Annotated in this window: 93 protein-coding genes, 2 other RNA genes, 3 pseudogenes and 1 riboswitch (2 of these 99 only partly in view); of the genes and pseudogenes, 31 read left to right on the top strand and 67 right to left on the bottom strand. The window is 62.2% G+C overall.

Annotation, left to right across the window (positions count from 1 at the left end; translation table 11 throughout):
• The 4 genes and pseudogenes from trpD to hpf form a co-directional block, all read right to left on the bottom strand.
• Positions 1–1,048 carry the 5' portion of an anthranilate phosphoribosyltransferase gene (gene trpD / locus JF70_RS03135; protein WP_045935256.1) on the bottom strand. 53 nt of this gene lie to the left of the window's left edge, so 1,048 of the gene's 1,101 nt are visible here — the first part of the coding sequence; it begins with the start codon at positions 1,046–1,048; its stop codon lies beyond the left edge, outside the window.
• Positions 1,049–1,278: 230 nt separating this feature from the next.
• Positions 1,279–1,464 (bottom strand): annotated as a pseudogene (locus JF70_RS09325) (SEC-C metal-binding domain-containing protein); the annotation flags it as partial.
• Positions 1,465–1,694: 230 nt separating this feature from the next.
• A pseudogene (secA, locus tag JF70_RS03130) lies at positions 1,695–4,200 on the bottom strand (preprotein translocase subunit SecA); the annotation flags it as partial.
• 225 nt (positions 4,201–4,425) lie between these two features.
• Positions 4,426–5,100 carry a ribosome hibernation-promoting factor, HPF/YfiA family gene (hpf, locus tag JF70_RS03125; RefSeq protein ID WP_045935254.1) on the bottom strand — a complete coding sequence of 225 codons (675 nt, stop codon included), beginning with the start codon at positions 5,098–5,100 and terminating at the stop codon, positions 4,426–4,428.
• A gap of 177 nt (positions 5,101–5,277) precedes the next feature.
• Between hpf and rnpB the strand changes: the two genes are divergently transcribed.
• Positions 5,278–5,655, top strand: an RNA gene (gene rnpB / locus JF70_RS08625) — RNase P RNA component class A.
• Positions 5,656–5,696: 41 nt separating this feature from the next.
• On the opposite strand, the gene JF70_RS09090 is transcribed toward rnpB, so the two are convergent.
• The 7 genes from JF70_RS09090 to JF70_RS03085 all read right to left on the bottom strand — a co-directional run bounded on the left by JF70_RS09090 (position 5,697) and on the right by JF70_RS03085 (position 13,107).
• Positions 5,697–6,317: a regulatory protein RecX gene (locus JF70_RS09090; RefSeq protein ID WP_082069366.1), complete on the bottom strand. Its 621-nt coding sequence runs from the start codon at positions 6,315–6,317 to the stop codon at positions 5,697–5,699.
• Between the two features lie 394 nt (positions 6,318–6,711).
• Positions 6,712–7,866, bottom strand: coding sequence for a recombinase RecA (recA, locus tag JF70_RS03110; protein WP_045935252.1), 1,155 nt, complete (start codon positions 7,864–7,866; stop codon positions 6,712–6,714).
• 228 nt (positions 7,867–8,094) lie between these two features.
• Entirely contained in the window at positions 8,095–8,328 is a 234-nt protein-coding gene (locus JF70_RS03105; RefSeq protein WP_024627845.1) for a DUF3046 domain-containing protein, read from the bottom strand.
• Between the two features lie 145 nt (positions 8,329–8,473).
• Complete coding sequence (locus JF70_RS03100; RefSeq protein ID WP_045936074.1) at positions 8,474–8,971, bottom strand: helix-turn-helix domain-containing protein; 498 nt, start codon at positions 8,969–8,971, stop codon at positions 8,474–8,476.
• Between the two features lie 175 nt (positions 8,972–9,146).
• Positions 9,147–9,716 carry a CinA family protein gene (locus JF70_RS03095; RefSeq protein ID WP_156149579.1) on the bottom strand — a complete coding sequence of 190 codons (570 nt, stop codon included), beginning with the start codon at positions 9,714–9,716 and terminating at the stop codon, positions 9,147–9,149.
• The gene (gene pgsA / locus JF70_RS03090) at positions 9,713–10,318 is read right to left on the bottom strand and encodes a CDP-diacylglycerol--glycerol-3-phosphate 3-phosphatidyltransferase (protein ID WP_045935251.1); all 606 of its coding nucleotides are present in this window, start codon (positions 10,316–10,318) and stop codon (positions 9,713–9,715) included. The genes JF70_RS03095 and pgsA overlap by 4 nt, the downstream gene beginning before the upstream one ends.
• Positions 10,319–10,425: 107 nt before the next feature.
• Positions 10,426–13,107 (bottom strand): FtsK/SpoIIIE family DNA translocase, encoded by a 2,682-nt coding sequence (locus JF70_RS03085; protein WP_045935250.1) that lies wholly within the window; start codon positions 13,105–13,107, stop codon positions 10,426–10,428.
• A gap of 100 nt (positions 13,108–13,207) precedes the next feature.
• Here JF70_RS03085 and JF70_RS03080 point away from each other — a divergent pair, with 100 nt between their 5' ends.
• Positions 13,208–13,918 carry a Fic family protein gene (locus JF70_RS03080; protein ID WP_045935249.1) on the top strand — a complete coding sequence of 237 codons (711 nt, stop codon included), beginning with the start codon at positions 13,208–13,210 and terminating at the stop codon, positions 13,916–13,918.
• A 24-nt stretch (positions 13,919–13,942) separates the two neighbouring features.
• On the opposite strand, the gene JF70_RS03075 is transcribed toward JF70_RS03080, so the two are convergent.
• From JF70_RS03075 to miaB, 3 genes are read right to left on the bottom strand one after another with little or no spacing between them, the layout of a single operon-like run.
• Complete coding sequence (locus tag JF70_RS03075; protein ID WP_082069365.1) at positions 13,943–14,479, bottom strand: MerR family transcriptional regulator; 537 nt, start codon at positions 14,477–14,479, stop codon at positions 13,943–13,945.
• 34 nt (positions 14,480–14,513) lie between these two features.
• Positions 14,514–15,518 carry a tRNA (adenosine(37)-N6)-dimethylallyltransferase MiaA gene (miaA, locus tag JF70_RS03070; RefSeq protein ID WP_045935248.1) on the bottom strand — a complete coding sequence of 335 codons (1,005 nt, stop codon included), beginning with the start codon at positions 15,516–15,518 and terminating at the stop codon, positions 14,514–14,516.
• Positions 15,505–16,923 carry a tRNA (N6-isopentenyl adenosine(37)-C2)-methylthiotransferase MiaB gene (miaB, locus tag JF70_RS03065; protein WP_045936071.1) on the bottom strand — a complete coding sequence of 473 codons (1,419 nt, stop codon included), beginning with the start codon at positions 16,921–16,923 and terminating at the stop codon, positions 15,505–15,507. Before miaB ends, miaA begins: the two co-directional genes overlap by 14 nt.
• 133 nt (positions 16,924–17,056) lie before the next feature.
• Here miaB and JF70_RS03060 point away from each other — a divergent pair, with 133 nt between their 5' ends.
• A complete protein-coding gene (locus JF70_RS03060) occupies positions 17,057–17,767 on the top strand; it encodes a GTP pyrophosphokinase (protein WP_045935247.1) in 711 nt (236 codons plus the stop codon).
• Between the two features lie 120 nt (positions 17,768–17,887).
• Here JF70_RS03060 and JF70_RS03055 read toward each other — a convergent pair whose 3' ends face one another.
• Complete coding sequence (locus JF70_RS03055; protein ID WP_045935246.1) at positions 17,888–18,727, bottom strand: aldo/keto reductase; 840 nt, start codon at positions 18,725–18,727, stop codon at positions 17,888–17,890.
• 296 nt (positions 18,728–19,023) lie between these two features.
• Here JF70_RS03055 and JF70_RS08475 point away from each other — a divergent pair.
• A pseudogene (locus tag JF70_RS08475) lies at positions 19,024–22,603 on the top strand (RCC1 domain-containing protein).
• A gap of 330 nt (positions 22,604–22,933) precedes the next feature.
• Complete coding sequence (locus JF70_RS03040) at positions 22,934–23,737, top strand: Bax inhibitor-1/YccA family protein (protein ID WP_045935244.1); 804 nt, start codon at positions 22,934–22,936, stop codon at positions 23,735–23,737.
• A 49-nt stretch (positions 23,738–23,786) separates the two neighbouring features.
• On the opposite strand, the gene acnA is transcribed toward JF70_RS03040, so the two are convergent.
• The 13 genes from acnA to JF70_RS02975 all read right to left on the bottom strand — a co-directional run bounded on the left by acnA (position 23,787) and on the right by JF70_RS02975 (position 43,176).
• A complete protein-coding gene (acnA, locus tag JF70_RS03035; RefSeq protein ID WP_045935243.1) occupies positions 23,787–26,519 on the bottom strand; it encodes an aconitate hydratase AcnA in 2,733 nt (910 codons plus the stop codon).
• Between the two features lie 110 nt (positions 26,520–26,629).
• Positions 26,630–29,098 carry an HAD-IC family P-type ATPase gene (locus tag JF70_RS03030; RefSeq protein WP_045935242.1) on the bottom strand — a complete coding sequence of 823 codons (2,469 nt, stop codon included), beginning with the start codon at positions 29,096–29,098 and terminating at the stop codon, positions 26,630–26,632.
• A gap of 43 nt (positions 29,099–29,141) precedes the next feature.
• Complete coding sequence (locus JF70_RS03025; protein ID WP_045935241.1) at positions 29,142–29,756, bottom strand: substrate-binding domain-containing protein; 615 nt, start codon at positions 29,754–29,756, stop codon at positions 29,142–29,144.
• 1 nt (position 29,757) lies between these two features.
• On the bottom strand, positions 29,758–31,044 hold the full coding sequence (locus JF70_RS03020) for a class I SAM-dependent RNA methyltransferase (RefSeq protein WP_045936069.1): 1,287 nt from the start codon (positions 31,042–31,044) through the stop codon (positions 29,758–29,760).
• Entirely contained in the window at positions 31,037–31,684 is a 648-nt protein-coding gene (locus tag JF70_RS03015; protein WP_052690827.1) for a DUF3159 domain-containing protein, read from the bottom strand. Before JF70_RS03015 ends, JF70_RS03020 begins: the two co-directional genes overlap by 8 nt.
• Before the next feature lie 58 nt (positions 31,685–31,742).
• Positions 31,743–32,588, bottom strand: a complete 846-nt coding sequence (locus tag JF70_RS03010) for a DUF3710 domain-containing protein (protein ID WP_045935239.1) — start codon at positions 32,586–32,588, stop codon at positions 31,743–31,745.
• 37 nt (positions 32,589–32,625) lie between these two features.
• Positions 32,626–34,623, bottom strand: coding sequence for a dipeptide ABC transporter ATP-binding protein (locus JF70_RS03005; RefSeq protein ID WP_045935238.1), 1,998 nt, complete (start codon positions 34,621–34,623; stop codon positions 32,626–32,628).
• 11 nt (positions 34,624–34,634) lie between these two features.
• Positions 34,635–35,624, bottom strand: a complete 990-nt coding sequence (locus JF70_RS03000) for an ABC transporter permease (protein WP_045935237.1) — start codon at positions 35,622–35,624, stop codon at positions 34,635–34,637.
• A gap of 31 nt (positions 35,625–35,655) precedes the next feature.
• Entirely contained in the window at positions 35,656–36,582 is a 927-nt protein-coding gene (locus tag JF70_RS02995; RefSeq protein WP_024627150.1) for an ABC transporter permease, read from the bottom strand.
• Between the two features lie 190 nt (positions 36,583–36,772).
• Positions 36,773–38,437 (bottom strand): peptide ABC transporter substrate-binding protein, encoded by a 1,665-nt coding sequence (locus JF70_RS02990; protein WP_045935236.1) that lies wholly within the window; start codon positions 38,435–38,437, stop codon positions 36,773–36,775.
• A gap of 129 nt (positions 38,438–38,566) precedes the next feature.
• Positions 38,567–40,237, bottom strand: a complete 1,671-nt coding sequence (locus JF70_RS02985; RefSeq protein ID WP_045935235.1) for a peptide ABC transporter substrate-binding protein — start codon at positions 40,235–40,237, stop codon at positions 38,567–38,569.
• Between the two features lie 191 nt (positions 40,238–40,428).
• A complete protein-coding gene (locus tag JF70_RS02980; protein WP_045935234.1) occupies positions 40,429–42,105 on the bottom strand; it encodes a peptide ABC transporter substrate-binding protein in 1,677 nt (558 codons plus the stop codon).
• Positions 42,106–42,243: 138 nt separating this feature from the next.
• Entirely contained in the window at positions 42,244–43,176 is a 933-nt protein-coding gene (locus JF70_RS02975; protein ID WP_045935233.1) for a tyrosine recombinase XerC, read from the bottom strand.
• A gap of 95 nt (positions 43,177–43,271) precedes the next feature.
• Between JF70_RS02975 and JF70_RS02970 the strand changes: the two genes are divergently transcribed.
• Positions 43,272–43,544 (top strand): DUF6725 family protein, encoded by a 273-nt coding sequence (locus JF70_RS02970; RefSeq protein ID WP_045936068.1) that lies wholly within the window; start codon positions 43,272–43,274, stop codon positions 43,542–43,544.
• Here JF70_RS02970 and JF70_RS02965 read toward each other — a convergent pair.
• The 13 genes from JF70_RS02965 to msrB all read right to left on the bottom strand — a co-directional run bounded on the left by JF70_RS02965 (position 43,534) and on the right by msrB (position 55,959).
• Positions 43,534–44,571 carry a prephenate dehydrogenase gene (locus JF70_RS02965; protein WP_045936067.1) on the bottom strand — a complete coding sequence of 346 codons (1,038 nt, stop codon included), beginning with the start codon at positions 44,569–44,571 and terminating at the stop codon, positions 43,534–43,536. The genes JF70_RS02970 and JF70_RS02965 overlap by 11 nt on opposite strands.
• A 65-nt stretch (positions 44,572–44,636) precedes the next feature.
• On the bottom strand, positions 44,637–45,623 hold the full coding sequence (locus JF70_RS02960) for a prephenate dehydratase (RefSeq protein ID WP_045935232.1): 987 nt from the start codon (positions 45,621–45,623) through the stop codon (positions 44,637–44,639).
• Complete coding sequence (locus JF70_RS02955; RefSeq protein WP_052690709.1) at positions 45,620–46,084, bottom strand: hypothetical protein; 465 nt, start codon at positions 46,082–46,084, stop codon at positions 45,620–45,622. The genes JF70_RS02960 and JF70_RS02955 overlap by 4 nt, the downstream gene beginning before the upstream one ends.
• A gap of 72 nt (positions 46,085–46,156) precedes the next feature.
• A complete protein-coding gene (gene typA / locus JF70_RS02950; RefSeq protein WP_045935231.1) occupies positions 46,157–48,076 on the bottom strand; it encodes a translational GTPase TypA in 1,920 nt (639 codons plus the stop codon).
• A gap of 114 nt (positions 48,077–48,190) precedes the next feature.
• Positions 48,191–48,865 carry an SMC-Scp complex subunit ScpB gene (gene scpB, locus JF70_RS02945; RefSeq protein WP_045935230.1) on the bottom strand — a complete coding sequence of 225 codons (675 nt, stop codon included), beginning with the start codon at positions 48,863–48,865 and terminating at the stop codon, positions 48,191–48,193.
• Positions 48,862–49,665, bottom strand: a complete 804-nt coding sequence (locus tag JF70_RS02940; RefSeq protein ID WP_045935229.1) for a segregation and condensation protein A — start codon at positions 49,663–49,665, stop codon at positions 48,862–48,864. The genes scpB and JF70_RS02940 overlap by 4 nt, the downstream gene beginning before the upstream one ends.
• Entirely contained in the window at positions 49,662–50,501 is an 840-nt protein-coding gene (locus JF70_RS02935) for a ParA family protein (protein WP_015021621.1), read from the bottom strand. The genes JF70_RS02940 and JF70_RS02935 overlap by 4 nt, the downstream gene beginning before the upstream one ends.
• Before the next feature lie 45 nt (positions 50,502–50,546).
• Positions 50,547–51,476, bottom strand: a complete 930-nt coding sequence (gene xerD / locus JF70_RS02930; RefSeq protein ID WP_082069362.1) for a site-specific tyrosine recombinase XerD — start codon at positions 51,474–51,476, stop codon at positions 50,547–50,549.
• A 106-nt stretch (positions 51,477–51,582) separates the two neighbouring features.
• Positions 51,583–53,343 carry a spermidine synthase gene (locus tag JF70_RS02925; protein ID WP_231578824.1) on the bottom strand — a complete coding sequence of 587 codons (1,761 nt, stop codon included), beginning with the start codon at positions 53,341–53,343 and terminating at the stop codon, positions 51,583–51,585.
• Between the two features lie 117 nt (positions 53,344–53,460).
• Positions 53,461–53,844, bottom strand: coding sequence for a 50S ribosomal protein L20 (gene rplT, locus JF70_RS02920; protein WP_015021618.1), 384 nt, complete (start codon positions 53,842–53,844; stop codon positions 53,461–53,463).
• 48 nt (positions 53,845–53,892) lie between these two features.
• A complete protein-coding gene (rpmI, locus tag JF70_RS02915; protein ID WP_015021617.1) occupies positions 53,893–54,087 on the bottom strand; it encodes a 50S ribosomal protein L35 in 195 nt (64 codons plus the stop codon).
• Positions 54,068–54,739: a translation initiation factor IF-3 gene (gene infC, locus JF70_RS02910; protein WP_029676114.1), complete on the bottom strand. Its 672-nt coding sequence runs from the start codon at positions 54,737–54,739 to the stop codon at positions 54,068–54,070. Before infC ends, rpmI begins: the two co-directional genes overlap by 20 nt.
• Before the next feature lie 239 nt (positions 54,740–54,978).
• Positions 54,979–55,959 (bottom strand): peptide-methionine (R)-S-oxide reductase MsrB, encoded by a 981-nt coding sequence (gene msrB, locus JF70_RS02905; RefSeq protein WP_052690708.1) that lies wholly within the window; start codon positions 55,957–55,959, stop codon positions 54,979–54,981.
• A 169-nt stretch (positions 55,960–56,128) separates the two neighbouring features.
• On the opposite strand from msrB, the gene JF70_RS02900 reads away from it, so the two are divergent.
• The 5 genes from JF70_RS02900 (at position 56,129) to gap (ending at position 59,740) form a co-directional block, all read left to right on the top strand.
• Positions 56,129–56,866 carry an AzlC family ABC transporter permease gene (locus JF70_RS02900; RefSeq protein WP_045935227.1) on the top strand — a complete coding sequence of 246 codons (738 nt, stop codon included), beginning with the start codon at positions 56,129–56,131 and terminating at the stop codon, positions 56,864–56,866.
• Entirely contained in the window at positions 56,863–57,219 is a 357-nt protein-coding gene (locus tag JF70_RS02895; protein WP_045935226.1) for a branched-chain amino acid transporter permease, read from the top strand. The genes JF70_RS02900 and JF70_RS02895 overlap by 4 nt, the downstream gene beginning before the upstream one ends.
• A gap of 14 nt (positions 57,220–57,233) precedes the next feature.
• Complete coding sequence (locus tag JF70_RS02890; protein WP_197069093.1) at positions 57,234–58,028, top strand: thiamine diphosphokinase; 795 nt, start codon at positions 57,234–57,236, stop codon at positions 58,026–58,028.
• 41 nt (positions 58,029–58,069) lie between these two features.
• Positions 58,070–58,495, top strand: coding sequence for an arsenate reductase family protein (locus JF70_RS02885; RefSeq protein WP_045935224.1), 426 nt, complete (start codon positions 58,070–58,072; stop codon positions 58,493–58,495).
• A 189-nt stretch (positions 58,496–58,684) separates the two neighbouring features.
• Positions 58,685–59,740, top strand: a complete 1,056-nt coding sequence (gene gap, locus JF70_RS02880) for a type I glyceraldehyde-3-phosphate dehydrogenase (RefSeq protein ID WP_015021610.1) — start codon at positions 58,685–58,687, stop codon at positions 59,738–59,740.
• A 74-nt stretch (positions 59,741–59,814) separates the two neighbouring features.
• On the opposite strand, the gene JF70_RS08470 is transcribed toward gap, so the two are convergent.
• Positions 59,815–60,411 carry a DedA family protein gene (locus JF70_RS08470; RefSeq protein WP_052690707.1) on the bottom strand — a complete coding sequence of 199 codons (597 nt, stop codon included), beginning with the start codon at positions 60,409–60,411 and terminating at the stop codon, positions 59,815–59,817.
• A 76-nt stretch (positions 60,412–60,487) separates the two neighbouring features.
• On the opposite strand from JF70_RS08470, the gene ybaK reads away from it, so the two are divergent.
• A complete protein-coding gene (gene ybaK / locus JF70_RS02870) occupies positions 60,488–60,994 on the top strand; it encodes a Cys-tRNA(Pro) deacylase (protein WP_045935223.1) in 507 nt (168 codons plus the stop codon).
• 19 nt (positions 60,995–61,013) lie between these two features.
• On the opposite strand, the gene JF70_RS02865 is transcribed toward ybaK, so the two are convergent.
• Complete coding sequence (locus JF70_RS02865; protein WP_045935222.1) at positions 61,014–62,087, bottom strand: 4-hydroxy-3-methylbut-2-enyl diphosphate reductase; 1,074 nt, start codon at positions 62,085–62,087, stop codon at positions 61,014–61,016.
• Between the two features lie 172 nt (positions 62,088–62,259).
• On the opposite strand from JF70_RS02865, the gene JF70_RS02860 reads away from it, so the two are divergent.
• On the top strand, positions 62,260–63,228 hold the full coding sequence (locus tag JF70_RS02860) for an aldose 1-epimerase family protein (RefSeq protein WP_156149576.1): 969 nt from the start codon (positions 62,260–62,262) through the stop codon (positions 63,226–63,228).
• A gap of 85 nt (positions 63,229–63,313) precedes the next feature.
• Complete coding sequence (locus tag JF70_RS09280; RefSeq protein WP_099327425.1) at positions 63,314–63,388, top strand: 50S ribosomal protein bL37; 75 nt, start codon at positions 63,314–63,316, stop codon at positions 63,386–63,388.
• A gap of 151 nt (positions 63,389–63,539) precedes the next feature.
• Here JF70_RS09280 and JF70_RS02855 read toward each other — a convergent pair whose 3' ends face one another.
• Both JF70_RS02855 and JF70_RS02850 read right to left on the bottom strand, forming a co-directional pair.
• Positions 63,540–63,827: a hypothetical protein gene (locus JF70_RS02855; protein ID WP_231578822.1), complete on the bottom strand. Its 288-nt coding sequence runs from the start codon at positions 63,825–63,827 to the stop codon at positions 63,540–63,542.
• 39 nt (positions 63,828–63,866) lie between these two features.
• Positions 63,867–64,487, bottom strand: coding sequence for a sigma-70 family RNA polymerase sigma factor (locus tag JF70_RS02850; RefSeq protein WP_052690825.1), 621 nt, complete (start codon positions 64,485–64,487; stop codon positions 63,867–63,869).
• Positions 64,488–64,638: 151 nt separating this feature from the next.
• On the opposite strand from JF70_RS02850, the gene JF70_RS02845 reads away from it, so the two are divergent.
• The 4 genes from JF70_RS02845 to JF70_RS02830 all read left to right on the top strand — a co-directional run bounded on the left by JF70_RS02845 (position 64,639) and on the right by JF70_RS02830 (position 69,213).
• The gene (locus tag JF70_RS02845; protein WP_052690706.1) at positions 64,639–65,397 is read left to right on the top strand and encodes an exonuclease domain-containing protein; all 759 of its coding nucleotides are present in this window, start codon (positions 64,639–64,641) and stop codon (positions 65,395–65,397) included.
• A 177-nt stretch (positions 65,398–65,574) separates the two neighbouring features.
• A complete protein-coding gene (locus JF70_RS02840) occupies positions 65,575–67,143 on the top strand; it encodes a Mur ligase family protein (RefSeq protein ID WP_045935220.1) in 1,569 nt (522 codons plus the stop codon).
• A gap of 85 nt (positions 67,144–67,228) precedes the next feature.
• Positions 67,229–68,473 (top strand): carboxylate--amine ligase, encoded by a 1,245-nt coding sequence (locus JF70_RS02835; RefSeq protein ID WP_045935219.1) that lies wholly within the window; start codon positions 67,229–67,231, stop codon positions 68,471–68,473.
• Positions 68,470–69,213, top strand: a complete 744-nt coding sequence (locus JF70_RS02830; RefSeq protein ID WP_045935218.1) for an aspartate/glutamate racemase family protein — start codon at positions 68,470–68,472, stop codon at positions 69,211–69,213. Before JF70_RS02835 ends, JF70_RS02830 begins: the two co-directional genes overlap by 4 nt.
• Here JF70_RS02830 and smc read toward each other — a convergent pair.
• Both smc and JF70_RS02820 read right to left on the bottom strand, forming a co-directional pair.
• Entirely contained in the window at positions 69,146–72,784 is a 3,639-nt protein-coding gene (gene smc, locus JF70_RS02825) for a chromosome segregation protein SMC (protein WP_045935217.1), read from the bottom strand. The genes JF70_RS02830 and smc overlap by 68 nt on opposite strands.
• Positions 72,784–74,205, bottom strand: coding sequence for a bifunctional folylpolyglutamate synthase/dihydrofolate synthase (locus JF70_RS02820; protein ID WP_045935216.1), 1,422 nt, complete (start codon positions 74,203–74,205; stop codon positions 72,784–72,786). The genes smc and JF70_RS02820 overlap by 1 nt, the downstream gene beginning before the upstream one ends.
• A gap of 155 nt (positions 74,206–74,360) precedes the next feature.
• On the opposite strand from JF70_RS02820, the gene JF70_RS02815 reads away from it, so the two are divergent.
• On the top strand, positions 74,361–75,962 hold the full coding sequence (locus JF70_RS02815) for an aminopeptidase P family protein (protein WP_082069360.1): 1,602 nt from the start codon (positions 74,361–74,363) through the stop codon (positions 75,960–75,962).
• Between the two features lie 3 nt (positions 75,963–75,965).
• Positions 75,966–76,535, top strand: coding sequence for an NUDIX hydrolase (locus tag JF70_RS02810; RefSeq protein ID WP_045935215.1), 570 nt, complete (start codon positions 75,966–75,968; stop codon positions 76,533–76,535).
• Positions 76,536–76,578: 43 nt separating this feature from the next.
• On the opposite strand, the gene JF70_RS02805 is transcribed toward JF70_RS02810, so the two are convergent.
• Positions 76,579–77,814: an ROK family protein gene (locus tag JF70_RS02805; RefSeq protein WP_045935214.1), complete on the bottom strand. Its 1,236-nt coding sequence runs from the start codon at positions 77,812–77,814 to the stop codon at positions 76,579–76,581.
• Between the two features lie 192 nt (positions 77,815–78,006).
• Here JF70_RS02805 and JF70_RS02800 point away from each other — a divergent pair, with 192 nt between their 5' ends.
• Complete coding sequence (locus JF70_RS02800) at positions 78,007–79,548, top strand: xylulokinase (RefSeq protein ID WP_045935213.1); 1,542 nt, start codon at positions 78,007–78,009, stop codon at positions 79,546–79,548.
• Positions 79,549–79,567: 19 nt separating this feature from the next.
• Here JF70_RS02800 and JF70_RS02795 read toward each other — a convergent pair whose 3' ends face one another.
• The 14 genes from JF70_RS02795 to JF70_RS02730 form a co-directional block, all read right to left on the bottom strand.
• Positions 79,568–82,798, bottom strand: a complete 3,231-nt coding sequence (locus JF70_RS02795; protein WP_045935212.1) for a glycoside hydrolase family 2 TIM barrel-domain containing protein — start codon at positions 82,796–82,798, stop codon at positions 79,568–79,570.
• A gap of 121 nt (positions 82,799–82,919) precedes the next feature.
• Positions 82,920–83,996: a LacI family DNA-binding transcriptional regulator gene (locus JF70_RS02790; RefSeq protein ID WP_045935211.1), complete on the bottom strand. Its 1,077-nt coding sequence runs from the start codon at positions 83,994–83,996 to the stop codon at positions 82,920–82,922.
• A gap of 305 nt (positions 83,997–84,301) precedes the next feature.
• A complete protein-coding gene (locus JF70_RS02785) occupies positions 84,302–85,594 on the bottom strand; it encodes a glycoside hydrolase 5 family protein (protein WP_045935210.1) in 1,293 nt (430 codons plus the stop codon).
• Between the two features lie 7 nt (positions 85,595–85,601).
• A complete protein-coding gene (locus tag JF70_RS02780) occupies positions 85,602–86,441 on the bottom strand; it encodes a carbohydrate ABC transporter permease (protein ID WP_045935209.1) in 840 nt (279 codons plus the stop codon).
• A complete protein-coding gene (locus JF70_RS02775) occupies positions 86,438–87,409 on the bottom strand; it encodes a carbohydrate ABC transporter permease (RefSeq protein ID WP_082069359.1) in 972 nt (323 codons plus the stop codon). The genes JF70_RS02780 and JF70_RS02775 overlap by 4 nt, the downstream gene beginning before the upstream one ends.
• A 2-nt stretch (positions 87,410–87,411) precedes the next feature.
• Positions 87,412–88,713 (bottom strand): ABC transporter substrate-binding protein, encoded by a 1,302-nt coding sequence (locus JF70_RS02770; protein ID WP_045935208.1) that lies wholly within the window; start codon positions 88,711–88,713, stop codon positions 87,412–87,414.
• Between the two features lie 101 nt (positions 88,714–88,814).
• The gene (locus tag JF70_RS02765) at positions 88,815–91,964 is read right to left on the bottom strand and encodes an alpha-mannosidase (RefSeq protein ID WP_045935207.1); all 3,150 of its coding nucleotides are present in this window, start codon (positions 91,962–91,964) and stop codon (positions 88,815–88,817) included.
• A gap of 444 nt (positions 91,965–92,408) precedes the next feature.
• A complete protein-coding gene (locus JF70_RS02760) occupies positions 92,409–93,386 on the bottom strand; it encodes an EndoS/ChiA family endoglycosidase (RefSeq protein WP_156149575.1) in 978 nt (325 codons plus the stop codon).
• 88 nt (positions 93,387–93,474) lie between these two features.
• Entirely contained in the window at positions 93,475–94,335 is an 861-nt protein-coding gene (locus JF70_RS02755; protein ID WP_045935206.1) for a carbohydrate ABC transporter permease, read from the bottom strand.
• On the bottom strand, positions 94,325–95,215 hold the full coding sequence (locus JF70_RS02750) for a carbohydrate ABC transporter permease (RefSeq protein ID WP_045935205.1): 891 nt from the start codon (positions 95,213–95,215) through the stop codon (positions 94,325–94,327). The genes JF70_RS02755 and JF70_RS02750 overlap by 11 nt, the downstream gene beginning before the upstream one ends.
• A gap of 44 nt (positions 95,216–95,259) precedes the next feature.
• On the bottom strand, positions 95,260–96,618 hold the full coding sequence (locus tag JF70_RS02745) for an extracellular solute-binding protein (RefSeq protein ID WP_045935204.1): 1,359 nt from the start codon (positions 96,616–96,618) through the stop codon (positions 95,260–95,262).
• Positions 96,611–97,537, bottom strand: coding sequence for an EndoS/ChiA family endoglycosidase (locus JF70_RS02740; protein WP_045935203.1), 927 nt, complete (start codon positions 97,535–97,537; stop codon positions 96,611–96,613). Before JF70_RS02740 ends, JF70_RS02745 begins: the two co-directional genes overlap by 8 nt.
• Before the next feature lie 334 nt (positions 97,538–97,871).
• Entirely contained in the window at positions 97,872–99,215 is a 1,344-nt protein-coding gene (xylA, locus tag JF70_RS02735) for a xylose isomerase (protein WP_045935202.1), read from the bottom strand.
• 382 nt (positions 99,216–99,597) lie between these two features.
• Positions 99,598–101,598 carry a glycoside hydrolase family 20 zincin-like fold domain-containing protein gene (locus JF70_RS02730; RefSeq protein WP_045935201.1) on the bottom strand — a complete coding sequence of 667 codons (2,001 nt, stop codon included), beginning with the start codon at positions 101,596–101,598 and terminating at the stop codon, positions 99,598–99,600.
• Between the two features lie 424 nt (positions 101,599–102,022).
• Here JF70_RS02730 and JF70_RS02725 point away from each other — a divergent pair, with 424 nt between their 5' ends.
• Together JF70_RS02725 and JF70_RS02720 are read left to right on the top strand one after the other, a co-directional pair.
• On the top strand, positions 102,023–103,300 hold the full coding sequence (locus JF70_RS02725; RefSeq protein ID WP_045935200.1) for an ROK family transcriptional regulator: 1,278 nt from the start codon (positions 102,023–102,025) through the stop codon (positions 103,298–103,300).
• On the top strand, positions 103,290–104,189 hold the full coding sequence (locus JF70_RS02720; protein WP_045935199.1) for a carbohydrate kinase family protein: 900 nt from the start codon (positions 103,290–103,292) through the stop codon (positions 104,187–104,189). Before JF70_RS02725 ends, JF70_RS02720 begins: the two co-directional genes overlap by 11 nt.
• Before the next feature lie 84 nt (positions 104,190–104,273).
• Here the strand turns inward: JF70_RS02720 and JF70_RS02715 are convergent, their stop codons facing one another.
• The gene (locus JF70_RS02715; RefSeq protein WP_045936056.1) at positions 104,274–105,749 is read right to left on the bottom strand and encodes a DASS family sodium-coupled anion symporter; all 1,476 of its coding nucleotides are present in this window, start codon (positions 105,747–105,749) and stop codon (positions 104,274–104,276) included.
• A 301-nt stretch (positions 105,750–106,050) separates the two neighbouring features.
• Between JF70_RS02715 and JF70_RS02710 the strand changes: the two genes are divergently transcribed.
• The 5 genes from JF70_RS02710 to JF70_RS02695 all read left to right on the top strand — a co-directional run bounded on the left by JF70_RS02710 (position 106,051) and on the right by JF70_RS02695 (position 110,138).
• Positions 106,051–107,673, top strand: coding sequence for an NAD-dependent malic enzyme (locus tag JF70_RS02710; protein WP_045935198.1), 1,623 nt, complete (start codon positions 106,051–106,053; stop codon positions 107,671–107,673).
• Between the two features lie 242 nt (positions 107,674–107,915).
• Positions 107,916–108,860 carry a LysR family transcriptional regulator gene (locus JF70_RS02705; RefSeq protein ID WP_045935197.1) on the top strand — a complete coding sequence of 315 codons (945 nt, stop codon included), beginning with the start codon at positions 107,916–107,918 and terminating at the stop codon, positions 108,858–108,860.
• A 113-nt stretch (positions 108,861–108,973) separates the two neighbouring features.
• Positions 108,974–109,372: a transfer-messenger RNA gene (ssrA, locus tag JF70_RS08695) on the top strand.
• 240 nt (positions 109,373–109,612) lie between these two features.
• Positions 109,613–109,867, top strand: coding sequence for a type II toxin-antitoxin system RelB/DinJ family antitoxin (locus JF70_RS02700; RefSeq protein ID WP_045935196.1), 255 nt, complete (start codon positions 109,613–109,615; stop codon positions 109,865–109,867).
• Positions 109,860–110,138, top strand: a complete 279-nt coding sequence (locus JF70_RS02695; protein WP_045935195.1) for a type II toxin-antitoxin system RelE/ParE family toxin — start codon at positions 109,860–109,862, stop codon at positions 110,136–110,138. Before JF70_RS02700 ends, JF70_RS02695 begins: the two co-directional genes overlap by 8 nt.
• 330 nt (positions 110,139–110,468) lie before the next feature.
• Here the strand turns inward: JF70_RS02695 and JF70_RS02690 are convergent, their stop codons facing one another.
• From JF70_RS02690 to JF70_RS02680, 3 genes are all read right to left on the bottom strand, one after another.
• Positions 110,469–110,957, bottom strand: coding sequence for an FtsX-like permease family protein (locus JF70_RS02690; RefSeq protein ID WP_156149574.1), 489 nt, complete (start codon positions 110,955–110,957; stop codon positions 110,469–110,471).
• A gap of 253 nt (positions 110,958–111,210) precedes the next feature.
• Positions 111,211–111,657 (bottom strand): FtsX-like permease family protein, encoded by a 447-nt coding sequence (locus JF70_RS02685; protein WP_082069358.1) that lies wholly within the window; start codon positions 111,655–111,657, stop codon positions 111,211–111,213.
• A gap of 6 nt (positions 111,658–111,663) precedes the next feature.
• Positions 111,664–111,903 carry a hypothetical protein gene (locus tag JF70_RS02680; RefSeq protein ID WP_156149573.1) on the bottom strand — a complete coding sequence of 80 codons (240 nt, stop codon included), beginning with the start codon at positions 111,901–111,903 and terminating at the stop codon, positions 111,664–111,666.
• Between the two features lie 352 nt (positions 111,904–112,255).
• Here JF70_RS02680 and JF70_RS02675 point away from each other — a divergent pair, with 352 nt between their 5' ends.
• The 3 genes from JF70_RS02675 to JF70_RS09165 all read left to right on the top strand — a co-directional run bounded on the left by JF70_RS02675 (position 112,256) and on the right by JF70_RS09165 (position 115,052).
• Positions 112,256–113,833 carry a hypothetical protein gene (locus tag JF70_RS02675; RefSeq protein ID WP_156149572.1) on the top strand — a complete coding sequence of 526 codons (1,578 nt, stop codon included), beginning with the start codon at positions 112,256–112,258 and terminating at the stop codon, positions 113,831–113,833.
• A 245-nt stretch (positions 113,834–114,078) separates the two neighbouring features.
• A riboswitch (guanidine-III (ykkC-III) riboswitch) is annotated at positions 114,079–114,142 on the top strand.
• Between the two features lie 8 nt (positions 114,143–114,150).
• A complete protein-coding gene (locus JF70_RS02670) occupies positions 114,151–114,468 on the top strand; it encodes a DMT family transporter (protein ID WP_045936055.1) in 318 nt (105 codons plus the stop codon).
• Between the two features lie 260 nt (positions 114,469–114,728).
• Positions 114,729–115,052, top strand: a complete 324-nt coding sequence (locus JF70_RS09165) for a GNAT family N-acetyltransferase (protein ID WP_231578819.1) — start codon at positions 114,729–114,731, stop codon at positions 115,050–115,052.
• 156 nt (positions 115,053–115,208) lie between these two features.
• On the opposite strand, the gene JF70_RS08940 is transcribed toward JF70_RS09165, so the two are convergent.
• Positions 115,209–115,343: the 3' portion of a hypothetical protein gene (locus JF70_RS08940; protein ID WP_156149571.1), read on the bottom strand. The gene runs 3 nt beyond the window's last position; the window shows 135 of its 138 coding nt (coding positions 4–138); its start codon lies beyond the right edge, outside the window; its stop codon occupies positions 115,209–115,211.

Raw genomic sequence — 115,343 nt, 5'->3', positions numbered from 1 at the left:
CTTCCTGGGCTCCGTGGATCCAGGCTGCCAGCAGGTCGGCCGCCCTCCCCTGGTCCACAACCTGGGTAGCCAGTTGGTAGGCCTGGGCAAACCGCACGCTCAGGTCGGCCTCGGGACCGGCATCGATCTGTGTGCCGTCGGCCACGATGGCCGAGGCCGCATTGAGCAGGGCCGTGGAACGCGAAGGAACCGACTTGCCGGCCAGGAAGTCCCTGACGACGCTGGCGTTGAAGGCGGGATCGCCACCGCGTAGGTCTTCCGGATTGACCGGGTCGAGACCCAGTTCGCGAGTCGGGTCAAAGGAGCGTTCCTCCACCTTGCCCTGGTGAATCTCCCAGATGGAGACCGGGCCGGTCGGGGCCATCTCGTCAAGGCCTTCGACCGAGGTGTAGACCATGCCCTCCTGACCGCGAGAGGCATAGACCTGGGCCATCATGGGGCTCAGTTGGCGCTGGGCGCATCCTATGGCCACATAGCGCGGGTTGACCGGGTTGGTCAGGGGTCCCAGCAGGTTGAAGACGGTCGGAATACCCAGCGACGAGCGGACAGGCCCTGCAAACCGCATGGCGGGGTGGAAGGTCTTGGCGAAGACGAAGGTGATGCCGTAACGATCCGCCATGGCAGCCACCTCCTTGGGCGGCAGATCCAGGGGAAGACCCAGCTGTTCCAGACAGTCGGCAGTGCCGCTCTTGCTGGATGCGGCCCGGTTGCCGTGCTTGACGATCCTGACCCCCGCAGCCGCAGCCACGATGGCACCCATCGTAGACAGGTTGACCGTCGCCGCCCCATCGCCGCCGGTGCCGACGATGTCGGTCACGTCGCCGCTGACCTTCAGCGGCACCGCATGGCCCACCATGGCCTTGGCAGCCCCCTCGACCTCCGGGCTGGTCAGTCCCAGGGCGGACTGCATGGACAGGGCGGCTCCCACCTGGACAGGGTCGGCATGCCCGTCCATCAAATCGTTCATGCACCACTCGGCCTCATCCGCGCTCAGGTGCCGACCGGACACCAAGGAGTTCAGGACGGATTTCCAGCTAAGTGGCCGCATGATGACTCTTTTCCTTTGAAGAAGCGGGGCTGGATGCCCCGCTGTTTGCTCTAGGTTTACTGCCCTGCCCCTCCCCTGCACAAGGCAATCCCATATTCTGGTCACTTTGCTACCAATATATGAAAGTAGGCAATCCAATATATGGAAACGGCCACCGCCCTTGTGAGCGATGGCCGTCAGTCAGATCGGCAACCTTATCTGCAGAAGCCGCTAGTGATTATGCGAACCTGTCATTTCTTCTCGTTCTGGCCGTGGCACATCTTGTACTTGCGTCCGGAACCACAGGGGCAGGGGGCGTTGCGGGGCGTGCCCGGGAAGGTGCGGCCATCAGACCAAGGCGAGTGATCCTCTACGGCCTTGGGCCTCTTGTTGGCAGGGACCTTGCCCTCGGCATGGCTGATAGGGGCAGGTCCGACCGGGGCCGGAGCACCCTCGTCAGCGGCATCCTCAGAGGCATCCTCCTCTGAATCCTCCTGGATGCTGCCAGCCGGAGCACCCTCGTCATGCTCCTCGGCAGTCTCGTCAATGTCGGTGGTCTCGTCCTCGGCATCAGGCTCTTCAGGCGCCTGGTAGTTGACCGGCTCGGACTGGCTCTCCTCGTTCTCCTTACGCTCCTCGCGGGCCCGCCGCTCGTTCTCCTGGCTGGCCGCGATCTGCTTGAGGTCCACGTTGAAGAGCAGCTGCACGGTCTGCTCCTTGATGGCGTCGATCATGGAGTTGTACATCTGGTAGCCCTCGCGCTGGTACTCGACCAGGGGGTCACGCTGACCCATGCCGCGCAGGCCGATGCCGTCCTTCAGGTAGTCCATCTCGTAGAGGTGCTCACGCCACTTGCTGTCCAGGACGGAGAGGACCACCTGGCGCTCCAGCTGCCTGGAGCCCTTCTCGCCCAGCTCGTCCTCACGCTGCTGGTAGATGGAATCGGCATCCTCCACCAACTTGTCCGCCAGAGCCTTGACGGCCTTGTCACCCTTCAGACCCTCCAGGGAGTCCATGGTCTCATCCTGGTCAAGACTGACCGGGTAGACGGAGGCCAGCGCCTTCCAGAGCCCGTCGGCATCCCAGTCCTCGGGCTTGTCCGAGCCCTTCTGTGCACCCCGGATGTATGAGGTGATGGTCTCGCTGATGAAGCGGAGAATGTCCTCGTGGATGTCCTCGCCCTTGAGCACCGCCTGACGCTCGCCATAGATGACCTGACGCTGCTTGTTCATCACATCGTCGTACTTCAACACGTTCTTGCGGATCTCGTAGTTGCGGGATTCCACGGACTTCTGTGCGTTGCGCACACCCTTGGAGACGCTCTTTTTGTCGATGGGCTGGCCCTCGGGCAGGCTCTTGGACATGAGCTGAGCCACCATCCCGGTATTGAACAGGCGCATCAGATCGTCTTCCAGGCTCAGGTAGAACCTGGACTCGCCAGGATCGCCCTGACGGCCTGAGCGGCCGCGCAGCTGGTTGTCGATACGGCGGGACTCGTGCCGCTCGGTGCCCAGTACGTACAGGCCACCCAGCTTGACGACCTCCTCATGCTCGTCCTTGACCTGCTCCTTGACGGAGTCCAGCATCTTGGGCCAGCGCTTCTCATACTCCTCAGGAGTGTCGTCGGAGGAGTAACCCTGCTCCTTGAGCTTCTGATCGGCAAGGAACTCCACGTTTCCGCCCAGCATTATGTCGGTGCCACGCCCTGCCATGTTGGTGGCCACGGTCACAGCCCCCTTGCGCCCTGCCACAGCCACGACCGCAGCCTCGCGCGCATGCTGCTTGGCGTTGAGGACCTGATGGTCGATGCCGGCCACGTCCAGCAGGGAGGAGACCACCTCGGAGGACTCCACGGATGCGGTGCCCAGTAGGATGGGCTGGCCCTTGGCATGCCGCTTGGCCACATCGCGGACGATGGCGGTCAGCTTCTCCTTCTTGGTGCGGTAGATCAGATCCGGCTGATCCTTGCGGATCATGGGCTTGTTGGTGGGGATGGGCAGCACGCCCAGCTTGTAGGTGTTCATGAACTCGGCGGCCTCGGTCTCGGCCGTTCCGGTCATGCCCGCCAGCTTGTCGTACATGCGGAAGTAGTTCTGCAGGGTGATGGTGGCGAAGGTCTGGTTCTCGGCCTTGACCTCCACGCCCTCCTTGGCCTCGATGGCCTGGTGGAGGCCCTCGTTGTAGCGGCGGCCCTTGAGCAGACGGCCTGTATGCTCGTCCACAATCAGGACCTCACCGTTCTGGACCACGTAGTCGCGGTCGCGCAGGAAGAGCTCCTTGGCCTTGATGGCGTTGTTCAGGTACCCGATCAGGGCGGTGTTGGCGGGCTCGTAGAGGTTGTCGATGCCCAGGTAGTCCTCCACCTTGGTGATGCCGGGGTCCAGGATGCCGACGACCTTCTTCTTCTCGTCGACCTCGTAGTCCTCATCCCTGGTGAGCTTGGGGACCAGCTTGGCGAACTGCCGGTACCATCGGGTCACATCGCCCTCGGCGGGTCCGGAGATGATCAGAGGAGTTCGAGCCTCGTCTATCAGGATGGAGTCCACCTCATCCACGATGGCGAAATGGTGGCCGCGCTGGACCAGCTCGTCCTTGTCCCAGGCCATGTTGTCACGCAGGTAGTCGAAGCCGAATTCGTTGTTGGTGCCATAGGTGATGTCCGCCTGGTACTGCTTGCGGCGCTCGGCGGGACGCTGGTCGGTGATGATGCAACCCACGCTCATGCCCAGGAAGCGGAAGATGCGCCCCATGAGCTCGCTCTGGTAGGAGGCCAGGTAGTCGTTGACCGTGACCACGTGCACGCCCTTGCCTTCCAAGGCATTCAGATAGCTGGGCAGGGTGGCCACCAGGGTCTTGCCCTCGCCGGTCTTCATCTCGGCGATGTTGCCCCAGTGCAGGGCCGCTCCGCCCATCAGCTGGACGTCGAAGTGCCGCTGGCCCAGGGTGCGCTTGGAAACCTCGCGAACCGTGGCGAAGGCTTCAGGCATCAGGGAATCGAGGGATTCGCCGTTCTCAAGTCGCTGCTTGAACTTTGGCGTCTGACCCTTGAGCTCCTCGTCGCTCATGGCCGAGATCTGATCCTCGAAGGCGTTGGTCGCCTTGGCCACCCCCTGAAGCTTGCGAATCTGACGACCCTCGCCCATACGGAGGACCTTGTCCAAGACTGCTACCACGTTGCGCTCCCTACCGTTCTTTTATGGCCTTCGCACGCCCTCAGCTGACGTAGGCCCAGACCTTGATTATCTTACGCGAATGCACCGATTTTCTCGAAACCGATGGTTCCGCAAACCCGGCTGCGGCCTTGGCAGCCGGACCGGGCATTGAAGAGGGCAATTCTCCGGAGGCCGGGCCAACCTGCCGCCGGGGAATCGCCCCACTGTTCAATATCCGTTTTGCTCTTACTTCTTCTGGCCTACATGCTCAGGCGTATCGATTTCGAAGACACCGTAGCTCCAACCGTGCCGACGGTAGACCACCGACGGCCGCCGGGTCTCCTTGTTGACGAAGAGGAAGAAGTCGTGGCCGATCAGCTCCATCTCGTAGAGGGCCTCGTCGATGCTCATGGGCTCGGCGATGTGCAGCTTGCGGCGGATGACGATGGGAGTGTCCCCCACCTGCACCTCGACCGACTGACCCGGTGCCAGGTCCGAGGCCACGGCGCTCTGGGCGCTGTTGTCTGGATTGGACTCCTGGCCCTGATCGCCCTCATCACCTGCCTGGTCATCCACGGGCAGATCGGCGGGCAGTGGCGGATGCTCCAGTCCGCGGCGATGGTCCTTGCGGCGGTCGCGGACCCGGCGCAGACGCTGGGTCAGCTTGTCCAAGGCCATGTCCAGTGCGCTGAACTCGTCGGCGCTGGAAGCCTCGGCGCGAATCACGGTCTTGCCGGCCTGGACCGTGAGCTCCACCCTCTTGGCGCTGTCAGCCTGGCGGGGATTGCCTTCATGTGTCAGAACGACCTGGATGCGCTGGGCATCGGGGGCGATGGCCGTCACCCTGTTCATCTTGCTGTCCACAACGTCGCGGAACCGCTGCTTGATTTGGGTATGTCGACCGGTAATGACGATCTCCATGGGAATCTCCTTGCACTTGTGAGCGGACGAACCGCTGGTGCGATGGCGGACTTAGTCACCATCGACTGTGCTTCCGATTGTATCCGAAGAGCGGGGCTGACTCACTGATTGAGCTTGAGGCCAGAGCGGGATCATGACCGATGGTTCGGTCGTTCAGTTCCGCTATGCTGTATCCCCGAGACCTCTCGGATGGCCGCGGTCCCTCCTCCTGGGAAGGGCTGAGGAACTTCCGGGCTCCACAGAGCACGATGGCGGATAACGTCCGCCCAGGGTGACCTGAGAGATAGCGCAACAGAGAACAGACCGCTCGCCTGGTAAAGGCGGGCAAGGGTGAAACGGCGGTGTAAGAGACCACCGGGTCGACGGTAACGCCGACCGCATGGCAAGCCTCATCGGGAGCAAGGCCAAGCAGAAGGCATTCAGGGGCTGCTCGTCCCGCCTTCGGGTAGGCCGCTAGAGCCTGGCGGCGACGTCAGGTCGAGATGGATGGCCATCCGTCGTCCGGATTTTCATCCGGTCGATGACAGAACCCGGGGTATATGAGAGGTCTCATCTTCTCTTTCACTGTGTGATGCCTTGGCAGCAATCAGCTCAATTCAATCAAGAGAGTCGTCGGAGACGAAAAGGTCGGCTGCCACCTGGTTGAGGAGGCCGGGGCTGTGGCCCTTGCGTGATCCGGCACTCCAGAATCGGCGTTTTCGGACCTTGAGATCGAGTCCGGCCGTCTTGCGGGCAACCTTGCGGCCAAGCTCGTAGGCGGAGTCGACGAAGAGTCCCTCACGAGAGGCCTGGGCCACCACCTGCGCAGCCAGTCCCGGATCCAGACCCTTGCGGGTCATCTCCGAGAGCACACCCCGCTCCCCCATGGTGCGATGCAGGCAGGAACGCAGCAGATCCTGGGCATAGGCCTGGTCATCCACAAGACCCAGCCTGGTCAACCGGTCGACCACCTGATCGACCACGTTCGTGTCGAACCCCTTGTCGACCAGACGACGGGCCAGCGCCCCGCTGGAACGGGCCGCCGCATCAAGCAGGGTCAGTGCAGCCTCCCGGCAAGCATCCGCATCAACAGCATCTGCTCGCGGAGCTGCAGGTGCTGAGCCTCCGCCAAAGCCGCCGGCACGTGGGCGACGGCCACGGCGGCGAGTCCTTCTGTCGGAACCCCGGGCAGAACGGCGCCCAGGGGAATGGTGACCTGCCAGGGATTCATCACCCATATCAACATTGGCAGCACTGTCAATATCTTCAAGACTGCCTCCGAACTGGGCGCCACGCCCCAGACCGAGGACAGGGGGCTGCACTGGGCGGCTGTCTTCCTTGTCCTTGTCACTGTCATTCTGCCGGATAGCAACGGGGCGAACATCCGCAGTGAGCAGGGACTTTAAGGTATGCAGAGGGCCCGAATCAGACCGCGAATCGGTAGCGGAATCAAGGACTGTCCCAATATCTGCTGACCCTGCCGGACCTGCTGGAGCAGGCGCGCCCGCAGAGTCTGGCTGCAACTGGTCCGACCGAGAATCCACCGACTCTGCACTGGAGTCGGCAGAATCCTCGGTCTGAGTCAGTCGGACAGGATTTTCCTTGAGGAAGTCCTCGGCCGAAATCATCGGATCATGCAGCCTGGGCCGTGGGCACAGTGCTGTTGACGTCGACAGGAGCCGAGTCGTCTTCCTTGCTGCCCTGGTCAGCATCGGCCTGATCGGCCTTGTCGTCCTCAGAGGGGGCAGGAATAAGGCCGAAGGCCACCTTGACCTTATCCTCGATTTCCTTGGTCAGGCCGGGGTTGTCCTTGAGGAACTGACGGACGTTCTCCCTGCCCTGACCCAGCTGATCGCCCTCGTAGGTGAACCAGGAGCCCGACTTCTTGACGATGTTGGTCTGCAGGGCCATGTCCAGAACCGAACCCTCCTTGGAGATGCCCTCTCCATAGAGGATGTCGAATTCAGCCACCTTGAAAGGCGGGGCCATCTTGTTCTTGACCACCTTGACCTTGGTGCGGTTGCCCACTGCCTCGTCGCCGTTCTTCAGGGTCTGGATACGGCGGATGTCCAGACGGACCGAGGCATAGAACTTCAGGGCCTTGCCGCCGGTGGTGGTCTCCGGGCTGCCGAAGAAGACACCGATCTTCTCCCTGAGCTGGTTGATGAAGATGGCTGTGGTGTTGGCCTGGGACAGGGCACCGGTCATCTTGCGCAGGGCCTGGCTCATCAGACGGGCCTGCAGACCCACGTGGCTATCGCCCATATCGCCCTCGATCTCGGCCTTGGGCACCAGGGCGGCCACCGAGTCGATGACGATGACGTCCAGTGCGCCCGACCGGATCAGCATGTCGGCGATCTCCAGCGCCTGCTCGCCGTTGTCCGGCTGGGAGACGATCAGGGAGTCCGTGTCCACGCCCAGCTTCTTGGCGTACTCGGGATCCAGAGCGTGCTCGGCATCGATGAAGGCGGCCACTCCACCGCCGGCCTGCGCATTGGCCACCGCATGCAGAGCCAGGGTGGTCTTGCCCGAGGATTCCGGACCATAGATCTCGACGATGCGGCCGCGGGGCAGTCCGCCGATGCCCAGGGCCATATCCAAGGCCAGGGACCCGGTGGGAATGACCTCCACATCCTGGGCAGGCTTGTCGCCCAGACGCATGGCCGAACCCTTGCCGAAGCTCTTCTCCACCTGCGCGAGGGCCGTGTTCAAGGCTGCCTGGCGACGGGGATCGATCCCGCCCTCCTCTTCCTTCTTCGCCTTGCCACTGTTGCTCTGACGTGCCATATGGCTCTCCTTCTTAGTAACCGACCTCACGATGACGACATCCTGATTGACGACCTCACGATTGACAGCCTATCCGCCGTCGGAACCCGTCTGCGGTCCCGGCGCCCGATGTGGTCGAACGTGCCGATGGTCACCGGACCATGGGTATCAGTATACCCGACCATGCGAACAAATGTTCGAAAATCGCCTGGAGCGGGAAATAAATTCGCAGAGGATAAAATCCGCCGATCAGGCTGCCGGCAAGGGCGGCGCATTGTGGTCCTTCCCCCAGCGCCTGGAGTCGGGAATCTCCATCTGATCGCAGAGCACGTTCCAGACCACGCGCGGCTCCACGCCCGCATCCAGTGCCTCTATTACGGTCATGGCATCCAGGGCGGTCAGCCTTTGGTCACGGGCCAGACTGCGTCCGTAGACCCGCCCGAAGACCTCCTCCAGCAGCTGCCAGAATTCCCGTTCACGCACCCGACATCACCTTTCGTCCAAGACCCACCCTGTCACACCCCTTCTACGGTAGCAACCGACAGTCAGCAGAAGAGGGCGCCTGGTTCCTCAGAACCGGACGCCCTCGAGAACGGTCCGCCGGGTCAGCCGACCGGACCTGACATGCTTACTCCTGAGTGGACTCCAGATAGTCCGCCACCATCCGCAGGGTCTGCGGCACCCCCAGGCCCAGCGCGTCGGCGATGGAGCTCAGCAGTTCGGAGCTGGCCTCCTTCTGGCCGCGTTCCACCTCTGACAGGTAGCCCAAGGACACGCCCGCCTTCTCGCTGACCTCACGCAGGGTCTTGTGATCGTTGGTCCTCAGCTCGCGCAGCACGTGGCCCAGGGCCTCGCGCAGGGAGACGGTATGGGTGACGGCCCGGCCGTCATTGGCGGAGGCTGCCCGCTGACGGCTGGCTTCCATGCCGTCCTCCTCCATCCACATCTTGTTCAGGTTGGCCTGGCGCTCCTCCTTGGCCTTCTTGGCGGCCTTGGCACGGATCACCTGCTGCTGGGCGAAGACGACGGCACGACGCTGGGCGGGTGTCAGATCACGAACCCGCGCGTTGCGCTCCACTCCGGGTGCGGCCGGCTTGACATCATAGGTTTCGTTGGTTCGAGTCATCACGGTCTCGGTGCTGGCCATAGCAGCCCCTTTCGCCATTATCGTGTTCAACTTCTTACACACTGACCAACAGACCAGCCGCTGGATTATTCCAGGGGAGGAACCCGAAAGGCCTGCTTTGTGACCAAGGTCACGTATGCGCAAGGTCCGGTATCGCCTTGTGGATATCAGGCCGTCAGCCGAGCGAGTGCAGGGCCCGATCCAGCTGGTCCAGAATCCGCATGACCGTACCCCGGCGCACCTGTTCGCGGTCGCCGTCCAGATGCAGCTCGTAGGCATAGGTCCGGTAGGCGTGGGACTGAAGGCCGGTCTCTATACGTCGACCCATCACACGGACGGGCAGGGCCAGACCGATGTAGACCAGCCCGGCAGGATCGTCCCCGTCAGGGCCCGGACCGGCCACACCCGTAGTGGCCATGCCGATGACCGTGTCCTCGTGCCCTGGCCTGGTGTAGAGCCTGGCCGTGCCCTCGGCCATCTCCTGGGCGACCCGTGGATGGACCGCGCCCTGGGTGGCCAGCAGATCCTGGTCCACCTTGAGGATCGCGGCCTTGGCGGCGATGTCGTAGGTGACGGCCGATCCAAGGAAGACGTCTGAGGCCCCGGGGATCCTGACGAAGGCATCGGCCAGCAGCCCTCCGGTCAGCGATTCGGCGGCGGCCAGCAGCAGGCCCGAATCACGGCAGGTGTCGATGATCCGTCCAGCCAGGTCGTCGCAACGGCCCTGCACGCTCTTGCCGATCATCGCCGCATCCCTATCACGTATTCCGCGCCCGAGTAGAGGCAGAGGGCCAGGGCCACCAGGATGACCACACGGGTGGCCACCAGGTACCAGGGCCAGACGGCCGACAGGGGCACCATGAGCATGCCCAGGCCGATGCATTCAAACAAGGTCTTGTACTTGCCGGCCTGGGAGGCGGCGATGACCCGGCCCTGCTTGTTGATGACCAGGACCCGCAGCAGGGTGATGCCCAGTTCCCGCACCAGGAAGAGCAGGGTGACCCACCACCAGAGCTCGCCGAAGGCGGAGGCCACGATCAGCGCCGAGCAGATCAGCAGCTTGTCGGCAATGGGATCCATGAGTTTGCCCAGCTCGGTCACCTGGTTGTACCGGCGGGCCAGCCACCCGTCCAGCTTGTCGGTCGAAGCGGCGAGGATGAAGAGCACGGCGGCGGTCCACCGCATGCCAGGCCTGCGCTCGCCCCAGGGACCGGCCATCAGATCCAGGACGATGAAGACCAGGACCAGGAGGATACGGGTGTAGGTGACCAGGTTTGGGGGTGAATTCCATCCTTCGAGAAGCCTGCGCCTCTCACGACCGGTCTCTGACTCGGCATGCTCCTGCATTGCCACTCCTTATACGCGATACTCGTGCGCTCGGGCCGTCCAACAACACATGCCGGGCGGCAGTTTCATCATAACGGTAGACCAGACCCAGCTTTTTGGGCCGATGTTCAGCCCTGCGCTTGCTCATCCGGGGCGGGATCCATGGAGGTGGCGTCACCTCTGATGAATGCCAGGGCCTGCTGCAGCTGCGGCGGTTGGATGAGCACCTCGCGGGCCTTGGAACCCTCCGATGGCCCTACGATTCCCCTCGACTCCAGCAGGTCCATCAGTCTCCCCGCCCTGGCGAAGCCCACACGCAGCTTGCGCTGGAGCATGGAGGTGGACCCGAACTGGGTGGTCACCACCAGCTCGGCCGCCTGGAGCAGCTCGTCCATGTCGTCGCCAATCTCCTCCTGGATCTCGTTCTTGTGGTCGGCCTTGTCGGCCATCTGCTCGATGTCCTCGCGGTAGTGGGGCTTGCGCTGGGTGCGCACATAATCCACCGCCTTGCGAATCTCGGACTCTGAGACCCATGCCCCCTGAACGCGGGTGGGTTTGGCCTGGCCCATGGGCAGGAAGAGGGCATCGCCCTGGCCGATCAGGGTCTCGGCGCCGGTGGCATCCAGAATGACCCGGGAATCCGTTGAGGACGATGTGGCGAATGCCAACCTGGAGGGGATGTTGGCCTTGATCAGACCGGTGACCACGTCCACCGAGGGCCGCTGGGTGGCCAGGACCAGGTGGACGCCGGCGGCACGCGCCAGCTGGGTGATCCGCTGGATGGAGCTTTCGACATCGTTCTTGGCCACCATCATCAGATCGGCCATCTCGTCGACCACCACGACCAGGTAGGGATAAGGGGCCACCTTGCGGTTGGAGCCGGCGGGAGCATGGACCTTGCCCTCGCGCACGGCCTTGTTGAAGTCCTTGATGTGCCGGAATCCGAAGAACTGCAGATCGTCGTAGCGGGCGTCCATCTCCTTGACCACCCACTCCAGGGCCTGGGCGGCCTTCTTTGGTTCGGTGATGATGGGTGTGAGCAGGTGGGGAATGCCGGCGTAGGCGCTCAGCTCCACGCGCTTGGGGTCCACCATGATCAGGCGGACCTGCTCCGGCGTGGCCCGCATGATCAGCGAAACCAGCATGGAGTTGATGAAGCTGGACTTGCCCGAACCCGTGGCGCCGGCCACCAGCAGGTGGGGCATCTTGGTCAGGTCGGCGGTCACATAGTGGCCTTCCACGTCCTTGCCCACGGCGGTCATCATGGGGTTGTCGTCCTGCTGGGCCTTGTCGGAGCGCAGCACGTCGCCCAGGTGGACGATCTCGCGGTCGACGTTGGGAATCTCGATGCCGATGGCCGACTTGCCGGGGATGGGGGACAGGATGCGCACGTCCGAGCTGGCCACCGCGTAGGCGATGTTGCGCTGAAGGTTGGTGACCTTCTCCACCTTGACGCCCGGGCCCAGCTCCACCTCGTACTGGGTGACCGAGGGGCCGCGCAGGAAGCCGACCACCTTGGCGTCCACATCGAACTGCTGGAAAGTCGATTGCAGGGCCTTGATGACCGCGTCGTTGGCCGAGGTCCTGACCGCGTGGGGCTTGCCCTTGACCAGCAGGTCCGTGCTGGGCAGCACATAGGGTCGGCTCTCGTCCACCTGTCGGTCGTCGGATGCACCTGACGCGTCTGCAGCCTGGGCTTCGGCCGTATGATCGCCTGCTTCCGGAGCGGGCTGGGCGTCCATCTGCACGGTGTCGGCCGCGGCGGCGGCAGCAGCCCAGGGATCCGAGGCCCCTACGCCGGACAGCGCGGCCGGATCCACCTTGGGATGCCCCTTCTCCCTGGCATCCAGGAGCGCAGCCGTGGCCGGGGCCTCCACCGCGGGCATGCTCTGCGTGGACACCTGGTCACCCTGGTCGGCTTCCTCCAGCGAGGCCGCCTGGGAGAAGGGCTCGTCAGCCTCGTAACGCTCAAGATGGGTGTCCGTATCCTTGCGGATGCGGCCATGCAGCAGCCGACTGAACCAGCCGGCCACCCCGCCCTTGCCGGGGTTCTGGGCATCCTTCTGGTCCGACTCCTGATGGGTGGGCACGCCGGGCGCCAGGGGCAGGGTGTCATCCCCCAGCCTGACCTCGTTGGGGGCTGTCTGCGCCGGAGCCGAGCTGGAGGCATGGGTCCTCTTCCCGCGCAGCCAGGCCATGAGGTCGCTCATATGGAATCTAAAGGTAATGAAGAAGCCGAAAATGGCCACGAGGACGAAGATGATGACGGCAAAGACCTTGGACAGCCCCCAGGCCAGGGGCGACCCCAGGAAGAAGCCCAGAAGGCCGCCTGAATCGCTGATGGCCCTCATGTCGAAGCCGCGATAATCCGAGGCCATGAGCACGTCCAGAATGGAGCAGACCGACCAGAGCACCACCATAAGGCCGCCCACCACAGGCAGGTTGCCGGCCTCGCGCCCGGTGTAGCAGACCAGCCGGAAGGCCGCAAAGAGCAGAACCACCGGCAGGATGATGCTGCAGAGCCCCAGAACGCCCGCAGCCAGGGCGTGCAGTCCTCGCCCCAGGAAGCCGTCCACACGGAACCATTCGCTGGCGCAAAAAAGCACGGCCAGAATGACCAGTACGAAGCAGAGCCCGTCCTTGCGGTAGGCGGAGTTGTCACCGTTTTTGCCGGCCACGGCACGCACCAGGGATCCAAAGCCCCGGGGCAGGGCCAGCAAGGCCTTGTGCCAGAAGGGTTCCGGGTCTTGGCTTTCCTTGGATGCGGTCCGGCCGCGACCGCGTGCGTCTGCTTGCTGCTTACGTGTCATAACCCTTTCAGCCTACCCAGAACCCCGGTCTGCATCGGGCCCGCCGGGTCAGTGTGCACAACTCTTTCAGACGGGGGCCGCCAGGGCTAGCATCGTTGGCATGACACCAGCCGAACGTCAGAGCGCCGTGGCCTTCGCCCTGCGCAACCTGCTTCTGGATGACCGTCAGCCCGGTCCTTGGGCCCTTCAGGCAGCCAGCGACTTTATGGCGGGCAGAAGGCAGGCCGAGGCGCTGGCCGACCAGGCCCGACGCTTGGAGGCCAAGGCGGATGCCCCGACGGATACCCTCTTTCTGCGGACCATCCTGGTCTGTCAGCGACCCTGGGCGACCGAGGGCGATCTTGCAGAGCTGCGGGCCATCCACCGCCGACTGCTGCCCGGCCAGCCGGAAGAGCGAGCGCTGCGCCGACCTCAACCGGAGGACGGCGCCAGTCTGTACCCGGCGGCCATGTTGGAGCAGGGAGCGGCAGCCATCGGCCAGGAGCTGGCGGCCGAACGCAACCTGGCCAGCCTGGACCGTCCGGTCTTCGTGGAGCGCCTGGCCCATTACTATGACGAGCTTTCCTACCTGCACCCCTTCGCCGACTGTGACGGCATGACCCTGCGCATCTTCCTCTCGCGCCTGTCGCACGATGCCGGCTGGGACCTGGACTGGGGACGGGCTGATCCGACCGCCCACCGCCGGGCCATCCAACGAGCGCTCCGGGGCAGCACCGATGACCTGCAGGCCCTGGTTGCGGGCATGGTCCGCCCGGTCAACCCAACCCGAATATTTCTGATCGCCGGCTGGGACCAGGGTCCGGCCCACTGAGTTGGCAGCCTCAGCCCGGCAACCTCAGCTTGGCAGCCGCTCGTTGCCGCTGCGCTTGGCGGCCTCGATGATCTGGGCACTCCGATTGATCAGTTCTGTCGCCCCGGCCTGGTCGTGGTCGCGGACGCGCCCCCAGTATCGTATTTTGAGCTGCACATACCGCTTCCGTGCCCGTAGGTCGGCCATCCGCTGGTCCAGTCGTCGCCCCTGCTCGGCCAGGAGCTCGATCTGCCGTCCGGCGGCCTCGGCCCCCGCCGCACGGTTGCCAAGATACTCCCGCATGTGCTCCAGGGACATGCCCGTAGCGCTCAGGCAGGAGATGGTCTCCAGCAGGTCCAGATCCTCCTGGTTGTAACAACGGTGGCCGCTTGAGGGGTCCCTGGCAATGGGCGGAATGATGCCGATGGTCTCGTAGTAGCGCAGGGTGGTCTCCGGCATCCCCGACATGAGCGAGGCCTGGCGGATGGTGTACCAGGGCCCGGATCCCTGGGCGATCTGGGTTTGGGCGTTCTGGGTTCGGGCGGTCTGGGTTTCAGCCTGGGGCTGCATGATGGTGGTCATACCCGTCCAGCCTAGGAACTTCAAGTACTTGAAGTCAAAGCGCGCCCAGATGGTGTCTGGTCACCCTCCCCTGGTCCGACTGGTCGGCCTGGGCATCCGCCTGGTCGAAGCGGCCTTGGTCGGCCCGGTCCACCAGATCCAGGGCCTGCCGGGCCAGGTCCGGGGCCAGGGCATTCAGCCAGTGGATGCGCGGATCCCGGCCGAACCAGCCCATCTGCTTGCGGGCCAGGCGCTTGGTCTTCTGCGCTATCAGACCGAAGGCGGCATCCAGGTCGGTGCGGCCGTCCAGGTAGTCCAGAATCTGCTGGTAGCCCAGGGCGCGTGAGGCCGTGGTCCCCAGGCGGTTCCGCAGCCCGCTCACCTCGTCGACCAGCCCCTGGTCGCGCATGGCCTGGGTGCGCTGGTCGATCCTGCGGTCCAGCTCCTCCCGGGGCAGGTCCAGCCCCAGCTGCAGGGCGGGCAGCAGGTAGCGGTACCGGGGCAGGCTGGCCGAATAGGGCCGTCCGGTGATCTCCATGACCTCCAGAGCCCGCACGGTCCGCCGCACATTCCGAGGGTCCATTCGCGCCGCAGCCTCCGGGTCCCGCTCCTGCAGCTCGCGGAAGATCAGCCCGGGTCCCTCCTCCTGGGCCCGCTCCTCCAGCCTGGCCCTGACCGCCGGGTCGGTGCCGGGGAAGGACAGATCGTCGATGACAGCCCGGGTATAGAGCCCTGAGCCACCGACCAAGATCGGCCGGATTCCCTGGGCCCGCAGGTCGGCTATCAGGGACCGGGCCATGGTCTGGAAGCGGGCCACGCTCATGGCCTCCTCCGGCTCGATGATGTCGATCAGGTGGTGGACCACCGCCTGCCGCTCACCTACCGAAGGCTTGGCCGTGCCCACATCCATCCCCCGGTACATCTGGTAGGCATCGGCATTGACGATATGGGCCGTCTGCCCGCGGGCCTGGAGAGCCTGTGCCAGGGCCACGCCCAGGGCGGTCTTGCCCGAGGCTGTGGGACCCACGATGGAGATGATGCGGGGTTCAGCGGATGCCATAGACCTGCCCCGCCCGGGGATCCGGGTCGGCGATCAGATAGTGGGGCCCGGCCTGGGTGACGGTGCAGGTGACCAGATCCCCGGGCTTTGGCGCAGGCATCCCCTGGGGCACGCCGACGTGGACCAGCACCCCGGTGCGCTCGTGCCCGGTCACGCGATGGGTGCTGCCGTCGTGTCGGCCGTGCCCGTCGCCGATCAGCACCTCCACCTCTTTGCCCAGGAAGGCCTGCATGTGCTCCAGGGTGATGGACTCCTGCAGGGCCTGCAGCCGCTCGAACCGGTCCTGGACCACGGCCTTGGGCAGCTGTGGCATGCGCGCGGCAGGCGTGCCCGGACGCGGCGAATACTCGAAGATAAAGGCGGACGAGAAGCGCGCCCGGCGCACCACGTCCATGGTGGCTTGGAAGTCCTCCTCGGTCTCCCCCGGGAAGCCCACGATGATGTCGGTGGTGATCAGGGCATCGGGCATGGCGGCCCGAACCTTGTCCAGTATCTGCAGAAAGCGCTGGGACCGGTAGGAGCGCCGCATGGCCCGCAGAATCCGGTCGGAGCCCGACTGCAGGGGCATGTGCAGCTGGTGCATGACCGTGGGCGTCTCGGCCATGGCCGCGATCACGTCGTCGGTGAAGGCCGCCGGATGGGGCGAGGTGAAGCGGATCCGTTCCAACCCAGGCACACGGCCGCAGGCCCGCAGGAGCCGGGCGAAGGCGTAGCGGTCCCCCGTAGACCAGCCGTAGGAGTTGACGTTCTGCCCCAGCAGGGTCACCTGGCGGGCACCGGAGCGCACGCAGTCCTCAACCTCCTGGAGGATGTCGTCCATGGACCGGTCCCGCTCCCGCCCGCGCACCGAGGGCACGATGCAGAAGGTGCAGGTGTTGTTGCAGCCGACCGATATGGACACCCAGGCCTGCGAGCGCGAGGCCCTGACCGCCGGCAGCCGCCCGGGCAGATCCCGCAGCTCCTGCGACACCCCCACCTGGGGCCGCCCGTCCTTGCGGGCCTTGTCCAAAAGCCCGGGCAGCGAGCCGATGTCCCTGGTGCCGAAGACCGCATCCACCCAGGGCGCCGCCTTCACGATCCGCTCCCGGTCCTTCTGGGCCATGCAACCGCCCACGGCGATCCGCGTGTCGGGCTTGTGCTGCTTGAACCTGTGCCAGCGCCCGATGGTCCCGTACATACGCTGGGTGGCGTTGTCGCGCACGGCGCAGGTGTTGAGCACCATCACGTCCACCTCGCGCGCGCGGACCTGCTCGGGCGTGGCCTGCTGGTAGCCCTGGGCCCGGAGCACCCCGGCGATCCGCTCGGAATCATGCTCGTTCATCTGGCAGCCCAGCGTCCGCACATAGTAGACGCCCCTGCTGTCCTTACGCTGAGCGGTCACGCTCATGCCCTTGCCTGCTTCCATAAGCCACGATTGTATGCGCAGGTCGGGTCCCACGGCCATCGGGGCCTGTGCGTACCATGAGTCATGGTTACGAACGGCGGCATGGGAGGTTCATGTGATACTCGAGCGTAACAGTGCCATGAGCGCATCCGAAATGAAGCAGCGACTGTCCGACCTGGACGAAAAGGACCGTCCCAAGCTGGACATCGACGAGATAACGGAGTTCGTCAATCTCATGCAGACCTACGAGGGGGCCATGTACGAGATTTCGACCAAACTGGACGTGCTGGACACCGAATTCCAGGTCCGGTTCAGCCACAACCCCATCCACCACATGGAGCGCCGGCTCAAGAGCGTGGACTCCCTGATCGGCAAGCTGCACCGCAAGAACCTGCCCGTCACCATCCCCTCGGTGCGCGATCACATCTTCGACGTGGCCGGCGTGCGCGTCATCTGCAACTACCGGGATGACGTCTACTCGGTCTCCCGCTACCTCTCCGACCAGTCGGACATCCAGGTGCTGAGGGTCAAGGACTACATCCGCAACCCCAAGATGAACGGCTACCGCAGCCTGCACGTCATCTACGCCGTGCCGGTCTTCCTGACCTCGGGCCCCCACTACACGCCGGTCGAGGTGCAGTTCCGCACCATCGCCATGGACTACTGGGCCTCCCTGGAGCACCAGTTGCGTTACAAGTCCGACCTGCCCGACGCCCGCCTGGCCGAGCACTCGCAGACCCTGCTGGACTGTGCCCGCTCCCTGCAGAACATCGAGGTGCAGATGCAGTCCATCCACCGCGACATCTCAGGTTCGCCCCAGGAGCAGGACTCCGACGACGAGGCCATCAGCAGCAATAACGATTAGCTGAATCCTCACAAATCCTTTACCATAGAAGCCAGGCCAGGTGGAAGGGTTGGGGCTTCCGCCGGGTCCCGGGAGGAGGCCCCGCCTGCAAGATCGGGTCTCCTCCTGTACCACCATCTCTCAGAAGTTGAAGTTGTCGGGATCCGCGCCGGTGCGCTCGTCCCTGTTCATGGCGGTGATGGCCTTCATATCCTCATCGCTCAGCTCGAAGTCGAAGACCTGCGCATTCTGCTCGATCCGCTCCTTGTGGGTGGACTTGGGGATGACGATGACCCCGCGCTGCAGGTGCCAGCGCAGCACGATCTGTGCCGGGGAGCGGTCGTAGCGTTCGGCCATGGCCTTGAGCCTGGGGTCGGCCAGCAGGCTGCCGCCGGTGCCGCCCAGGGGGCTGTAGGCCTCCACATCCACGCGCAGGGTGCCGTGGCAGTAGTCGATCAGGTCGCCGTTGACGAACTGTGGCGAGGACTCGATCTGGTCGACAGCCGGCTTGGTGTCGCTGATGGTGTGCAGCTCATCCAGGTGGTGCTTCTGGAAGTTGCAGACCCCGATGGCCCGCACCCGCCGCTGGGTGTAGAGCTCTTCCATGTCCTCCCAGGCCTGCTGCCAGCCCTTGGCGGGCCAGTGGATCAGGTAGAGGTCCAGGTAGTCCACGCCCAGCCGGTCCAGGCTCTCCTTGAAGGCCTCCTTGGCCCGCCCAGCGCGGATGTCGTCATTCCAGAGCTTGGTGGTCAAGAAGACATCCCGCCGGTCGACACCGGAGCGACGCAGACCCTCCCCCACGGACTGCTCGTTGCCGTAGATCATGGCGGTGTCGATGTGGCGATAGCCCGCCTGCAGAGCCCAGGTGACGGCCTGACTGGTGGCCTCGCCATCAGGCGTTTGGAAGACCCCGAGACCCAGCTGGGGGATGGTGACCCCATTGTTGAGGGTGATGACGGTGTCGGTGACGTTTCCGGTCATATAGGCATGCTCCTTATCGGCCGATCAGCGGCCGTGACGTGTTGTGTGTTCATTCTATCTGCCAGGCAAGATGGGATCAGCTCTTGTTTAAGGCCTACCGTCGCGCTTCTGCATTTCGTGCGTTCTCTGTTGGCTTGGTGGTAAAGTGAAAAGTGGGGATGTTGGGAGATAGCTGGCTTCTACTTTATGGGCCATTAACGCCCACAGTAGCGACGGTTCATCGACTTTGAAAGACGTTAATGCTGATAGGCAGGAGGCCTTGATACCGCTTGGCATTGGTGAAGGGGATTGATTTCATGCATCTGGGTACCCGTCTGCGTCGCGCATCGGCGACGGCGATCGTCCTGCTGGGCCTGCTGGCAGGCCTGGGTGTCGCGTCCGCCAACGCGGACGATGTCGTGTCCGCCAGTCCGGCGGACACTCCTGTATTTAGCGGGGGGGGGGGGTCGTCAGACCCCTCGCGTAGCTGAGCAAACCCCCGTCACACTCCCCAACAGCGCAACCAGCACTCCCCTGCCTTCACCCTCGCCGCTGCAAACCGCATCACCCCTGAACGCCACGACATCAAGCTCAGTCCCGTCAACGTCGAAGGACGCCACCAAAAGCACAGGTCCTTCTACAGCCAAGCCATCCGGCAAGACGGACGGTCAAGCTTCGCACACGGTGCGCTTCGACCCAGACGACGGCAACACTCCTACCCAGGCGACCGTGAAAGCCGGCACCCTCGCATTCCCTCCGGAAAACAACCCCGTGCGCGAAGGCTACCGGTTCGACGGGTGGACACGCGACGGCCAGCCCTTCGACTTCCAGGTTCCCATCCTCCAGGACACAACTCTGACCGCAAAATGGGCCAAAGCCACGGACTGGACACTGAGCCCGGACCATGGGCCCACCTCCGGTACACAGCTGACCATCAGCCCACCCAGCCTGCAAGAGTCCTATTACACGAGCATCCACACGGCAGGCAGCCAGTTTGTCGGCCTGACCGGCGACGGCCGCATCTACACCTGGGCGCAGGACGGCACACCCAAGCAGGTTCCTCTCCCCACCCAGGCTGCCGACGGGTTTCGCTACCTGCAGGCCGCAGCCGGCAGCCAATGGCAGGCCGCAATAGGATCCGACCAGCAGATCTACACCTGGCCCAACGGACAAACAACGCCCACCATCCTCGACACCAAGCAGAACACCAGGTTCACCAGCATCAGCATGAACGACGACCTGCTGCTGGCGGTGGACCGGCAGGGACAGGTCCACGCCTTCCAAGCCGACCAAACCGACGGTCAGAACGAAAAATTGACAGAACAAGCCACGACCGTTCTGCCCGGGCAGGCCCAGGCGACACTGGCCGTCGCCTCCCCCAGCCGGACCCTCGCCCTGGACGCGGACGGGCAAGCCTGGACCTGGAACACAAGCAGGACCGCCAACGTCAAGCCCGAACGCATCAGACAAGACCAGGGCATGCGCATCACCCAAGCCCAAGCCCTCAGCCAGGGGTTCCTCCTCCTGGGCGCAAACGGGCAGGCCTGTTACCTGGCCGACGGCAAGACAAGCCTCGCAACCACCGGCCTGTCGGAAAACATGAAAGCCAGCCGGATCACCGCCAACAAGAACCAGGCCGTCATCACCGGCACGGACGGCCACATCTGGACCTGGAAGCCAGGCGAGACACCCACGCGCGCGGACAACGGGAACCAGCACTACCTGCAAGCAGTCCGCATCGGCGGCAGGATCACCGCCCTAGACAGGCAGGGCAGCCTATACCAGTGGAGCATCAACACCCAGAACCAGCCAGGCAAGCCAGCAAAAGTCAACACCACCACAGCGCCCACCCTGGAATCAGCCAGCCTGGACAGCCAGTCGCTGACACTTAACAAGACCGACGGCTCCTGGCAGACGGAAATGCCAGCAAGCCAGCCCGGACCAGTCACCATCACACTCGCCGGAAGGCAGGACGGCCAGCCCTTCACCCGGAGCCTCAACTACACGGTCGACCAGACGCTTCTGAAGGACATCCGACAGAGTTCCACCTACACGGTCACTTTCAAGACGGACGGAGGAAGCCCCAAACCCGGAGACCAGCAGGTCACCTATCCCTACGGGAGAGTCCAACGGCCCTCACCCGACCCGACCCGCAGCGGCTACCAGTTCGACGGATGGTTCATCAACGAAGTCGCCTACGACTTCAGCAAGCCCGTCACCGAGAATCTCACCCTCACCGCCAAATGGACCAGCAAAACCCCCAACACCTCCTGGAGAATCAGCCCAGACACAGGCAGCCAGCTCGGCCACGAAACCACCACCATCACCCCGCCAGACAGCACCAGCGGCATCAGATTCAACCAGGTCGGCGGAGCAAAATACTATACCTATGTTTTTTCCTTGGCGGTGGGCAGCGACGGGAAAGCCTACGCATGGGGAGACAACACCTATGGTCAGCTCGGCGACGCAACGACTAACAGCCGGAGTACGCCGAACATAGTGAGGAAACCTGCAGGCGTGCCGACCGACTTCACCTATGTGCAGGTCAGCGCAGGAAAATGGCATTCGCTGGCCGTGGGTAGCGACGGATACGTATACGCCTGGGGCAGCAACCAGCATGGTCAGCTCGGCAACAACACCACAACGTATTCCTCTGTTCCTGTGCGCGTACGCGACCCCGCCAGCCCCAATGACCCGAACAAAGGACTCAAAGCCATACAGGTCAGCGCCGGAGACGAGCATTCACTGGCCTTGGACAGCAACGGATACGTCTACGCCTGGGGATGGAACGACAATGGCCGACTCGGCAACAACAGCACAGCAGATTCATCTTTCCCCGTGCGCGTACGCGACCCCGCCAGCCCCACTGACCCGAACAAAGGGCTCAAAGCCATACAGGTCAGCGCCGGATGGCACCATTCGCTGGCCGTAGGCAGCGACGGATACACCTACGCCTGGGGATTAAACAACTATGGCCAACTCGGCAACAGCAACAAAAGCTCTTCGTCTTTTCCTGTGCGCGTGCGAGACTTCGCCAGCCCCAATGACGCAAACAAAGGACTGAAAGCCGTGCAGGTCAGCGCCGGATACTCTCATTCGCTGGCCGTGGGCAGCGACGGATACACCTACGCCTGGGGATTGAACAACTATGGCCAACTCGGCAACAGCAACACAGTAGATTCGACAGTTCCTGTGCGCGTACGCGACCCCACCAGCCCCAAGGACGCGAGCAAAGGGCTCAAAGCCACAGCGATCAACGCTGGAGGCGAGCACTCACTAGCTGTGGGCAACAACGGATACGCATACGCCTGGGGATGGAACCTGTATCGCCAGCTCGGCGACGGCACTACCAGCAACTCAAGTGTTCCTGTGCCAGTACGCGACCCCACCAGTCCAGCCGACGCTAGCAAAGGGCTACAAGCCACACGGTTCAGCGTCGGAGACCATCATTCGCTGGCCGTGGGCAGCAACGGATACGCATACGCCTGGGGAGAAAACAGCTATGGTCAGCTCGGCGACGGCACTACCGACGACTCAAACGTTCCTGTGTCGGTGTTGTTCAACCTGCAGCCGGTGATCACTGCAGCCAGGTTCGACACCAGCCCAGGCACGAACCTGGCTCCTGTCAGCAACGGTAACGGCGTGACCGTGCTCACACCCGCACACCAGCCAGGTACGGTCACAGTCAGCGTCGACTATGCAATGGGCGGCGCAGGACGCATCCTGACCGACACCTCCCTCAGATACACATACCTGCCTGCAGGCGTGCTCCCCAAGGCCGGAGGGGAGGGCATCCTGCTCGCCCTGGCCACTGGCATGACCGGCATGGGCGGGGTCCTGGCCTCACGCCGCCACCGGAGGGAACTACACCAGCTGCTTCATGCTTCGCACGAGTAAGAGCGGCCGGGCGGCGTATCAATCCCCCCGCCTCCGGCCTACATAGGGGGAGCAGGGAGGGAACGTGTCAATCAAGGCTCAAAACCCAAGAGAGCCGACACTTCCCTCCCGCGCCCCCACCACACTCCGCTCACCCTCCCAAGGGATGGACGGCACATCAGGGGGGGGGGCAACCGCCACGGCGGGATGTGGGCATGCAACCACCCCGCCATGGCGGCCCACCCCCGCCTGATTCCAGCCAGAGCAAACACCCTTTATACCGCCAAACCGGCCATGTAGAATTGAACAAGACGACCATCCCGCCACAGGTGGGAAGACAAGGAGGAGCAGATGGCTTTCAACGGGAATCCGCGGCCGCAGGCCCCATACGGTCAGTATGCGCAGCAGCCGATGCCGACCATGCAGGGCGGTGAGCCCTACGGCATGGGTTCGCCCATCGACACCAACGCAGCATACAGCTTTGAAAAGGCGGAGCGGGTCTCCATGTCCCGCGCCTATGCGGAGATGGCCGTAGGCCTGCTGGTCACCGCCCTGACGGCCTACCTGACCGCCCGGACCGGACTGCTCCTGGCCTTTATGCAGGCCACGGGCGCCCTGGGCTGGATCGGCATGGCCGTGGTCCAGGTGGCCTTCGCCATGATTCTGAGCGTCCGGGTCATGCGCATGCGCACCTCCACCGCCCGGGTCATGTTCTACCTCTATGCGGCCCTGATGGGCTTCACCCTGAGCACCATCTTCATAACCTACTCACTGCCTTCCATCATGCTGACACTGGTGATCAGCGCGGGCTTCTTCTTCGTCCTCAGTATGCTGGGGCTGACCACACGGCGCAACATGCTGGGCATGGGGTCCATCTTCATGGCCGGCCTGCTCATGCTGATCCTGGTCCAGGTGGTCATGCTCTTCCTGGCCCCCTCCGACACGGCCCTGCGCGTGGTCTCGGCCATCGGCATCATCCTCTTCGCCGGGCTGACCATGTATGACGCCCAGCAGACCAGGGTCATCTTCGCCACCTACCGCAGCCAGGGGCCGGAGGCCATCAAGCGGGTCTCCATCCTCTGCGCCCTCAACCTCTACCTGGACTTCGTCAACCTCTTCCTCTACATCCTGAATCTGGTCGGCGACCGCAACTGATATAAGAAATCCCCGCCCCTGGCATCGAGGGGCGGGGATTTTTGTATCTTCAGGCCTCCTGGTCGGCCTTTGACAGCAGCCCACGCAGCACGTACTGCAGGATGCCGCCGTTGCGGTAGTACTCGGCCTCGCCAGGGGTGTCGATGCGCACCTTGGCCGCAAACTCAACCGTGCTGCCGTCGGGCCGCTGGGCCCGCACCTGGACCTGCTCGGACAGGGAGCTGTTCAAGGCGTCGACGCCGATCAGGTCATAGGTCTCCTGGCCGTCCAGCCCCAGGCTCTGGGCCGACTGACCCGCTGGGAACTCCAGCGGCAGCACGCCCATGCCGATCAGGTTGCTGCGGTGGATGCGCTCGAAGGACCTGGCGATGACGGCCCGCACGCCCAGCATCCGGGTGCCCTTGGCCGCCCAGTCCCTGGAGGAGCCCGTGCCGTACTCGCTGCCGGCCAGCACCACCAGGGGCGTGCCCTTCCTTGCGTAGTCCTGCGCCGCCTCGAAGATGGTCGTCTCCTGGCCGTTCAGGAAGTCGTAGGTGAACCCTCCCGGGCGCACATCCAGCCCCGCCGAGGCCAGCAGCTGGTTGCGCAGGCGGATGTTGCCGAAGGTGCCCCGGACCATGACCTCGTGGTTGCCGCGCCGGGAGCCGTAGGAGTTGAAGTCCCTGGGGGCTATGCCATGCTCCTGCAGGTAGCGGCCGGCCGGGGCGTCGGCCTTGATGGCCCCTGCGGGCGAGATGTGGTCGGTGGTGACCGAATCCCCCAGCAGGGCCAGCACCCGGGCCCCGTGGATATCCTCCAGGGGGTCGGGCTGGGCCTTCATGCCATCGAAGAAGGTCTGGCGGCGGATGTAGGTGGAATCCTGATCCCAGTGGAAGAGCTCGCCCTCCGGCACCTCCAGCTTCTGCCAGCGCTCGTCCCCGCCGAAGACGTCCGCATAGTCGCGCAGGTACATGTCCCGGTCCAGGGCGGTGCCCACCACGGACTCGATGGCCTCCTGGGAGGGCCAGATGTCCGCCAGCATGACCGGCTTGCCCTGGCTGTCCTGGCCCAGGGGGTCGCTCCAGGGGTCGAAGTCCATGGTGCCGGCCAGGGCGTAGGCCACCACCAGGGGCGGCGAGGCCAGGTAGTTCATCTTCACATCCGGGCTGATGCGGCCCTCGAAGTTCCTGTTGCCCGAGAGCACGGCCGTCACCGTCAGGTCATGGTCGGCGATGGCCTGGTGGATGGCCGGGTCCAGGGGGCCGGAGTTGCCGATGCAGGTGGTGCAGCCGTAGCCGACCAGCTCGAAGCCCAGGGCGTCCAGGTCCTTGCTCAGGCCGGTCCGGTTCAGATAGTCCGTCACCACCTGGGAGCCGGGAGCCAGCGAGGTCTTGACCCAGGGCTTGGGCTTGAGGCCCCGGGCCCGGGCCTGGCGGGCCAGCAGACCGGCGGCCACCATGACCGAGGGATTGGAGGTGTTGGTGCATGAGGTGATGGCCGCGATGACCACATCCCCGTCCCGCAGGCTGAACTCGCTGCCGTCGGACTTCCTGACCGGCACAGCCTGGCCGTCGCCGTCCCTGCCTTGGTCGCTGTAATCCTTCAGGTCCCGATGGAAGGTCTGCTGGGCCTGGTCCAGCAGGATGCGGTCCTGGGGCCGCCGGGGGCCGGCGATGGATGGCCGCACCGTGGACAGGTCCAGCTCCAGCACCTGGGAATACTCGGGCTCGGGGCAGTCGGCATCCTCCGGATCCATCCACAGCCCGTTGGCCTTGGCATAGGCCTCCACCAGGCGCACATGCTCGTCGCTGCGGCCGGTCAGACGCAGATAGTCCAAGGTGATTCGGTCGATGGGGAAGATGGCGCAGGTGGAGCCGAACTCGGGGCTCATATTGCCCAGGGTGGCCCGGTTGGCCAGGGGGACCTGGGCCAGGCCCTTGCCGTGGAACTCCACGAACCGGCCCACCACGCCCACCTCGCGCAGCATCTGGGTCACGGTCAGCACCACGTCGGTGGCGGTGACCCCCTCGGGGATGGATCCGGTCAGCTTGAAGCCCAGGACCTGGGGCACCAGCATGGAGATGGGCTGGCCCAGCATGGCCGCCTCGGCCTCGATGCCGCCCACGCCCCAGCCCAGCACGCCCAGGCCGTTGACCATGGTGGTGTGGGAGTCGGTGCCCACACAGGAGTCCGGGTAGACCAGGGCCGGCCCCTCCCCCTTGGTCCTGTCCCTGCGCATGACCACCTGGGCCAGGTACTCCAGGTTGACCTGGTGGATGATGCCGGTGCCCGGGGGCACCACGCGGAAGTTCCGGAAGGCCTGCTGGCTCCAGCGCAGGAAGCGGTAGCGCTCACTGTTGCGCTGGTATTCCATGTCCATGTTGTGTTCCAGGGCGCCGGGCACGCCGGAGCTGTCCACCTGGACGGAGTGGTCGATGACCATCTGCGCGGGGATGAGCGGGTTGACCAGGGAGGGGTCGTCGCCCAGGGCCTTGACGGCATCGCGCATGGTGGCCAGGTCGACCATGCAGGGCACGCCGGTGAAGTCCTGCATGAGCACCCGGGCGGGACTGTACTGGATCTCCCTGTCGGGCTGGGCCTTGGGGTCCCAGTCCAGAAGCTGGTCCAGCTGGTCCCGGGTCACCGTGGTCCCGTTCTGATGCCGCAGCAGATTCTCGGCCAGGATGCGCAGGCTGTAGGGCAGGTGGTCGATACCCGGCAGGTCGCTGATCCGGTAGTATTCGAACTCCTCGGAGCCCACCTTGAGCTTGGAACGACCGGCATCTTGTGCGGATTCTGACATGCACCACCCCTTCCTTGGACGCTCAGGCACTGCCCTTGCGCCCATGTGGACCGGCGGCGGGAGGACCCCAGGCCGTCAGTGACGCTTATCTGTGCTTGTGAGGTTCATTCTTAGCGCCTATGTGTTACCTGACGGATGTAACGTGCGCATGCCGGATAGCCCAGGACGGCCAGGACCATGAGCAGGGCACCCGCCAGGGCGAAGGCCACGGTGGCGGCCAGGGCCGGACCGGTGGGCAGGCTGATGGCGAAGAACCGCGCCACAACGGGGATCAGGGCCCCGATCACCCCGGCTGCGCCGAAGAAGAGGACCAGCAGGCCCCTCCAGGAGCGCAGGGGCCGGGCCACCTGGGTCAGGACCAGCACGCCCATGCAGAAGAGGACGATGGCGCAGACCGAACGCCAGCGCCCCAGGTCGCCGGGCCGGGCCAGGTCCAGTCCCAGCAGGCCGGGCAGGCTCCAGGCCGCCGCCAGCACAATGAAAGCCGTGGCGATGCCCGAGGGCAGGGCGAAGGTGACCACACGCTTCAGGAAGCCGGGCCGGTAGCGCCTGGTGTTGGGGGCCAGGGCCAGGAAGAAGGCCGGCGTGCCGATGGTCAGGGCGCCGATGTAGGTGATGTGCCGGGGCAGGTAGGGGAAGGGGATGCCGGTCAGGACCACGCCCAGGGAGATCAGGGCCGAGTAGACGGTCTTGACCAGGAAGAGGCCGGCCACACGCTCCATGTTGGCCATGACCTGCCGGCCCCGGGCCACCACGTCGGGCAGGTGGGAGAAGCGCGAATCCACCAGGACCAGCTGGGCCACGGCCTTGGTGGCGGCCGCCGCATTACCCATGGCGATGCCCAGGTCAGCCTCCTTCAGGGCCAGGGAGTCGTTGACCCCGTCGCCGGTCATGGCCACCGTGTGGCCCTTCAGGTGCAGGGCCTGGACGATGGCCTTCTTCTGGTCGGGCAGGACCCGGCCCAGCACGTCCACGTCCTCCAGGACCTCGGCCAGGGCTGCCGTGTCCTCGGGCAGCTGGCGGGCATCCATGGCCCGGGGCGCCCGGTCGCCGGTCAGGCCCACCTTGTTGGCGATGGCCGCCACCGTGGCCGGGTTGTCGCCCGAGATGACCCGGCAGCGCACGCCCTGCTGGCGGAACCAGGCCAGGGTCTCGGCAGCGTCGTCGCGGATGTGCTCCGAGCAGGTGATCAGGGCCAGGGGCTTCAGGTTCCCGGGCAGGTCGGGGCTGCCGGTGAAGTAGTCAGGCTGGTCGGTGCCCGGGTACCCGCCGGGGGCGGCCAGCATCAGCACCCGGTAGCCGCGGTCGGCCAGGTCGGCCACCTGCCGGTCCACCCGGGGCCAGCTGCCCGCCTGGGATGCCAGGAGCACCTCCGGGGCGCCGAAGTACCAGATTCTGCCGGACTGGTCGGCCACGGCGCTCCACTTGCGGGCCGAAGAGAATGGCAGGCGGCTGACGGCCCTGCCCGGGCGCAGGTCGTCCATCCCCTTGAGGATGGCCCGTCCGGTGGCGTTGGGGCTCTCCTCCGCGCAGACGTCCACCAGGGCCTGCCGCAACTGCCGGGCCGGCAGATCCTCGGCCAGCGGGTGCAGGTCGTCGTAGACGATGCCCCCGTCGGTGATGGTGCCGGTCTTGTCCAGATTCAGGGCATCCACCCGGGCCAGGGTCTCCACGGATTCCATCTGCTGGACCAGGGTCTGGTGGCGGGCCAGGCGGATGGCGGCCAGGGCGAAGTTCAGGGAGGTCAGCAGGACCAGCCCCTCGGGGATCATGCCCACGACCCCGGCCACGGCGGACACCACGGCCTGCCGCCAGGCTCCGGTGGCCAGGGCCGTCTGGAAACCGCCCACGGTCCGCATCTGGGTGAAGATGAGCAGCAGGCAGAGGGGAATGACCACTATGGTCATGACCTTGAGGATGGTGTTGATGCCCTCGTTCAGGTCGGAGTGGACCTTCTTGTAGACCTTGGCCTTGGCCGTCAGCGTGGCGGCGTAGGAGTCGGCGCCCACGGCGGTCACCTGGGCCAGGGCCATGCCCGAGACGGCCGTGGAGCCCGAGTAGACCTGGTCCCCTGGCTTGTGCTTGACCGTGCGCGATTCGCCGGTCAGCATGGACTCGTCCAGCTCCAGGCCGTAGGTGTCGATGATCTGCGCGTCGGCGGGCACCTGGTCCCCGGAGCGGATCCAGAGCAGATCCCCCTTGACGATGGCATCGTGGGGCACGGTCAGGTTGCGCCCATCCCTGCGCACCGTATAGTCAGAGGCCACCAGGATGGACAGCCCGTCCAGGGTGTGCTTGGCCTTGAGCTCGGTGGCCACGCCGATGCCGGTGTTGATGATGATGATCAGGCCGAAGACCGCGTCCTTCCACTGCCCGGTCAGCAGGACCACCACCATGGCGGTCAGGATGATCCCGTTGAAGAGGGTGAAGACGTTGTCGCGGATGATCTGGCCCAGACTGCGGGAGGTTTGGTCCTGGGAGACGTTGACCAGGCCCTGGGCCTTCAGCCGCTCCACCTCCTGGGAGCTCAGCCCCGGCCGGCCGGTTTCCGGAAAGCCTGTGTCCGCTGCTGTGCCCATAGTCGGCTCTTGATCACTTCCTGTGCTCATCCTCGGCCCCCTCTCACTCAGCGCTCAGGCGCACGGCCATGATCCTGGCATGCGGTCCGTCGTCCACAATGGTCTGCAGGGCGTCGGCCAGCAAGGGCGCGCGTGGATGCCCGGAAGGATCCACCGGGTGGACAGTAGCCGCATAGTAGAGCCTACCCGGGTCAGGGGTCCAAGCCTTGGCGCTTTGAGCGAACTCTACCACAGGGATGCCCGCCTTCCGGGCTGCCTTGAGGGCTGGGGTCCAGTCGCCGGCTCCGGGCCGGCGGATCAGAATCAGACTGACCCCGCGGTTGATGGCATCCTGCACGCCATCCTGCTGATCGCCGGTGGACTGTGCTGAGGAGAAATAGCCCTTCATCCTCTCCGCCTTCAATGATGCCAGAATACGGCTGTCAAGACCGGCATCCGGGTCCTTGCCGCCCTTCTGCGGGCAGCCGATCAAAGCCACGAGCGTGTCGGAGCGATCCACGCCGTCGTGGGGCACGGTGCCCTCATGCCAGGAGTCGCCCACGGCCCTGTCCTTGGGGGCGCAGCCGGTCAGCATGGGCAGGCCTGCCAGCAGAGCGACCGCCAGCAGCAGACCCGCCAGCCGCCTGACCGCTGCCAAGACTTGCCCGGCGCGGCTCATGTCAGCGCCGCCTTCCCGCCGTGCGGGTGAAGACCGCCACAGTCTCCACGTGGTGGGTCATCGGGTAGATGTCAAAGGCCTCAAGATGCTTGGGGCTGTAGCCCAGGGAGATCAGGGTGGCCGTATCCCTGGCCAGGCTGGTCGGATCGCAGGCCACATAGATGATGGTCCCAGCCCCGCTGGCGGCCAGTAGCCGGCAGACCTGAGCCTTGGCGCCGGCCCTGGGCGGATCCAGCAGGATCAGGTCGGGATGTCCCAGCCCCTTGGGCGCACCGCCAGCCAGGATCTTGGCCACGTCCCCCCGACGCAGGGCTACCCGGTCCAGTCCGGCCTGCTTCACGTTGTGTTTCGCGCTGGCAATGGCTCTGGCGGACCCCTCCACGGCCAGGAGCCGGGCCCGTCCTTCGGCCAGAGCGGCCAGGGGCAGGGTGAAGAGTCCTGATCCGCAGTAGAGATCCCAGACGACCGGTTCGGCGACCCCATCCAGGGCCTGCCTGGCCTGGTCCAGGACCGCCTTGGTCAGCACAATCGGTGCCTGACGGTGGACCTGCCAGAATCCGTCGGCCCGGACCTGGTAGGCAGGTCCTGCCCCGGCCCCCAGCCGCTCTGTCAGCAGGCGGCTCCCCTTACTCAGGCGACCGTCCACCAGCAGGGCGTAGTTGTCGCCGACCGGTCCCCCGTCGCGCGGCTGGGGCACGGCCAGGCGTATGCGGGCACCGGCGGGCAGGCCGCCCTCCCAGATGCCCAGTTCGTCAGCCTGATCCAGCAGCTCCTGGGTGGCCAGGGGCATGGTCTGAATCGGCAACCGGTCATGCGATCCCCGCCGACGCATGGAAGGGCGCCCCTGGTCGTCGGCCACCAGCTCGATTCGGGTCCTCCAGTGCAGGCCACCCAGCTCCTCATCGCCCGGAACCCGGGCCACCGGCACCTGGACGTCCACCCCGCCCAGACGGGACATCTGCTGACCGATCAGATCAGCCTTCCAGACCAGCTGACCGGGCAGGCTGACGTGAATCAGATCGGCACCACCCAGGCCGCCTCCCCAGGCCAAGGGTCCAGCCAGGGGCCAGACGGGTTCGCGTCGGTCAGGGCTGGCCTCCAACACCTGAGTGACCTCGCCCGTGGCGAATCTGCCGGCCCGACCGTGAGGCTCGTCCAGGAGGACCTCAACCAGCTCCCCTGGCAGGGCAAAGCGGACGAAGACCACCCGGCCGTCCTCCAGGTGGCTTACGCAACGGCCCTGGTCGGCATAGCGTTCGATGCGCAGACGAGCCCTGGTTTCAGTCATGATCGGCATGAACCTCCTGGTCTGTCTGAACCTGGTCGGCCTGGCGACGATGGTAGGGCCCGCCGATCAGCAGCCAGCTGACCCAGATGCCCAGGGCAAACAGGGGCAGGCCCAGAATCAGGCGTGCGGCGCCCAGAAACCCTACGGAACCGGCCAGGTAGAGCGGCACCTGGACCAGCAGGCGCAGCGCGAAGACGGCGATCCAGACCAGGGTGGCCTGGGTATAGGCCCGGACCAGGTCCGGTTCACTGCGCCAGGAGTCCAGCCACTGTCTCCACCCGGAGACCACAGGCCGGCGCAGGTACTCCACCAGCAGGCCGATACCGGGCATCCGTGCCAGCAAAGATGCCCCAAGAACGATGATCCAGAATCCGTTGGTCAGGAATCCTGGCAGATAATAGTTGCGGGCATCCCGGGTCAGCCATGCGGCCACCAGGCAGATGCCCACCGAAAGCAGACCGGTCAGCGCCCCCAGAAAGGACTGCCGCTGGACCAGACGAACTATCAGCTGCACCAGGGCCAGGGCCGCCGAAACCGCCACGGTCAGCCCCAGACGGCCGGTGGCCAGGAAGAAAACCAGAAATACCAGCCCCGGCAGCAGGGACTCGACGATCCCCCGCCATCCGCCGATGGCCTCCATGACGGAGAAATCGTCGTCGGCCAGCGCCGCCAGCCCGGAATGCTTCTGCTTCACAGCCTTAGCGGACCTCCGAGAACATGGGTCCGCGCGACAGGGTGGTCTTCACCTCGGTCTGCTGGTCCGAGTCGAAGGGGCCCTCCGGCTTGCCGGGAATCTGCGCGCTCTGGTCGTCCTTGGACTCCGCGTCTTCGGCTTCTCCCCGGCGCTGATTGGGGGTGACGGGCGCATGCATGGGAACCAGGTCACGAGGGGCCAGGGGCTCATCGCCACGGACAACCACCAGGTCGGCCAGATAGCCGTCGAGCACATCCTTCTCCTTGCCGCCCTTGGCTGCCGGGCCGGAGAAGATGCCTCGCAGCATCCACCTGGGTCCGTCGATGCCCACCACCCGGGTCAGCAGGTTCTTGCCCTTGACCTTGACGGGCAGGGTCAGCTCCTTGCCGAAGACGCCGTCCACCTCCTTGCAGGAGGGGTTAGCCTTGAGCAGATCGGCCCGGACCTCGTCCCACAGGCCCAGGGACTTGGGGGCCGCGAAGGGCTCCAGCTCCAGACTGGAGGACTTGTAGGTGATGGTGGCTCCCAGCACGTCGCCGGTCTGCGAATTGGCCTTGAGCCTCAGCTCGCTGCCCTCAAGGAAGGGCAGCATCAGGGCGCCGATGTCCAGGTACTCATCGGTGTCGGGGGCCTCGGGATCCGTGCTGTCCCAGGGGCCCTTCCCGCTCTGCTCGGCCTCGTCCTGCTCCCCAGCCGTCTCATCGCGGTCCTCCTGAGAGGTCTGCGAAGTCTGGTCGGATTTCTCAGCGCCCTCGGACTTGTCGAGCTCCTTGGACTGGTCCTTCTGATCCTCGAGGTCCTCCTCGGCCCGCTGCTTGGCGCGTTTCCTGCCGAAACCGAACAATCCCATGATGCCTCATTTCCTTGTGAGTCTGTGCAAAGGATGACTAGTCAAGACCCAGGCGCAGCTTACCGCCGGGAATGGCGTCCAGCAGATCCTTGGTGTACTGGCGCTGGGGGTGGTCGAAGACCTCGTCGGTGGTGGCATGCTCCACCAGCCTGCCGTGCTGCATGACCACCACCTCGTCCGCAATCTGCCTGACCACGGCCAGATCGTGGGTGATGAACAGGTAGCTGAGCCCTTGCTCGGCCTGCAGGTCGTTGAGCAGCCGCAGCACCTGGTCCTGGACCAGCACGTCCAGGGCGGAGACGGCCTCGTCGCAGATGATCACATCCGGATTCAGGGCCATGGCCCGGGCGATGGCGATGCGCTGACGCTGTCCGCCGGAGAGCTCGTTGGGGTAGCGCCCCATGACCGACTCGGGCATCTCCACCATGTCCAGCAGCTCCTTGACCCGCTTCTGCCTGGACTTGGCGTTGCCGATCTTGTGGATGCGCAGGGGCTCCTCAATGGAGCGGTAGATGGAGTACATGGGGTCCAGGGAACCGTATGGGTTCTGGAAGACCGGCTGCACGTGCCGGCGGAACTCCATGAGCTGACGGCTGCCGAAACCGGCGATGTCCTGGCCCTCGTAGGTCACCCGGCCCGAGGTGGGCTTGAGCAGGTGCAGGACCATGTTGGCCACGGTGGACTTGCCCGAGCCGGACTCCCCCACGATGGCCAGGGTGGTCCCCCGCTTGACCGAGAAGGAGACATCGTCCACGGCCTTGAACATCTCCTTGCGCCGGGGCAGCCTGAACTCGCGGGTCAGGTGCTCCACGGTGATGACATGCTCGCTGCGCTCCAGGGTGCCCTCGCCCTTGACATGGTGCTCCAGCAGGCCCTCGGCATCCTGACCTCGCTGCTTGGCGGAGATGATGCGCTGGGAGGCCAGCGAGGGCGCGGCCTGGACCAGCCGCTTGGTGTAGGGGTGCTGGGGGTGCTGCAGGACCTCCAGGCTGGGCCCGGACTCCACCACCTGGCCCCGGTACATGACCACGATGTGCTGGGCGCGCTCGGCCGCCAGACCCAGGTCGTGGGTGATGAAAAGCACGGCGGTACCCAGGGATTCGGTCAGGCTGCGCAGGTGGTCCAGAATCCGCTTCTGGACGGTCACATCCAGGGCGCTGGTGGGCTCGTCCGCAATCAGCAGGTCGGGCCGGGAGGCCAGGCCGATGGCGATCAGGGCGCGCTGGCGCATGCCGCCGGAGAACTCATGCGGATACTGCCGGGCCCTGGTGGCGGCCTCGGGCAGCCCGGCCTCCGACAGCAGGCCGGCAATACGGTCGTCCATATCCGAGCCGGTCACATGCTCCTTGGCCAGCGCCCAGGCCGCGTCGTCATCCACACCGGCGTCGATCAGGGACTTGGCCACGCCCCAGCGGGTCTCGGAGCCCACATCCCACTCGGCCTTCATGGCCTCCATGGTCTTGTCCACGTCGGCGACCCCGGCATCGCTCAGGGCCTGACGGGCGGCCTCGAGTAGACCGGGCAGGTCCTTGGAAGAGATGAAGAGCTCGTCGTCGGACTTCTTTACCTTCACCTCTTCGTCGCCGGCCAGGGCCTTGGCCAGCCGGGAGCGCTTCTCCCGGGAGACGTCCATGTGGTTGGCGGTCAGCGCCTCCTTGACCTGGGAGCCGATGCGCCAGACCGGGTTCAGATTGCTCATGGGGTCCTGCGGGACCAGGCCCACCTGGGAGCCTCGCAGCGCCTCATAGTCCTTGCGGTCCAGGCCCACCAGCTCGCGGCCCTTGAGCCGGATGCTGCCACCGGTCACCTTGCCGGTACCGGGCAGAAGACCCAGCACAGCCATGGCCGAGGTGGACTTGCCCGAGCCGGACTCCCCCACGATGGCCACCCACTGGCCGGGGTAGACGTTGAAGGAGGCGTCGCGAACCGCGTGGACGGTGCGCCCATCGGCGGTGAAATCCACCTGCAGGTCCCGAACGTCGAGCAGGGGTTGATTCTCCTGATTGGTGGTCATGTTCTTGTCTGCTTCAGTCATGCTTCCTCCACTCAGGCCGTTCTGCTCTTGGGATCCAATGCATCCTTGACCGCGTCGCCCATCATGATGAAGGCCAGCACGGTGATGGCCAGGGCTGCGGAGGGATAGAAGAGGACCGAGGGGTTGGTGGTCAGGAGATTCTGGGCCGTCGAGATGTCCCCGCCCCAGGAGACCACGGTGGAGGGCAGTCCGATGCCTAGGAAGCTCAGCGTGGCTTCAGAGACGATGTAGGTGCCCAGCGACATGGTGGCCATGACGATGACCGGGGCCAGGGAGTTGGGGATGATGTGCCGGAAGAGGTTGCGCAGGGGCGTGGAGCCCAGGGCCGTAGATGCGGTGTTGAACTCCAGGTTCTTGGCCTCCAGGACGGCGCTTCGGGTGATACGTGCCATGTTGACCCAGCCGAAGAGGGTCAGGGTCAGGATGATCTTCCACAGTGAGGTGGAGGTACGGAACATCTGCAGGAGCACGATGGCGCCCAGGATCATGGGGATGGCGAAGAAGATGTCGGTGATGCGGCTGAGCACTGCGTCGACCCAGCCCCCGAAGAATCCGGCGATTGCGCCGACGAGGCCGCCCAAGACGGTGACCAGGATGGTGGTCATGATGCCGATGGCCACCGAGGTCCGGGCCCCGTGGATGACGCGGCTGTAGACATCGCAGCCCTGCAGGTCGAAGCCGAAGGGGTGACCGGCCCTGCCCGGTTCCAGGGAGTTGGACAGGCTGCAGGCCATGGGGTCCTGCTTGGCGAAGAAGTTGGGGAAGAGGGCCACCAGGATGACCACAATCGCCAGGATTGCGGAGATGATGAAGAGCGGGTTGCGCCTCAGGGTCTTCCAGGCATCGGCCCACATGCTGGTGGGCGGCACGTCCTCATCCACCGAGTCCACCTCGCGCAGGGGCGTCTCGTCGATGGGGGCCACGAACCGCTCCTGCCCCGGCAAGGGGTCGGGGAAGTAGACGCGGGCCTGGCTTTCGTTCTGTTCGCTTGACTCGTTCATTGCCGTTTCACTCATAGTCGGTCCCTCTTCCTCACGCATACCGGATCCGCGGATCGAGCACTGCGTAGAGCAGGTCGACCAGGAGGCTGGTGATGACGAAGATCAGGACCAGAATGGTCACGATGGAGACCACCAGGGTGCCTTCGCCCCTGAGGATGGCCTGGTAGAGGGTGTTGCCCACACCCTGGATGTTGAAGATGCGCTCGGTGATCATGGCCCCGCCCATCAGTCCGCCGATGTCGGCGCCCAGGTAGGTGACCACGGGGATCAGGGAGTTGCGCAGCACATGCCGCACGATGACGGAACGGTTGCTCATGCCCTTGGCCCGGGCCGTGCGCACGTAGTCCTCGGAAATGTTGGAGGTGATCTCCGTCCTGGTCAGACGGATGATGGAGGCCATGGAAACCGACCCCAGCACGATGGCCGGCATGAGCAGGTCAATGAAGCCCGGATTGGCCCCGGCCGTGGCTGGCAGCAGATGCCATTTGACACCGAACAGGTACTGCAGGATGAAGCCGGTGACGAAGGTGGGCACCGAAATCAGCAGCAGGGAGAGGACCAGGATGATGTTGTCCGACCACTTGCCCTTGGTCAGGCCGCCGATGATGCCGAAGATCACGCCGAAGACGCCCTCGAAGACGAAGGCCATCAGGGCCAGCTTGATGGTCACCGGGAAGGCCCTGCCGATCACGCTGATGACGGGCTGGCCGGCGAAGGTGTTACCGAAGTTCAAGGTCAGGGCGTTCTTCAGGAAGAGCACGTACTGCACGATGAAGGGCTTGTCGAGATTGTATTCCGAGCGTATCTGTGCGGCAACGGCCTGGTTGACCGGCTTGTCCCCGAACATGGCGGCCACGGGGTCGCCTGGAAGCGCGAAGACCAGCGCGTATATCAGCAGTGTCGTACCGAGAACGACGGGGATCATCTGCAGAATACGTCGCAGAAGATATTTTCCCATCGGCTATTCTCCTTTGTCATCCGCGACCGGGATCGGCATGGGGATCGGGGCCGCCGCAAAAATTCTTGTTTGAGTCTACCAGCACACCTCAACAGGGGTGCAGGAACACCAAGGCCGGCGCGGAGTGGATCCTTCCGCGCCGGCCCGGGCGGTGTCAGTTTCAAGGTGCGGGATTCAGACTCCCGTCACCTCACTTGCTGAGGTTGTAGTAGGCGGGGGTTCCCTTCCAAGTGAAGGAGAATCCCTTGATGTTCTTGGCCGCCACGCCGTTGGAGTTCTGATAGTAGAGCGGGACTGCGGGCAGGTCGCGGAAGAGCATCTCCTCGGACTGCTGGTAGATCTTGTTGGCCTCGTCGATGCTCTTGGCGGAGGCCGCCTTGTCCATCAGCTCATCGAACTCGGGGTTCTTATAGTCACCGTCGTTGGACCCATTGCCGTTGGCTGCCGAGCTGGCGAAATTGCTGGACAGGTAGCTCTCGGGCGAGGGGTAGTCAGGCTGCCAACCGGAGCGGAAGGCCGAGTCGGTGAACTTGCGGTTCTGCACGTTGGAGCGGAACTCGCTGAAGGTGGGCAGAGGGTTGCCCGCAGCCTGGATGCCCAGGGCGTTCTTGATGGAGTTGGTGACCGCGTCGTAGATCTCCTTGTGGGCGCCATCGGCGTTGAAGGCGATCTTGAAGGTGTCGCCCTCACCCCAGGGGGAGATCTTGTTGGCCTCGGCCCAGAGCTCCTTGGCCTTGGACGGGTTGTACTTGAGCACGTCGGATCCCTTGATGCTGGCTGAATAGCCGGGGATGACAGGGGCCGTGAAGTCGTGGACCTCCTTGGCGGTTCCGGACAGCACCTTCTTGATGATGGTCGGCCGGTCGATGGCCATGGAGATGGCCTGGCGACGCAGCTTGCCCTCCTGATCCTGGCCGAAGTGCTTCATGTAGGTGGGGATGGTGAACATCTGGATGACCGAGCCCGGGTCGTTGATGGCCTGGACGGTGTTGTCGGTCTGGAAGGTCTTGCGGGCCGAGGCAGGCAGGGTGTCCAGCACATCCAGGTTGCCGGCCTGCACATCACGGTAGGCTGCGGTGGCATCGGTGTAGGCGCGGAACTCAATGCCGCCGTTCTTGACCTTGATGCCGCCCTTGTAAGAAGGATCCTTGACCAGCTTGATGGCCTTGTTGTGCTCCCAGGACTGGAACTTGTAGGGTCCCACGGTCACCGGCTTCTCGCCGAAGGCCTTGGTGTCCTTGTAGAAGGATTCGGGCAGCGGGGCAAAGGCGGTGTAGCCGACCTGGATGGGGAAGGTGGAGGATGGCGAGGTCAGATCCACGGTGAAGGTCTTGTCGTCGATGACCTTCAGGCCGGACAGCTGCGCATCGCCAGGGGTGCCTTCCTTCTGCAGGTCGTCATAGCCCTTGATGTTGGCGAAGAAGCTGGAACCCAGCTGCTTGTTGGCGATGTTGGACGCCCAGGACCAGGCCTTGGTGAAGGACTGTGCGGTGACCGGGGTGCCATCCGAGAACTTCCAGCCGTCGTTGATGGTCACGGTGTACTGGGTGTTGTCCTCGTTGGCCTTGATCTGTTTGGCGATCTCGTTGGCCGGCTTGCCCTTGTCGTCGAAGCGGACGAGCTTGGAGAACATGATGTCGATGGGGTTGCCACCGCCCACCTCGTTGGTCATGCTGGGGATGAGCGGATTGGCCGGCTCAGGGTTGAAGACCGAGATGACGGCATCCGAGCTGCCGCTGTCGGTCCCCTTTGCAGAGGAGGAGTCGGATCCGCCGGATCCCCCGCAGGCGCCCAGCGTGAGCGCCATGACGCACAGTCCGGCGCCAGCAATGGTCAGGGCCGATTGCTTCTTCATATATACTGCTCTTTCCTTTGGTTGGTTTCCCGAATCCGCCGCCAGTGCATAAGACCCGGGCGCGGATCCGCTTTGGTGCGGATCCGGCCGGGTCAGCGACGACGGATTATGCCGTTTCCGGCACGATCATCACTGCTTCTTGGACAACTCCGCAAAGTTCGGGTAGCTGTTCCAGCGCAGAGTCAATCCCTGCACATTCTTGGCTGACGCACCCTTGTTGTTGGCGTAGTAGAGCGGCACAGCCGGCATGTCCTGCAGGAGGATCTCCTCGGCCTGCTGGAAAAGCTTGTTGGCTTCGTCGGTGTTCTTGGCCTTGGCAGCCTGCTTCAGCAGATCGTCGAACTTCGGGTTCTTGTAATCGCCGTCGTTGGACCCGTTGCCGTCGGCCGCCGAGCTGGCGAAGTTGCTCAGCAGGTAGCTCTCGGGAGAGGGGTAGTCGGGCGACCAGGCCGACCGGAAGGCCGCATCCTTATAGGCACGCTTGTTGACGTTGCCACGGAACTCGCTGAAGGTGGGCACAGGGGTGGCCACGGCCTTGATCCCCAGTGTATTCTTGATGGAGTTGGCCATGCCGTCATAGAAGTCCTTGGCACCACCATCGGCGTTGTAGACCATTTGGAAGCTCTTGTCAGCGGGCCACTTGCTGATGGCATCGGCCTTGGCCCAAGCATCCTTGGCCTTCTTGGCATCGTACTTCAGGTTATCGGACCCCTTGAGATTCTTGGAGTAGCCAGGGATGGTCGGTGCGGTGAAGTCGGTGGGCTGCACGCCCAGACCGCCCAGAACCTTGTCGATCAGCATCTTGCGATCCAGAGCCATGGAGATGGCCTGACGGCGCAGGTGGCCCTCCTCGTCCTGGCCGAAGTGCTCCATGGTGGTGGGGATGGTGAACATCTGCAGGACGGAGCCGGGCTCGTTGTAGCCCTTGACCAGACTGTCTTTCATGAAGGTCTTCTGGGCCGAGGTGGGGACGGTATCGATTGCATCCAGATTGCCTGCCTGCACATCGGCGTAGGCCGAGGCGACATCCGTGTAGACCTTGTAGTCGATGCCGCCGTTCTGAATCTTGACATCACCCTTGTAGGTGGTGTTCTTGCGAAGCTTGATCATGGTGTTGTGCTGCCAGGAATCGAACTTGTAGGGACCCGAGCTGACCGGGTTCTCCCCGAAGGCCTTGGTGTCCTTGTAGAAGGACTCGGGCAGCGGCGCAAAGGAGGTGTAGCCCACCTGGATGGGGAAGGTGGACGAGGGCGAGCTCAGATCCACGGTGAAGGTCTTGTCATCGATGACCTTCAGGCCGGACAGCTGGGCATCCGCAGGCACGCCCTGCTTCTGCAGATCGTCATAACCCTTGATGTTGGCGAAGAAGCTGGATCCCAGCTGGCCATTGTTCACATTGGCCGCCCAGGACCAGGCCTTGGTGAAGGACTTGGCCGTGATGGGGGTGCCGTCCGAGAACTTGCGCCCATCGACCAGGGTGACCTTGTACTGATCCATGTCGTCGTTGCCCTTGATCTCCGAAGCCAGATCATTGTGGGCCTTGCCATGGTTGTCGAAGCGGACCAGCTTCGAGTTGATGGCGTCCACCACCTGCCCGCCACAGCTCTCGACTGTGTTGCTGGGGATGAGCGGCTTGGCCGGCTCACACCCATGGGCCGAAACGACGGTATTGTTGCTCGACTGGCTGCTGGACGATTGCTGAGCGCCCTTGGTGTCTGAACCACCGCCGCAGCCGCTGGCCAAAAGCGCCAAGGCGCAGATGGTCGCGGATACAAGCGTAAGCTGTGAACCCTTCTTCATTGCTGCTGCTCCTATGTTTATATATTTACCGAGTGTCAACATCACGTCTGCAACCAAGGACACCGGGATGACCGAACCTCAAGGATCCCTGACCGACGTGTAAGCCACAATACGCCATATTCTGGTACGAAGATGTTTCGTAAAGCAAGTCTCATCTCATTTGCCGGTCTCAGACCCGCAGCTGCTTGACATCACTGGTCCTTGGAAAGCTCCGCGAAGATCGGGAAGCCGTCCCAGCCCAGACGCATACCGTGGACCCTCTTGGCGGAGGCGCCGGTGTTGTTGGCGTAGTAGAGCGGCACCGCCGGCATGTCCTTCAGGAGGATCTCCTCCGACTGCTGGAAGAACTTGTTGGCCTCATTGGTGTCCTGGGCCTTGGCTGCCTGCTGCAGCAAGGCGTCGAACCTGGGATTCTTGTAGTCGCCGTCGTTGGACCCGTTGCCGTCGGCCGCAGAGCTTGCGAAGTTGCTCATCAGGTAGGTCTCAGGCGATGGATAGTCAGGTGACCAGGATGACCTGAAGGCCGCATCCTTGTAGAGGCGCTTTTTGATGTTGCCTCGGAACTCGCTGAAGGTGGGTACAGGTGTGGCCTCGGCCTTGATTCCAAGCGTGTTCTTGATGGAATTGGCCATGCCGTCATAGAAGTCCTTGGCGCCGCCGTCTGCATTGTAGAGCATCCTGAAAGTCCTGTCGACCGGCCACTGGCTGATGGCATCGGCCTTGGCCCAGTACTCCTTGGCCTTCTTGGAGCTGTACCTGATGTTGTCCGAACCCTTGAGGCTCTTGGCATAGCCCGGGATGGTAGGTGCAGTGAAGTCGGTGGGCTGCACGCCCAGGCCGCCCAGAACCTTGTCGATCAGCATCTTGCGGTCAATGGCCATGGAGATGGCCTGGCGGCGCAGATGACCCTCCTGATCCTGGCCGAAGTGCTCCATGGCGGTGGGGATGGTGAACATCTGCAGACCGGATCCGGGCTTGTTGTAGCTCTGCACCATGCTGTCGGTCATGAAGGTCTTGACAGCAGAGGTGGGGATCCTGTCGATCACGTCCAGGTTGCCCGCCTGCACATCCGAATAGGCGGAACCAAGGTCGGTGTAGACCTTGTAGTCGATGCCACCGTTCTGGACCTTGACCTCCCCGTCGTAGTCGCTGTTCCTGCCAAGCTTGATCAGGGCGTTGTGCTGCCAGGACTCAAACTTGTAGGGACCCGAGCTGACCGGGTTCTCCCCGAAGGCCTTGGGATCCCTGTAGAAGGACTCGGGCAGGGGCGCAAAGGCCATGTAGCCCACCTGGATGGGGAAGGTGGATGAGGGCGAGCTGAGGTCCACGGTGAAGGTCTTTTCATCGATGACCTTCGATCCGGAGAACTGGGCATCCGCAGGCACGCCCTGCCTTTGCAGGTTCTCAAAGCCCTTGATGTTGGCGAAGAAGCTGGCGTTCAGCTGACCGTTGGTCACGTTGGCGCTCCAGGACCAGGCCTTGGTGAAGGACTTGGCCGTGATGGGGGTGCCGTCCGAGAACTTGCGCCCATCAGCCAAAGTGATCTTGTATTGGGACATGTCGTCGTTGCCCTTGATCTCCGAAGCCAGATCGTTGCGGGCCTTGCCCTGGTCGTCAAAGCGTACCAGTCTGGAGTTGATGGCGTTTACGACCTGCCCGCCGCAGCTCTCCGCCGTACTGCTGGGAATGAGCGGCTGGGCGGGCTCACATCCGTGGACCGAGACCACGGCGTTGTTGCTGGCCTGGCTGCCGGACGACTGTTCGGCACCCTCGGTGTTGGTGCCGCTGCCACTGCCGCAGCCGCTGGCCAAAAGCGCCAAGGCACAGATGGTTGCGGATACGAGCGTAAGCTGTGATCCCTTTTTCATTGCTGCTGCTCCCCCCTTAGCCGACTCTCATTCTCGCGCATACACTTGGAAGGTTCTTGACCGACGTGTAGGCTGCGATACGCCACATTCTGATACCAGTATGTTTCACAGGACAGGTCTCGTCTCACTTGCCGAATCTCAGGCCCGGGGAAACGCCTGCCTGTACCGGGCCCGCAGCTGCTCGATGGAGACATGGGTGTAGCGCTGGGTGGTTCGCAGGGAGGAGTGGCCCAGCATCTCCTGAACCTCGCGCAGGTCGGCTCCCCCATCCAGCATATGCGTGGCGGCCGAGTGCCGCAGGGCGTGGGGGGCGATGTCGGGCACACCGGCCTGACCGGCCGCCTGGTGGACCACCTTGCGGACCTGGCGCTGGCCAACCCTGCCGCCCAGCTGACCCAGGAAGAGGGCCTGACCTGCCTTGCGGGCCGATTTGGCCCTTACGCCCGCCAGGACCGGCCGCCCCTCCCCCAGCCAGCGATCCAGGGCTCGTTCGGCGGGCAGGCCATAGGGCAGGACCCGCTCCTTGGAACCCTTGCCCAGGACCTTTACAGTACGGCTGCGCCTGTTCACGTCATCCAGGTCCAGCCCGCACAGCTCGGCCACACGCATGCCCGTGGCGTACAGCAGCTCCAGCATGGCCGCGTCCCGCACCTGCAGGGCCGCCTGAACTTTCTCGTCCTCCCGGTGCTCGACCGGATCCTGGTCGACAGTATCCATCAGGGTGCGGGCCTGGTCGTGAGTCAGGATCCGTGGAAGGTGCTCGGACTGCTTGGGACTGCTCAGGGCCAGGGTGGGGTCGGTCTCAATCCGGCCATGTCTGCTCAGCCAACCGAAGAAGGATCTCAGTGCGGCCGTCTTCCGGGCCATGGTCGAGCGGGCGTGAGTGGCTGCCTCGTGAGCCAGCCAGGACCTGATGGTGGCCAGGTCGATCTGCGCTGGGTCATCGATGCCATGCAGGTGCATCAGGTGCAGAAAGCCCGCCAGATCGGCCCGGTAGGAACGCACGGTGTTGGGACTCTTGCCTGCCACCCGGGAAAGATAGTCGGTGAAGTCCTGCAGATCCTGGTCCACTACGGGCGCTCCCTTCACTTGGCTGTACAATACAGTCTAGGCGCTTACACCCTCGTCGCAGCCGCAGGCGATACTGACCCAGGAGGTGGATGGCCATGCGTTTGCCAGCAACCATACCGGCCGGGGCACGGCTGGTGGTCAGGATTGCCCTGGGGTCGGACCCGCAAGACGGAAGGCCCAAGTTCCGCGACTACGTAGGGCATGTGGTCGACTGGGACGGGCATCGGCTGATCCTGGACAGGGATCCGGCGGCCAATGGGTCGCGTCCCGGGGAGCGCGTGACCCTTAAGGCGGCAGACATGGTGGCGCTGAAGCCGGTCCCGGAACGCCGCTCGCCCAGACCGGACCCTCCGAATTTCAGTCGATGACCGGCGGGTGCAGCACCCGGGCCCGGCTGGTGGTCAGGAAGGCCGAGACCTGCTCGCCGCGCAGGGCTGAATCCAGCAGCTCCTGCCGCCAGTTGCCCCCCTGCGGATCCAGTTCCAGATCAGTTGTGGGCATCTGCTCCCGGTCGCCCAGGGCAGCCTTGTAGCGTCGGAAGGGGTCCGCCTGGAGAAAGAAGCTCCGACGCTTTTCGTCGGCCTCCGGCCCCAGGTCCCGCAGAAGTGAAGCCATGCCCTGCAGATTCTCGACCAAGGCATCCAGAAGGTCGGCCACCTGGTCGGCGTTCTCCTCCACCATGGCCCGGGTCCTTTCCGGATCGGTCAGGGCCACACGGGTCATGTCCCGCCAGGACCCGGCCGCCAAAGCCGAGGCCACACGACGGTCGGGCGACCTCGTCAGCATATTGGCCAGGGCGGTGGCCACCACATGGGGCATGTGCGAAATCAGTGCCGCAGCCCGGTCGTGGGTGGCATCGTCCAGGGCGATCAGCCGGTTGCCCAGCCCCTGGGTGACCATATCGGCCACGGTCAGAAAACGGCTGTAATCCGTATGCTCATCGACACAGAGTGCCCAAAGGGCATCTTCCAAGAGGGCCGGGTCCGAGTCCTCATAGCCGGAGCCCTCGCTGCCGGCCATGGGATGGGCACCTACATAACGATCGGCCAGACCGGCCTGTTCGACCTGCCTGCGGACCGGACCCTTGACACTGCCCACGTCCGTCAGGGTGGTGCCACGGGTCAGCACCGGGGCCAGGGCCTGGAGCACGTCGGGCATGGCCCGCAAGGGGGTGGCCAGCACCAGCACGTCCGCTTTGCCCTTGGCCAGCTCCTCCAGGGTGTCCACGCAATGGATTCCCTGGCTGCGGGCCTGCTCATAGGGACGGTCGTTATGGTTCCAGGCGATCACGAACCGACCCCGAGCGGCCAGGCGGCGGGCCAACGATCCCCCGATCAGACCCAGTCCCGCAACGGCGATCTTGTGGGCCGAGGTCAGCACCGGTGAGGCGGCCATGCCCGCTATCGGGTGCATGTGCTCGGGCCCGGACAGGTCCATGTGTGGGAAGGGCGCGGATTCATCTACCATAACAACTCCTTGCTGATTGTCTCGGAATCGGGGTCCTCACCCCGGAAGGCCCCCGCCCTGGGCAGCATCCATTCACGGATGGGGGGCGCTGGATGCGGGGTGCGCGGATGGACCGCCAGGGTCTTGAGCCAGTCCCCCCTTTCCAGCAGGTCGGCCAGCACCTGATGCAGACCCTTCTGCCACGGTGCGGCGTCGATGCTGGCTACGAAGCTGTAGGTCCCGTCGTGCCCCTTGATGGGCCGGGACATGAAAGAGGTCATGTTAAGGCCCGCATCACGCAGACGGTCCAGCAGGTTGGCCAGCACGCCCGGCCCGGTATTCAGGGGGATAAAAGTGACGATGGACTCGAAATCCCCGCCCGGCGCCAGGCGGCGCGCCAGCCCGGCTGCCTGATCCCGGGGTGCCAGCACAAGAAAGTCGGTGCGGGCCCCCTGATAGTCCTGCACCTCGCGCCGGTAGGTCTCCAGCCCGTAGAGGCTCCCGCAGATGCGCGGCCCCAGAGCCACCTGATCGGGGCCCAGATCACGGCAGGCAGCGGCGTTGGAGTTGGTCGGCACTGGATTGAGGCCGGTCTCTTTGATGAAGCCCTTGCACTGGGCCAGTCCGTGGGGGTGGGCGCCGACCTGGCGCAGGGGGGCATGGTCGGACCGGACGAAGGCATCGAAGACGATGGGCAGACGGACCATGCCGAAGCCCGCTACCGATTGAGCGTCGATCAGGGCGTCCATGTTGGGCACCACATGGCCCTCCACGTTGTTCTCCCAGGCCAGCACCCCCCAGCCTCGGCCCTCCTCCACGGCCTCCACAATGGCAGCCGCATCCGTGCAGGGCTTAAGATCCGTCTGGCAACCCAGCCTTGTTGCCATGAGGTTGGCGGCCTCAAGGGCGGCCTGGTGGGTGAAGGTCCCCTCGGGACCCAGGAAGTGCAGGGGAATACGGTCGGGCGGAGTCGCCGGTGCTTCTGACGGAACCCGGCTCATGCCGATCGCCCCTGACGACGCAGGGGGCCGTCAGCAAACCAGGAGGCTGGCAGGCAGATGGCCAGGGTCTGTATCAGGACCAGCCCGCCCATCCAGAGGAAGACCGCATACTTGGCAAAGAATGTAGGGAAGTTGGCATAGGGCATGAGCACATCGCCGCCCGGCCCCCTCATGGAGAGCAGCCAGACCGTGACCGTCGAGGCCACCAGATGCAGGGCCAGACCCATGGTGCCGCTGTCGCAGCGGACCCACCAGGAGGCCAGTGCCACCAGCAGATAGGCCAGGACCATCCCCCAGGGCAGACCCTGGGCGGCCCCGGAGCGCTGGACCAGGGTTCCCAGCACGCCCACCGCCAGGCCGATGGGCAGACCCAGCAGGCAGCGGAAGGGACTCACCTTGCCGGACTCCCCCATCGAACGGGAGGCGGTCTGGTCCTTGGATTTGGAAATCTGAGACTTCATGGGTTCAAGACTAGTCCGACCCGGTCACCGTGGGGCGGCCGGGTCGGACCAAGGCTGATTGTGAGAGAAGGCTTACTTCTTGTTGGCCCTGCGCTGACGGGCGTTCCACTTGTACCAGGCATCCCTGTCCAGGATGATCTTGCGCACGCGGATGGACTCGGGGGTCACCTCCACGCACTCGTCATCGTTGGCGAAGTCCAGGGACTCCTCCAGACTCATGTCGATGGGCGGGGTCAGGGTCTCCAGCACGTCGGCGGTGGAGGAACGCATGTTGGTCATGTGCTTCTCCAGGGTGATGTTGATGTCCAGGTCGCCGGGCTTGTTGTTGATGCCCACGATCTGCCCCTCGTAGACGGGCGACTGGGGCTTGACGAAGAACTCGCCGCGGGCCTGGAGCTTCTGCATGGCGTAGGGGCTGGCCTTGCCCGAGCGGTCGGAGACCATGGATCCGTTCTGCCGTGTCTTGATGTCGCCCGCCCAGGGGGCATAGCCTGCGGAGATCGACGAGGAGATGCCGGTGCCGCGGGTTGCGGTCAGCAGGGCGGTGCGGAAGCCCAGGAGGCCACGGGAGGGCACGGTGAACTGCATCCTGACCCAGCCGGAGCCATGGTTGGTCATGGTCTCCATGCGGCCCTTTCGATCGGCCATGAGCTGGGTGACCGCGCCCATGTACTCCTCGGGCACGTCGATGGTATCGGACTCCATGGGCTCCTGAAGCTTGCCGTCCACGGTCTTGGTGACCACCTGGGGGCGGCCCACGGTCAGCTCGTAGCCCTCGCGGCGCATCTGCTCGGCCAGGATGGCCAGGGCCAGCTCGCCACGGCCCTGAACCTCCCAGGCGTCGGGCCGGTCGGTGGGCAGCACCTTGATGGAGACGTTGCCGATCAGCTCGCGGTCCAGGCGGTCCTTGAGCATGCGGGCGGTCAGCTTGTGGTCCTTGCCCTCGGTGCCGGCCAGGGGCGAATCGTTGGTGCCGAAGGTCATGGAGACGGCCGGGTCGTCCACGTGGATCAGAGGCAAGGGGCGTGGATCGTCCTGGTCGACGATGGTCTCGCCGATCATGATGTCCTCCACACCGGCCACAGCCACGATGTCGCCGGGGCCGGCTTCGTCCACCGGGGAACGCTGCAGGCCCTTGGTGCGCAGAATCTCGGTCAGCTTGAAGTTCTCGATGGATCCGTCCACGCGCGACAGGCCGTACTGGCGGCCCTTGATCAGGGTGCCGTTGTAGATGCGCACCAGGCCCAGACGGCCCAGGTAGTCGGAGGCGTCGATGTTGGTCACGTGGGCCTGCAGGGGAGCGCCCTCCTCGTACTCCGGGGCGGGGATGTTGTTCAGGATGGCCTCGAAGAGGGGCTCCAGATCGTCGTTGTCGGGCACAGCGCCGTCGGCGGGCTGATTGACGGAGGCCTTGCCGGCCTTGGCTGCACAGTAAATCACCGGCAGGTCCAGGAGGGAATCCAGGTCCAGGTCCACTCCCTCCTCGCTCACGTCCTGGGCCAGACCCAGGAGCAGATCGGTGGACTCGGAGACCACCTCGGAGATGCGGGCATCGGGCCGATCGGTCTTGTTGATGACCAGGATGACGGGCAGTTTGGCCTCCAGGGCCTTGCGCAGGACGAAGCGGGTCTGGGGCAGGGGCCCCTCGGAGGCGTCCACCAGCAGGACCACCCCGTCGACCATGGAGATGCCGCGTTCCACCTCGCCGCCGAAGTCGGCGTGGCCGGGGGTGTCCACCACGTTGATGGTAATGCCGTCGGGCTGGCCCAGTTTGGCTGCCAGGGGGCCGGTGTACTTGACGGCGGTGTTCTTGGCCAGGATGGTGATGCCCTTCTCCTTCTCCAGGTCGTTGGAGTCCATGACCCGGTCGGGCACCTCCTCCCGCTCGGAGAAGACGTGCGACTGCTGCAGCATGGCGTTGACCAGGGTGGTCTTGCCGTGGTCAACGTGTGCCACAATCGCCACATTTCGTATATCGCCGCGTACCGCCATCAAAACCTCATTCTCGTGAATGCTATCCATGCCCCCACCGGCCTGTCTGCCGGTTGGCGTGGTCCAGGAATTGGACAAACAGAGACAAGTGTAACCGCCTTGTGTGACAGGCGATCACCGCTCCTTGCCCTGGGGCGAATCATGATGCGAACCCTGGACCGGATCCGGGGACTGTAGCTGCCCGGACAGCTCCTGGCGGGCCTGGGCCAGGGCCGAATCCTCGTCGGGCAGGAAGGGGGCCAGGGAGGGCAGATCCTCCAAGGATTGCAGACCCATCCGCTCAAGGAAAAGGTCAGTGGTGACCAGCAGGGCGGCATGGGTCTGCTCATCCAGGCCCTCCTCACGAACCAGGCCGCGCACCAGCAGGGCCCGGATGACCCCGTCCGAGTTGACCCCGCGGATCTGACCCACCTGGGCACGGGTCATGGGCTGGCGGTAGGCCACGATGGCCAGGGCCTCCAGGGCCGCCTGGGAGAGACGTGCCGTCTGACCGTCCTTGACGAAGGCCGCCACAACGGGCTGGTAGGCGGCCCGGCTGGCCAGTTGCCAGCCCCGGGCGGTCCGACGCAGTTCGAATCCTCGGTCGCTGTAGGACTCGGCCAGCGATTCCAGGGCGGCATTGACCGGTGCCGGGTCCACGGCCAGCACCCGGGAGAAGTCCTCTGCGGTAAGCGGCCGGTCCGTGGCCACCAAAATGGCCTCCAGACAGGCGGCCAGCCCGCCGGGAAAGTCCTGCACATCGAAGTCCACATATTCGGGACGGGTGTCGGGAGCCGAGGATTGGCTCATGCGAAGTCCCCCTCACTGATCAAGGCCGTTTCCGGCTCCTGTGTCGGTCCAATCCAGCGCAGGTAAAGCGGCTGGTAGGGGCCATCCTGACGGTACTGGATCAGTTCCTGCCTGAAGAAGATCAGTACGGCCAGGAATCGGGCCACCACCTGCGCCCGGCCTTTGGAGGAAGCGACCAGATCGGCGAAGGCCACCGGCTGACCGGGCTGTTCCAGCAGGGCCTGGCGAACCTGGTCAGCCTCCTTGTTCAGGTCGACCAGGGGCACGTGCAACTGGTCCAGACGTACCTCTGAGGCCGGAGCGTTGACCAGGGCATTGGCGCAGAGCAGGGCCAGATCCTCCGGCTTCAGGGTCCAGACCAGATCAGGCAGCAGGTGGGTCAGCTGGGGCTCCAGATGGCCGGGATGCGCGTAGCGGCCCGAGTTGGCGGCCAACCTGGCTCGAAAGTCCTGCCCCGCCTGCTTGAAGGCCCGGTACTGCAACAGCCTGGCGAAGAGCAAATCACGCTCCCGAAGGGCGTCCATGGAGGCCTGGTCGCGCATGGACTCGTCCTCCACAGGCAGGAGGGCAGCGCTCTTGGCCTCCACCAGAACCGAGGCCACATCCAGGAAGGCACTGGCCTGATCCAGGCCCTGGCTGAAGTCCAGGGTGCGCACATAGTCCAGAAATTCCCCGGTGATGGAGGCCAGGGATACCTCCGTCAGCGAGAGCTTTCGGTTGGCCAGCATGCCCAGCAGCAGGTCGAAGGGTCCCTGGTAGACATCCAGATCGACGGCGAAGCCGTCCGCTGATCCGCTCACGCCACGATGCCGCGGGCGATCAGCTCCCGGGCGACCTCCCGATACTCCTTGGCGGTCTTGTGCTCGGGGGCGAACATGGTGATGGGCTCACCGGCCACCGTGGCGTCGGGCAGCTTGATGGACCGGCTGATGATTGAGTGCAGGACCTTGCCCTTGAAGGCCTCGTAGATGCGCTGAAGCACCTCGTCCGAATGCAGGGTCTTGGTGTACATGGTGACCAGCACCCCGTAGATCTGCAGGTCGGGGTTGATGCGGCTGCGGACCTTCTCTATGGATTGCATGAGCAGGGCCACGCCGCGCAGGGCGAAGAACTCGGCCGCCACAGGGATGATGACCCCGTCCGCGGCAGTCAGGGCGTTGACGGTCAGCAGACCGAGCGAGGGCTGGCAGTCGATGATGATGGCGTCATACTCCTGCCGCAGGGGCCGGATGGTTGCCGCCAGGGCCTGCTCCCGGCCGACCTCGGTGACCAGTTGGATCTCGGCGGCCGACAGATCGATGTTGGCCGGGATGATGTCCAGACCGTCAAAACGGGTGTGCCTGACCACCTCGTGAACATCCAGGGAGGTGTCGAACATGGCGGTGTAAATGGTGTTGTCCACGCTGTTGGCATTGATGCCCAGACCCACGGTGGCCGCACCCTGAGGGTCGAAGTCCACAATCAGCACCCGTCGCCCATACTGGCACATGGCCCCGGCGATGTTGATGGATGATGTGGTCTTGCCCACGCCGCCCTTCTGGTTGCACATGGCGAGGACACGGGCCGGGCCGTGCTGTTTCAAAGGCTCCGGGGCAGCGAACGTCTCATACTCGCGCCCTAACAAATCCGTAGGCATGCCTCTACCCTATCAAGTTTCCGACCGCATTCGCGGGTTGGCGGGTCAGCGAGCGCGGGGATGGGCCGTCTGGTAGGTCTCCATCAGGGCCTGGGGGCTGACGTGTGTGTAGATCTGTGTCGTGGTGACCGATGCATGGCCCAGCAGCTCCTGGACGGAACGCACATCGGCGCCTCCCTCCAGCAGATGAGTGGCGAAGGAGTGCCGCAGGGTGTGGGGGTGCAGGGGTCTGTTCAGTCCCGCCCGGCGTCCGGCATCCCTGACCACCTGCCAGACCGTCTGCCTGGTCAGCCGCTTGCCCCGCTTGTTGAGGAAGACGGCCCGCAGCTCTTTGCCCTTGGTGGCCCGATCGCAAAGGCTGGCCCGTCCCAGATTCAGATAGGCCTGCATGGCCTGGCAGGCGTAGGAGCCCATGGGTACCAGACGCTGCTTGTCGCCCTTGCCGGTCAGACGGACCACCCGCTCGTTAAGGTCCATGTCCTCCAGATCGGTCCCCACAGCCTCCGAGACCCGGCAGCCGGTGGCGTACATGAATTCCAGCAGGGCCTTGTCCCGCAGGACCACAGGATCCTTGGACCCGCCCATGGCGGCCACATCCAACAGCCGGGTCACCTGGTCCACGTCCAGCACATCGGGCAGGGCCGAGGTGCCCTTGGGAGCCTTGACGGTACGGGAGACATCCTGGTCGGTCACCCCCTGCTTGAGGGCGAAGCGGTGCCACTCATGGACGGCGGCCATCCTCCGTGAGCGACTGGCTGGACTCTCATCGGCCAGATGGGCCAGAAAACCCTCCACATCGGCGGTCTGGATCTGCTCCAGGCTGGTGATGCCTCGACCGGACAACCAATTGATGTACATACTCAGATCGGACTTGTAGGCCTTGACCGTTGCGGGGGCAAGACCCCGTTCCAGACCGGTGTAGGCCAGGAACTGATCCAACAATGTAATCAGCCCCTTCCGATGATCACCGTCCACTACCGCTTAACCTCCGGTTCTCTTCATCAGTGCTGGTTTTAGGCCATATTCTAACGCCCCGCTCCCCTGTTTCCATGCATCCAACGCGCTTGGGATCGAGGTGCGCTCAGGAGACCTCCCGGATCAGCCCTTGAATCCCCTCGTGCTCAAGAATCCGTCGGTAGGGGCCGGCCTCCCTGCTGATGATGCCGTCGATGGCGTGCATGCCCAGCAGCTCCACCGGCGCATTGTCATCGGTCAATACCCTCCCCTCTGCATCCCCGACCGTGCTCAGGCGGGAGCTGACCTGATCCATCATCCGGGACAGGTCCGGATCAGGGCTGACCCTGGTGGCCGCCTCCGCCAGCAGGCCGGAACCCGGGTAATCCCCCATCGCAGCCTTCCTGACACCTTTTGTTTGCGGAAAATCATCGGAAGCGGGGCGACGCGCAAAGAGCTCGCGGTTGGTGGTCTGTGGCACGTCGGCCGTCAAAATGGCATCGGATCCGAAGACCCTGGTGATGGTATTGGTCAGGGCTGCATTGATGGACCCCTGACCGTCGTCGATCATGTTCATATTGACCACCATGACCCCGCCCGGATTCAGGTGCTTCCTGACCAGACTGAAGAACTCGGTGGAGCTCATCTGGAAGGGGATGGTGATGTCCTGATAGGCATCGACCATGATCAGGTCGAAGCGCTGGCCACTGGCTGCCAGCCAGGCTCGGCCGTCGTAGGTGGAAACCGGAATATCGGCGGGCTGATCAAAATACTTGGTGGCCAGGTCGCTGATGGTCCGGTCGATCTCCACCCCCTGGATGGCCATCCGGGGATAGTACCGCCTCAGCTGCCGGGCGTAGGTCCCCGTCCCCATGCCCAGGATCAGGGCCGAGCGGGCCTGATCGGCCATGAGCGGCGCCGCCAGGGCCGTGTCGTAGTACATGCCGGTCATCCCGGGATGTTTCATGGTCACCGACTGAACGCCGAAGAGGACGTTGGTGGAAAGGATGGTTCTGTCCGCCAGGATTTTGACCTGCAGGTAGTTGTAGATGGACTCGCCCTCGTAGGCCAGGCCCTTCTCCCAGAAGGCGAACCCCGTCATCGGTGACAGGGCGGCCGAGACCACAAAGGCCACCGTGGCGATCAGGCAGGCCAGGCGGTGCGCATGGGAGGAAAGGAAGTAGACCAAGGCCACCAGGAGCAGTATCCCGGAGAAGATCAGGAAGGTGACGAAGGTCCCCACGGCCGGGATGGTCACAAAGGTGGGCAGGAAAGTGCCCAGGATGGACCCCACGGTGTTGCAGGCGCTGAGCCGACCGACCACCGAAGCGTTGTCGTCCAGGGAATCGGTGGCGCTCTTGACCAGGCCGGGGGTGATGGTCCCCAGGAGGAAGAGGGGCGGAACAAAGATGATCAGGCAGGAGATGAAGGCCGCCAGGACCAGGAAGTTGGTCGAGACGGCCACGATCAGCAGTCCCGAGATCAGGATGATCAGATACTTGCCGACCAGGGGAATCAGGGCGATCCAGACGGCCGCGGCCATGATGCACAGGTAGAGCCTGTCCGGGTCTGGATTCCTGTCGGCCCAGCGGCCGCCGACCACGGCACCCAGGGCCAGGGCGATCATGATGGTCCCGATGATGATGGTCCACACGATCTGGGAGGAAGAGAAGTAAGGAGCCAGCAGGCGGGAGGCCCCCAGCTCGGCGGCCATGACGGCCATACCCGAGAAGAACTCCGTCACATAGAGAAAAACCCGCGACCGCAAAATAGGGCGCGGCTGACTGAATCCGGCCCGCTTGGCAGTGCCGCTGCCCGGTGATGGACTGACCTGATCCGCCGATTCTGCCGAGACAGCCCATGCGTCTACGCTGTGATCATCGTTCATGGCGGCTCCCGGCATCGTTGTCGTCAATCAACTTACCGTCCCGCCGAGGAATGGTCAAATATGCAAAGAACCCCGCGAAAGGCGGGGTTCCTGCAATACAGTGTTCAGGTCAGTGGATCAGGCAGCGACCGGGGCGTTCACATCGGCAGGCAGGGCCTTCTTGGCCTCGGCCACGATGGCGTTGAAGGTGTCGATGTCGTTGACGACCAGATCGGCCAGGGCACGACGGTCCAGCTCGATCCCGGCCAGGCGCAGACCCTGGATGAAGCGGTTGTAGGTGATTCCCTGGGCGCGGCATCCGGCGTTGATGCGCTGGATCCACAGCTTGCGGAAGTCACCCTTGCGGGCCTTGCGGTCCCGGAAGTTGTATGTATATGAATGGAGCAGCTGCTCCTTGGCCTTGCGGTAGAGACGGGAGCGCTGGCCACGGTAGCCTGACGCCCGCTCCAGGACGACCCGACGCTTCTTATGCGCGTTGACTGCCCGCTTGACTCGTGCCATAGATATTCCTCAGCTTTCTAAAATCTCACTCGACGCGACAGCACCCGCTCAGCGGGCCAGCATCCTCTTCATGTTCTTGGACTGGGTCGGAGCGAGCACCTCGTCAGTGGACAGGTGACGACGCTTCTTGGCCGACTTGTGCTCCAGATTGTGGCGCATACCGGTCCCGGCGTGCATGAGCTTGCCCGAACCCGTGGTCCGGACGCGCTTGGATGCGGCGGAGTTACTTTTCATCTTCGGCATTGCTGCCCTCCTTGGATTTCATCTGCTTGGGAGAAGTATTGTTGTCGGCCTTGGCAGCCAGATGGGCCGCCTGGCGGGCCTTGCGCTCGGCACGGGCCTGGCCACCCCGCCGACGCTGCTCGGACTGGGTGTGGACCTTCTTGCCCTTGGGCGACAGGGTCATGATGATGTTGCGCCCCTCCTGCTTGGGGGCGAACTCGATGGAGCCCAGATCCGCGACGTCGTCAGCCAGCTTGCGCAGGAGCTCCACGCCACCGATGGGCCGGGACTGCTCGCGCCCACGCAGCATGATGGTGACCTTGACCTTGTCTCCGGCGGACAGGAAGCGGCGCACGTGCCCCTCCTTGACCTCGAAGTCGTGGTCGTCGATCTTCAATCTGAAGCGAATCTCCTTGATCTCCGACATGCTCTGGTTGCGGCGCGCCTCACGAGCCTTGATCTTCTCGTTGTATTTGAACTTGCCGTAATCAATGAGCTTGGCGACCGGAGGCTTGGCCTTGGGTGCAACCTCGACCAGGTCAAGGTTGGCCTCCTTGGCCAGGTTGAGGGCGACGGAGGTCGCAATGATTCCCACCTGCTCGCCGTTGGGCCCGATCAGGCGTACCTGAGACACTCGTATATCGTCGTTAATCCTTGGTTCGTCGCTAATGATGACTCCTTCTCAAATACCACAACATCCACTGCCCGGCGAAGAACCCATAGGTTTCGAACATGACCGTCGCAGCCGTATGGCAACGCAACAACCAATGCTTGCACCGTATATGATGACGGCCAACCGTCACCGGTGCAGGTCGAACCCGAAGCCATGGAAGGCTCCCAGGTGGGATCATCCGCTTTCTTGATTTCTCAAGCCGAGTAGCAGTATAGCACAGCCCTCAGGACCATGCCCCGTCAGGAGGTCGCGCCGTCCACCAGGTGCAGGTAGTCGCCGTAGCCCTCCTCCTCCATCCGATCCCGCGGTACGAACCGCAGGGCTGCGGAGTTCATGCAGTAGCGCTGCCCGCCACGGTCGGCTGGTCCGTCGTCGAAGACGTGTCCCAGATGGATGCCGGTCTGTGCCGTCCGCACCTCGATCCGGGGCCGACCCAGCAGCTTGTAGTCCTTGCGGTTGACCAGCAGTCGGGGATCGATGGGCTTGGTGAATGCGGGCCAGCCGCAGCCCGAGTCGTACTTGTCCGCCGAGGAGAAGAGCGGCTGCCCGCTGACCACGTCCACATAGATGCCCGGGCGGAACTCGCCGTCGTAGGCGTTGGTGAAGGGCCGTTCGGTGGCCGAATGCTGGGTGACCTCGTAGCTTTCGGGGTCCAAGGACCAGATGCGTTCGATGTAGCGCTGGCGGGAGGCGGCGTTGGCGATGGCCTCCAGCGGGATGTGGCAGTAACCGCCGGGGTTCTTGAGCAGGTAGTCCTGGTGGGACTCCTCCGCCGGATAGAAGTTGATCAGGGCCTCCACCTGCACAGCGGGATGACGGCCTGTCCTGCGCTCCAGCTCCTCCAGGGCGCGCCGGAAGACGGGCTCCTCCTGCTCGCGATGCTCGGGATCCCAGTAGAGGCCGCTGCGATACTGCCTGCCCCGGTCGTTGCCCTGCCGATCCACCGAGAAGGGGTCGATCACATCCAGCAGAAGCAGGGTCAGGGTCCGCAGACTGACCGTCTGGGGATCATAGGTCAGCCGCACGCTCTCCACGGCATCGGTGACACCGCTGCAGACCTGTTCATAGCTGGGGTTGGGCACTGTGGACTGGGCGTATCCCACCTGGGTGTCGATGATCCCGTCCACCTCCTGGAAGAACCGCTCAATGCCCCAGAAGCAACCCCCCGCCAGGACGACCGTGGCCGGGTTGTTGGTTGAAATCTTGTTCTTGTCCATGATTCCTCCTCACATGCCGGTGCCTATCGATAGGTTCAACAGGAGCCGGAGAGCAGCTATTCCACCTCCCTCGCCTCTTGACAGCCTTCTCACATTGTCGACCGGCTTGCCCATGCGGCGCAAGCGGCGATTATCATATGACCATCTCCAAAACGAGGCCAGGAGGCGGGTCATGCAGCGAGCGCAGGAAGAGGTGGACGAAGATGCGGGGTCCTCCGGGATCATCCTGGGCTCCCTGGCTGCGGCCTTCCCGAGGACCCTGCCCATCATGGCCGGATTCCTTGTGCTGGGGATCTCCTACGGCTTTCTGATGACCAGCCGCGGATTCCCGGTGATCTATCCGCTGGCCATGAGTGCCCTGATCTATGCCGGGTCCATGGAGTTCGTGACCGTGGACCTGCTCATGTCCACCTTCAATCCCTGGGGCGCGCTGATGCTGACCCTGATGGTCAATGCGCGGCACCTCTTCTACGGCCTGGCCATGCTGCCGGTCTTCCGAGGGACGGGCCGGAAGAAGCCCTACCTGATCTTCGGCATGTGCGATGAGACCTTCGCCCTGGAGTCCGCCGACCCCCACCCGGCCGGGACCGACAAGGGCTGGTATCTCTTCTTCGTCACCCTGCTCAACCAGATCTACTGGGTAGGCGGCGCCACCCTGGGCGCTGTGCTGGGCAACCTGGCGAACTTCGACACCAAGGGGTTGGATTTCGTGCTGACCGCCATGTTCCTGGTCCTCTTCCTGGAGCAGTGGCGGCAGGCCGAAGCCCGCGTGCCGGCCCTTATCGGTCTGCTGGCCTCCCTGGCCTGCCTGCTGGTCTTCGGACCCGACCGGTTCATCATCCCGTCCATGGTGGTCATCCTGGCCATCTTCATCCTCCTGGACTTCCACAACCAGAGGGAGGCCTCATGACCACTGCACAGCAACTGATCACCATAGGCATTGTGGTCCTGGGAACCATGGCCACCAGATTCCTGCCCTTCATAATCTGGCCGGAGGGGCGTCGACCGCCGGCACTGGTGACCCGGCTGGGACGTCTGCTGCCCGCCGCCGTCATGGGACTGCTGGTGGTCTATTCCTTGAGGCACACCAACCTGATGGGGGGCGACCATGGGCTCTACGAGGCCCTGGCCCTGCTGGTCACGGCCCTGGTTCACCTGCGTTGGCGGAACATGATGGTCAGCATCGCCTGCGGGACCCTGACCTACATGGCCCTGGTGCAGGGTTGGCTGGCCTTCCTGGTCGGTCTGGTTGGTCTGGGATGATGGGGGCGCGTCCGATGGGCGAGCGCAGAAAGAAGAATCCCATGCAGGATGACGGTCAGTCGGACCATACGAGCCAGGCGAGTCAGGCACCGCTCTGCCGGATCTGGGGCGCCGGACAATACTTTGGCGAAGAGGTGGCACGCGGAGGACAGGCCCTGGTCATCGCGGCGGACGGAGGACTGGAGCCAGCCCTGGAGCATGGTGACGAGCCCGACCTGGTCGTGGGCGACTTCGATTCCCTGCCCGTTGGTAGCCGAAGACTACGAACAGACATCCCCCGCCGGGTCCTGCCTGCCGAGAAGGACGATACGGACCTGCTGGCTGCAGTCAAAGTGGGCTGGCAGCGGGGCTGTCGACGATTCCTTATATATGGTGGCCTGGGCGGGCGCATGGACCACACGCTGGCCAACCTGAACCTGATCCATCTGATCGCCGCCAGCGGGGGCCGGGCCGAACTCTGGGGACAGGGAATGCTGGTCACGGCCCTTGGCCCTGGAAGCCTGGACTTCCCCGCCTGGGACTGCCCGCCCAGGTCCATGGTCTCGGTCCTGGCGGCTGGCGACCAGGCTCTGGGCGTGGTCGAACAGGGCCTCAAATACCAGACGGACGGCATGACCATGACCAACCAGCAGGTGACCGGTGTCAGCAACGAGTTTCTGCCCGGCAGGCCTGCACACATAGCCTTGGAGCAGGGAACCGTGTTCGTCACCTACCCCACCTCGGCGCCCCAGCCGGTCTGGAGCACCAGCCTGGAGCCCAAGGCGGACCTGGGCTCCCTGGAGACCCATCCCTCCCGGCGGCTGGCCTGAGCCTCCTCTTGACTTGAAACTCCACTTGGAAAGGAAAAACCATGACAGCATCATCTACCACCCAGTCAGCGACCCCGACAGTCCGGCACCCGCTCTTCATCTGCTATAGCCGCTGCTCCACCTGCGCCAAGGCCCGCACCTGGCTGCGTGACCACAATGTGGACTTCATCGAGAGAGACATCAAAGAGGACCGACCCACCCAGGAGGAACTGACCGAATGGCTGGACATGAGCGGCCTGCCCGTGCGGCGATTCTTCAACACCTCGGGTCAGGCCTATCGCAGCCAGGGCTTAAGCAAACGCCTGCCGCAGATGGACACGGAGCAGGCTCTGCAGCTGCTGTCCACCGACGGCATGCTGGTCAAGCGCCCCATCCTGCTGGATGGTCGGCGTGTCCTGGTCGGATTCCGTCAGCAGCAGTGGGAGGATTGGCTGGCTGATACGAACGAAAATACTCACAATTCTTGATCGTTTTGTTGCGCAAACAAACAACAAAACCTACCAATTTTTTTGTTCGTTTTTTCCTTGGCAGAACCCGCGTAGTCGCTTGCTATAAGTACACAGGGTTCTATAAACTATGAGATGTTATCAGTAATCGGCCATATACGGTCCGGTATTTTTTGTGCTGTATACGGCCAATCTCCAAGGGAGAATTGAATGACAGTAAAGATTGGCATCAACGGATTCGGACGTATCGGTCGTCTGGCCTTCCGGCGCATCTTTGAGCTCCAGGCCCGTGGCGGCGACGCCTCCAACATCGAGGTTGCCGCCATCAACGATCTGACCACCCCGGCCATTCTGGCCTATCTGCTCAAGTACGACAGCACCCAGGGCACCTTCCGTCACGACGACGGCACCCCTGTCTCGGTCACCTCCACCGACACCGCCATCGTGGTGGACGGCAAGGAGTACCCGGTCTATGCTGAGAAGGACGCCAACAACATCCCCTGGGTCAAGAACGACGGCGTGGACTATGTGCTGGAGTGCACCGGCTTCTACACCTCGGCCGAGAAGTCCCAGGCCCACCTGAACGCCGGAGCCAAGAAGGTTCTGATCTCCGCCCCCGCCAAGGACGACACCACGCCCACCGTGGTCTACGGCGTCAACGAGGAGACCCTGAAGTCCTCCGACAAGATCATCTCCGCCGGATCCTGCACCACCGGCTCCCTGGCCGCCATGGTCAAGATGCTGGATGACAACTTCGGCATCCGCATCGGCTACATGACCACCATCCACGCCTACACCGGCTCCCAGATGCTGCTGGACGGCCCCAAGGGCAACAAGCCGCGCAACACCCGCGCCGCCGCCATCAACACCATCGAGCACTCCACCGGTGCCGCCAAGGCCATCGGCAAGGTCGTTCCCTCCGTCGACGGCAAGCTTCAGGGCCATGCACAGCGCGTGGCCGTTCCCTCCGGCTCCGTCACCGAGCTGACCTGCGTCCTGGACAAGAAGGTCACCGTCGACGAGATCAACGACGCCGCCAAGAAGGCCTTCGAGGGCAAGGACTACTACGGCTACAACGACGAGGGCATCGTCTCCTCCGACGTGATCGGCGACACCCACGGCGGCATCTTCGATCCCACCCAGACCGATGTCAACACCCACGGTGACGACCAGCTGGTCCGCACCGTTGCCTTCTACGACAACGAGTATGGCTTCACCAGCAACATGATCCGCACCCTGCTCTACTTCGCCAAGCTAGGCGACTGAGCATCCGGCCGGCACCTCCGGCCATAACGATTTCGGGGTCCGTTCCCTACGGGGGGCGGGCCCCTTGTTGATAATCAGCGCCTCCGGGTGAGCGCCCGCATGGCCAGGTCGCAGACCAGGCCGACGACCATCCCCGCCAGAAAGCCAAAGGCCATGACGGCCAGAGGATTGTTTTCCAGCCATGAGGCGGCCAGATACCCCAGGGTCCACATATAAATCGACCAAAGCAGGCCGGCCAGGGCAGCCAGGGGCAGATAACGGTTCAGCGGATACCGCGCCGCGCCGGCCGTCAGATTGACCACGGTCCGGCCCGAGGGCACGAAGCGCGAGGCCAGTGTGAAGAAGCCACCCCCCTGCAGCAGGGCCCGGTGGGCCCACGAGGTCACAGCCTTGCCTGCGGCACCTCGGAAGACGGCCAGACGATTCAGCGGGACCAGCCGTCCCAGTCCATAGGTGCAGGCATCGCCGCCTGCGAAGGCCAGGGCGCATACCAGAAAGACCAGGACGGGAAGGGGTCTTCCCGTAGCCCGGAAGGCCGAAGCCGTGGCCAGGACCATCAGCTCCGTGGGTATGGGGATGATCAGGGCATCCAGAAAGGCGGCCAGGAACAGCACGGCCAGCCCCCAGCCGCCCGTCACCGCATCGAGCAGCCAGGCATTGACAGCGGTCATGGACCACCCTTTCCGCGCGATCGCGCCAAAGACACCCCTCAGCCTCCCTAAACGGTCAGTACCTTAGCATGGAGTCATGAGCAAGAAGAAGCGTGCGGATTCGGATGCCGCGACTCCGGCCATGGCCCAGCTGGAGCGTCTGGGGGTTCCTTTCACCATCCACGAGTATCATCACAACGCGGACCATATGGATCAGGGGTACGGTATCGAGGCAGCCAAAAAGCTGGGCCTGGACCCGCGCACGGTCTACAAGACCCTGATGGCCGACACGGGCAAGGAGCGGGTCATCGGCATTGTGCCGGTGACCGGCCACCTGAACCTCAAACACCTGGCGGCGGCCGTGGGCGCCAAGAAGGCCCGCATGGCCGACAAGGCCCAGGCCGAGCGTGAGAGCGGGTACGTCCTGGGCGGCATATCGCCCTTCGGCCAACGCACCGCACATATCACCGTGCTGGACCAGGGCGCCCTGGAATTCGACACCATCATGGTCTCCGGCGGCAAGCGCGGCATCAGCCTGGGCCTGGACCCTCGGGATCTGATCCGCGTTCTCAAGGCCAAGACCGCCCCTCTGGCCACCGACTGAGAGATTTTAGCGTTGGGGTCTAGCCCTGCGGCTGTGGAACCTTCCTGGATGCCCGTGCGGGGCGCAGTGCGGCAGGCAGGACGAAGTGCATGTGCTCGTCGACCGCCCGGGCCCGGGTCACCTGGGTGAACCCTCGGGCGGCCAGGGTCTCCAGCACCCCCTGAACCAGGTTTTCAGGAACCGAGGCACCCGAGGTGAGCCCTACCGAGTCCATGCCCTGCAGCCAGGTCGGGTCCAGCTCACCGGCATCGTCGACCCGATGGGCCCTCTGCTCGCCCTGACCGGGAAACCGGATATCCAGGGCCTGACGGGCCACCTCGACCAGGCGCACCGAGTTGGAGGAGTTGGCCGACCCCACCACAATCATGCAGTCCGCCTGGCCGGCCACCAGCTTGACCGCCTGCTGCCTGTTCTGGGTGGCGTAGCAGATGTCCGAGCCCGGTGGCTCCTGAATCCAGGGGAAGCGTCGGCGCAGGGCCGCGGCCAGGTCGGCGGTCTCATCAAGGCTCAGAGTGGTCTGGGTCAGCATGACCAGCGGGGTGTCGGGCCCGAAGTCCAGGGCCTCGATATCGGCCTCGTGCTCCACCAGGTGAACCCGGTCCGGTGCCTCCCCCATGACTCCCACAGCCTCGTCGTGCCCACGGTGGCCTATGTAGATAATCGAGTAGCCGTCGCGAACGAAGCGCTGGACCTCCCGGTGGACCTTGCTGACCAGTGGGCATGAGGCATCGACCACGCGCATCCCCCGCCGCTGGGCCTCCTTGACGACCGAGGGGGCGATTCCATGGGCCGAGAAGACCACGGGCACCCCGGCACGGACGGCCTGGTCAGGAATCTGCTCCAGTTCGTCCACAAAGACGGCCCCCCGCCGGGACAGGTCCTCGACCACATGCCGGTTGTGGACTATCTGCCGGCGCACATAGACCGGTGGCAGACCCTGATCCTGGTGGGGGTTGTCCGCATCCAGGATGGTCTGCACGGTCTGGATGGCTCGGTCCACCCCCGCGCAGAACCCGCGTGGATCAGCCAGGATGACCCGCCCATGCCCCTGCGGGGTCGGCTGTTCGCACACGGTGGTCCGAAATCCTGCCACTGCCGCTCCTTATCGATGTCAATCCGGACAATCCCGGACGATGCAAGTCCATGGTAGAAAGCCGGAGTGGCCCCCGGTAGTCCATCCGCCACTCTTTCACCAAGAAGCCAAGACCGTCCAGGCGCTAGGATGGTGACGTACCAAGCATCAACGGCACTATGGAAGTGGGAGCATGCATACGAACGAGATGATGGGCGGGGCCGTGCCCCGGACAGGACAGCAGTACAGCATCCGTCACGGGGATTACGAGGCGGTGGTGACCGAGCTGGGAGCCATCCTGCGCGTCCTGAAATACCGGGGAAAGGACCTGCTGGCCTCATTCAACCCGGATGGAACCGTACCCTGCAGCAACGGGAACGTGCTGGTCCCCTTCCCCAACCGGATCGAGGACGGCACCTACGACTTCCAGGGCCACACCTACACCCTGCCCATCGACGAGCACGACCGGAACACCGCCATCCACGGCTACGGATACCGGGCCTACTGGGGGCTGCAGGCCCTGACCGAGGACTCCGTCAGCCTCTCCTGGCGGGTACCGGACATGGGCGGATACCCCTTCGACGTGGTGGTCACCGTCACCTACACCCTGGACGACCAGGGGCTGACCATGACCACACGGGCCCTGAACCTGGGCGACGAGGCCGCACCGTGGGCCTTCGGCATCCACCCCTGGCTGGCCAATGGCAAGCAGGGCGTCGGTGACCAGATCCAGAAGGACAACGCCCCCTGCACCCTGTCCATCCCCTGCCGCACCCACGTGGTGGTCGATCCGGACAGGCTGCTGCCCACCGGCACCGAACCCGTCCAGGGACGGACCGATCTGCGCCAGGGCCCTGTGCTGGGCGAGGATGCGAAATTCGACGATGCCTGGACCGATGTGGAGCGGGACGATGACGGCACCTGCTCGGCCTGGTTCACCCGGCCGGACGGCATCCGCATTCAGCTCTGGGGCGATGAGACCATCACCTCCTGGCAGGTCTGCACCGGGACCGGCTTCGACGCAGGCATGCGTCCGGCCGGCGTTGCCGTGGAACCCATGACCGCCTATGCCAACGCCTTCAGAACTGGTCGGAACCTGGTCATTCTGCAGCCTGCCGCCGTCTACACCACCCAGGTGGGATACCGGGCGCAAGAGGTCTGAGCAGCCTGGCTGGTCGACAAAGGTCAGCCCGGTGTGCGATAATCGGCAAGGCTTATAGGTTCATCAGTAGCAAAGGAGTCCAATCATGGGCATGCGCGGACGCAAGCGCAGGGATCGCCGCAAGAAGGCCGCCAATCACGGCAAGAGGCCGAACACCTGATCGTCTGCCCCGGCACCAACGGTGCCGGGGTTTTGCATATATACATAAAAACCATGGCTGCATAGGCATGACCATGGTTCCTGCAACTACCGAGACAGCCGGACAGACCCGCTCTTCTGCCAAGAAGCCGACCGGGCCTGCTTGGCTGTATCTACTTGTCCGTGGCGCGATCCGGTGTCCCCTGCTCCAGTTCATCCATCTGATCGAACATGTGCCTGAGCCGATCCAGCAGACAGTCCGGCGCGCATTCGGGACGCAGATACCGGCGCAGCTCCTCGATGACCATGCGCTCCCGCTCGTCGCAACAGGATTCCGGGTCGAAGCAGTCACTGGGGTCCACGCAGGAGGCATCCTGGTAGATGCGCAGGCTGGTATGGGACACCCTGACGGAGCCACCGTCATCGTAGGCGTAGTGACTCATCTCCACGCGTCCGTCCATGCTCCTGCCCGCTTCCTGATACCCGATCTTCGGGGGCCCTCAGTGCCCCTTGCTGCTGATCTCTTTTTTTATACTAGGCCTGGCAGCACCGGCACCATGTTGTTCCGCTGAGGGCTTGCCTGCAGCACCGCGCCCCTGCTGGTAGCCGCGCTCCTGGGCATACCGCTCCAGCTCCTGGCGCAGCTGCGAGCGCGCACGGTTCAGCCGGCTCATGACCGTGCCGATCTTGATACCCTCCTCATCGGCCACCTGCTGATAGCTCTTGCCGTCAATGGCAGCGTCGATGAAGACCCGTCGGCGTTCCGGACTGAGCCGGTTCAGGGCTGCCATGATCTCCTCGGGGGCGAAGGTCTCCATGTATTCCTGCTCGGCGGATTTGAGCCCCTCGGACCCATGTTCCGAGGCCGAATAGATGTCCCAGTCGTTGTACTCGCCGGTCGAGTCGTTGGCCCTCTGCGGGCGCCGCTTGGCCTTGTGGTACTGGTTGAAGTAGGCATTGCGCTCGATGGTGGTCATCCAGGCCTCGAAGTTGCTGCCGGGCTGGAAACGGTCGAAGGCCTTGAATCCGCGTTCGAAAGTGTCCTGGACCAGATCCTGGGCGTCGTCGGGGTTGTTGGTCAGGCGCATGGCCTGTCGGTAAAGCACGTCCACCGCAGGCATGGCCAGGGCCTCGAATTGACGTTTTCTGCTTTCGAGTTCGCTGGTATCTGCCACACCCCCATTGTGCCATCCCCCCTCGCCCGTTGCGGTTCCGACCCGGTCGCGGGCAGGTCGCTCCTCGGTTACCATAATGGCAGAGGAGAAATCGCTTATGGAAAACACCGAGCACACAAGCATGGAGCAGGCGCTTGCGTCCGCCCCGCAGCAGGAGGGGTCGACACGCCTGGGGGACTCCTGGCTTCTGGGGTTCGACACCGAGACCACGGGCACCAGACCGGGCAAGGACGGCATTGTTTCGGCCAGCCTGGTTCTGCGCGACCCGGCCAAGGGCTACTCAGGGGATGCGGTAGCCACCTGGATAATCAATCCGCACCGGCATATCAGCAAGGGGGCCAGTCGGGTCAACGGGTTCACCGATCAGCAGCTGGCCGCCGAAGGCATGGAGCCTGAGCAGGCCACAGCACAGATGGCCGGATTCATCGCCCGCGCCCAGGACAAGCGCATTCCCCTGCTGGCCTACAACGCCCCCTTCGACGTGCAGATGCTGGACGGGGACATCGCCCGCTGGTGCGCGGGTTCGGTCAAGCCCCTGAGCGAGGGCGATCTGCTGGTGGTGGACCCTCTGGTCCTGGACAGGGAGATCTCCCATCGGTCCGGCCGCCGCAACTTGGGAATGACCAGCGAGTACTACGGCGTCATCCCCCACGGCAACTTCCACAATGCCACGGCGGATACTGTGGCGGCCGTGGACCTGATCAAGCCCATGACCACCCTGTTCCCCCAGGTGGCCCGAATCACCATGGACTCCCTTATGGACTGGCAGCGGCAGGCACAGGCCAAGTGGCGGGAACAGTTCAACCAGCACCTGATCTCCCAGGGCCGCCGCCCGGTCACCGACTCCTGGCTCTGACCTTTCATCACCGGACCCGGTCACTTCCTGTATGGGACCCGAGGCATATGTATATTTTCGGTCAAGGGGTGGCAGGACTCCTCTGTGCCTGCCTGGCCGGGACTATAGACTTGGACCTGGCCTTGACCGGATTGCAGTCGGGCTGAAAGAATCCCATCAGACGAGGAGGAAGACGGCATGGCGCTGACGATGGCTTCGGCCCTGGAGCTGCTGCGCAAACACGATCAGCTGCGCGAGGTGATTCAGGGTGATCGATGGACCTTGGATCAGCCCGCGGATCACCATTTGCTCAAGCCCTTCACCGACGTCACCTACGACACCCGCCAGGCGGGACCCGGCAGCCTGCTCTTCTGCAAGGGGCATTTCCTGCCCGAGTACATGGATGCCTGTGGTCCCGAAGGTCCGGCGGCCTACGTGGCCCAGCAGGACCTGTCCGCTCACACCAGCGCCCCGGGAATCATCGTCAATGACGTGCGCAAGTCCATGAGCCTGCTCTCGGCCGCCTTCTACGGCTATCCGCAGAACCAGCTGACCCTGGTGGGGATCACCGGCACCAAGGGCAAGACCACCACCGCCTACTATCTGCACGCCATGCTGGGCGAACTCTCCGGAGGTCGCGCGGCCCTCTTCTCCTCTGTGGACAACTGCCTGGACGGCCGCCATTACGTGGAATCCCAGCTGACCACGCCCGAGTCGCTGGACCTCTTCCGCATGATGCGCCAGGCGGTGGATGCCGGCATGCGCTACCTGGTCATGGAGGTCTCCTCCCAGGCCTACAAGGTGGATCGCGTCTACGGACTGACCTTCGACCTGGGGGCTTTCCTGAACATCTCACCCGACCACGTCAGCCCCATGGAGCACCCCACCTTCGAGGACTACCTCTACTGCAAGCGCCGCATAGCCTACAACAGCAGGCAGCTGGTCATGGGAGCCGACATCCGGAGGGCCGACCTGATCCGCCAGGATGCGAGCGCCGCCGGCATTCCAGTGACCACCTTCGGTTTCGGTACCCAAGAGGCCGATTTCGTGGCACGTAAGGCCCCGGGCAAGGGCAACGACTATCTGATCGGCCCTGCCAGTGGTCCCATGACCCCGGTCAGCCTGTCCATAGCCGGTGATTTCAACGCCTTGAACGCCATAGCCGCCTTTGCCATGCTGAACAGGCTGGGGCTAGAACCCGATGCCGATGCGCTCCACGCCATGGAGAAGATCCGCATCGCCGGCAGGATGGAATGCTTCCAGGCCGACAACCGGATTGCCTATGTCGATTACGCCCATAATTACGCCTCCATGAAGGCCCTGCTGGACTTTGTGGATGAGCGCTACGGCGAGCGCAAACCTGAGATCACCCTGGTCTGCGGAGCAACCGGCGGCAGGGGAATCGACCGCCGAAAGGGCATCGTCCAGGCATCCCAGGACCGTGTCGATCGGCTCATTCTGACCGCTGACGACGAAAACGAGGAAAGCTCGGAACATGTGGACCAGGAGATGCTGAGTTTCGTCACCAACGCCAACCTGGAGACCAGCATCGTACTGGACAGGACTAAGGCCATCGAACAGGGCCTTGGCCAACCGGGCCAACCCGGAGATCGTCTGCGGATCATTCTGGTCACGGGCAAGGGCGAGGAACGTTGGTTCAAGAACAAAGGCCGCCACGTGCCCTACGAGGGCGACGACCACGTGGTGGCCCGTCTGCTGGGCACGAAAAGCTACGACCTGGGAGCCACCGGCGCAGCCAAGGTCTGACGATCCCGGCAGGTTCTAAGATGGAAAGCCGAATGCCCCACGGCAGGGTGGGGCGCACGAGCACATGGTAGGTGGTTTCAAAAACATGAAAGAATTCCAACCGGTCATACTGGGTACCGACATCAACACCTACGGGATGGCGCGAGCCTTCCACGAGGTCTACGGCCTGGTCTCCACCGCATTCGGCCACTACCAGCTCTCCCCCACCAAGTACAGCAGGATCCTGGACCTGCATCTGGTCCACGACTTCACCAATCCCGAGGTCTTCGTGTCCACCCTGAACGAGTGGGCCGACGCTTATCATCGGGACCACCCAGGGGCCACCCTGCTCCTGCTGCCCTGCGGGGACACCTACGCCAACCTGCTGGACGAATTCGGCGAGCCCCTGCGCGAGCGGTTCGTCTTCAACGCCATCGACAAGGAACTGAACCGGTCCCTCTCCCTGAAATCCTCATTCTATGAGCTCTGCGACCGCTATGACCTGCCCCACCCGAAGACTATTTCGGTGGATGCAGATGACGTCAAAGCCGGCCGCCACCGCAACCTGCCCTTCGACTACCCGGTGGCCATGAAACCCGCGGACAGCGACGAGTGGCTGGGCATCGACTTTCCCGGCAGGAAGAAGGCCTTCATCTTCAGCAACCCGGATGAGCTGGACACCATGATCCGCAGGTCCTACCAGGCCGGGTACACCTCTCAGATGGTCATCCAGGACTTCGTGCCCGGGGGCGATGACAATATGAGGGTGCTCAATGCCTATGTGGACCGTCACCACCGGGTGCGCATGATGTTCCTGGGCCATCCCCTGCTGGAGGATCCCGCGCCCGAGGCCGTGGGCAACTACGCGGCAATCATCCCCGACTACAACCAGGACATCTTCGACCGGATCAAGGCCTTCCTCGAGGACATCAAATACAGCGGTATGGCCAACTTCGACATGAAATACGACCCGCGCGACGGGGTCTACAAGCTCTTCGAGATCAATCTGCGTCAGGGCCGCAGCAGCTACGTGGTCACCCTGAACGGTTTCAACCTGGCCCGCTACTTCGTGGACGACCTGGTCCTGGACACCCCCTTCAACGGACGCACCGTCTTCGGCCGGGGGCACCGCCTCTGGATGGAGATCCCCAAGGACATCTTCCGCAAATACTGCGCCGAATCCGAAGACAAGCGACAGGCCATGGCCATGATTCGCCGCGGGGACTGGGGCACCACCCTGGAGTACAGCAAGGACCGCAATTTCAGGCGCTGGCTGCTGATTCGACACATGTTTGCGATCTATCGGCGTCGTTACCGGCGCTACTTCCGTGACAAAAGGACACTGGCATGAGGAACTTCTTCGTCGTCCTGGGCGGCATGGGCACGCTGGCCACCGAGAGTTTCGTACGGGTGCTGGACCGGTTGACCGGGGCGCACCGGGACCAGGACTTTCTGGACTACGTGGTCTTCAACCACGCCACCGTGCCCGACCGCACCGACTTCATCCTGGGCCGCAGCAAGGATGACCCCTTCCCCTATCTGGCCGAGGACGTGCGCCAGGCCACAGCCATAGGGGCCTCCTTCATGGTCATGGCCTGCAACACCGCCCATCAGATTCTGCCCAGGCTCCAGGCCCTGACCCCGGTGCCCATTTTGAGCATGCCCCAGGCCACCATCGACTGGGCCGATCGGCACTATCCCGCGAAATCCCATCCGCGCATGGGGTACATGGGCACCGAGGGATCCCGCCATGCCGCCATCTACCAGGGCCCGGCCGACAGCGCCGGCTACCGGCTGGTGGACCCGGACCAGGCCCTGCAGGACCGGGTGAGCGCGCTGATCTACGACGACGTCAAGGAAGGGCGACTGGACCGGGACCGCTACCTGGGCGTCCTCAATGCCTTCCTGAACGACTACCACTGCGATTCGGTCCTGCTGGGCTGCACCGAGCTCTCGGTGCTCAACGAGGCCTACCCCATGCCGCAGCTGCCCATCGTGGACTCCCAGGCGGTCCTGGCACAGGTCACCCTTGATCGGGCTCGGGCTCTTCGCAACCGGAACGATCCGGATCCTTCAACCGCTGGGAGATGACGGCCGTCACCCCGTCCCCCCGCATGGTGACCCCGTATAGGGCGTCGGCGATGCCCATGGTCCGCTGCTGGTGGGTGATGATGATCAGCTGGGCATGCTCCCGCAGCTGTTCGAAGGCCTTGAGCAGCCTGGTCAGGTTGACGTCGTCCAGGGCGGCCTCGACCTCGTCCATGACGTAGAAGGGGCTGGGCCGGGCCGTGAAGATGGCCAGGAGCAGGGCCAGGGCCGTCAGCGACCGCTCCCCGCCCGAGAGCAGGGAGAGCCTGCGGACCTTCTTGCCGGCCGGGCTGGCCTCGACCAGAACGCCGGTGGTCAGCAGGTCGTCCGGGTCCTCCAGCCGCAGCCGCCCGCGCCCGCCGGGGAAGAGGGTGGCGAAGATGCGCTCGAAGGCCTGGGCGGTGTCGTCGAAGGCCTCCTTGAAGACCGTGACCATGGTCGAATCCAGATCCTTGACCAGGGCCATCAGATCGTCCCGGGAGCCTATCACGTCCTGACGCTGCTCGTGCAGGTAGCGGTTGCGGGACTCAAGGGCCTCGTATTCCTCGGTGGCCAGCGGGTTGACCTTGCCCAGGGCGGCCAGGTCCCGCTTGGCCTTGGCCAGCCGCTTCTCCTGCTCACCACGCTGGTAGGGCACCGTTTTGAAGGCTGGCGTATCCCCGTCTTCCTCCGTCCCCTCCTGGTCCAGGGGCACCGGATTGCCCTCGTCGTCCAGGACGGGCACCGGACGATCGGGACCGTATTCGCGGATCAACTCCCCCGGTTCCATGCCCAGGTCATCCTGGATGCGCTGACGCAGACGGCCGTCCTCACCGGCCAGGCGCTCCCGCTCCAGATCCAGACCGTGCTCATCCTGGCGCAGACCGGCCACCTTGGGTTCCAGAGCATCCCTGCTGGCCCTCAGATCGGTCAGCTCCTTGCCATGGGCCGAAGCCTTGGCCCTGAGCTGATCCCGGCGGCGGGCCGCATGATCCATCCTCCCCTTGATCAGCTGGGTCAGCAGGTCGGCCCTGAGCGCGATAAGCCCCAGGGAGGCCATGCCTGCCTTGCGACGACGGTTCTCCTCGCCTATCCGCTGACGATGGCGTTCGGCCTGGTCGGCCTGATCCCGCAGCAGATCAATCTGCCGCAGCAGGGAGGCATGCCGCCGGTCGCTCTCGGTCCAGGTCAGCTTGGCCTCCATCTCGGCGGTGCGGGCCTGGTCCAGGGCCGTCTCCAATTCATGCTGCCGGTCTTCCATGCCCTCCGGGTCATCATGGTCGGACCCCCCGTCCTCCTGGGCGCGGGCCAGGCCTGACTTGAGATCCTCCAGTTTGAGTTCGTGGGTGCGCACCTGGTCGCGCACCTGGGCCAGCCGGTCATCCAGATCCTTGACCCCGGCCTGTGCCCGATCCGATTCCTTGCTGGCAGCGGCCAACTCCCGGGCGGCCTGCTCGGCCTTGACCCGGGCCTCGGTGCACTGGTTGCGCGCCTCCTGCAGCTGCTGCTCAGCCTGCTCAAGGGCGGCACGGGCCGCATCCATCTGCGGCTGCAATGCCTTGGATTCCTCCTGGAGGGTCTCCACCTGTGCCAGGGCCTTATCCCTGCGTGCGGTCAGCGCCAGATCACTGGTGGCCGGGGCGGAACCGCCCACAGCACCCACCCGGTCGTAGAGGTCGCCCAAGCGGGTCAACGCCTGCTGCCAACCATCCTTCAGGGCACGTCGGGCCTGATCAGCGTCATCGACGGCAGCTGTGGAGGCCAGCAGACTGCGGACAGCTTCCAGCACCCCCTGGGCACGGTCGGGGTCGGCAGGATGCTCGCGCAGGACCACCAGGTCGGCGGCCGACCGCCAGGGGCCATCACCGGGCTTTACGCCTGCCCCCTTGAGCGGGCCTGATGCCGAGATCAGCGCGGCGCGTCCCAAACGGTCCCGGCGGGCCCGCTCCAGGGTCCGGTCGACCGTCTGGCCATCCCTGGCCACCAGGGCCGAGGCATAGTTGTTCAGGGCCTGGGCCAGGGGCTCCTCCCAGCCCCCCTCCACGCGGACGAAGTCGGTCAGCTGACCGAGCAGGGCCGGATCCCCGGCCTGGGACAGGGCCTCGCCGGCGCCGCGATGGTCCAGCGTGTCCGCCAGGGCATCAGCCTTGGCCTGGGCCGAGATGGCATCGGACTGAATCCGACGTTCCCGCTCCTGCAAGTCGTTGAGCCTGCTGCGGGCCTGGTCCCTGACCCGGCCTGCCTGGTCCAGGGCCTGTCTGCCGTCCTGGTCAGGGCTCTCCTCCTGGCTGTCCAGGTTCCGCACCCGGTTTCTGGCACGCTCCAGACCCTCCTTGACCTGATCCTGCTGTCGGATCAGGTCACGCTCGCGCTGCCTGGAAAGCTCCAGAGCCGATTCCTCCTTGGCCACCAGCTGCGCCAGGTCGCCCAACCGAGCCTGCCGCTTTCTGGCCGCCTGCCGCAGCTCGGTCATGGTCTGCCGGTGAGCGGCCAGCCGCCGCTCCAGATCCGCACGGGCTTGAACACAGCCATCCAGGGCGATCCGGTCGGCTCCGACCTGACCCTCCTCCTGGTCGGCCTGCCCCCTGAGTTCGTCGGCCCGCCGCCTGAGCACCCCGGGATCCTGTCCCTGGTCGGCCACCATGCCGGCCTCCAGCGAACGGCTGCGCTCCCTGGCCAAGGATGCCAGGGACCCGGCCCGCTCACCCAGCTTGGTCAGGTCGTTCCACTGCTGGTTGACCGCATCCAGGGCCGGACTGGACTTTCGGTCCAGCCCCTCCAGCTGTTCGATGCGTAGCTTGACCCTGGTCAGGTCCTCCTGCCCCCTGGCCAGCTGCCCCCGGGTCTGAACCAACCGCGATCGCAGATCCTCCAGCTTCCTCTGCGAGGTCAGGGCGTCGTCGGCATGGATGCGGGCCTGGGCGTCCCGCAGGCTGACCTGGATCATGTCGGCCCTGCGGGAGACCTTGGCCTGGCGGCCCAGCGGCCCCAGCTGCCGATGAATCTCGCCGATCAGGTCGTCCAGGCGGGACAGGTTGGCCTCGGTGTTGGCCAGCTTGTGCAGGGCCCGCTCCTTGCGCTTGCGATGCTTGAGGATGCCGGCCGCCTCCTCGATGAAGGCCCGATGGCCGGCCGGATCAGCCCGCAGGATGGCATCCAGCCGCCCCTGGCCGACGATCACGTGCATCTGCTGGCCAAGCCCGGTGTCGCTGAGCAGCTCCTGGATGTCCAGCAGGCGGCAGTCTGACCCGTTGATGGCGTATTCGGACCCGCCGTTGCGGTAGATGGTCCGGCTGATGGTGACCTCGGTGTAGTCGATGTCCAAGGTCCGGTCGGTGTTGTCGATGGTCAGGCTGACCTGCGCCCGGCCCAGGGGCGGCCTGGAGGAGGTGCCTGCGAAGATGACGTCCTCCATGGATCCGCCACGCAGGCTCTTGGCCCCCTGCTCGCCCATGACCCAGGCCAGGGCGTCGACGATATTGGATTTGCCTGATCCGTTGGGGCCCACCACAGCGGTGATGCCCGGCTCGAAGCGCAGGGTGGTGGCCGAGGCGAAGGACTTGAAGCCCTTGAGGGTCAGCTCCTTGAGATACATCAGGCGCGCTCCGCCTTAGGCTTGGCCAGATCGGGGTTGGGACGCTCGGCCAGCAGGGTGCGGGCGTCGCCGGCGGTGACGAAACTGCCGCAGATCAGCACCCCCCGGCCATAGCCCACGCCGGTCTGGTCCTCGCTGTCGACCATGTCGACGGCGGTCTGGATGGCGTCGGGCATCCGGTCGCGCCGGACCACCCGGTCTGGCCCGAAGACCCGGACGGCGACCCGCTCCAGATCCTCGGCCGGCATGACCCGGCCCTTCCAGGAGTTCTCGGTGACCACGACGCTGTCCAGCACGGGCTCCAGTATGCCCAGATAGTCCTCCACCTGCTTGTCGGCCATCATGGAGATCACGCCCACCAGCTGCTTGAAGTCGTAATTCTCCTCGATGGCCGCCCGCAGGGACTGGGCCGCATTCAGGTTGTGCCCGCCATCGATGATGATGGTGGGCGAGGTGCGCACCTGCTCGATCCGTCCGGGGATGCGCACCTGGCTCAAGGCCTCGGCCACCAGATCCTGGTCCAGGGCCCCGTTGACGGGGATGACGGTCTCGGCCGCCGCCAAGGCCGCCAGGGCGTTGTGGGCCTGGTGCTCGCCGAACTTGTCGATGGGCACATCCTTGTAGAGTCCCTGGGGCGTGCGCAAGGTGGCCACCTGACCGCCAACTGCGGGCATGCGGGAGACCACCTCCAGCTCGTTGCCATCCCTTAAGAGGGTGGGGGCGCCCTGCTCACGCACGGCCTGCTCGATGATGGGCATGACGGCATCCTCATGGGGCTGGGCGCCGACGATGACCGTGGACTTGGGCTTGATGATCCCGGCCTTCTCCCCTGCTATCTGCTCGACCGTATCCCCCAGCCACTGCATATGGTCCATGTCCACCGGCCCGATGATGGAGGCATCGCCATCGAGGACGTTGGTGGCATCCCAGCGGCCGCCCATCCCCACCTCGACTATGGCCACGTCCACGGGGGCGTCGGCGAAGGCCCAGACGGCCATGGCGGTAAGTACCTCGAAAAAGCTCATGGGAGCCCTGCCCTGCTGGGCGAAGCGGTCGTCCACCATGGCGATGAAATCCTCGATCTGCTGGTAAAGGTCTACGAAGTCCTCGTCTGAAAGCTCCTTGCCGTCGATGGCGATCCGCTCGTTGATCCGCTCCAGGTGTGGCGATGTATAGAGCCCGGTGCGCAGACCGTAGGCCCGCACCAGAGCCTCGGCCATCCGCGCCGTGGACCCCTTGCCGTTGGTCCCGGTGACGTGGATGACCCGGAAGCTGTGCTCGGGGTGGCCCAGCAGGTCCAGCATCATCCCCATCCTGTCCAAGTCCAGATTGGGGCTGTCATGCTCGGCGGGACGCGCCATGATGGCCCGCTCGACATCGCGAATATCCTGACCCTTGCTGTTGGGGTGTTCGAATGACATATTCTGCCTGCGCCTCCTGCTGGCTGTGGATGCTTCCCGCCCATTCTATGCGCGACCGACCCCGATTGAGGGCCGAAACAGCCGACTGTCACATCGGCCGAACGCACTACCATGGAACCAACATAGTCAGAACCGGAATTTCAAGGAGGCTGGACGTGACCGCATCCGCTCATGAGCATCTACAAGGAGACGCCGATCCCAAGAACGTGGACCTGGATGAGCAGAACATGGAGGACCGGGTGAACAACCGCACCCTGCGCCCCAACTCCCCCGCATTCCAGGAGTTCATGACCACTGGCTGGCAGCCCCAGGAGCCGCAGATCGAGCCGCTGGAGTCCAGCAAATACACCGAGCGCCGCCTGCGTGAGCTGGGCCAACGCTTCCCCGGTGAACGCCTGGTCATCCCCGCAGGATCCTACAAGACCCGAAACAACGACAACGACTACGCCTTCCGCCCAGACACCACCTTCGCCTACTACACGGGCCTGGGCGAGGACTACGAACCCGGAGCCATCCTGGTCCTGAACCCGGTGGACCCCGACAGTCCCGAGGCCGCCAAGGGCCTGACCCATACCCCTGAGCTCTTCGTCCATCCCCGGGCCGATCAGTCCACCCGCGACTACTACCGGTCCTCACAGTACGGGGAGTACTGGGTGGGTCCCCGGGCCGGGCTGCGGGAGCTGGCCGTCATGACCGGCATCCCCACCAAGGACATCGCCTCCTTCCCTGATGCCATCGCCAAGGATCTGGGACCGGACCAGGGTGCGGTCAAGCTGCGTGTGATCCGCACCGCCGACCAGGAGGTCCTGAACCAGGTGGAGGCCGCCCGCAAGGCCAACGGCATCGGCGGTCCGGACCGCAATGAGGAAGCCGACGACAAGCTCGAGGAGTTCACCTCCGAGGCCCGCATGATCAAGGACGACTATGAGGTCAGCGAGATGCGCAAGGCCATCGCCGCCACCAAGGACGGGTTCGACAGGATCCTGACCCACCTGCCCCAGGTGGTGGGCAAGCCCCGCTCCGAGCGGATGCTGGAGGGCGTCTTCAACGCCAACGCCCGCGAGAAGGGCAATGACGTGGGCTACGGGTCCATCATCGCCTCGGGCAAGCACGCCCCCATCCTGCACTGGATGCGCAACGACGGGACTGTCCAGAAGGGCGACCTGCTCCTGATCGACGCCGGCGTGGAGGTCAACAGCCTCTACACGGCCGACATCACCCGCACCTTCCCCGTAGGCGGCACCTTCAGCCCCCTGCAGAAGCGGATCTACCAGACCGTGCTCAAGGCCCAGCAGGCCGGCTTTGAGGCCGCCAAGCCCGGCGCCACCTACTCGGACATCCACCATGCCGTCATGCGGGTGCTGGCCGAAACACTGCACGAGTGGGGCATCCTCAAGGTCAGCGTGGAGGAGTCCCTCTCCCCCCAAGGCCAGCAGCACCGCCGCTGGCACGCCTGCGGATGCGCCCACCACCTGGGTCTGGACGTGCACGACTGCGCGGAGGCCAGGTACGAGTCCTACCAGGGTGCCCCCATCACCCCTGGGATGATCTTCACCATCGAGCCCGGACTCTACTTCAAGGAGAACGACCTGCTGGTGCCACCGGAGTTCCGCGGCCTCGGCGTACGCGTGGAGGACGACGTGCTCATGACCGAGCAGGGACCCCAGTGGCTGTCTGCAGGAATTCCCAAGACCGTGGAAGAGGTGGAGGCCTGGATGGCGCAGCGGGCTGCGCTGGCCGACCCGGACCGGGACTGACATATGCCCACCCCTGACTTCGTGCTCGAACTGCGCCGGTCCATAGGCCATGACCTGCTCTGGCTGAACGGCGTGACGGCCTTCGTCAGTGACGACCGGGGCCGCGTCCTGCTGGGTCGGCGCTCGGACACCGGCCAGTGGGCCCTGGTCTACGGGATCAACGAACCGGGCGAGGACCCGGCTGACACCGTGGTCCGCGAGGTCAAGGAGGAGACCGGGGTGGATGTGATCGTCACCGACCTGGCGGCGGTCACATCCTCCCGGGAGGTGGTCACCTATGCCAACGGTGACCGGACCATGTACATGGACCATCTGTTCATCTGCCGGCCCGACCCCAACGGCAATGCCGACCCCTTTGTGGGTGACGAGGAGAGCCTGTCAGTCGGCTGGTTCGACCCCGGGCAACTCCCAGCTCCGCTGGCCCAGACCACTGTGGAACGCATGGCCCGGGCGCGAACCTATCTGAAACGCCTGCAGGGCGGAGATGCCCACGCCCTCTTCAGGGTCGGCGGCAGGGAGCTGCCTACAGATTCCGACCAGTCCAATTCCGACCAGTCTCAGGCTGAGCATTGAACCTTTGGACTGCCCGGTCCTTGACGTATCAGTCCTTGACAGTTCAATCCGCGAAGAAATCCAGTGGATCGTCGATGAAGCGACGCAGGCCCACCAGTGCCGCCCCTTTGAGGGCCGGATAGTCGGCCTGGGTAGGGATGAGCACACGGATGTCCACGGCATCCCGGCCCAGGGTCAGCTGATTGAGTCGATCCTGCAGACGCTGGGCCAGGTTCCCCCCGAAGTGCGACCAGAATCCCCCCAGGATGACCGTATCCACGTCAACAATATTGATGGCGGAGGCGATGACCGAGATCATGGCATCGAGCCCGCGGTCGATGGCATCGACGGCCTTGGTATCACCCTGCTGCCAGCGCTGGTAGAGTTCCTCCATGGCCTGGGGCTTGACCGCCTCGGCTCCGGTGGCGATGCCGGCCGCCTCCACCAGGGCCCTACGCCCGGCATAGGTCTCCAGGCACCCACGGCGGCCGCAACGGCAGGTGGGTCCATTCAGATCCACCGAGGCATGGCCCAATTCGCCGGCGAACCCATGATCCCCGACCTCGACGGCCCCGCGCCGCACCACAGCCCCGCCGATGCCGATATCAGTCGAGATGTAGATAAAGGAGTCGGTGGGTGAAAGCGGCCCCTCATCTCCGCCGGCTGGACGCTGGGCGGCGTAGCCGGGAATCTGTGCCAGGGCTGCCAGACGCGCCTCGTTGCCCACTCGTGGAGACAGGCGGCGGACCAGGGGGAAGTCCTGCAGATCCAGACGCTCCCATCCCAGGTTTCGGGCCATAAGCAGGGTGGTGTCGCCGCCGACCAGTCCGGGCAGGGCCAGGCCCGAACCCACTGTGCGGTAGTGCCGACGTGACAGCTTACGTTCGATGGGCTCGGTCAGCTTCTCCAGGTTGGCGAAGACCTGGTCGGGTTCCGCATCGTGCATATCGTCCTTGACCCAGGCCGAATCAATCAGGGTGCCGTCAAGATCCATGGCCAGACAGCCGTAGCCGTCGGTATTGATCTGCAGGCCAAGACCGGCCCAGCGTCCGTGTGCGATGGACAGCGGGGTGCTGGGTCGGCCGTGGCTGCTCTGCGAGGCCTCAGGCTCCTCCTCACGCACCACCCGATTTTTGAGCAGGAGCCCTGCCAGGAGCGACATGGTGGCCTTGGTCAGCCCTGTGGCCTTGGCCAGATCCGCCCTGCTGAGCAAGGTAGGCGACCGCAGAATGGTGTCGATAATGACCGAGAGGTTGTGGTTCCTCAGATCATCCTGATTGATGGAGCGCAGGGCAGTCACGGTTCAACAACCTTTCATGAACGAACACAGGCCCGCTGAATCTGAGGCCTTTCAACATCTTACGTTCCAGCCTGACGGCAGGTAAGCCATTGAAACGCATCCGGACCACGGCCATTTAGTTTATCGATTTAATAATTAGGATACTATGATGGTATATTCCGTTGATCGGAGCCGGAAAGCGAGGAGGCTGACATGAATGAGATCCTGGTGGCGGGAGTGGACACATCGACCCAGTCCTGCAAGGTGAGGGTCACCGAAGCCCGGACCGGTCGGCTGGTCCGCTTCGGCAAGGCTCCTCACCCGGCAGGCACCAGCGTCGATCCCATGGCCTGGTGGAAGGCCTTTCAGCAGGCTTCTGCCCAGGCGGGAGGCCTGAATGATGTCTCGGCCATCAGCGTGGGCGGCCAGCAGCACGGCATGGTGCTGCTGGACCGCCAGGGGCAGGTGATCAGGGATGCCCTGCTCTGGAATGATACGCGTTCGGCTCCTGATGCCGACGATCTGATCATCTGGCTGGCCAGGTCCAGGACCGGCGAGGCTGGATGCGCTCAGGCGGAAAACGATGGGCCAAACAAGGACCCGGACCCGAATCAGGACCTGGCCATGCGGGGCAAGCAAGCCTGGGTTCGGGCTGTGGGCTCCTCGCCCGTAGCTTCGCTGACCATCACCAAGGTGGCCTGGGTCAGCCGGGTGGAGCCGAATCATGCCAGGGCCATCGCAGCCATATGCCTCCCCCACGACTGGCTGAGCTGGGTCATCGCCGGTCATGGACCCATGGCCGACCCGGGGACCGAACCCGGGCTGGAGGATCTCTTCACCGATCGCTCGGATGCCTCCGGCACCGGCTACTACGACCCAGCCGCCGACCGCTACCGGCGTGACCTGCTGGCCATGGCCCTGCCCGACGGCATGGCTGAGCGTGTGATTCTGCCTAAGGTTCTCGGCCCCCACCAGGTCGGAGCCAAGGCCGACCCCCGCATCGCCGGCAGAGATGTGCCCGGCGGCTGCATCATCGCACCGGGCGGAGGCGACAACGCCATGACGGCCCTGGGCCTGGCCATGCAGGTGGGCGACGTCTCCATCTCCCTGGGGACCTCGGGTGTCGCCGCAGCGGTCAGTCCGGTCCCCGCCTATGACATGAGCGCCTCGGTAACCGGATTCGCGGATGCCACCGGCCACTGGCTGCCCCTGGCCTGCACCATCAACGCGTCACGCATCCTGGATGCGGGCCTGGCCGCCCTGGGGACGGATTATGACGGTCTGGCCGAGCTGGCGGAGAAGTCTACGCCGGGTGCCGAAGGGATCACCCTGATCCCCTACTTCGACGGCGAGCGCACCCCCAACCGCCCGGATGCCCACGCCAGGCTGGAGGGGCTGACCCTGGCCAACACCACCCGTACCAACCTGGCCAGGGCATTTGTGGAAGGCCTGCTCTGCTCCCAGCGTGACTGCCTGGAGCTGCTGAAACGACTGGGCACCACGGTCTCCAGGATCCTCCTGGTCGGCGGCGGCGCCAAGTCCCCAGCGGTCAGAGCCTATGCCCCGGGAATCCTGGGCATGGATGTGCAGCTGCCCCGGCCGGACGAGTATGTGGCCATCGGTGCGGCCCGTCAGGCGGCCTGGGCTCTGACCGGGGATGAGGAGCCACCCGTCTGGCCGGTGGACGTCGAGACCACGCTGACGGGAGCCCCCTGCGAGCAGGTCTACCAGCAGTACCTGCGCTGGCGGGGATGAAAGGCCCCGCCAGCCTGTGTCACTTGGAACGGACCCGCAGATGCAGTCCGAAGTCCAGATCGGTTTCATCCAGGCGGTAGGCGGGAGCCAGCTCGGGTCCGCAGCTGTTGGAACCTACGCCGCTTGTGGCATAGTCCAGGCAGAGCACGGTCGAGCCGCATTCCTCCAGCTCATGGTCGTGCCCCTTGGCGGTCAGCTCCTCCTGAGTATAGGGGGAGCAGTTGAAGCTGATGGGCCCATCCCCCGCCGCCTGCAGCAGGGAGCGGTCATCCTCAACCAGGACGTAGTCGCAGCCATAGTGGGAACCGTTCTCCTGAGGACGCAGGTAGTGCTCGACCATGCCTTGTGCAGTGTCATGGAAAACGCCGTAGTGGCTGGCATGATGCATGTCCCGGTAGCTCTCGTAGGGCCCATAGCCGCAGTAGGTGACCCGCTGCAGGCTCTTGGGCAGGAAGAGCCGCAGGCCGAACCTGGGCAGATAGGGGAATTCGGGATCCCTATGCAACTCCATCTTGAGGTCCAGCCCACCCTGGTCACTCAGGGTCCAGGTGGCGAGGATGCTGCCCATGGGCTGAATGAATGGCGCCACCAGGGACAGTTCGGCTTCAATTGTGGTCAATCCCCTGCCCTGGTCGGTCTGCAGCTGGCAGGATAGGGCCCTGGTGCCAGCCCGGTCGTATTCGGCCTTGCGCCATTCCTTCTTGATGGTGGCATCATTGTCGGTGGGCGCCCGCCAGAGGTTGACCTCCATAGGAGCGGTCAGCAGGGAACGGTTGTCGATGCTCATGGATTCCACCATGCCGGTGCGGCGGTTGAAGACGTAGCGCCAGTCGGCCCCCTCCACATCGAAGCGGGCATCAGTCTGCCTGACCACCGGCCGGTGGGCGCCCCGGACTCCGCTGCCGGGATTGGCACTGATGACCCTGGCCACGCCGTTGGGACGTTCAGACATACCCATATCGGCAGCTTCAAGCTGATCGAAGCCCAACGGATGCCCTTGGGGAAGCACTGGATCGGCCTTGGCCAAGGCGTACTCCACAAGCAGGGTCAGACGGCCCTTCTCAGGAGGATCCATGGTCGGCAGACCCACGGTGCCTTCAGCATGTGGGGCGATGTGCAGGCCGGTCCCCCGGCCAAGCTCCGGCGTTCCGGAGACCACCGGCTCCCCATCACACAGAAGGGTCCACTTCAGGCTCAGATATTCATCCAGGAAGGTGAAGTCCAGATAGTTGTGCAGGGTGAGCAGCCGGGTCCGGGGATCGTAGCCGACCAGACGTGCTGGGCGGAAGACGTTCTTGAACTCCCTGAGGCCGGTGTGGGGCCGCCGGTCGGGGTAGACCAGGCCGTCCATGCAGAAATTGGCATCGTTGGGGTACTCGCCGTGGTCGCCACCGTAGGTATAGATCCGACGGCCCTTGCGGTCCCTGCCCTGGTCGATGGCATGGTCGGCCCACTCCCAGACGCAGCCGCCCAGAAGCCCTGGATAGGCCTGGATGACCCGGAAGTAGTCCTCCAGATCCCCGGGGCCCAACCCCATGGCATGGCAGTACTCGCAGAGGAAGTAAGGCTTCCGGCCCCCATCCCCGTCATCCCCGTGGCTGCTGATGCCGTGAGGACCCTCCGGCGTGAAGTAGTCCTCGATTTGCTTGATGCTGGGATACATCCGCGAGGTGATGTCCAGATTGCTGTAGTCCAGGTCCTGCCGGGGCGAGCCGTGGATGGCCGACTCGTAGTGGGTCAGACGGGAGGGGTCCCGCGACTTGGTCCAGGCCAGAGCCGCCTCGATGCCGCAGCCATAGCCGCTTTCGTTGCCCATGGACCAGATCAGAATCGAAGGATGGTTCTTGTCCCGCTCCACGCTGCGCTGGACCCGGTCGACGATGGCCTTGGTGAAGCGCGGCTCGTCGGCGATGCGACCATTCCAGTAATCGGGTTCCTTCCAGTCCGGACCGTGGTAGAGGGTCTCAATGCCATGGGTCTCCAGGTCGGCCTCGGCGATCAGATAGAAGCCCAGCTGGTCGTAGAGGGCGTAATACTGGGGGCTGTTGGGGTAATGGGAGGTGCGGATGGCGTTGACGTTATGCTCTTTCATCAGGGTCAGGTCGCGCATGATCTGCTTCTGATCGATGGCGAAGCCGGTGCGCGGATCCCCGTCATGCCGGTTGACCCCATGGATCTTGATGGGGCTGCCGTTGACCTTGACCACCCGGCCGTCCACGCTGATGGTGCGCAGGCCGATGTACTCGGTGATGACCTCGCCGGAATCGTCGGCGTCGGGTGCGCTGGCCCTGGTCGATAGGGTCAGTCGGTAGAGTTCAGGATCCTCTGCGTTCCAGAGACGAGGATGGCTGACTTCCAGGACAAATTGCTCAGGCTCCTTGCAACCCGTCAGCTCGGCCCGGGCCACCTCCACCCCATCGGGGTCGGTGAGCAGAGCCTGGACGTCAAGGGCGGCATCGGCCTGGCCCGATACGCCGGTCGGATCCAGGTCCAGGGTCACCCTGGCATGACCCATGTCCTCGTCCAGCTCGGTGTGGACGAACCAGTCGCGCAGACGCGCCTTGGGCCGACGCAGGATGTAGACATCGCGGAAGATGCCACTCATACGGAACTTGTCCTGGTCCTCCAGATAGCTGCCGTCGCACCACTTGAGCACCAGAACGGCCAGCTGGTTGTGGCCCGGCCGCAGGTGGTCGGTCACATCGAACTCGCTGGTGGCGTGGGAGACCTGGCTGTAGCCGATCAGGTCCCCGTTGACCCAGAGGTAGAAGCAGGAGTCCACCCCCTCGAAATTGAGCAGGGCCCGGGGCGCTGAGGGGTCAGGCTCGTAGTCGAAGGCGCGCAGGTAGACGCCGCAGGGATTGTCGGCCGGCACCCTGGGCGGATCGAAGGGGAAGGGATAACGCACGTTGGTGTACTGGGGGTTGTCATAGCCTTGGGTCTGCCAGACGCCCGGCACATGGATGGGCTGGTACACCCCTCGACCAGCATCCCTGGAAGGGCTGTAGTCGTCTTCGAAGAAGACCGGATCCTCGGCCTCGGTGGCGGACTGGACCTCGGCATCCAGCTGGTCGATGCTGGCGTAATAGCGAAAATCCCAGTCCCCATCCAGGTCCAGGTACCGGTCGGAGCGCCTGCGCAGGTCGCCACGCGTGTCCATGGGGGTGCCGGCCGGCACGAAGTAGGCACGGTTGGGCTCGGTCCCCACATGCAGCGTGGCCGGATCCTCGTAATAACGTGGTATGAACATGACGACTCCATCCTCTTCGGCGGCCTTGGCAGCAGACGTTTCACAGGTATGACTGTTTACGCTCACATGCGACCATGATACCGGTTACATAGCACACCATTCCCGGCAGTTGTCACGGGTTTCATCGAACCGGACGCGCCGTGCTCTCGCGGATTACCAGCTTGGGGGTCAGGATACGGCGGTTGCCCCCCACCTGCTCCCCCCGGAAGATCTTCAGAAGCAGGTTGGCCACCTTGGTGCCGTAGAGCCCGGCATCACGATGGACCGACGTGATGGAGGGATAGGTGCTCTGGCAGATGAAGCTGTCCTCGAAGCTGACCATGGCCGGCAGACTCATATAAACCGAGTCAGTGGCCGCAATAACATTATCAGATCCTGGCACAGTTGCGGATGCCATCCTGTGTTCCAGCATTACGCGCAGACTGGCCGCCGCCATGATCTCGTTCTCATAGATAAAAGCCGTATACGGATTCTTCCCCGATGACAGACGAAGAGTAAGGGCGGCGGCCTTATCAGGCGTGAAATCCGTGAACTCCACCTTCGGTTCCCCGAGGTTCTTCCGACGGACGAATTCCCGGAATGAAGAGACACGAGCGCGGCTATAGTCGAGGTTCGCGTCCCCCGACAAGTAGGCGATCCGGACATGTCCACGCGAACTCAGATGGTCCATGATCGTCGTCATAGTTCGGGAATCGTCGATGGACAACGAGGGCAGGTAGTTGTCCGAGTCGGGCCCCCCGGCCAACACAGCGGGCAGGCCCAGATTATGCAGGAGCCGGGGCCTGGGATCATCGGAGAGAAGGTCCACCAGTACCACCCCATCGACCCGCTTGCGTCTGGCCCAGTCCCTGTAGGTGTCCAGCTCCTCATCCAGGGTGACGCAGGGGCGGAAGAGCAGGCCGTAGCCCGACCGGCTCAGGGAGGCATGTATGCCGGCCATGAAATGCAGCATGAAGCCTTCGGTCTGGAAGGCATCCATGGAACGGGCTGGGGCAAAGCCCACTGTCATGGTCCTGGAACTGCCCAGAGCCTGGGCGGCATATGCTGGTTTCCAACCCATTCTGGCAGCTGCTTCGCGAACCCTGCGCTTGGTCTGGTCGGAGACTCCGGGCTTGTCATTGATGGCGAAGGAGACAGCGGTCTGGGATATCCCCAGTTCGTTGGCTATGTCCTTGAGGCTGACCCTGGCATCATCCATCTCCCTGTGAACGGACGAGCCCGTTCTGGCTTCTGTTTCTCCGCCATCAGACTCGCCGCCCATGCGCCACCTCATATCAACCATCCTCGTCGACACCCGTGATCCGGCTCGGCCGACTCAGCAAGCCAGACTGCCTGCCACACGCCTGAGGCGCACACGAATATCGGCCTTTAACCCTAACTTAGACCCTCATCCGCACAAAACCGTGGCCCACAACCTCGTCTGAGGCCGAAGAGCTTGTTATCGCTCACATTCCAGCCTCAGATGAGAGCAGGAGCCGAATCGGGAAGCCGGGTATGCCGCGGTCAGGACTTTTTCCGCAGGAGGGAGGGGTCGGATACGGCGCTATAGGTGCTTCCGCCAACAGATTTGACGGCGATGCACTCACTGATGCCCCTGTCCTGCAGCCAGCTCCTATCCGCCGCATGCAGGGAGGTGACCAGGGCCGGCCTTGAACCTTGACGGCTGAGTTCCATCCACTTGTTGAAGATGGACCCGCCGGGCGCACAGGCAGATCTGAGCAAGGGATCATCGTTCTCGTCCACATCCACGACCAAAGCCGTGGACCTGGGCCGAGAATCCTCCTTGCCGGAGTAGTCCTTCACCGCCTGGGCGAAGGCCTGGCCTATGGGCTTGAGGTGCTTCTCTTGATCGAACAGACCCAGCTGATGCTCAAAGGGAGGAAAATCACCGAACCGCTGGTCGACGTCATGCGAGCACCACCAGGTGATGCCGAACATGTCGCCGCAGTCGAGAGCATGCTCCACTGAAGACCTGCAAAAGTCAGCGGTCTGCTCTGCGCCCATTACATTGAGCGGTGCACCGATCTCCTGCACCCAAACCTGCCGATGGGGCTGATCGGCAAAAGCCTTTGAAAGCTCCACCAGATACTCGGCATGCCGCGTGCTCTCCTCGGCCAAGGGGCCGCACTCCTGGGCGGCGCCGTTGAAAACCCAGGAATGAATGCAGGTCATATCTCCGATGTTGGACGCATATCGCGGAAGAAAGGCGTGGCCATCCTGATACCAGGTCGCGTCGTTTTCGGAATGCAGAAGCACGCGGCCTTCCTGGGACGCCCTCTCCTTCAACGGGTTCAACAGCTGCAGCAGCCAGCCTTCAGCCTCCTTGGAGGTGGAGGGCATCCGGCGCGGATGGACACGGTCGGTAAACTGGTTGCACTCGTTTCCGATGGTCAGACCGCGGAAATGCGGCAGGTCCGCCAGGGCCTCATAGACCGCAGCGACCAACCGGGCCTGCGCCTGGACTGCGTCCGGATCCGTGAACATATTGGTTTCATGCCATGAGACCAGCCAGGAGGGCACGAAGTCAAAACTGGACATGTGCCCTTGGATGACATCCGAATAGACATCCAGTCCTCGCTCATCCGCCATGGCGGCCATATGCCTCAGGTCGTCCAGGCCGGCATCGTTGATCCAGGTCCTGTTGGGCTGGAGAATCGTCCACAGCGGGAAGATGCGGATATGGTCCAGCCCAATGGACGCAATGTCGTCGAGGTCTTCGGCGACGGCATCCCAATCCGGATGCAGCCAGAAATAAAACCAGTTGTGGGAGGGGGTGTAATTGACTCCAAATTTCATGATGACGCTATCCCTTGATGCCACCCTGTTCCAGACCACGGAAGAAGTAGCGTTGGAAGCAGGCGAAGAAGACCAGAATCGGTATCAGGGAGACCAGCGCCCCCGCTGCTATCAATCTGGGATCCGAAACGAACATGCCCTTGAGTCGGTTCATGCCCAGTGTGAGCGTGTAGTTGGACTCGTCGGAAATGACAATCAGAGGCCAGAGGAAATCATTCCAGGCGCCCACGAATGCGAAGATGCCGACGACGGTCATGGTGCCTTTGACCTGGGGCACGCATATCCGGTAGAACCGCTGCCAAAGATTGGCTCCGTCCACCTCGGCCGCCTCCTCCAGCTCATCCGGGATGCCCTTGAAGGCATTGGTCATGAGCAGAATATTGACGGCGCCCACCATGCCTGGAAGGGCGACGGCCAACAGGGTGTTCTGCAGGCCGACGCTTCTGACGATCAGGAACTGGGAGATGACCACACCCTCGACGGGGATGACCATGGTGCCCATGAAAATAGTGAAGAGCATGTTGCGCCCGCGCCACTTGAGCCGGCCCAGCGCGTATCCGGCCATGGTCGAGAAGATGACGTTGCCACCGATGGAAAGAATGGCGACGATCACCGTGTTCAGCATGTACCGGAAGACCGGAACCTGCCTGAATACGGATAGATAATTGTTCCAGGTGGGCGTCTTCGGGATGATATAGGGCGGAACCGCATAGACATTGTCGCCCTTGCCCTTGAAGGAGAGCGAGAGCTCCCAGACGAAGGGCCCCACCAGCAGGATGAAGACCAGTATGAGCACAAGATACTGAATGACCTTGCCAACAGTGACTTTGGAGTGACCGCTTTTCATGAGTCCTCCCCCCGCTTCTGGATAATCTGCTGCAGAATCAGCATGGCTCCGACAACAACCAGAACAATCAGTGACAAAGCGCTGGCATAGCCCGTCCTGGCCTGGATGCCCGTGCCCTCCCTCTGGATGAGCATGGACATGGTGATGTCCTCGCCGCCGGGACCAGCCGTGCCGTTGGTGAGCACGTAGATCTCGTTGAACACGCGGAAGGCCGCAATGGTGGACAGCATCATGATCAGCACGATGGTGGATCTCACTCCTGGGATGGTGACATACAGGAATTGCCTTATCGGGCCTGCCCCATCCAGTGAGGCGGCCTCGTAGAGGGAGATATCGATGTTGGCCAGCGCGGTCAGGTAGATGACCATGTAGTATCCCAGACCCAGCCAGATGGTGACGAACATGGATGTGAACAGTATCAGCCAGCGATCGCTGAGGAATGGAATCGGGCTGTGGATGATGTGCAAGGACTCCAGAACCGAATTGACCAGCCCCTTGGGATCCAACAGGTTGGTCCAGATCATTCCCACCACCACTGCTGACATGACCACAGGAGTGTAGAAGGAGGTTCTGAAGAACCCCATGATTCTGGAGTTCCCTTTGACCAGGTTGGCCAGCATCAGGGGAAGGATGACCATAAAGGGGACCACACAGACCACGTAGAGGGTGGAATTGAGCAACGCGGTCCAGAAATAGTCGTCATGCACAATCTTTACGAAGTTCTCGATGCCCACGAACTTGCCCGGGCGCAGCAGCGTGGAATCAGTAAAGGCCAGCCGGCAGGTATTCAGCGCAGCTACGATGACGAAGATGAAAACGATGGCAAAGGCCGGGAAGACAAACAGGTAGGGGGCCAGGGCCGTGGTCCAGTGGGTCCCCTTGCCGCCTTGGACCCCGGCCTGGGACCCACCGTGCCGGCCGAGGGCGGAAGCCTTCGGCCGGATGGCGGAAGAGTCGGTGCGGCACATAGTTACTGCAGCTTCTCGTTGGCGTACTTGACGGCCTTGTCCAAGGACTCCTTGGCTGTCTGCTTGCCCTGCAGGGCCAGAGCGGCCTGCTGTTGCAGGTAACGGTTGCCATTGGCATCGGTGAACTCGGCAGGACGGCTTGAGTATCCATTCTTTACGGAGTTCAGAGTGATCTTCAGGGCCTTGCCCTGAACATCGCTGGTGTCGATGTTGGCATAGTAGGGATCATCAAGACCGCCCTTGCTGGAGGGGAAGGTGTTGGACTTCTTGGCGAATTCCAGCTGGTTCTTGGCATTGGTCACATACTGGACGAAGTCCAGAGCGAGCGTCTTGTTCTTGGTCTGGGCGTTGACGGCCAGCATCTCAAAGGCCAGGCTGGCGGACTTGCCCTGATCGCTGATCTTGGTTCCCACAGCCAAATGCTTGTACAGGTCAGGAGAATTCTGCTTGAAGTCCGCTGCCGAGTAGGCGCTGCCGCCCATGGCCACGATGGAGCCCTTCTGGAAGAACTCGCCCTGCTGAGACCACTGTGCGCTCAGAGCCTCCGGCGGGATTCCCTTCTTGTTATACAGGTCGACGAAGCGCTGCAGGTGCTTGACGGCATCAGGGGAATTGAAGACGTACTTGGTGTGGTCCTTGTTCATGATGGAGATGCCGGCCGATGCATAGTCATCGACGGAGCTTCCCATCATGGTGGACATGTAGGCCCCACAGCCGCTATTGACCATGGTGTCCGCCTGAGAGAAGTAGTCGTCCCAGGTCACAGGCAGCTTGTTGGGGTCCAGTCCACACTTCTGCATGAGCTCAGTGTTGTAATAGGTCGGTCCATCGTTGACGTACCAGGGGAAGCCGTAGGCTCCCTCCTCGATGTCCTTGCCCTTGAAGGTGACTGCATCCCAGGCATTCTTGTAGTAGTTGTTCTGGGCCTTGGGAGCTTCCTTGCTGATGTTCATCAGGGCTCCGGCCTTGGCCAGACCGTACATCAGTGAGGGACCTGCATCGATGATGTCAGGCAAGGAATTGGCTGCTGCGTCGGCGGACAGCTTCTGTTCATAGTTGTCCGAGGGCTGATCGATCCACTTGATGGTGGTGCCGGGATGCGACTTCTCATAGGCCGAAATCAGGTTTTTGAAATACGGAGTGTACTTGTCGTTCTTCAGGTTCCAGGTCTGGAAGGAGATCTCGCCTGACGGCTTGCCGTCCTTCGACCCGCCTGAACTGCTGTTGCTTCCTCCGCACGCCGCCAACGAACCCGCCATGGCAGTCGCGCAGATCAATACTGCTAACTTCTTCAGTGCTCTCATCGGAGCTTCCTTTCTTTTTTACTACTCACTTCTTTGTGGAGCTTCCGGCCGGTCCAAAACGACGAGCGAACCGGCCGGACAGACACCCTTGGTCAGGCGATTCAGCGCCTGGAGAGTCTCAATGTGGTGAACTGGAAGGGAACAAGATCCAGCAAGGCCCCATCAGCTTGTGCACCCTGTTCGGAGCACAGGCCTGGCCGCACACCCTCGGGCACAGGACCATTCTCCAGGGAGTTGGTCTCTTTCACAGTCGTCCCCTGCAGGACGGATCCTGTGCGCAGCCTGGCCTTGGAGGGCGAAGAATCCGGGTTGTAGACCCTGACGATCACATCGCCGCTGTCGTCATCAGCCGTCTTGATCCAGTCGATGACGGTAGTGCCCTGAATATCCTCGACACCAGCCAGGGGCTCAACGGCAGGCAGTCCATGATGGAAGACCGGCGCGTTGAGGGCATAGGCTGCTTGCAGAATGTCAGCCTGGGTGTCCCCAGGGACGATGGACCAGGCAAAGCTGTGCTTGCCCCTATCGGTATGCGGATCGGGAAAGACCGGAGCCGACAGGAGGGTCAGCCTGACCAAGGTGCCTGCCTCTTTGCCAGCCTTCTCGTCGTAGTGAATCGGTGTGGTGTCGCCGCCGTATGTCGAAGCGTTGACCACGCCAACAGCAAGGTCGTCGTCGCTGATCCTGACGAATCGGTGCGTGCAGCTCTCGAACTGAGCCTCTTCAGCGGCGTTGTTCTTCTGAATGGGCCTATCGATGAAGCCGTACTGGCACTCGAATTGCGCGTACCTGGCCTGAACGGCGACGGGAATGTCCACCTTGAGCAGCTGCTCATCCTGGTGCCAATCCACGTCAGCAGTGAAGTCCAACTGCCTGCCGCCCGGGGTCAGCCCGATTGTGGTCACGATGGTGGTCTCCCCATGCCGACGCGATACCCGAACACCGGATTCCAAGGCCTCCATGGTGACTGGGTCATCGACCGGAGCAGCGGTCAGCAGGGCATCACGTTCCAGATCCCAGGCATCCCACATGTAGGGCTCGTCCTTGAAGAGCTCGTATCCGCCCACCGAGGAGCCCTGCGGAACCAGATCCCTGCCGGAGGTCCTGTCAAGAATGGAATGAACCTCGCCATCCGAAGCGACGACGGCACGGATAAGACCGTTGTCCATGACGAATCCATCGCCCTCTTGACTGACCTGGACAGGCTGGATGCCCTCAGGCCCCTCCTGGGCATGGACTGGTCCAACAGCCTCCCAGGCCGTCTGACCCTTGCCCTCCATGGGTATCAGCTTGGCATCGGACACCATGGAAGCCTGTGGTTGTGCGGAGGCTATGACGCGGGCAGCCTCATCGCCGATCTGCTCCAGACGGGCGATGTCCCTGTGGTAGTCTTCCCTGGCCAGCCTGTGCACCCAGGAAATGGCGGAACCCGGAAGAATGTCATGGAACTGGTTGAGCAGAAGCGTGCGCCAGATCTCGTCCAGCTCCTGACGGGGGTAGGTGTAGGAGTCATCGACCAAGCCGGCGTAGGCGCACAGGTATTCGACCGTGCGCAGCATGGCCTCCTCCTGCCGGCAGCCCCGCTTCATATCCTGCTGGGAGGTCAGAGTCTTACGGTGCAGCTCCAGATAGAGCTCGCCCTTCCAGACGGGCATCTCGGAACCGGCCTCCTTGCGGATTTCCTCCTCTGACTGCCGGAAGAAGTCTTCAGGGGCCTGATACCGCACCTTGGCCGACCCCTCAACGTCATGCAGACGGTCATAGCGTCCCAGCATCTCCCTGGTGGTGCCGCCGCCGCCATCTCCATAGCCGAACAGGACCAGGGCCCTGGTCGAGATGTCCTTGTCCTGGTAGTTCTCTTCGGAGTGATTGAGCTCCCGGGCCGTCATGTTGGAGGCATAGGTATCCATGGGAGGAAAATGCGTGAAGATGGCAGTGCCGTCGATGCCCTGCCAATCAAAGGTATGGTGCGGGAATTTGGTCGTATCGTTCCAGGAGATCTTCTGCGAGAGGAATGAAGTCATTCCTGCACGGCGGGCAATCTGAGGGAACTGGCCCGTATAGCCGAAGCTGTCCGGCTCCCAGACCACTGTCGTATCCACCCCCAGATGCTCCCGGTAGTACCGCTTGCCATAGGTGAACTGACGGGTCAACGACTCCCCTGAGGGCAGCATGCCGTCGGATTCCACCCACATCCCTCCGACGGGGATGAACCTACCTTCCTGGATGCGTTGCTTGACACGGGCGAAAAGATCAGGATGATCCTCCTCCAGCCATGCATACTGCTGGGGCGAGCTCATGGCATAGATGAATTGAGGGTCGCGCTCCATCAGCGCAAGCATGTTCGATACCGTCCGCGCCACCTTGCGCCTGGTCTCCCGCTTGGGCCAGAGCCAGGCGGAGTCAATATGGGAGTGCCCCACTGCCGCATGATCCAGGGCGCTGGGGGTCGCCGGCACTGCCAGCACACCGGCCAGGGCCTGTCGAGCCGGTGCTAATGTGGTCAGGTCACGCTCATCGTAGATATTCAGCGAACGCTGCAGGGCCTTGCCCAGACGCCAGTACCGAGGTTGGCTCTCGTTGCATTCACGGATCAGCTGGGCTGTGACCTCAAGATCCATATAGTAGTTCCATGCCTCATGGTCAAAATGGCAGACATCCATCTGCTTGAGGACATTGGGTTCATCGGCGCGTCCCGTGGTTCCCTCGCCCAGCTGCGTCTCCACGAATGCGGGGGTTCCAAGCAAGAGCGGATTGCAGGCCGCTTCCAGATAGATGGTAAAGGTTCCATCAGCGTCGATGACCGAAGCTTCGTCATGTGTCGGATTCCCATCCAGGTCAGTGCCGTCAAGCGGAATCCAGCGGTTGCGGGGATTGACGGCCTTGATGATCGAACCATCACTCCTATATGCCTGGGCCTCAAAGTGACCGCCCGGCGCATCCGGATGCCAGTCCAGGTCGACCACCAGCTCGATAGGAGCCCTGGTCGCCCAGTCGGCATCGACGCGACCGGTCACCTCCATCCAGGTGGTCCCCCAGGTCGTGCCCCAGGTATCCCCCAAGGAGAGAGGCCGGAAGTCCACACTCTTGCTCTGTACTTTCTTGAAGAACTCCGATGACGGTATCGGTTCCCCGGAAATGACGAAAGAGCGGACTTGGACCTTGCCCATGGGCCGCTCAATCTTCGGTAGCACGCGTTGACGCATGACACGATCGCACTTGTCAAGCACGCGTTCTATCTTCAGCTGCATCCTCACAACCTCCTCGTAGGTCCGCTTCGCATCTCTACTAAAGCGGTTTAGTTCAATTGTACCCTATCCAATATCCAAAGATATGGCCCCCAACAAAATAGCGCGTTTCTATTCACAAGTTCGAAAAGTCGGTATAAGCCCAGATTCCACCAGGATGGATACCTGACGAAGGGCGGTATCACGACATTTTGGGACCTTCAACTGCTTTGAGAAAACCCATTGACCTATCAAGACTTGCAGCCTCCGAGCACACCTCAGCCTTATGTTGTAGCTCCCGGAAATGGCCCTTGTTCACTGTTCGCGAATTGGCAGCTCTCAAGGGTATATATCCGAGATCGTTTCCCCCAATATGTTGAATCGGCACTAGCAATCGGGAAAGCCCTCAACAATACAAGAGGGTCCAGGTGCCGGAAGGCAGAAGGACCCTCGATTTTCAGATGGTCATCACTTCTTGTTCATGGCTGCCGAAAGGGCCTTGGTCCATTCGAAGGTCGTAGGTTGAAGCTTGTCGTCGCCACGACGCACTCCATCCCTATCGACGGCATACTCAAAAATGCCGCCTTTTTGTGCGCCATCGGCCCCGCCGTCAGGCTCCCAAAGAGCGTACTGCATGGCCCTGCTGGTTGACATCGGCTCTTCGGTGTCATACCACCATCCGCCACGCTCTTCATAGAACGAGAAACCCGGAATGTACTGCCTGCTCTTGATTGTGCCCTTGTAGGTCTCCCAATCCCGCTGGAGGGCTCCGACCGAACGCCCGTAGGCATCGGCGAAGACGTAAGAGACTACGTCGGACACTCCCCTATAAAGGCTGTTGGTTCCGGGCTTGTTGGTGTTGTAGGCAAAGATGGAACTCGGCTCAGGTGACTTGGGCCCGTAGTAACTCGACATGGCCCTGAGAACCCCTGTGGCTCGTTGAACGTCAGTGGAGGTCATGCTCGCCTCTGCGTTGACAACAAAGCCGTCCAGTCCAGGGAAGTAAAGATAGGACTTCTTGAGCTCGCTGGCGCGTTTGGCGTACCCCTCTGCGTTGCTCTCCATGGGCGAAAGGGACTGATGATCATGAGGGTCGTTGAAATCATCCTTATAGAAGAGGCTGATATCCAGACTCCTGATCACTTTTGTACCCTGCTTGTGCAGGGACTCAATCTGCCCAGGAAGAGTGTCCCAGAAGGCCTGAGTGGTCTCCGGGTTGGGGAAGGCGATGGCTATGTCCACCTGCTTGGGCAGATCCGACATCGAGTTGAAATTGACAGTCGGATCCGAATGCGTATCCCTCCAGGCCCTGAAATAGGCGACGGTCATCTCGTGGGTCTTCCCCTGAACAGCAGGCTCGGCCCAGGCAGTAGCCGCCCCTATCGCAGACGTTCCGGCTAAGGCCAATATGGCCATTGATGCCGTTAACAATCTCCGGATTTTCATGGTTGATCTCTTTTCAAACTTGCCTTTGCTTTAACTGAAGCAGATAAAATGTCGATTTCCTCCTCTCTGTGGCATCGACGCTTCGTCTCTACTCCTTGACCGCACCGGCAAGCAGGGTTTGGTTGCCAATGTATCTATTCGTGACTTCGTAAATAATCAGAATAGGTATTGAATACAGCAGGGAGAAAGCTGCCAGCTGGCCGTAGGCAACCGTGCCATGCTGCCCGAAGAAGGTGTATATACTGACGGCTGCCGGCTCCTTATCCGGAGACATCAGAAGCATGAAGGGAACGAAGAAGTTCCCCCAGTTCCCGGCGAATTCCGAAATAAAGATGACCAGAAGCGATGGGACCATCAGAGGCACGACCACATGGAACAAGGCCTGCATCCTCGTGGCTCCATCCACCCAAGCGGCTTCTTCCAAGGTAACCGGCACTGAATCCATGAAATTCTTCATCATGAAGATGCCTTGCGGCAATCCGCAGGCAGTCATGAAAAGAACAGTCCCGGTCAGTGAATCAATCAGATGAAGCTGGACGAATATCCCGTATACAGGGACCATCATGGCTGTAATCGGCAGACAGCTGGCGAAGAGGATGGCGTTGACGGTCCGGTTGGTGGTCTTTGAACGGAATCTGGATAGAGGGTAGGCTGCCAGGACTGAAAAAGTCACCACCAGGACCGATGTGCCAATACTGATGATCAGCGAGTTGACGATAGGCAACCCGAAGGTCTGCATGTTGAATACCTTGACGAAGTTCTGGAAGGAAAAACCCAAGTTGAACGAAGACAGGGTCGCATGCGTGTTGAAGGAGGCCACCAGCAGCCAGAGCATGGGCGCAGCGAAAAGAAACCCTATCAGGGCTGTCAGTACCGCAGCGGCCAGTTTCATCCAGTCATATCTGTGTGGTGCGTTCATCCGTGGATCAAGAGTGGCTTCAGTCTTCATCATTCGTCCTTAGCAACTTGATATAGAGCACCGAGAATAGGGCACCCACAACGACCAATATCACCGAGATGGCGGTTCCATATCCCAACTTCGAGAAGTTGAAAGCCTCCAGGTAGGCGAGAACGGGAAGGGTGCTCGAATTCGTGCCTGGCCCCCCGCCCGTCAGCACAATGATGATGCTGAAGACAGAGAGTGTCTGCAGGGTGATCAACATCAGATTGGTAAGAATCGAGTGCCGCATGATAGGTAGCTTGATTCTGAAGAAAGACTGCCAGGCATTCGCGCCGTCTATCTCAGCAGCTTCAATAACATCCTTGGAGATGTCGTTCAGAGCAGCTTGATAGATGAGCATTGAAAAGGCGGTGCCGCGCCAGACATTCACAATGATGACGATGGTCATTGGATGGTAGTAGAGAAGGGCCGACCAATCGGCTCCCACCACCTTGCCCAAAGCGTCAAGAGTGCCTCCGCCAGCAAAGAGCGCGTAGGCGCAGTAGCACCCGACTATATCCGGAATGACCCAAGCCAAAACAACTATTGAGTCAACGACCTTCGTCAGTCTTCTGGGCGCTTTTTGACTGAGCAGAGCCAAGACCATACCCAGTATGTTCTGCCCAATTAGTGCCGAGGCCAGAATTAGAAGGATGGTCAGCCACAGGGACTTGGGGAAAACAGGATCCGTAAAGAGCGTCACATAGTTCTTCAGACCAACAAAGTGTGGGTTGACAGCCGTTGAACCAACCATTGAATAGTCGGTCAGCGAGGCATACAGGGACCATATGATTGGGCCAAGCAGGAAAATCACCATCATCGCCGCTGCTGGCAGAATCGGGGTGTAGTGCCCAGCGTTTATCAATTTCTTTCTTGTGCTGCTATTCATTTTCTTCTCTCAGTCGCGAAAGAAAACCCGCGAATGGAATTCGGTTACTTCGCGGCTTGCGTATGATCGGCACCTACGGTTTTGGCTATCGCAGAATCGTATTCAGCTGCTGCATCCTTGACTGACTTCTGGCCGGTCAATACGCTTTCCGTGGCTATTGCGACCTGGTCGGAAACCTCTTTGTACTGGGAGTTCGCCGGCCTGTACTGACTGTACTTGGCCAAATCCGTGAAGAACTTGATAGTGGGATTGGATCCCAGGTACTTCTTGTCTTGCTCTACGTCCTTGCGCACCGCGATCGATCCGGAGATTGTGTCGTACGCGGCAGCATGCTTCTCATTTTGGAAAACTTTGAGTGCCTTGAAAGCAAGATCAGGATTCTGCGTATGGCTGGACAGCGCCAGGCCCCAACCGCCAGACATGGAAATCAGACCAGGCTTCTGCCCGTTCTGAGTTGGGAATCCACACCAGCCTATATGCTTCTGCCAGTCGGTCCATTCGCTGTCGCCGCCGGGCATCCACGATGAAGCCAGCCAGTTGCCCTCGATCGACATACCAAGTTTGGACTGAGGCATCCACTGTTGCCCGACCTTGTCACCAAGCTGAGGATCCAGAGCCTGCTGGGGCGTGGGCGCCAGACCCTTGCTGTAAATATCCTTGATGAACTGTAGGGAGTCTTTGAATTGCTTGGAACCAGTGACCCACTTCTGAGTCTTGGTGTTGTATAGTGTGCCACCCTTGGTTCCGTAAAGAAGCATATCGAAGCCCTGCATGACTGAGACCTCTCCCAGAGGACGGCCGGCATAGAGGTTCATCGGTATTACATCAGGCTGCGTTTTCTTGATCTTCGTCGCTGCATCAATCACCTCATCCCAGGATTTAGGCTGCCAGTCGTCACTCAGGCCGGCCTTCTTGAGAATGTCCTTGTTATACCAGATGCCCCTGGTGTCAGTACCCAGAGGCACCGCATAGATTTTTCCATCATCGGCTTTGCCGGCGTTCTTGGAACTGTCAAAATACTGCGACCAGTCCTTCCACCCTTTCAGTTGGTCATCAATGGGCTTCAGGTAACCAGCTGCGACATAGGGACGGATCATTTCCGTGTCAAGGATCATGAGGTCTGGAGCGGTTTTTTCGGATTTGCTCATCAAGGCCAGCTTGCTGCCGTAGTCATCCCCGTTCGACTTGATAGGCTCCAGCTTCAAAGTAGCGCCTTTATTCTCAGACTCAAACTGAGCTTTGACGTCTTTCATCCACTTGCTTATGGCACTGGTGTCTCCGGTGGCCTGGTAGGCAAACTTGACTGTTTTCTTATCCGATTCGGAAGAGCCGCACGACGATAAAATCCCGACGCTGGTAGCTGCGGCCAGCAACATGACTGATATCTTTCCTAGTTTATTCATGAGAGACTCCTTTGTTCTCCAATTCTTCTTTCAAATAGTGCATGGTTTTAAAATCGGTTCGCCGCAACCGATCGTCACCTTGGGCAACCCCATCGCGATCTATTGCATAGGCGAACAGTCCCCCCGTGCGGTACGCATCAAACGGATGCCAGGATAGGAGATCTTTGACCCTGCTTCCTTCAATCGGATACGTGACATCACCCCATCGAGGGCCTCCTTCTTCATAGAATGAAAAACCAGTGACGAATTTCGAAGCAGGGACAAAGTCGCGAACCTGCTCGAAAAGTCCCTGAATACGACGAACATCCATGCCATAGGTGTCGGCAAAGTAATAGGAGCAATCCTGATAGACCTGAGCAATCAGACTGGTCTGAGGCAGAAGAATATCCTGATCGAAGATCATGAGGCGTGAGGACGCTGAACCCGGTCCCCACTTTCTCGCCAAAGCGTGAAACACCTCGGCGACGGCAGCCATTTGCTCGGACTCAGGTTCATGATCGACATCAATCACCAGGCCGTCGTAGTCAAAGGGCTCCAGGTAGTTGGCAATTATCTCGTCCGCACGGCGATCTGGTCCGCCGTTTTCTGCGCCAAGCCTGGCAAAAGTGTGGACTTTGCCGCAATCCTCGTAGGCATCCCGATAGAGGCAGTCCAAAAACAAGGTTCTGACCACCTTTGTGCCCTGCGCATGAAGTTTTTCAATGTAGGCCGGCAGAGCGACCCAGAAATCATCATCGACTTCTCCATTGGTGATGATTGACACAAGATCCAGGTCTGCAGGCACATCGCCAAGTGAAATCGAACCCCTTTTCGGCTTTCCGCAGTTATCGTGCCAGGCGCGGTAATAACCGGCCAAAATAGGTCCTGGTTCGTCACTTTCGCGATTACCGTCTGGCCTGCCCTCTGCCTCATTCGACATCGACAACCTCCATGTTGTTCGCAGTAGTTCTTCGATGATCTACTAAAGCGATTTAGTTCCATTATAGCCCTTTACCACACAAGAGCCACAAAAATCCTCGGAAACACAGAAAAGTTGCTGAGAAGAACAGAAATGCAGTTCTCCAGGAATGGCCATTCCTCAAGCCTTAGGCATTACTCAGATCAGAAAATCCCCGCTTTGTTTTTCCGCAGACACTTCCGAGTGTCTCCTCACGATGACATACAGGAATTCCGGGTAGCCGAAAGCGCACGAGAAAACCCTGCCCGACGGGGCGAATTCCGTCGTACAGGGTTGAGCGATGCTTAGCTAAAGCTCAGGCCTGGGCCAGAGCCTCGACGATGTAGTTGTTGATGGTGGCCTTGACCACTTCAAGATGGTCGGACTTGTCGGCGGCGATCAGTTCGGCCTGCGGCTTGTCAAGGCTGTACTCCTCAAGGGAGGCCAGCGTGGCCGTGCCGTCCTCAACCGTGGCGCCGATGCCAGACTCGAAGGAGGAGTAACGCTCCTGCTGCAGCTGCTCGATGTAGCCGTCCTCATGCATCTTGGCCGCGACCAGCAGACCGGCGGCATAGGTGTCCATGCCCACGATGTGGGTCCTGAAGAGGTCCTCAGGCAGGAAGGAGGAACGGCGCGGCTTGGCGTCGAAGTTCAGACCTCCGCGGGGCCCGATGCTCCCGTTGGCCAGCACCTCCCACATGACGGCGGTGGCATCGTAGAGGTCCGAGGGGAACTCGTCCATGTCCCAGCCGATCAGCTTGTCGCCCTGGTTGGCATCCAAGGATCCCAGGAATCCGGCCTCGCGGGCCACGCGGACCTCATGCTGATATGTATGCATGGCCAGGTTGGCATGATTGCCCTCGATATTGAGCTTGAAGTTATCCTGCAGATCGTAGGTGCGCAGGAAGTTGATGGTGGTGGCCGCGTCGTAGTCATACTGGTGTAGCGTGGGCTCCTTGGGCTTGGGCTCGATCAGGAACTGCGCGTCGAAGCCGATCTCCTTGGCGTAGTCCACGCACATGTGGAAGAGGGCGGCCATATGGTCCTGCTCCTCCTTCATACGGGTGTTCCAGAGGGATTCGTAGCCCTCGCGGCCGCCCCAGAATACGTAGTTCTCGGCACCCAGCCGCTTGCCGATCTCCAGGCTGTGCTTGAGCTGTCCTGCCGAGTAGGCGTAGATGTCAGCGAAGGGCGAGGTGCCGGCGCCGGCCTCGAAGCGGGGGTTGGTGAAGAGCGACGAGGTGTTCCAGAGCAGCTTGACCCCGGTGTCCTTCATGGCGGCCTCGATTCGGTCGATCACCTTGTCAAGATTGGCATCGGTCTCACGCAGGGTGTCGCCCTCGGGAGCCAGGTCGCGGTCATGGAAGCAGAAGAACTCGACCCCAAGCTTGGTGAAGAGCTCGAAGGCGTAGTCCACCTTGGCCAGCGCCTGATCCATGGGATCGGTGTAGCGGTAGTAGGGCCTCTGCGCGGTGGGATCTCCGAAGGGATCCACCAGGCCCTGGTTGAAGGTGTGCCACCATGCCACAGCGAAGCGCAGCCAGTCCTTCATAGGCTTGCCGGCCACCACCTTGTTCTTGTCGTAATAACGGAAACCCAGGCCTTCCTTCACGCCCTGGCGACCCACGTACTCGATCTTGTCGACGTCCCACAGACCCATCCGAAATGCTCCTTTGCCTATTGCATCTGCCTTTACGGCGTTCACAGGGGAGGAAACCAGTTCCTGCCTCCTGAACACCAAGAGTAGGGGGACGGATCGATTTTGTCAATTCGTTGAATTATATGGATGTGGTATTGCCAACCCAGGTACCACTCAGTGGTTTTCAAGAAACTCCTCCGCCCTATAAGACCCGGCGCTCAACTAGCACCCAACGACGAAAGTCGAGCTCCTCCTGGCATGACAATTTGCCTGGTTCGAGATTTATGCAATCCTGGGACTCCGTGCAAGAAACGCTCAAAATGCCGCAGAGCGACGCTCTACTCATTGATGGTCATCCTTGCGCTCTCCCGACCTTTCGACATGACCATCACAACCAATCCGATCAGGAGTTCGCCCCTTTCCGAAGAATGTCGGCGAAGCCCCAAATCACGGAGGCGATCCGCCCCAACTCCGATTCGCGACTGACCTGACGCCAAACCGTGGCGTAGGACTCGAACCAGATCTCCAAAGCATCGGCCAGGCCCCGGTCGGCGCCGGCATCCGGAGCTCCAGGCAGAACGCCATGGCAAACGGCCAGACTACGACCCAATGCGTTGAAGAGGCGTTGGCCATGGACAGCCACCAACTGAGCCTGCAGAGTTCTGCGCACATCAGCCTGGCTTTCGGCTGCCGCCCTGCCCATGCGTGCAGCCGCGTCGACCAGCAGAGCATCACGCTGATCCACCTGCTCAAGACGATTGCGCAAAACCATAAGCAGGCTCCGGCGAGCTTCGTCGACATCGGCAGACGGATCCGGTTCAGGCACGCCTGGCACTGTAGATGCCACATCCTGATTAAGACCGCCGTGGCGGTCGTCCAGCTCCCAGTAGCGCACCATATCGTCCCAGCCGAAGACCACACTGGAGCCTGCCTGAATCAGCGCCGGCAGATAGTCCCCCGTCGCATCCCCATAGACCAGCAGGCCCATATCCCTGTCCACCCGGTCCCGATCATCGTCATCGGGATTCCAGAAGCACTGGGCGGCGTAGGCCATGCCAGGCAAACTCATACGCGGATCGTTGATATGCCCGTAATCGCCCCAGTCCGTGACCATGGCCCCAACGGCACCGTATTGGATCCCGTATCGGCTCAGACGGCTGATGTTGTTCCATGCATTGTCGATTCCAGGCAGAAGATGATTCCAGTCGTGAACGGCCGAGCAGACTATCTGCCGGGCCCCTGTAGAGGCTACAAGAGCAACCTTGTCCGGCTCTACCTGCGGGTCATAGAGCCAGTTGAGCAGCGTGCAGTCCTTGGGCAACCTGTCCAGGACCTTGGGCATGGACACAGCGACATCACCCCAGAACATGGGATGACGGCCCTGTGCATGCAGGTGACCGCACAGGCTGATCAGATAGTCGGCATACATGTCAGCAGGATCCTTGCTGGAACCGTCCTGCCGCGAACGCCCCTTGCCCAGATCAAAGGTCTCGTCTCCGCCGATATTGAAGTTTCGCGTACGCATAAGCGGCGCATAGGCGTCAATCAGCCCTGTAGAGAATGCCAGAGCCTGTGGGTGGTTGACATTGATGGTGTGATGCTCCTGACGCTCTATGAAAGAGTATGGCCGGTCCGCCTGCTCGGGAAACTCGCCCAGATCCCTGAATCCGCGAGTGCGAAGGCTGGTGTAATGGTGGCCGAAGGTGGAGATCGAAGGCACCAACTCGATGCCCAGGCGGGCGCAATAGTCATCGAAGTCGGTGATCTGCCCGGGCTCCAGGGGGCTTGTGCCCCTCCAGGCCTCGCTCATGCCCGGGAAAGCCATGGTGTGCTCAATGTAGAGTTGCAGCTGGTTGAACTTATACAGGGCCAATGTGTCCGCCCAGTGCCGCAGCCAGTCCATGGTGGGCACCCGACCCCGGGTCACATCCAGACTGTAGATGCGTGTTGGGTAGGCGGGGCGGTCCTGGATGTGCAGGGCGGGAAGCACCGGACCGCATTGCATGATGATCTGGCGAAGGGTCTGTACCCCCCATCGCAGTCCCTGACCGTCGCCGCCGCGGATATCGACAATCGGCCGGCGCTCCCCCTGATCAGCGATGGACAGAAGATACTCTTGGGGACCGAGATTCTGGTCCAGATCCAGACTGACCGCGCCAGTCCAAGCCTGCCCGCGCGAATGATCCCAGACCATCCCCGTGGCCTGCTTAATCGTATCTGTCAACTGGCCACTCAGGACGGAACCCAGCTCCTGGTCAACTGCTGTACCGCAGACAATTCTGCCCGCCACCGGCAACAAGAACCGGCCCCGATCCCTTTGCAAGTGGAGCGGCCGGGGAATCAGGGCCAACGGCCGCTCCCTGGACGGATCGGCGACGGCATCGATGCCATTATCAAGACTCATACTCCATACCTTTCCTGCAACAGGCTGATGCCACTGACGACCGCGTCAGAGACATGCTCCAGCCATGGCCAACGATGGCCACCTCCTCAGCCTACCCGTACGCCGGAGACAAGAAGAGATTCCGGCATTCAGGCCGAGCGGACACCGGCAGAGCCAAATATCCGTTATACAAACAGCATTCGCACAAGACGGCAAGCCTGCAAGAATCTACGATTGGTCGCATTGGTCAAGAAGCAGAAACTGGCGAACTTTCTGGCCAACGATGACGCGTTCAACGATGGAATTGCCTCTATCGAGAAACCTTTAACAGGTTGAAACGAGTTGATACAGGTTGCGCAAGATTAATAAACGATGTTAATATATAAACGTTGTTTATAAAGTACACGAAAATGTAGTGACTGTACCACTCAAGGAGGAGGTTGACATGCGCGGCAGCCCATACGCCAGCACACCAAAGGCCCTCTCCGAGCTCAACCAGTCACGCATCGTCCAGTACCTGCACCAGCACGGCACCAGTTCCCGAGCCCAGATGGCCCGGGACATCAACCTGACGCCGGCGGCCGTGGGCAAGCTGGTGGCCCGCCTGATCGACCTGGGCCTGATCAGCGAGACCGGCAGCATGGACTCAGAGGGTGGCCGTCGATCCATCGGATTGGCACTGAACGCCGACCGCTACCAGGTCATCGGCGTCAAGTTCGCCCGCAGCCTGGTCAGCATCGGACTGTTCGACATCAGCGGCCGTCTGCTGGACTCGGAGGAGCTGCCCCCCGTCAACCCCGATGACATCCCCGGCGCCGTCGCCGAGGTCAGAACACGAGTGGAAGCGCGATTGGAGGCGCACCCCGCCATCGTGGCCGTGGGCATGGCCGTACCGGGCCCCTACCTTCGCGATACCGGCCGCATCGCCCTGGTCACCAGCATGCCCGGCTGGCGTGGGGTGGACTTTATCCACGAATTCGGCCGGGCCTTCCGCGTACCCACCTTCATCGAGCAGGATGCCCGAGCCGGTGCGCTGGCCCAGAGTCTGTTCGACCCAGGCGTGAGCGCATCCAGCATGGCCTACTTCCTGGTGGGCGAAGGCGTTGGACTGGGAGTCATCGACAGGGGCGCCCTGGTGGACGGCAGCCAGGGAGCGGCCACCGAAATCGGCCACGTCAGCATCGATCTGAACGGCCTGCCCTGCGAGTGCGGCAACCGCGGCTGCCTGGAATGTTACTGCTCGGCGGTAGCCATCCATCGCCGCATGTGCCAGCCGGATATGCGGGATCACTTCCCTGGAATCGAAGCCATGACCCATGCCAAGGCCTGCGCGGTCCTGTTCGACCAGGCCCGCTCAGGCCAGCAGGCCGCCCAGACCCTGGTGGATCAGATAGCCGACTACGTGGGATATGGCTGCGTGACCGTCGTCAACGCCTACAACCCCGCCCAGATCGTCATCGGAGACATGGTGGCCGCCGCCGGTACCCGCCTGCTTGAACGAGTTCGGGCCATAGTATCCCAACGCGCCCTGCCTGGCCTACGGGAGCACACGCAGATTCTGCTCTCCAACCTACCTGCCGATGCCACGCTGACCGGGGCCGCTGCGGTGGCTGCCAGCCAATTTTTGGAACATCCGGCCAGTATGGGCCGACCAGCTGTGAAGTCAACAAGCACAAGGCGGACGCATCGCCCGTCATCAGGAAAGGAACACCATGACCAGTAAACCCGTGGTCCTCAGCATCGGCGAGATCCTCTGGGACGTCCTGCCAACAGGCAAGCGGGCCGGTGGCGCGCCGGTCAACTTCAGCTATCACGCCGCGAAGAACGGGGCGGAAGGCTATGCCATCAGCGCCGTGGGACGCGACGACCTGGGCCGGGAGCTTGAGGAGGCGGTCCAGAAGGCCGGCGTCGATGCCGTCCTGCAGCACAACGACCACCCCACCAGCACCGTCGAGGTCCAGCTGACCGAGGGCATCCCCCAGTACGTCTTCAAGCCCGATGTGGCCTGGGATCATCTGGAATACACGGATGACCTGGCCGGGTTGGCCAGCAAGGCCGACGCCGTTTGCTATGGCACGCTGAGCATGCGCAGCAGCCAGTCACGCGAGACCTGCCTGCAGGTGCTGCGCCACACCAAAAGCCATGCCATGCGCTTCTTCGACATCAACCTGCGCGGCACCTTCTACAGCAAGGACCTGATCCAGGAGCTTCTGGACATGGCCACGGTCTTCAAGCTCAACGACGAGGAGCTGGTCACCCTGCGCGACATGTTCCGTGTGCCCGGAGCCACCGACGACGAACTCTGCCGCTGGTTCATGGACCAGTGGCACCTGGACACCATCGTGCTGACCGCCGGCAACGACTACAGCACAATCTATCTGGCAGACGGCCAGTCCTCCCACCTGCCCACGCCTGAAATCACTGTGGCCGACACTGTTGGTGCCGGCGATGCCTTCTCCGGCACCTTCGCCATCAACCGCCTGCTGGGGGCCTCCCTGACCCAGTCCCACCGGGCTGCCGTCAACACCGCTGCCTTCGTCTGCACCCAGCCGGGCGCCTGGCCCGAATATCCCGAGCATATCCCCGACTACCTGGGCCAGCAGGGTCAATGATCCCCGTCCTTTGAATATGATTTGGCCCCGCCAGGTCGAACTGTCGACAGGACGGGGCCAAACTTATATCTACGGTATCGGGATTTACCAGATGCCGATGAGCCGCCACCAGCCCAGACCCACGGTCAGGAAGATGGCCACGGTCACCAGTCCGCAGATCAGGCCGATCCGCAGGAACTCAGAGGTCTTGACATATCCGGCACCGTAAATCAAGGCCGCCGGTCCGGAGGCGTAATGGGTCATGGCGCCGATCAGACCGCTGGCGCATCCCAGCATCAGCGCTGCAGGCATGGCGGGGACCCCGGCAGCCACGGCCACGCTGACGAAGAGCGTGTAGATGGCCGCCACCTGGGCCAGCTCGGAAGCGAACATGTAGTGGATGAAGAAGTAGAAGATCGTCAGAATGACCAGGACCAACACCCAGGGCATGCCCTTGACCAGTCCGGCGATGATCTCCCCCGCCCAAGTGGTGACGCCCAGGGTGTTCAGCGGTTCCGCCATGCCTACCAGAACACCAAAGAAGATCAGTGTGGACCAGGCCGACTTGTTGGCCACCATGTCCTGCCAGGTGATGATCTTGGTGCACAGCAGCACGGCCACGCCCAGGAAGGCCACGGTGGTGGAATTGATATGGATCACCGAGCCGGTCGCCCAGAGGACCAGCATGACCAGGAAGGTCACGGCCATGATCCACTCGTGCATGCTCAGCGGGCCAAGACCCTTGAGCTCATCCTTGGCATCCTCCTGAGCCTGAGGAACGTTCCTCAGGGTTGGCGGGAAGATGCGGTAGATCAGGGCGGGGATGAGGATCAGGCAGATTAGGCCAGGCACTATGCCGGCCAGGGCCCAGGTGCCCCACCCGATGTCCACATGGAATTTCTGGGCCAGCTGTCCTACGACCGGGCCCGCCGCCATAGCCGTCAGGAACATGGCCGATGTAATGGCGTTGACGTTGTTGGCCGTGATCGCCAAGTAAGCGCCGATGCGTCGCCGGGACTCATCAGTGTCCGGCTTTGAATCCTGCACGTCGCTGATGGACGTGATGATCGGGAAAAGGATGCCGCCCAGACGAGCCGTGTTTGACGGGGTGGCCGGAGCCAGGACCAGGTCGGCGGCCGAGAGCCCGTATGCTATGCCCAGGCTGGACTTGCCCAGTTTGGACAGAAAGACCAAGGCGATCCTGCGGCCAAGTCCAGTGGAGACAAATCCCTGAGCGATGAAGAAGGCCGCCACGATCAGCCAGATGGAGGCACTGCCCAGTCCGTTGAAAGCCGCCTTCTTGGGGTCCAATGCCCCGGTCAGCATCCCCACGGTCATGCCGATGATGGCTACCGCCGAAGTGGGCAGAGGCTGCAGAATCAACCCTAGGATGGTGCCCACGAAGACTCCCAGCATGTGCATGCCCTGGGCGGTCAGTCCCTTGGGAGGCGGAATCAGGAAGATGACCAACCCGACCGCTACACAGATCAGAGCCTTGACCAGTTGGCCCGTATTGAACGGCTGCCTGGCCCCTGTCTGGGGGTCTCCCCCGCCCCCGCCTGTTCGTACTGTTTCACCCATCATTGCTCCTTCGCTCATGGTCCGGCGTATGACCGCCTGAAAACCGCCGACCTCCTCGTCGGCTTGCTCGTGTGGACTTATGCTATGCGGCAGGCGGCAGGGACGACAAATAAGCGCTGCCTATATGAAGGACGCCGCATCCGGCAGCTGCTGAAGGCCTTAAAGACCCGTCAAAGACTGAGATGATCCCCTTGGCGGCATATAGGCAATGCTTATTTGCCGGGCTGCCAAGGGCTTTTCTAGGCTGATTGCAGAGGTCCGGCAACGCGGCCGGCCCCAATCGTGAAGGACAAGTGAAACCATGACAGGATTCGATACGATCAACGATTCCTATGCCAACCGGGGACTGGGATTCGACTATGAACAACGGCGCGAGCTCAAGCTGGACGGGCTGCTGCCCGCTGCCGTCCAGGATGACGAACAGCGCGAGCGCATCGTTTACCGCCGCTTCCTGGCCCAGCCCACCGATCTGGACAAGCGGCTCTACCTGATGAGCATCTGCCGCACCGACCGTCGCCTCTTCTACAGGAGCATGGACAAGCACCTGACTGAGTACATGCCCATCGTCTACGCCCCCACCGTGGCCCAGTCCATCCAACGCTACGACGAGTTCTATTCGGGCAGCGACGTGGCCTACATCTCCATCGATCACCCCGAAGGGATCGGCGACGCCCTGGACCAGTACGCCGGCGACCGACCCATCGATCTGGTGGTCTGCACCGACGCGGAAGGCATTCTCGGCATCGGCGACTGGGGCGCCCAGGGCGCTGAGATCCTGACGGGCAAGCTGGCGGTCTACACTGCAGCTGCCGGCATTGACCCCTCGCGCGTTCTACCGGTGATGGTGGATGTCGGCACCAACCGCCAGGCCCTCCTTGACAATCCGGATTATGTGGGCAACCACTTCGCCAGGGTCAGGGGCCAGCGCTACGACGACTTCATCGATGACTTCGTCCAGCAGGTCCTGCAGCGCTACCCGGAGGCCCTGATCCACTGGGAGGACTTCGGCAGGCCTGAGGCGGCACCTGTTCTCAAGCGCTACCAGGACCGGATCCTGACACTGAATGACGATATCCAGGGCACCGGCGTGACCGTACTGGCCGCTCTGATCGCCGCCAGAAAAATCGCCGGAGCCGACCCCAAGGACACCAGGATCATGGTCTTCGGGGCAGGGACCGCCGGCGTGGGCATCGCCGACCAGATCGTGGACGACCTGATCATCCGCCAGGGCATGGATCCTGAGACCGCCCGGAACAGGGTTCTGCTCTTCGATCGTCAGGGGCTGATCGAGCAGGGCCAGGATGATCTGACCGAGGGGCAAACACGATATGCCCGCAAGCCGGACGAGTTCGCCTCAGTCACCGACAAGACCTCGCTGGCACAGGTTGTCGACGCCTTCCAACCCACAGTGCTCATCGGCACCTCGACCAGGGCCGGAGCCTTCAACCAGGACGTTGTCGAGGCCATGGCCAAGCATGTGGAGCGGCCGCTGATCTGCCCCATCTCCAACCCCACGGAACTGGCCGAGGCCAAGGCTGCCGATGTGATCGCCTGGACCCACGGCCGCGGCTTCGTCATCACCGGCACCCCCTCAAAGCCTGTTGATTACCAGGGGGTCACCTATTCCATCGGACAGGGCAACAACGCCCTCATGTATCCCGGCATCTGCTTCGGGGCCATCGTCGCCAAGGCACGGCTGGTCACCAAGGGGATGCTGTTGGCCGCAGCCTACGCCATCTCCGACATGATCGACGTGGACAAGCCCGGAACCGCCGTATTGCCGCCGGTGGCCGATCTGAAGGAGATCTCACGCCGGGTGGCCACTGCTGTGGCTGAACAGGCGGTCCAGGAAGGCCTGAACCGTGAGCCGATTGAGGACGTGGATGCCGCCGTTGCCAAGGCACAGTGGCACTACGACGCCTGAGCGAAACCTGCACCTTCGCTTCTTGCGACATTGAAATTGGGGTCCGGCCGGCACGATTGATAATCGATAATCGTGGCGGCCGGACCCCAATCATGAGTCATGATCTGTCAATATTTTCAAGGGTCAATCTTCTCAAGTCCAGATGATAATGATATGGTTCTTATAAGTAGTCTTTCGCCAAAGTTGACGGATAAGCAATAAAGACAAGCAATAATCTGAGCACCAATCAAGGGAAGCGGCTCATGACCTATATGGATAATGTCCGCGACCTCGAGCTGCTTACCATGCTGGCCCGGTACGGCAGTTTCACCGACGTCGCGTTGGAGGCGGGCATCTCCCAGCCTGCCGTCTCACAGGCCATCAGAAGACTGGAAAAACGTCTGGGAACCAGGCTGGTCCAAAGGCAGCGCTTCGGCGCAGGTGACGGCACACAGCTCACCCAATCCGGAAGAACAGTGGTGGACCACGTCGGCCAGGCATTGGACCTTATTAACTCCCTGCCTGAGGCCTTGGCTGCGAGGACCGGGATTCGACGGCGCACAATCGGCCTGCCACCCATCATCTCTTCGCTGCTGAGCTCCGGGCAGGGGCGGCAAGGGCAGTGCGAACCAGACAAGAACACGACCGTAGAAACCATAGGGTCCCAAAAGTTGCTGAGCCAGATAGAGGCCCACCGTGTGGACTACGGGGCGGTGGCCAGCGTCGACGAGTCGCTGAGCGTGGATGGCGTGGAGACGACCAAGCTGGCCTCCTTCCCCTTCGGCATGGTCTGCACCCAGTCCATGGTCGACCGGCTGGGTACGGCGGGAATGACCAGTCTGCACCCCGAGGATCTGTCCATGCTTCCCGGGGACGTCCCCTTCGCCACCCTCAACCGCGATTTCGTCCATGCCCAGGCCGCCCAAAGGCTGATTCACCTGTCTGAACCGGTCAGCCACCTGATTGAAGTCTCCGACGTGGAGACCTTGAAGTTGGTAACCACATCCGGCCTGGTCTGCAGCCTGATCACCTCGGCTGGCGTACACCCTGGCGACGGCCTGCGCTTCATCCCCTTTGCCGGTGATGACATGCCTCGCTTCAACATCTTCCTCTTCAACGACACCAAGCGGGAGGCCTTCCATGAGGACGTGGAGGAAGTGCACGCCTTCAGCGACTATGCCACCAGTCGACTGAGCTCTGTGGCTTGACCAGGATTCAAGTCAATGCCCAGGGAGAAGCGGGAATATCCGCAGCGTCCATCTGTTGTATACTGACGAGGCCGGTCCGTAATGGCACCGGCAGAGCTTGATAATTCAAGATTGGGGCTGATCGGTTTCGACGGTGACCTGTTCGTCGCAGGGAAGCGTGCCGAGAATGCGGGGGTCCGCTCGTTAATGTCCTCCCGCAAACAACAAGTGCTAAATCTAACCGCACTGAGTTCGCTCTCGCTGCCTGAGCTTCGCGCCAGGATTAACCAGTGAGCAGCTGCTCCGTTCACTCCCCTTCGCCTTCGGGGGGATGCTGAGCGTCATTAAGAAGACTTGCCTGAACTGCTGCGCCACAGGGCGGTTCGGGGACTTTTACTGCGGCTATGCCCGCCACCGGTTGTCTGCGACATAGGTGGGGGCAGACAGATAGCCACAAAGGCCTGCAGACTACGCACGTAGAAGACTGAGGGTGCGGTCACCGGACCGGGGTTCAATTCCCCGCAGCTCCACAAGACAAGGGCCGGCCGAGGCAACTCGGCTGGCCCTTTTCATGCCGTTTTACGGTTCAAGAATCCATCTTTCCGGATTACTTAGTGCATCACATTGGCAACAGCCTAATTCATGAACCTCAAGTCATGCTCGTTTCTTTACTCGTAGAGTTAGAATAACTCCAAAGTAACTCCATTCGGAGCACAAATGATATAATTTGGGAGCTAAAGATGACTAATTGAGCAATCGGAGGGGTGAAAGTTATGAAAGAGACAGCGAGAATTCAAATTCGCACCAGCGAGGATATGAAGTGTCGAGCCTCACAGCTTTTCGAAGACCTAGGCCTTGATCTCGGCACGGCGATTAACATGTTTCTCTCTCAGTCTCTACGCGAAGGAGGACTTCCATTCCGCTCCCAACTTTCCAAATTTGATAGGGAAATGGAGGAAGCTGAGGCCTCACCAGTCACCCATGCGGGAGATGTAGAGAATATGAAAGACATCATCCATCATGTATGAGTTTGCATATACGCAGAAGTATTTGCGTGATGTCAAGAAAATCAAGAAGAAACATTTTGATCTAAGCAAGCTCTATCAGGTGCTCGACGACTTGGCTGACTACAATTCAGCACTGCTTAAGCGCAAATATCGAAACCACCAGCTGAAAGGCCGCTGGTCTACATACGAGGAGCTACATGTCGACGCAGACTGGCTCCTGGTGTATAAGCGCGACAAAAATCGAATGATTCTTACTTTGATGACCACCGGCAGCCACGACCAAACACTGTGACAAAAGTGAAAGTCTCGGCAATCGAGCCTTGTTCCGACTGACACGAATCAGTGTAACCGAGGCCCAAATTTGACTGCCCATTCGTATCTGCTCCAAAGTTGAAAGTTAATCGTTCGCTAGACCTCCTAGAGATTGATTCGTCATAACGAGGACATCTATCTTCGGGCATCCAGCATGCATATAGCGCATTGCCCAACGCTGCCCAATCCCACGGGAAACTGCTCGTTGATGAATATGTCGCACACAGCCATGGCCGAGATCAATGCTCGACAAGACCACTGAATTACCCATCGCGGACCCAGCTATTAAAGTTCACTGTCGACCATCCGCCTATGGTGCTTGCAGAAAGGCTATGGGCGAGCGCCTCAAAGCAGGACGCGCCGTCAGCATGGTCGCCAGCGAACCAACGGCGATGATCGGCAAACCGCATATAAGGAAGAACTGACAAGGAAAAACTATAGACAGACTGCGGACGAGGGGCCAGTAGACCATAGCTGTGCACAGTCCGACCAGTCCGGTGCCGCCTGCTGTAATGATAATGCCGGTGGTCATCACGATGGTGCCGTCCAATACGGATATGCCGGTCAACTGCTGCGGATTTGCACCGGCGATTGACAGGAGCGCCAGATCAAGGTCACGATCCCGAGCGACAATGGCGAACCCCGTAATCACGCCAACCAGGGCGACCAGCAGCGCTGCCCAGAAACCATAGAACGACTCCAGGGTTCTGTTCGATGTGACATTTGCTATTCCCGGCACCTTGTTCATGGCAACGGTACTGGTGCTTCCCGCAATCAGCAGACCACCGACCAGAAACATGCAAGCGGTCAACGCTATGACTATAGAGCCGAATGTGGTGTCTCTACTCCTGACCACAGCCTGTGAACGCGCAATCCACCAGATAGCAGATGACGACGGCACTGGAGTAGTCCAGAGTTGAGTGACCCTGCCTATAACCGGCCCCCAAGCGCGAGCCAAGGCAATCAGCAGCAGAAGAATAGCGAACAGCGGTCCACTTCCAACGGCACTTACGACCGCCTGAATCTGCTTAGGGTCCAAGGATCCAGAGCCGCTATGCGAAAGATAGGCAACGACAGGCAACGGCAATAGCAGCAAGTAAGGCCAGCCCAAGAAAAAGGGACACGAAACCACGTCCATGTCGGGGCCGATCGACAGATTCGCTCTCCTCAACACGGCGCACCACCCGGACGGGTGTCATCTTCCCCAAATCCAGCAATGTCCGGCTGGTCGCCAAGACGGCCGTGGCCAATCCCACTGCGAGACCGGTCAGGGCAGACCTGGGAAAACCGTGCCAGGTAAAAGTGAAATGCACCGGCATCGGCATCCCGGTTGAATACCAGTCGAGGATCCTTCCAGCCAGCGCAGGCGACAGAGCCGCGGCAACAAGAGAAGCCAGCAGGTCCAGAATCATCACCTGCAAAAGCGCAAGCACCAGGATCTGCTTAGGCGTAGCTCCCAGCACCGAAAGAAGGGCCAGCACCTGTCGACGTTGGCGAATTGATACCTACAAGATCTGCTTGATCACCAGCCATCCGAGCACAATGACTGTGAGGAAGACTAGGCTCAGGGCCGAAGCCAGACTCTTGGCAGGATCCCTGGTCTTGACCGATAGACCTCGGTAACAGCTGTTGACGCCCATGCCCACACTCATGGCACAAAGCAGGGTTTGGGTGACCACAAGAACGATAAAGACGCCAGCCCAGATGCCACTATTGGCTTTCAAATTACGTAAGGCCCAAGTCATGTTTCATTCACCTGCCACGTCCTCGTGCGTACACTCGACTACATTCCTCTATTACATGAATAGCCGACCGACGCGAAAGACAACATCCGGCAAACCCCTGAAACGACCCTGAATCAACCCTGATTCAACCTTATGATACCGAGCTTATTGTGATCGTATGCCTTACATTGTCCAGGCATCACAGCATTAAAATGAAGCCCTTTAACTGGAGAGACCTAGCAAACAAGCAATTCCAACGCATTGACTAGTTCGATGGTGATCCTGTTTCTCGATCCGCAACCAGGACAGCATGCAAACTACATGTCCTTTAATCGTATTTATATTTAACTATATCAGGTCACAATGAGAGACGATGATAGAGCGGGTTTCAATTATGTCCACTGCAAGAGATCATTCGAATATATCTCCAATATTCCATCCAGCAGAAAGCTGGCAAGCTGAAAGGGAAAGGCAGCTCGTAGTAAATATTGTGTACTCTGCTCTATTTTTCGTCTGTGGAGCTGTTATCAGGATAATGGAGTATAGCTTACTCAAAAATCAAGCAAAGCAGAGTTGGTACGAGCACAATACCATCTTCCACAATTTTGTGCGTAACGATCCCTTTAAAGATACTGCCAATATGCTGCCGGAACTGTGGTCATTAATCATAGCCGTCACTCTTGTGACAGCTTTTCTGGAAACTAAGACCGCCGAATTTTCCCACACCGCAACCGCATTCTACCACTTTGTCTACTTACTATCGGGCGCTATTGACTTTATCACAGGCTACATATCGCCTGACACGTTCAATCAGAACGATTTCGGTTTGAGCTTGTCATTGATAATCATCGGCTTTAGCATAGCAACCTTTGCCCTTAACTATGGGGTGAAATTCAAGTTTTCGACACGCGTGATGCAAGAAAACGAAACGCTGAGATCAGATCATCTAGAAGAATATCACTCATTACCTAAAGGATCGTTGTTTACAAAACATCCGATAACCGATGCTATTCTTCGCCCTATTTTCGGATTGACCCTCATGACCACTCTTGCAACATTTATAGCATGTGGAATAGCAGCGCTATTCGCAAGAATGGGCAATCATTTAGTCATCCGTGTAACGACCTTGATCATCGCTGTTGTGCTTGAACTGATCCTCAGCTCGATTGATCGTGGCTTTATGTTACAAATCGGCGCTTATGGCCACTCAAGTAAAAGGAATCAAACTCGCTACAAACGTCACAAATTTGGGAAGTTAATATACCACTTCTCAATAGCCGCACTTTCTTACTTTATATCACTTTTACCCTTTTCCCTTGTATTAAACCCGACAACCACGCTGATGCTCGTGGTTACACTTCTGATCCCGATATTAATCTTCGTGTTCTATCAACTACCCTGCTGGGATTGGTTCTTGGCCCCTCTTGATAAATTGCTGTTAACCGGGTTTATCAAAGACGACCAGAAGGATATAGAGCACGGTCACTTCCGTTTATATACGGAAGTCACTTCAACATACATCGATTCAGAATTATCTATAGACACTCATCGCGAGCATTTGCTGCACACCGTCATAACACACGCTAAAAGAGAGGAATGGGCGAAAATATGTTATCCCGCTTCCCCCGATACGAAACAGGTTCCCTTGCTATCGTTGTCGGTTGATGAACTTCGAAAAAATCTAGAATATTGTAACTCTCAACGAAACAACGCTACAAATCAGGATGCACCAAAACATCAACGCGATATCATGTGCTTAGTAGACAAAATCGACACAAATGATAGAGAGTTCGATTGTTGCAATCAGGAGGAATGCAAAATCTATTTAGCTGCTATATTCAATGACCCTAGATATTTATCAACATCCATAAGCTCAGAGGCGGATAAAGAGGCAAGACCAAAAAAAGTTATCACTCATAATTTTCCAGCTTCAAAGGAAATCGGCAACTAATACTGACGTTAGTAAAGCAGTGAAACCAGAATATGCGGAGTAGCCGTGTAGTGCTGTATACGACTTTGACAACCCGGCTCATCTAGATTGCAGCGTTCCTCATTCCTCGTGGACAAGCAGCAATGTAATCCCAAATGAGCAGGATCTCTGACGAATTGAATCGGCATTGATCATTTACGGCCTTTGAACCGCCATAAAAATATCTGACTCAACATCTTACGATTCAACTCGTGCTACTCTGATGTTCAGAATCTGATTCAGGTTCCCGGACGATGGTCAAGTACCCGGACAGCGACAAGACTTGCCGAAAGGGAACCATGTCCTCATGGATCATACTCATATTCGCTGGTATCTGTGAATCGGTCTGGGCCACCGCCCTGGGCAAGTCTCAAGGCTTTACCAAAATCGTCCCTGACATCGTTTTTATTGTGGGATTGATTCTCAGCATGATGGGTCTAGCCTTTGCCATGCGCAACATCCCTACCAGCACGGCCTATGCGGTCTGGGTCGGCATCGGAGCTGCCCTGACTGTCCTATACGCCATGGCTACGGGCTCGGAGCCTATTTCACTCGCCCGCATTCTGCTCATCATCGGTTTGGTCGCCTGCGTGGTCGGACTCAAGGTCGTCAACTGAAAACAGTGCCTTTCAAAGCAGATATATCCAAGCAGCAGAATCAATGAGGAAAGGAATCGCCATCATGACCGCAACAATACGGCAATGCACATCAGATGATGTCGGACTGATACGTTCCTTGGGCATTACCACTTTCCGCGACACCTTCGCCGCCGACAACAGCCGGGAAAACATGGAAGACTACCTCCGGCACTCCTTCTCCCCCGAACTGGTCAAGTCACAACTGTCAGAACCTGAGTCCGTTTTTTCTTCTGGCCAGCGTGGATGGCACGCCCGCAGCCTACATGCAGATCAACACCGGGAAGGCCCAAACAGAACAGTTCAGCGACACATCCATGGAGATCGAGCGGCTATACGTCCTATCGGATTTCAAGCACCGCGGATTGGGCACCCTGTTGATCAATCGAGCCTTCAAACGTGCCAGGAACCAGAGCCTGAGCAAAATCTGGCTGGGCGTATGGGAACACAATGAACCCGCTCAACGTTTCTACCAAGCCGTGGGCTTCAAACGGACCGGAGAGCACATCTTCACCTTGGGCGAGGATCTACAGACCGACTGGATCATGACCGCAGCAGTCAGTTGACGGATACGTCTGTATAATCCAGCGGCGCCAACGAACCTGAGACGATCCAAGGGAAACCATGACTGGCCAGCATCCTCCTATCAGCGGAGAAAGCAGGTAACTCATCATGACGACATACATGCACGCTGATCAGGACTGCGTCGCCGATCCAGCTTGTCAGATTGCCTTGGCAACACGGGTACCGCAGACTTCAACATGAAGCTGCGCATCGAGCACGTTGAAGGGATAGTCATCGACTGGACCATTGACAAGAACCAGCCCTGCCATGACTACATTGAAGTGGGTGTCCTT

It is taken from the genome of Bifidobacterium mellis, assembly GCF_000967265.1.
Lineage (GTDB): Bacteria > Actinomycetota > Actinomycetes > Actinomycetales > Bifidobacteriaceae > Bombiscardovia > Bombiscardovia mellis.
This window is presented reverse-complemented; position numbering and strand designations above follow the sequence as displayed.

Coding starts and splice junctions, on each gene's coding strand:
- hpf (WP_045935254.1), bottom strand. CDS start 5,100: ATGGAGATCGTCATTACCGGTCGACATACCCAAATCAAGCAGCGGTTC.
- JF70_RS09090 (WP_082069366.1), bottom strand. CDS start 6,317: ATGGGTGATGAATCCCTGGCAGGTCACCATTCCCCTGGGCGCCGTTCT.
- recA (WP_045935252.1), bottom strand. CDS start 7,866: ATGGCACGTCAGAGCAACAGTGGCAAGGCGAAGAAGGAAGAGGAGGGC.
- JF70_RS03100 (WP_045936074.1), bottom strand. CDS start 8,971: ATGACTCGAACCAACGAAACCTATGATGTCAAGCCGGCCGCACCCGGA.
- JF70_RS03095 (WP_156149579.1), bottom strand. CDS start 9,716: ATGATCGGCAAGAGCGTGCAGGGCCGTTGCGACGACCTGGCTGGACGG.
- pgsA (WP_045935251.1), bottom strand. CDS start 10,318: ATGCAGGAGCATGCCGAGTCAGAGACCGGTCGTGAGAGGCGCAGGCTT.
- JF70_RS03085 (WP_045935250.1), bottom strand. CDS start 13,107: ATGACACGTAAGCAGCAAGCAGACGCACGCGGTCGCGGCCGGACCGCA.
- JF70_RS03080 (WP_045935249.1), top strand. CDS start 13,208: ATGACACCAGCCGAACGTCAGAGCGCCGTGGCCTTCGCCCTGCGCAAC.
- JF70_RS03075 (WP_082069365.1), bottom strand. CDS start 14,479: ATGACCACCATCATGCAGCCCCAGGCTGAAACCCAGACCGCCCGAACC.
- miaA (WP_045935248.1), bottom strand. CDS start 15,518: ATGGCATCCGCTGAACCCCGCATCATCTCCATCGTGGGTCCCACAGCC.
- miaB (WP_045936071.1), bottom strand. CDS start 16,923: ATGGAAGCAGGCAAGGGCATGAGCGTGACCGCTCAGCGTAAGGACAGC.
- JF70_RS03060 (WP_045935247.1), top strand. CDS start 17,057: ATGAAGCAGCGACTGTCCGACCTGGACGAAAAGGACCGTCCCAAGCTG.
- JF70_RS03055 (WP_045935246.1), bottom strand. CDS start 18,727: ATGACCGGAAACGTCACCGACACCGTCATCACCCTCAACAATGGGGTC.
- JF70_RS03040 (WP_045935244.1), top strand. CDS start 22,934: ATGGCTTTCAACGGGAATCCGCGGCCGCAGGCCCCATACGGTCAGTAT.
- acnA (WP_045935243.1), bottom strand. CDS start 26,519: ATGTCAGAATCCGCACAAGATGCCGGTCGTTCCAAGCTCAAGGTGGGC.
- JF70_RS03030 (WP_045935242.1), bottom strand. CDS start 29,098: ATGGGCACAGCAGCGGACACAGGCTTTCCGGAAACCGGCCGGCCGGGG.
- JF70_RS03025 (WP_045935241.1), bottom strand. CDS start 29,756: ATGAGCCGCGCCGGGCAAGTCTTGGCAGCGGTCAGGCGGCTGGCGGGT.
- JF70_RS03020 (WP_045936069.1), bottom strand. CDS start 31,044: ATGACTGAAACCAGGGCTCGTCTGCGCATCGAACGCTATGCCGACCAG.
- JF70_RS03015 (WP_052690827.1), bottom strand. CDS start 31,684: ATGGAGGCCATCGGCGGATGGCGGGGGATCGTCGAGTCCCTGCTGCCG.
- JF70_RS03010 (WP_045935239.1), bottom strand. CDS start 32,588: ATGGGATTGTTCGGTTTCGGCAGGAAACGCGCCAAGCAGCGGGCCGAG.
- JF70_RS03005 (WP_045935238.1), bottom strand. CDS start 34,623: ATGACTGAAGCAGACAAGAACATGACCACCAATCAGGAGAATCAACCC.
- JF70_RS03000 (WP_045935237.1), bottom strand. CDS start 35,624: ATGAACGAGTCAAGCGAACAGAACGAAAGCCAGGCCCGCGTCTACTTC.
- JF70_RS02995 (WP_024627150.1), bottom strand. CDS start 36,582: ATGGGAAAATATCTTCTGCGACGTATTCTGCAGATGATCCCCGTCGTT.
- JF70_RS02990 (WP_045935236.1), bottom strand. CDS start 38,437: ATGAAGAAGCAATCGGCCCTGACCATTGCTGGCGCCGGACTGTGCGTC.
- JF70_RS02985 (WP_045935235.1), bottom strand. CDS start 40,237: ATGAAGAAGGGTTCACAGCTTACGCTTGTATCCGCGACCATCTGCGCC.
- JF70_RS02980 (WP_045935234.1), bottom strand. CDS start 42,105: ATGAAAAAGGGATCACAGCTTACGCTCGTATCCGCAACCATCTGTGCC.
- JF70_RS02970 (WP_045936068.1), top strand. CDS start 43,272: ATGCGTTTGCCAGCAACCATACCGGCCGGGGCACGGCTGGTGGTCAGG.
- JF70_RS02965 (WP_045936067.1), bottom strand. CDS start 44,571: ATGGCCGCCTCACCGGTGCTGACCTCGGCCCACAAGATCGCCGTTGCG.
- JF70_RS02960 (WP_045935232.1), bottom strand. CDS start 45,623: ATGAGCCGGGTTCCGTCAGAAGCACCGGCGACTCCGCCCGACCGTATT.
- JF70_RS02955 (WP_052690709.1), bottom strand. CDS start 46,084: ATGAAGTCTCAGATTTCCAAATCCAAGGACCAGACCGCCTCCCGTTCG.
- typA (WP_045935231.1), bottom strand. CDS start 48,076: ATGGCGGTACGCGGCGATATACGAAATGTGGCGATTGTGGCACACGTT.
- scpB (WP_045935230.1), bottom strand. CDS start 48,865: ATGAGCCAATCCTCGGCTCCCGACACCCGTCCCGAATATGTGGACTTC.
- JF70_RS02935 (WP_015021621.1), bottom strand. CDS start 50,501: ATGCCTACGGATTTGTTAGGGCGCGAGTATGAGACGTTCGCTGCCCCG.
- JF70_RS02925 (WP_231578824.1), bottom strand. CDS start 53,343: ATGAACGATGATCACAGCGTAGACGCATGGGCTGTCTCGGCAGAATCG.
- rplT (WP_015021618.1), bottom strand. CDS start 53,844: ATGGCACGAGTCAAGCGGGCAGTCAACGCGCATAAGAAGCGTCGGGTC.
- rpmI (WP_015021617.1), bottom strand. CDS start 54,087: ATGCCGAAGATGAAAAGTAACTCCGCCGCATCCAAGCGCGTCCGGACC.
- JF70_RS02900 (WP_045935227.1), top strand. CDS start 56,129: ATGCAGCGAGCGCAGGAAGAGGTGGACGAAGATGCGGGGTCCTCCGGG.
- JF70_RS02895 (WP_045935226.1), top strand. CDS start 56,863: ATGACCACTGCACAGCAACTGATCACCATAGGCATTGTGGTCCTGGGA.
- JF70_RS02890 (WP_197069093.1), top strand. CDS start 57,234: ATGGGCGAGCGCAGAAAGAAGAATCCCATGCAGGATGACGGTCAGTCG.
- JF70_RS02885 (WP_045935224.1), top strand. CDS start 58,070: ATGACAGCATCATCTACCACCCAGTCAGCGACCCCGACAGTCCGGCAC.
- gap (WP_015021610.1), top strand. CDS start 58,685: ATGACAGTAAAGATTGGCATCAACGGATTCGGACGTATCGGTCGTCTG.
- JF70_RS08470 (WP_052690707.1), bottom strand. CDS start 60,411: ATGACCGCTGTCAATGCCTGGCTGCTCGATGCGGTGACGGGCGGCTGG.
- ybaK (WP_045935223.1), top strand. CDS start 60,488: ATGAGCAAGAAGAAGCGTGCGGATTCGGATGCCGCGACTCCGGCCATG.
- JF70_RS02860 (WP_156149576.1), top strand. CDS start 62,260: ATGCATACGAACGAGATGATGGGCGGGGCCGTGCCCCGGACAGGACAG.
- JF70_RS02855 (WP_231578822.1), bottom strand. CDS start 63,827: ATGGACGGACGCGTGGAGATGAGTCACTACGCCTACGATGACGGTGGC.
- JF70_RS02850 (WP_052690825.1), bottom strand. CDS start 64,487: ATGCCTGCGGTGGACGTGCTTTACCGACAGGCCATGCGCCTGACCAAC.
- JF70_RS02845 (WP_052690706.1), top strand. CDS start 64,639: ATGGAAAACACCGAGCACACAAGCATGGAGCAGGCGCTTGCGTCCGCC.
- JF70_RS02840 (WP_045935220.1), top strand. CDS start 65,575: ATGGCGCTGACGATGGCTTCGGCCCTGGAGCTGCTGCGCAAACACGAT.
- JF70_RS02835 (WP_045935219.1), top strand. CDS start 67,229: ATGAAAGAATTCCAACCGGTCATACTGGGTACCGACATCAACACCTAC.
- JF70_RS02830 (WP_045935218.1), top strand. CDS start 68,470: ATGAGGAACTTCTTCGTCGTCCTGGGCGGCATGGGCACGCTGGCCACC.
- smc (WP_045935217.1), bottom strand. CDS start 72,784: ATGTATCTCAAGGAGCTGACCCTCAAGGGCTTCAAGTCCTTCGCCTCG.
- JF70_RS02820 (WP_045935216.1), bottom strand. CDS start 74,205: ATGTCATTCGAACACCCCAACAGCAAGGGTCAGGATATTCGCGATGTC.
- JF70_RS02810 (WP_045935215.1), top strand. CDS start 75,966: ATGCCCACCCCTGACTTCGTGCTCGAACTGCGCCGGTCCATAGGCCAT.
- JF70_RS02800 (WP_045935213.1), top strand. CDS start 78,007: ATGAATGAGATCCTGGTGGCGGGAGTGGACACATCGACCCAGTCCTGC.
- JF70_RS02795 (WP_045935212.1), bottom strand. CDS start 82,798: ATGTTCATACCACGTTATTACGAGGATCCGGCCACGCTGCATGTGGGG.
- JF70_RS02790 (WP_045935211.1), bottom strand. CDS start 83,996: ATGGATGATGCCAGGGTCAGCCTCAAGGACATAGCCAACGAACTGGGG.
- JF70_RS02785 (WP_045935210.1), bottom strand. CDS start 85,594: ATGAAATTTGGAGTCAATTACACCCCCTCCCACAACTGGTTTTATTTC.
- JF70_RS02780 (WP_045935209.1), bottom strand. CDS start 86,441: ATGAAAAGCGGTCACTCCAAAGTCACTGTTGGCAAGGTCATTCAGTAT.
- JF70_RS02775 (WP_082069359.1), bottom strand. CDS start 87,409: ATGTGCCGCACCGACTCTTCCGCCATCCGGCCGAAGGCTTCCGCCCTC.
- JF70_RS02770 (WP_045935208.1), bottom strand. CDS start 88,713: ATGAGAGCACTGAAGAAGTTAGCAGTATTGATCTGCGCGACTGCCATG.
- JF70_RS02765 (WP_045935207.1), bottom strand. CDS start 91,964: ATGCAGCTGAAGATAGAACGCGTGCTTGACAAGTGCGATCGTGTCATG.
- JF70_RS02760 (WP_156149575.1), bottom strand. CDS start 93,386: ATGAAAATCCGGAGATTGTTAACGGCATCAATGGCCATATTGGCCTTA.
- JF70_RS02755 (WP_045935206.1), bottom strand. CDS start 94,335: ATGAAGACTGAAGCCACTCTTGATCCACGGATGAACGCACCACACAGA.
- JF70_RS02750 (WP_045935205.1), bottom strand. CDS start 95,215: ATGAATAGCAGCACAAGAAAGAAATTGATAAACGCTGGGCACTACACC.
- JF70_RS02745 (WP_045935204.1), bottom strand. CDS start 96,618: ATGAATAAACTAGGAAAGATATCAGTCATGTTGCTGGCCGCAGCTACC.
- JF70_RS02740 (WP_045935203.1), bottom strand. CDS start 97,537: ATGTCGAATGAGGCAGAGGGCAGGCCAGACGGTAATCGCGAAAGTGAC.
- xylA (WP_045935202.1), bottom strand. CDS start 99,215: ATGGGTCTGTGGGACGTCGACAAGATCGAGTACGTGGGTCGCCAGGGC.
- JF70_RS02730 (WP_045935201.1), bottom strand. CDS start 101,598: ATGAGTCTTGATAATGGCATCGATGCCGTCGCCGATCCGTCCAGGGAG.
- JF70_RS02725 (WP_045935200.1), top strand. CDS start 102,023: ATGCGCGGCAGCCCATACGCCAGCACACCAAAGGCCCTCTCCGAGCTC.
- JF70_RS02720 (WP_045935199.1), top strand. CDS start 103,290: ATGACCAGTAAACCCGTGGTCCTCAGCATCGGCGAGATCCTCTGGGAC.
- JF70_RS02715 (WP_045936056.1), bottom strand. CDS start 105,749: ATGGGTGAAACAGTACGAACAGGCGGGGGCGGGGGAGACCCCCAGACA.
- JF70_RS02710 (WP_045935198.1), top strand. CDS start 106,051: ATGACAGGATTCGATACGATCAACGATTCCTATGCCAACCGGGGACTG.
- JF70_RS02705 (WP_045935197.1), top strand. CDS start 107,916: ATGACCTATATGGATAATGTCCGCGACCTCGAGCTGCTTACCATGCTG.
- JF70_RS02700 (WP_045935196.1), top strand. CDS start 109,613: ATGAAAGAGACAGCGAGAATTCAAATTCGCACCAGCGAGGATATGAAG.
- JF70_RS02695 (WP_045935195.1), top strand. CDS start 109,860: ATGTATGAGTTTGCATATACGCAGAAGTATTTGCGTGATGTCAAGAAA.
- JF70_RS02690 (WP_156149574.1), bottom strand. CDS start 110,957: ATGTTTCTGGTCGGTGGTCTGCTGATTGCGGGAAGCACCAGTACCGTT.
- JF70_RS02680 (WP_156149573.1), bottom strand. CDS start 111,903: ATGACTTGGGCCTTACGTAATTTGAAAGCCAATAGTGGCATCTGGGCT.
- JF70_RS02675 (WP_156149572.1), top strand. CDS start 112,256: ATGATAGAGCGGGTTTCAATTATGTCCACTGCAAGAGATCATTCGAAT.
- JF70_RS02670 (WP_045936055.1), top strand. CDS start 114,151: ATGTCCTCATGGATCATACTCATATTCGCTGGTATCTGTGAATCGGTC.